Origin of the sequence: Stieleria sp. JC731 (assembly GCF_020966635.1) — a bacterium.
GTDB lineage: Bacteria > Planctomycetota > Planctomycetia > Pirellulales > Pirellulaceae > Stieleria.
On record NZ_JAJKFQ010000011.1, the window covers coordinates 865,074 to 980,416 of the forward strand.

General features: G+C 52.6%; 91 protein-coding genes, 2 tRNA genes and 2 pseudogenes (2 of these 95 cut by a window edge). 50 read left to right on the plus strand and 45 right to left on the minus strand.

What is annotated here, in order from left to right; translation table 11 throughout:
* From LOC67_RS20030 to LOC67_RS20060, 7 genes are all read left to right on the plus strand, one after another.
* Positions 1-1,716, plus strand: partial view of a preprotein translocase subunit SecA gene (locus LOC67_RS20030; protein WP_230264546.1) — the 3' portion only. It extends 540 nt beyond the left edge of the window; only the last 1,716 of its 2,256 coding nucleotides appear in the window; its start codon lies beyond the left edge, outside the window; it ends in the stop codon at positions 1,714-1,716.
* A 493-nt stretch (positions 1,717-2,209) separates the two neighbouring features.
* On the plus strand, positions 2,210-5,503 hold the full coding sequence (locus LOC67_RS20035; RefSeq protein ID WP_230264548.1) for a general secretion pathway protein GspD: 3,294 nt from the start codon (positions 2,210-2,212) through the stop codon (positions 5,501-5,503).
* 655 nt (positions 5,504-6,158) lie between these two features.
* On the plus strand, positions 6,159-6,353 hold the full coding sequence (gene csrA / locus LOC67_RS20040) for a carbon storage regulator CsrA (protein ID WP_095742250.1): 195 nt from the start codon (positions 6,159-6,161) through the stop codon (positions 6,351-6,353).
* A gap of 182 nt (positions 6,354-6,535) precedes the next feature.
* Positions 6,536-6,608: transfer RNA gene (locus tag LOC67_RS20045), tRNA-Glu, on the plus strand.
* A 208-nt stretch (positions 6,609-6,816) separates the two neighbouring features.
* Positions 6,817-7,464, plus strand: coding sequence for an RNA polymerase sigma factor (locus LOC67_RS20050; protein ID WP_230264549.1), 648 nt, complete (start codon positions 6,817-6,819; stop codon positions 7,462-7,464).
* Positions 7,461-9,179 (plus strand): serine/threonine-protein kinase, encoded by a 1,719-nt coding sequence (locus LOC67_RS20055; RefSeq protein ID WP_230264550.1) that lies wholly within the window; start codon positions 7,461-7,463, stop codon positions 9,177-9,179. Before LOC67_RS20050 ends, LOC67_RS20055 begins: the two co-directional genes overlap by 4 nt.
* 160 nt (positions 9,180-9,339) lie before the next feature.
* On the plus strand, positions 9,340-10,245 hold the full coding sequence (locus LOC67_RS20060) for a hypothetical protein (protein WP_230264551.1): 906 nt from the start codon (positions 9,340-9,342) through the stop codon (positions 10,243-10,245).
* A gap of 309 nt (positions 10,246-10,554) precedes the next feature.
* Here the strand turns inward: LOC67_RS20060 and LOC67_RS20065 are convergent, their stop codons facing one another.
* Together LOC67_RS20065 and LOC67_RS20070 are read right to left on the minus strand one after the other, a co-directional pair.
* A complete protein-coding gene (locus LOC67_RS20065; protein WP_230264552.1) occupies positions 10,555-12,336 on the minus strand; it encodes a DEAD/DEAH box helicase in 1,782 nt (593 codons plus the stop codon).
* Positions 12,336-12,908, minus strand: a complete 573-nt coding sequence (locus LOC67_RS20070; protein WP_230264553.1) for a hypothetical protein — start codon at positions 12,906-12,908, stop codon at positions 12,336-12,338. Before LOC67_RS20070 ends, LOC67_RS20065 begins: the two co-directional genes overlap by 1 nt.
* Before the next feature lie 319 nt (positions 12,909-13,227).
* On the opposite strand from LOC67_RS20070, the gene LOC67_RS20075 reads away from it, so the two are divergent.
* Together LOC67_RS20075 and LOC67_RS20080 are read left to right on the plus strand one after the other, a co-directional pair.
* A complete protein-coding gene (locus tag LOC67_RS20075; protein ID WP_230264555.1) occupies positions 13,228-13,686 on the plus strand; it encodes a hypothetical protein in 459 nt (152 codons plus the stop codon).
* Positions 13,687-14,407: 721 nt separating this feature from the next.
* A tRNA-Pro gene (locus tag LOC67_RS20080) sits at positions 14,408-14,481 on the plus strand.
* A gap of 281 nt (positions 14,482-14,762) precedes the next feature.
* Here LOC67_RS20080 and LOC67_RS20085 read toward each other — a convergent pair.
* Complete coding sequence (locus LOC67_RS20085; RefSeq protein WP_230264557.1) at positions 14,763-15,179, minus strand: hypothetical protein; 417 nt, start codon at positions 15,177-15,179, stop codon at positions 14,763-14,765.
* Entirely contained in the window at positions 15,166-15,630 is a 465-nt protein-coding gene (locus LOC67_RS20090; RefSeq protein WP_230264559.1) for a hypothetical protein, read from the minus strand. The genes LOC67_RS20085 and LOC67_RS20090 overlap by 14 nt, the downstream gene beginning before the upstream one ends.
* An 870-nt stretch (positions 15,631-16,500) precedes the next feature.
* Here LOC67_RS20090 and LOC67_RS20095 point away from each other — a divergent pair.
* The 3 genes from LOC67_RS20095 to LOC67_RS20105 all read left to right on the plus strand — a co-directional run bounded on the left by LOC67_RS20095 (position 16,501) and on the right by LOC67_RS20105 (position 19,093).
* Positions 16,501-18,054 carry a HEAT repeat domain-containing protein gene (locus tag LOC67_RS20095; RefSeq protein ID WP_230264561.1) on the plus strand — a complete coding sequence of 518 codons (1,554 nt, stop codon included), beginning with the start codon at positions 16,501-16,503 and terminating at the stop codon, positions 18,052-18,054.
* A gap of 71 nt (positions 18,055-18,125) precedes the next feature.
* Positions 18,126-18,725, plus strand: coding sequence for a DUF4291 domain-containing protein (locus tag LOC67_RS20100; protein WP_230264563.1), 600 nt, complete (start codon positions 18,126-18,128; stop codon positions 18,723-18,725).
* On the plus strand, positions 18,722-19,093 hold the full coding sequence (locus tag LOC67_RS20105) for a VOC family protein (protein ID WP_230264564.1): 372 nt from the start codon (positions 18,722-18,724) through the stop codon (positions 19,091-19,093). The genes LOC67_RS20100 and LOC67_RS20105 overlap by 4 nt, the downstream gene beginning before the upstream one ends.
* Before the next feature lie 115 nt (positions 19,094-19,208).
* Here LOC67_RS20105 and LOC67_RS20110 read toward each other — a convergent pair whose 3' ends face one another.
* Positions 19,209-20,939, minus strand: coding sequence for a protein kinase domain-containing protein (locus LOC67_RS20110; protein WP_230264566.1), 1,731 nt, complete (start codon positions 20,937-20,939; stop codon positions 19,209-19,211).
* Positions 20,932-21,561, minus strand: coding sequence for an RNA polymerase sigma factor (locus tag LOC67_RS20115; RefSeq protein WP_230264569.1), 630 nt, complete (start codon positions 21,559-21,561; stop codon positions 20,932-20,934). The genes LOC67_RS20110 and LOC67_RS20115 overlap by 8 nt, the downstream gene beginning before the upstream one ends.
* A 338-nt stretch (positions 21,562-21,899) precedes the next feature.
* Here LOC67_RS20115 and LOC67_RS20120 point away from each other — a divergent pair, with 338 nt between their 5' ends.
* Positions 21,900-23,261 carry a DUF4339 domain-containing protein gene (locus tag LOC67_RS20120; RefSeq protein ID WP_230264571.1) on the plus strand — a complete coding sequence of 454 codons (1,362 nt, stop codon included), beginning with the start codon at positions 21,900-21,902 and terminating at the stop codon, positions 23,259-23,261.
* A 302-nt stretch (positions 23,262-23,563) separates the two neighbouring features.
* Here the strand turns inward: LOC67_RS20120 and LOC67_RS20125 are convergent, their stop codons facing one another.
* From LOC67_RS20125 to LOC67_RS20155, 7 genes are all read right to left on the minus strand, one after another.
* On the minus strand, positions 23,564-23,926 hold the full coding sequence (locus LOC67_RS20125) for a hypothetical protein (protein WP_230264572.1): 363 nt from the start codon (positions 23,924-23,926) through the stop codon (positions 23,564-23,566).
* Between the two features lie 111 nt (positions 23,927-24,037).
* Positions 24,038-24,283 carry a hypothetical protein gene (locus LOC67_RS20130; RefSeq protein WP_230264573.1) on the minus strand — a complete coding sequence of 82 codons (246 nt, stop codon included), beginning with the start codon at positions 24,281-24,283 and terminating at the stop codon, positions 24,038-24,040.
* A 50-nt stretch (positions 24,284-24,333) separates the two neighbouring features.
* Positions 24,334-24,528, minus strand: a complete 195-nt coding sequence (locus LOC67_RS20135) for a hypothetical protein (RefSeq protein ID WP_230264574.1) — start codon at positions 24,526-24,528, stop codon at positions 24,334-24,336.
* Positions 24,529-24,531: 3 nt separating this feature from the next.
* Complete coding sequence (locus LOC67_RS20140) at positions 24,532-24,810, minus strand: hypothetical protein (protein WP_230264575.1); 279 nt, start codon at positions 24,808-24,810, stop codon at positions 24,532-24,534.
* A gap of 74 nt (positions 24,811-24,884) precedes the next feature.
* Positions 24,885-25,487, minus strand: coding sequence for a hypothetical protein (locus tag LOC67_RS20145; protein WP_230264576.1), 603 nt, complete (start codon positions 25,485-25,487; stop codon positions 24,885-24,887).
* 69 nt (positions 25,488-25,556) lie between these two features.
* Positions 25,557-25,982 (minus strand): hypothetical protein, encoded by a 426-nt coding sequence (locus LOC67_RS20150; RefSeq protein WP_230264577.1) that lies wholly within the window; start codon positions 25,980-25,982, stop codon positions 25,557-25,559.
* Between the two features lie 49 nt (positions 25,983-26,031).
* Positions 26,032-26,280 (minus strand): hypothetical protein, encoded by a 249-nt coding sequence (locus LOC67_RS20155; protein ID WP_230264579.1) that lies wholly within the window; start codon positions 26,278-26,280, stop codon positions 26,032-26,034.
* A 431-nt stretch (positions 26,281-26,711) separates the two neighbouring features.
* Between LOC67_RS20155 and LOC67_RS20160 the strand changes: the two genes are divergently transcribed.
* On the plus strand, positions 26,712-27,530 hold the full coding sequence (locus LOC67_RS20160) for a hypothetical protein (RefSeq protein ID WP_230264581.1): 819 nt from the start codon (positions 26,712-26,714) through the stop codon (positions 27,528-27,530).
* An 85-nt stretch (positions 27,531-27,615) separates the two neighbouring features.
* On the opposite strand, the gene LOC67_RS20165 is transcribed toward LOC67_RS20160, so the two are convergent.
* From LOC67_RS20165 to LOC67_RS20205, 9 genes and pseudogenes are all read right to left on the minus strand, one after another.
* Positions 27,616-28,551: a tyrosine-type recombinase/integrase gene (locus tag LOC67_RS20165; protein ID WP_230264583.1), complete on the minus strand. Its 936-nt coding sequence runs from the start codon at positions 28,549-28,551 to the stop codon at positions 27,616-27,618.
* A gap of 58 nt (positions 28,552-28,609) precedes the next feature.
* A complete protein-coding gene (locus tag LOC67_RS20170) occupies positions 28,610-29,068 on the minus strand; it encodes a hypothetical protein (protein ID WP_230264585.1) in 459 nt (152 codons plus the stop codon).
* A 64-nt stretch (positions 29,069-29,132) separates the two neighbouring features.
* Positions 29,133-30,098, minus strand: a complete 966-nt coding sequence (locus LOC67_RS20175; protein ID WP_230264587.1) for a Holliday junction DNA helicase RuvB C-terminal domain-containing protein — start codon at positions 30,096-30,098, stop codon at positions 29,133-29,135.
* A 173-nt stretch (positions 30,099-30,271) separates the two neighbouring features.
* Positions 30,272-31,180 (minus strand): annotated as a pseudogene (locus LOC67_RS20180) (ArdC family protein).
* Positions 31,181-31,289: 109 nt separating this feature from the next.
* Positions 31,290-32,624: a helix-turn-helix domain-containing protein gene (locus tag LOC67_RS20185; protein WP_230264589.1), complete on the minus strand. Its 1,335-nt coding sequence runs from the start codon at positions 32,622-32,624 to the stop codon at positions 31,290-31,292.
* Positions 32,614-33,090 carry a hypothetical protein gene (locus tag LOC67_RS20190; RefSeq protein ID WP_230264591.1) on the minus strand — a complete coding sequence of 159 codons (477 nt, stop codon included), beginning with the start codon at positions 33,088-33,090 and terminating at the stop codon, positions 32,614-32,616. The genes LOC67_RS20185 and LOC67_RS20190 overlap by 11 nt, the downstream gene beginning before the upstream one ends.
* A 2-nt stretch (positions 33,091-33,092) precedes the next feature.
* Entirely contained in the window at positions 33,093-34,562 is a 1,470-nt protein-coding gene (locus LOC67_RS20195) for an argonaute/piwi family protein (protein ID WP_230264592.1), read from the minus strand.
* Positions 34,507-35,835, minus strand: coding sequence for a hypothetical protein (locus LOC67_RS20200; RefSeq protein ID WP_230264593.1), 1,329 nt, complete (start codon positions 35,833-35,835; stop codon positions 34,507-34,509). The genes LOC67_RS20195 and LOC67_RS20200 overlap by 56 nt, the downstream gene beginning before the upstream one ends.
* Positions 35,836-35,891: 56 nt before the next feature.
* Positions 35,892-36,269 carry a helix-turn-helix domain-containing protein gene (locus tag LOC67_RS20205; protein ID WP_230264594.1) on the minus strand — a complete coding sequence of 126 codons (378 nt, stop codon included), beginning with the start codon at positions 36,267-36,269 and terminating at the stop codon, positions 35,892-35,894.
* A 266-nt stretch (positions 36,270-36,535) separates the two neighbouring features.
* Between LOC67_RS20205 and LOC67_RS27780 the strand changes: the two are divergent.
* The 8 genes and pseudogenes from LOC67_RS27780 to LOC67_RS20240 all read left to right on the plus strand — a co-directional run.
* Positions 36,536-36,967 (plus strand): annotated as a pseudogene (locus LOC67_RS27780) (NACHT domain-containing protein); the annotation flags it as partial.
* A 93-nt stretch (positions 36,968-37,060) separates the two neighbouring features.
* Positions 37,061-38,176, plus strand: a complete 1,116-nt coding sequence (locus LOC67_RS20210; RefSeq protein WP_230264595.1) for an NACHT domain-containing protein — start codon at positions 37,061-37,063, stop codon at positions 38,174-38,176.
* A gap of 25 nt (positions 38,177-38,201) precedes the next feature.
* Positions 38,202-38,732 carry a hypothetical protein gene (locus LOC67_RS20215; protein WP_230264596.1) on the plus strand — a complete coding sequence of 177 codons (531 nt, stop codon included), beginning with the start codon at positions 38,202-38,204 and terminating at the stop codon, positions 38,730-38,732.
* Between the two features lie 5 nt (positions 38,733-38,737).
* Positions 38,738-39,592, plus strand: coding sequence for a Kiwa anti-phage protein KwaB-like domain-containing protein (locus LOC67_RS20220; protein WP_230264597.1), 855 nt, complete (start codon positions 38,738-38,740; stop codon positions 39,590-39,592).
* A gap of 47 nt (positions 39,593-39,639) precedes the next feature.
* Entirely contained in the window at positions 39,640-41,943 is a 2,304-nt protein-coding gene (locus LOC67_RS20225; RefSeq protein WP_230264598.1) for an NACHT domain-containing protein, read from the plus strand.
* 272 nt (positions 41,944-42,215) lie between these two features.
* Complete coding sequence (locus tag LOC67_RS20230) at positions 42,216-43,079, plus strand: endonuclease/exonuclease/phosphatase family protein (protein WP_230264599.1); 864 nt, start codon at positions 42,216-42,218, stop codon at positions 43,077-43,079.
* Complete coding sequence (locus tag LOC67_RS20235; protein ID WP_230264600.1) at positions 43,076-44,791, plus strand: hypothetical protein; 1,716 nt, start codon at positions 43,076-43,078, stop codon at positions 44,789-44,791. Before LOC67_RS20230 ends, LOC67_RS20235 begins: the two co-directional genes overlap by 4 nt.
* The gene (locus tag LOC67_RS20240; protein ID WP_230264602.1) at positions 44,788-45,342 is read left to right on the plus strand and encodes a DUF6939 family protein; all 555 of its coding nucleotides are present in this window, start codon (positions 44,788-44,790) and stop codon (positions 45,340-45,342) included. The genes LOC67_RS20235 and LOC67_RS20240 overlap by 4 nt, the downstream gene beginning before the upstream one ends.
* 63 nt (positions 45,343-45,405) lie before the next feature.
* On the opposite strand, the gene LOC67_RS20245 is transcribed toward LOC67_RS20240, so the two are convergent.
* Positions 45,406-46,401, minus strand: a complete 996-nt coding sequence (locus LOC67_RS20245; protein WP_230264604.1) for an HNH endonuclease — start codon at positions 46,399-46,401, stop codon at positions 45,406-45,408.
* 5 nt (positions 46,402-46,406) lie between these two features.
* Positions 46,407-46,787 carry an HIT family protein gene (locus tag LOC67_RS20250; protein ID WP_230264606.1) on the minus strand — a complete coding sequence of 127 codons (381 nt, stop codon included), beginning with the start codon at positions 46,785-46,787 and terminating at the stop codon, positions 46,407-46,409.
* A gap of 66 nt (positions 46,788-46,853) precedes the next feature.
* Between LOC67_RS20250 and LOC67_RS20255 the strand changes: the two genes are divergently transcribed.
* Entirely contained in the window at positions 46,854-47,081 is a 228-nt protein-coding gene (locus LOC67_RS20255) for a DUF1580 domain-containing protein (protein WP_230264608.1), read from the plus strand.
* Between the two features lie 47 nt (positions 47,082-47,128).
* The gene (locus LOC67_RS27785) at positions 47,129-47,455 is read left to right on the plus strand and encodes a DUF1580 domain-containing protein (RefSeq protein WP_410001163.1); all 327 of its coding nucleotides are present in this window, start codon (positions 47,129-47,131) and stop codon (positions 47,453-47,455) included.
* Positions 47,456-47,672: 217 nt separating this feature from the next.
* Here LOC67_RS27785 and LOC67_RS20260 read toward each other — a convergent pair whose 3' ends face one another.
* Positions 47,673-48,365, minus strand: coding sequence for a HEPN domain-containing protein (locus tag LOC67_RS20260; RefSeq protein ID WP_230264609.1), 693 nt, complete (start codon positions 48,363-48,365; stop codon positions 47,673-47,675).
* Positions 48,366-48,674: 309 nt separating this feature from the next.
* On the opposite strand from LOC67_RS20260, the gene LOC67_RS20265 reads away from it, so the two are divergent.
* From LOC67_RS20265 to LOC67_RS20275, 3 genes are read left to right on the plus strand one after another with little or no spacing between them, the layout of a single operon-like run.
* Complete coding sequence (locus LOC67_RS20265; protein WP_230264610.1) at positions 48,675-50,429, plus strand: hypothetical protein; 1,755 nt, start codon at positions 48,675-48,677, stop codon at positions 50,427-50,429.
* Positions 50,426-52,609, plus strand: coding sequence for a hypothetical protein (locus tag LOC67_RS20270; RefSeq protein WP_230264611.1), 2,184 nt, complete (start codon positions 50,426-50,428; stop codon positions 52,607-52,609). The genes LOC67_RS20265 and LOC67_RS20270 overlap by 4 nt, the downstream gene beginning before the upstream one ends.
* 56 nt (positions 52,610-52,665) lie before the next feature.
* Positions 52,666-53,859: an HNH endonuclease gene (locus LOC67_RS20275; RefSeq protein WP_230264612.1), complete on the plus strand. Its 1,194-nt coding sequence runs from the start codon at positions 52,666-52,668 to the stop codon at positions 53,857-53,859.
* A 27-nt stretch (positions 53,860-53,886) separates the two neighbouring features.
* Here LOC67_RS20275 and LOC67_RS20280 read toward each other — a convergent pair whose 3' ends face one another.
* The gene (locus LOC67_RS20280) at positions 53,887-54,063 is read right to left on the minus strand and encodes a DUF2905 domain-containing protein (RefSeq protein WP_230264613.1); all 177 of its coding nucleotides are present in this window, start codon (positions 54,061-54,063) and stop codon (positions 53,887-53,889) included.
* Positions 54,064-54,272: 209 nt separating this feature from the next.
* On the opposite strand from LOC67_RS20280, the gene LOC67_RS20285 reads away from it, so the two are divergent.
* From LOC67_RS20285 to LOC67_RS20290, 3 genes are read left to right on the plus strand one after another with little or no spacing between them, the layout of a single operon-like run.
* On the plus strand, positions 54,273-55,130 hold the full coding sequence (locus LOC67_RS20285; protein ID WP_230264614.1) for an endonuclease/exonuclease/phosphatase family protein: 858 nt from the start codon (positions 54,273-54,275) through the stop codon (positions 55,128-55,130).
* A gap of 5 nt (positions 55,131-55,135) precedes the next feature.
* Positions 55,136-55,489, plus strand: a complete 354-nt coding sequence (locus LOC67_RS27790; protein WP_410001164.1) for a helix-turn-helix domain-containing protein — start codon at positions 55,136-55,138, stop codon at positions 55,487-55,489.
* 10 nt (positions 55,490-55,499) lie between these two features.
* Positions 55,500-55,967: a macro domain-containing protein gene (locus LOC67_RS20290; RefSeq protein ID WP_230264615.1), complete on the plus strand. Its 468-nt coding sequence runs from the start codon at positions 55,500-55,502 to the stop codon at positions 55,965-55,967.
* Between the two features lie 15 nt (positions 55,968-55,982).
* On the opposite strand, the gene LOC67_RS20295 is transcribed toward LOC67_RS20290, so the two are convergent.
* Together LOC67_RS20295 and LOC67_RS20300 are read right to left on the minus strand one after the other, a co-directional pair.
* Complete coding sequence (locus LOC67_RS20295; RefSeq protein ID WP_230264617.1) at positions 55,983-56,327, minus strand: hypothetical protein; 345 nt, start codon at positions 56,325-56,327, stop codon at positions 55,983-55,985.
* 32 nt (positions 56,328-56,359) lie between these two features.
* Positions 56,360-57,256 (minus strand): hypothetical protein, encoded by an 897-nt coding sequence (locus LOC67_RS20300; RefSeq protein WP_230264618.1) that lies wholly within the window; start codon positions 57,254-57,256, stop codon positions 56,360-56,362.
* 468 nt (positions 57,257-57,724) lie between these two features.
* On the opposite strand from LOC67_RS20300, the gene LOC67_RS20305 reads away from it, so the two are divergent.
* Complete coding sequence (locus LOC67_RS20305; protein ID WP_230264620.1) at positions 57,725-57,997, plus strand: helix-turn-helix domain-containing protein; 273 nt, start codon at positions 57,725-57,727, stop codon at positions 57,995-57,997.
* A gap of 99 nt (positions 57,998-58,096) precedes the next feature.
* Complete coding sequence (locus LOC67_RS20310) at positions 58,097-60,229, plus strand: hypothetical protein (RefSeq protein WP_230264622.1); 2,133 nt, start codon at positions 58,097-58,099, stop codon at positions 60,227-60,229.
* A 305-nt stretch (positions 60,230-60,534) separates the two neighbouring features.
* Here the strand turns inward: LOC67_RS20310 and LOC67_RS20315 are convergent, their stop codons facing one another.
* Positions 60,535-60,774 carry a hypothetical protein gene (locus LOC67_RS20315; protein WP_230264624.1) on the minus strand — a complete coding sequence of 80 codons (240 nt, stop codon included), beginning with the start codon at positions 60,772-60,774 and terminating at the stop codon, positions 60,535-60,537.
* A 123-nt stretch (positions 60,775-60,897) separates the two neighbouring features.
* The gene (locus LOC67_RS20320) at positions 60,898-61,341 is read right to left on the minus strand and encodes a hypothetical protein (protein ID WP_230264625.1); all 444 of its coding nucleotides are present in this window, start codon (positions 61,339-61,341) and stop codon (positions 60,898-60,900) included.
* 214 nt (positions 61,342-61,555) lie between these two features.
* Between LOC67_RS20320 and LOC67_RS20325 the strand changes: the two genes are divergently transcribed.
* Positions 61,556-62,440 (plus strand): helix-turn-helix domain-containing protein, encoded by an 885-nt coding sequence (locus LOC67_RS20325; protein ID WP_230264626.1) that lies wholly within the window; start codon positions 61,556-61,558, stop codon positions 62,438-62,440.
* Positions 62,441-62,466: 26 nt separating this feature from the next.
* Here LOC67_RS20325 and LOC67_RS20330 read toward each other — a convergent pair whose 3' ends face one another.
* On the minus strand, positions 62,467-63,867 hold the full coding sequence (locus LOC67_RS20330) for a tyrosine-type recombinase/integrase (RefSeq protein ID WP_230264627.1): 1,401 nt from the start codon (positions 63,865-63,867) through the stop codon (positions 62,467-62,469).
* A 240-nt stretch (positions 63,868-64,107) separates the two neighbouring features.
* On the opposite strand from LOC67_RS20330, the gene LOC67_RS20335 reads away from it, so the two are divergent.
* Together LOC67_RS20335 and LOC67_RS20340 are read left to right on the plus strand one after the other, a co-directional pair.
* Positions 64,108-64,434 (plus strand): hypothetical protein, encoded by a 327-nt coding sequence (locus LOC67_RS20335; protein WP_230264628.1) that lies wholly within the window; start codon positions 64,108-64,110, stop codon positions 64,432-64,434.
* 114 nt (positions 64,435-64,548) lie between these two features.
* Positions 64,549-64,902 (plus strand): hypothetical protein, encoded by a 354-nt coding sequence (locus LOC67_RS20340; RefSeq protein WP_230264629.1) that lies wholly within the window; start codon positions 64,549-64,551, stop codon positions 64,900-64,902.
* Between the two features lie 249 nt (positions 64,903-65,151).
* On the opposite strand, the gene LOC67_RS20345 is transcribed toward LOC67_RS20340, so the two are convergent.
* A complete protein-coding gene (locus tag LOC67_RS20345) occupies positions 65,152-65,418 on the minus strand; it encodes a hypothetical protein (protein WP_230264630.1) in 267 nt (88 codons plus the stop codon).
* A 97-nt stretch (positions 65,419-65,515) separates the two neighbouring features.
* Here LOC67_RS20345 and LOC67_RS20350 point away from each other — a divergent pair, with 97 nt between their 5' ends.
* Complete coding sequence (locus LOC67_RS20350; protein ID WP_230264632.1) at positions 65,516-66,424, plus strand: NAD-dependent epimerase/dehydratase family protein; 909 nt, start codon at positions 65,516-65,518, stop codon at positions 66,422-66,424.
* On the opposite strand, the gene LOC67_RS20355 is transcribed toward LOC67_RS20350, so the two are convergent.
* From LOC67_RS20355 to LOC67_RS20370, 4 genes are all read right to left on the minus strand, one after another.
* A complete protein-coding gene (locus LOC67_RS20355) occupies positions 66,421-66,612 on the minus strand; it encodes a DUF2997 domain-containing protein (protein WP_230264634.1) in 192 nt (63 codons plus the stop codon). The two genes, LOC67_RS20350 and LOC67_RS20355, sit on opposite strands and share 4 nt — an antisense overlap.
* 186 nt (positions 66,613-66,798) lie before the next feature.
* Positions 66,799-66,975: a hypothetical protein gene (locus LOC67_RS27650; RefSeq protein WP_315861074.1), complete on the minus strand. Its 177-nt coding sequence runs from the start codon at positions 66,973-66,975 to the stop codon at positions 66,799-66,801.
* A 358-nt stretch (positions 66,976-67,333) separates the two neighbouring features.
* Positions 67,334-70,417, minus strand: a complete 3,084-nt coding sequence (locus tag LOC67_RS20365) for an AAA family ATPase (RefSeq protein ID WP_230264636.1) — start codon at positions 70,415-70,417, stop codon at positions 67,334-67,336.
* Positions 70,417-72,108: a hypothetical protein gene (locus LOC67_RS20370; RefSeq protein ID WP_230264637.1), complete on the minus strand. Its 1,692-nt coding sequence runs from the start codon at positions 72,106-72,108 to the stop codon at positions 70,417-70,419. Before LOC67_RS20370 ends, LOC67_RS20365 begins: the two co-directional genes overlap by 1 nt.
* A gap of 569 nt (positions 72,109-72,677) precedes the next feature.
* Between LOC67_RS20370 and LOC67_RS20375 the strand changes: the two genes are divergently transcribed.
* From LOC67_RS20375 to LOC67_RS20390, 4 genes are all read left to right on the plus strand, one after another.
* Entirely contained in the window at positions 72,678-72,971 is a 294-nt protein-coding gene (locus LOC67_RS20375; RefSeq protein WP_230264638.1) for an excisionase family DNA-binding protein, read from the plus strand.
* Positions 72,972-73,523: 552 nt separating this feature from the next.
* Entirely contained in the window at positions 73,524-74,264 is a 741-nt protein-coding gene (locus LOC67_RS20380) for an RNA ligase family protein (RefSeq protein WP_230264639.1), read from the plus strand.
* The gene (locus tag LOC67_RS20385; RefSeq protein WP_230264640.1) at positions 74,261-75,382 is read left to right on the plus strand and encodes an AAA family ATPase; all 1,122 of its coding nucleotides are present in this window, start codon (positions 74,261-74,263) and stop codon (positions 75,380-75,382) included. Before LOC67_RS20380 ends, LOC67_RS20385 begins: the two co-directional genes overlap by 4 nt.
* Before the next feature lie 944 nt (positions 75,383-76,326).
* Entirely contained in the window at positions 76,327-77,241 is a 915-nt protein-coding gene (locus LOC67_RS20390) for a hypothetical protein (RefSeq protein ID WP_230264641.1), read from the plus strand.
* A gap of 499 nt (positions 77,242-77,740) precedes the next feature.
* Here LOC67_RS20390 and LOC67_RS20395 read toward each other — a convergent pair whose 3' ends face one another.
* From LOC67_RS20395 to LOC67_RS20405, 3 genes are all read right to left on the minus strand, one after another.
* Positions 77,741-80,836 (minus strand): PSD1 and planctomycete cytochrome C domain-containing protein, encoded by a 3,096-nt coding sequence (locus LOC67_RS20395; protein WP_230264642.1) that lies wholly within the window; start codon positions 80,834-80,836, stop codon positions 77,741-77,743.
* A complete protein-coding gene (locus LOC67_RS20400) occupies positions 80,833-82,287 on the minus strand; it encodes a DUF1501 domain-containing protein (protein ID WP_230264644.1) in 1,455 nt (484 codons plus the stop codon). The genes LOC67_RS20395 and LOC67_RS20400 overlap by 4 nt, the downstream gene beginning before the upstream one ends.
* 313 nt (positions 82,288-82,600) lie before the next feature.
* Positions 82,601-84,082 carry a GntP family permease gene (locus LOC67_RS20405; RefSeq protein ID WP_230264646.1) on the minus strand — a complete coding sequence of 494 codons (1,482 nt, stop codon included), beginning with the start codon at positions 84,080-84,082 and terminating at the stop codon, positions 82,601-82,603.
* A 339-nt stretch (positions 84,083-84,421) separates the two neighbouring features.
* On the opposite strand from LOC67_RS20405, the gene LOC67_RS20410 reads away from it, so the two are divergent.
* The 3 genes from LOC67_RS20410 (at position 84,422) to sdhB (ending at position 88,333) form a co-directional block, all read left to right on the plus strand.
* Positions 84,422-85,315, plus strand: a complete 894-nt coding sequence (locus LOC67_RS20410) for a succinate dehydrogenase cytochrome b558 subunit (protein WP_230264647.1) — start codon at positions 84,422-84,424, stop codon at positions 85,313-85,315.
* A gap of 93 nt (positions 85,316-85,408) precedes the next feature.
* A complete protein-coding gene (gene sdhA / locus LOC67_RS20415) occupies positions 85,409-87,394 on the plus strand; it encodes a succinate dehydrogenase flavoprotein subunit (protein ID WP_230264648.1) in 1,986 nt (661 codons plus the stop codon).
* A gap of 87 nt (positions 87,395-87,481) precedes the next feature.
* Positions 87,482-88,333, plus strand: a complete 852-nt coding sequence (gene sdhB / locus LOC67_RS20420; protein ID WP_230264649.1) for a succinate dehydrogenase iron-sulfur subunit — start codon at positions 87,482-87,484, stop codon at positions 88,331-88,333.
* 57 nt (positions 88,334-88,390) lie between these two features.
* Here sdhB and LOC67_RS20425 read toward each other — a convergent pair whose 3' ends face one another.
* The 3 genes from LOC67_RS20425 to LOC67_RS20435 all read right to left on the minus strand — a co-directional run bounded on the left by LOC67_RS20425 (position 88,391) and on the right by LOC67_RS20435 (position 92,053).
* Positions 88,391-89,758, minus strand: coding sequence for a DUF58 domain-containing protein (locus LOC67_RS20425; RefSeq protein WP_230264650.1), 1,368 nt, complete (start codon positions 89,756-89,758; stop codon positions 88,391-88,393).
* 316 nt (positions 89,759-90,074) lie between these two features.
* Positions 90,075-91,037: an ABC transporter permease subunit gene (locus LOC67_RS20430; protein ID WP_230264651.1), complete on the minus strand. Its 963-nt coding sequence runs from the start codon at positions 91,035-91,037 to the stop codon at positions 90,075-90,077.
* Positions 91,037-92,053, minus strand: coding sequence for an ABC transporter ATP-binding protein (locus LOC67_RS20435; protein WP_230264652.1), 1,017 nt, complete (start codon positions 92,051-92,053; stop codon positions 91,037-91,039). Before LOC67_RS20435 ends, LOC67_RS20430 begins: the two co-directional genes overlap by 1 nt.
* A 402-nt stretch (positions 92,054-92,455) precedes the next feature.
* On the opposite strand from LOC67_RS20435, the gene argJ reads away from it, so the two are divergent.
* Complete coding sequence (argJ, locus tag LOC67_RS20440; RefSeq protein WP_230264653.1) at positions 92,456-93,646, plus strand: bifunctional glutamate N-acetyltransferase/amino-acid acetyltransferase ArgJ; 1,191 nt, start codon at positions 92,456-92,458, stop codon at positions 93,644-93,646.
* 109 nt (positions 93,647-93,755) lie between these two features.
* Here the strand turns inward: argJ and LOC67_RS20445 are convergent, their stop codons facing one another.
* Positions 93,756-97,169 (minus strand): aminotransferase class I/II-fold pyridoxal phosphate-dependent enzyme, encoded by a 3,414-nt coding sequence (locus LOC67_RS20445; protein ID WP_230264654.1) that lies wholly within the window; start codon positions 97,167-97,169, stop codon positions 93,756-93,758.
* A gap of 451 nt (positions 97,170-97,620) precedes the next feature.
* Complete coding sequence (locus LOC67_RS20450; protein ID WP_230264655.1) at positions 97,621-99,393, minus strand: serine/threonine protein kinase; 1,773 nt, start codon at positions 99,391-99,393, stop codon at positions 97,621-97,623.
* A 163-nt stretch (positions 99,394-99,556) separates the two neighbouring features.
* On the opposite strand from LOC67_RS20450, the gene LOC67_RS20455 reads away from it, so the two are divergent.
* A complete protein-coding gene (locus LOC67_RS20455; protein WP_230264656.1) occupies positions 99,557-109,210 on the plus strand; it encodes a DUF1583 domain-containing protein in 9,654 nt (3,217 codons plus the stop codon).
* 197 nt (positions 109,211-109,407) lie between these two features.
* Here LOC67_RS20455 and LOC67_RS20460 read toward each other — a convergent pair whose 3' ends face one another.
* Positions 109,408-109,920, minus strand: coding sequence for a gamma carbonic anhydrase family protein (locus LOC67_RS20460; RefSeq protein ID WP_230264657.1), 513 nt, complete (start codon positions 109,918-109,920; stop codon positions 109,408-109,410).
* 275 nt (positions 109,921-110,195) lie between these two features.
* Here LOC67_RS20460 and LOC67_RS20465 point away from each other — a divergent pair, with 275 nt between their 5' ends.
* The 5 genes from LOC67_RS20465 to LOC67_RS20485 form a co-directional block, all read left to right on the plus strand.
* Positions 110,196-111,335, plus strand: a complete 1,140-nt coding sequence (locus LOC67_RS20465; RefSeq protein WP_230264658.1) for a M48 family metallopeptidase — start codon at positions 110,196-110,198, stop codon at positions 111,333-111,335.
* Positions 111,335-111,991 carry a TIGR00266 family protein gene (locus tag LOC67_RS20470; protein ID WP_230264659.1) on the plus strand — a complete coding sequence of 219 codons (657 nt, stop codon included), beginning with the start codon at positions 111,335-111,337 and terminating at the stop codon, positions 111,989-111,991. Before LOC67_RS20465 ends, LOC67_RS20470 begins: the two co-directional genes overlap by 1 nt.
* A 67-nt stretch (positions 111,992-112,058) precedes the next feature.
* Positions 112,059-112,742, plus strand: a complete 684-nt coding sequence (locus tag LOC67_RS20475; RefSeq protein WP_230264661.1) for a TIGR00266 family protein — start codon at positions 112,059-112,061, stop codon at positions 112,740-112,742.
* Positions 112,743-112,820: 78 nt separating this feature from the next.
* Positions 112,821-113,942, plus strand: a complete 1,122-nt coding sequence (locus LOC67_RS20480; RefSeq protein ID WP_230264663.1) for a TIGR00266 family protein — start codon at positions 112,821-112,823, stop codon at positions 113,940-113,942.
* A 260-nt stretch (positions 113,943-114,202) separates the two neighbouring features.
* Positions 114,203-115,343, plus strand: the 5' portion of a protein-coding gene (locus tag LOC67_RS20485; protein ID WP_230264664.1) for a sulfatase. Its footprint extends 446 nt past the window's final position; only the first 1,141 of its 1,587 coding nucleotides appear in the window; it begins with the start codon at positions 114,203-114,205; its stop codon lies off the right edge, out of view.

Sequence of the window (115,343 nt, forward strand, 5' to 3'; positions counted from 1 at the left end):
AACGGAATGCGGCACTATGACGTGCAAATGATCGGTGGGATTTCCCTGTTCGAAGGCAGCATTGCCGAGATGCAGACGGGTGAAGGTAAAACGCTGACCGCAACGTTGCCTCTGTATATTCACTCGCTCGTCGGCAAAGGCGCTCACCTGGCAACGGTGAACGATTACTTGGCCAAACGGGATGCCGAGTGGATGATGCCGATCTTTCACATGTTAGGAGTCAGCGTCGGAATCATTCAAACGTCTGATGACCAAGGGTCACGGCGAAAGTCGTACGGTTCCGCGATCACTTATGGGACCGCAAAGGAATTCGGGTTCGACTTTTTGCGTGATCGGTTGCTGTTGCGTGCACAAAACCGAATCCAGACAGAAATGCTTGGCGACGGAGGTGGCGGTTTTTCCGAATCCGGTGACAAGCCCGTCATGCGAGGCATGCACTTTTGCTTGGTTGACGAGGCCGACAGTATTTTGATCGACGAAGCGAGAACTCCGTTGATCATCGGCAGCCTCGAAGACACCGTTCGTGACCAGATCACCGAAACTTATCGTTGGGCTTCGGAGCACGCGCCAGAATACGTTCTGGATGAACACTACGAGATCGACGACGAAACCAAGCAGTACGAGCTGACTGCCAGGGGCCGCCAAAAGGTCCGGTCGTTACCCAAAAGTGACCTCGTCCGAACGATGGGCTTGGTGGATTTGTACGAGTACACCGAGCGGGCAATCAAAGTCCACCGCGAGTTCTTGTTAGACCGGCAATATGTTGTCCGGCCCGGCGAAAAAGGGACTGACGAAATCGTTATCGTCGACGAGTTTACCGGACGACTTGCCGAAGGCCGTAAATGGCGCGACGGTATCCACCAGTCGATCGAGGCAAAGGAAGGTCTCGATATCAGCGTTCCCACGGGCCAAGCGGCTCGAATCACGGTCCAGGATCTATTTCTGCGATACAACCACCTCGCGGGAATGACCGGGACGGCAGCAACCAGTGCGGGTGAATTGCGGCGCATCTATCGAACTCCGGTCCTTCGTGTTCCGACAAACCGGCCGCCGAAACGAAAGCAGCTTGCCGACCGAGTTTTTGGCGCTTTGGATTCGAAATTTAGGGCCATCGTTGATGAGGTCCAGGAGATCCATGCGACCGGTCGCCCTGTTTTGATCGGAACGCGATCGATCGACAAGAGCGAAATCCTGTCGAGGATGTTGACCGAGATTGGCATCGAGCATGAAGTTCTCAACGCGAACAACGTCGAGCGTGAAGCGGAAATCGTTTCCGATGCCGGCGGGTTGGGACGCGTCACTGTCGCGACGAACATGGCCGGTCGTGGTACGGATATCAAACTGTCCGACCAGATTGTCGACCTCGGCGGAATGCATGTCATTTGTACCGAATTGCACGACGCGGCTCGGATTGACCGTCAGCTGATCGGTCGTTGCGGTCGGCAAGGTGACCCGGGATCTTATCGTCAGTATTTGTCGCTTGATGACGACATCTTGAAAGGCGGTTTGGGACCCGACAAAGCAGAGAAACTGAAAACTCGCGGTGAGAACCTGCAAGGCTCAGTCGATTCGTATGCGAAGCTTTTTCGGAAAGCTCAACGCAAAGTCGAAAAGAAACATTTCCGTGATCGGATGGTGCTGCTACACCACGAAAAGGAACGGAAGAAAATGCAGCGTGAGATCGGTCAGGATCCTTACCTGGATACCCCAGATTGACGCAGGTTTTGTCGGTTTTCTCTAAATCCGACTGAAGTCTTTCGATTGCTCTACCGACACGCGTGCCAATTCAAAAAAAAGCTAGAAACCCGTCTCAGACGAGCTTGACAGCAGGATTGCGTAAATCGTATCCCCGCTTCCGTGTCTACTAGCTCCCGGCACTTCCGCCCACATCCGCGGCGAGCGTCGGAGCCGATTTGCAGGCTTAGATTGTTCCGCAGGCATTACGCCTAGGGGCGATCAAAGCATGCCAATAGCACGCGCCATGTCAGTCCGATGCGGTTGGACCGACGTGCCGTGGGGCTAGCCTTGACGTCGGTGTTGTTTGCGCACGTAGGCGACAACACGTTGTATTTACAAAGTCTCACCGCGAAGAAGGAGTGTCGCGTTGAAACGCCACGAAAGACTTTTTGGCCCCAAGAGTTGGGGTGCCGCCGTTATGGCGTGCCTTGTAGGGACGTCAACCGTCTCTGCACAGCTGTCGATGCCGGGAATGAACCTGCCATCCAAAGAAAATTCAGGCGCGGCAACGACTGCCGTTCCTTCTTACGCGCAAGGCGCAGCTGTGACGGCGCCCGGCCAACGAAGCGGCAAAGCCCTCGTCGGTCAGGCTCGTGCGGCACTTGATGCGAAACAATTTGAATCCGCCGTCGAGCTGTATCGTGCAGCTCAAGCGGCAGCGAACGTCGATCCCAACATCAAGTCCGATGTGGCTCGTCTTCGCGTTGACTTGCAAATCGCCGGTATCGACGCCGGTCTGCTGAATCTGCCACCACAGATGGCCGGAGCCGTTCAAGCTCAGCCAATGCCGACCGCGCAACAAAACGTTGCCGCAGCGAAGAACGAAGCCTTACGCTTGGTCGCCCAAGGCCGTTTGGCACTCGATCGTGGCGATACCGCTGGCGCGCTAAACTTTGCTCGCCAAGCACAACAGCTGAACGTGCCCGAGTCGGCGTTCGGTCCAGGTGAGCCACGCGTTTGGAATTTCGTCCTCGATGCCGAGTCCGCCGCAAAGCGAACTGGCGTGATGAATTCGCAAATCGCTCTGGCCGGTGGTACCGGCGGAGTGGACGGTGACGAAGCCGGCTTCATCAAGCAAATGCTGTTCAACGGTGAACCCGGAACTGCGGTTCAACAAGTCCAAGCTTTGGGTGCCCCAATTCCACAAGCCGACTTGGCTGATCCGCATGCGGCATACGAAGCTGGTCTGGAAGCTCTCAAAGCTGGCGACCAAGTCACCGCACGCATGCACTTCGTGGAAGCTTGGAAATACGAAAGCCAACTCGACTTGGCAACTCGTAACGCTCTGAAAGACAAGTTGACCTTGTTGCAGACCAAGCGTTTGCCAACCGCAGCCGAAAAGGCCGAGATGACCGCCATCGAGCGAGTCGATCTCGAAACCAAAGAAATGACGCAGCGTCTCTATCGCGAGATCACTGCCGAATTGGCCAAGACCGCTGACATGCGGGAATCGGCTCCTTTGGATGCGTTGGACGCATTGAACCGACTTCGCCGACGCGTCGACGGTTCGAATGTTCCCGAAGCGAACAAGTCCGCGCTCGTCCGTATGGTCGACCGTGAACTTGAAAAGCAAAAACAATACGTCGAAACCAATCGCGCCGAAATCGAACTGGAACTTCAAAACGAAGCCGTTCGTACCGAGATGGCTACCGAAGCCGCTCGCAACGCACGAATCGACGAAGAAATCTCTAGCCTTGTCGAAACGTTCAACGAACTCGTTCGTGACCAACGTTTTGCCGAAGCCGAAGTTGTTGCGAAACAGGTTAGCGAACTGCAACCCGGTTCGACCATCGCAACCAACATGATGCTGAAAAGCCGTTTCGCATCACGCGATCAAATGATGCGTGACATTCAGTCCGGCAAGGAAGAAGTCTTCCAATACGGATTGATGGATGTTGAGCGATCAGTATCAGAGATGGCCGGATACGATCCTGACCAGCCGATGACCTTCAATCGTGACCCACAATCGTGGCACGAATTGTCGATCCGACGCAGCCAAGATTCCAGTTCGCTGTTCGGTACCGTTCAGGAACAACAGTTGAAAGCCAAGCTTTCGACTCGCGTGAACGTTCAATACCGCAACCGTCCGCTTGGCGAAGTCATCGCTGACCTGTCCAGCGTGACCGGAATCCCAATGGTGCTTAACCGCCGTGCTTTGGCTGCGGTCAACGTTCAAGAAGACACCGTGGTGTCACTGGAACTGAGCAACCAAATTGAACTCAAGAGTGCGTTAAATCTGATTCTTCAAGATTTGGATTTGGCCTACGAAATCAATAACGAAGTTCTGCAGATCACCAGCGCCCAGGCAAAGCGTGCAAATGTTGTCACCCGTGTCTACAAAGTTGCGGACTTGGTCACACCGATTCCAAACTTTGTCTCCAGCCACGATGACGGCTTGGCCGGTGCATTGCGAGCGGCTTATCAGATGACCAATCCTCGATTGGACGTCCAGATGATGCCGGTCTCGGCGACCGACTTGGGAATGCGTCAAGCAAACGCGATGAGTCCATCGAAGATGAACTCAAACATGCTTGGCCAGTACAGCCCCATGGGATCGCAAGGCGGCTTCGGCCCACAGAATCCTCCCGGCGGTGCCGGTGGTGGAGCATTCGCGGACTTTGATTCGCTGATGCAGCTGATTCAAACGACGGTTGTGCCTGATACCTGGGAAGCCATGGGTGGTAACAGCACCATGGCACCTTACCAGCAGAACCTCAGCCTGATCATCAGCACCACCAGTGACGTTCACGATCAAATCGTTGACCTGATCGAATCGCTGCGATCGCTGCAGAACTTGCAGATCACGATCGAAGTTCGCTTCATCACCTTGTCCGATACGTTCTTCGAACAAATCGGTGTCGACTTTGACGTCCAGTTCGATGACAACGTCACCCAATTGCCAAACGATGACGAAGGTCCTAGCGTGACTGTCGGGTTGAGTGCACTCGGCCTGCCGACTTCCGACTTTGACATCCGATTGGACAACACGCTGTCTGTGACACCGGCATTCGGTGCCCCTGACGCGGGTTCACTTTCGACACTCGGATTTGCGATCCTTAGTGACATCGAAGCGTTCTTCTTCCTGCAAGCAGCTCAGGGTGACGAACGAACCAACGTCATGCAGGCTCCAAAGGTCACCCTGTTCGACGGCCAAATTGCCTCGATCAACGACCAGTCGCAGCGTCCTTTCGTAACCAGTATCACTCCGGTTGTCGGTGACTTCGCCGTCGCTCAGCAGCCTGTGATCGTGGTCCTGAACGAAGGCACCTCGTTGAACGTTCAAGGCATTGTCAGCGATGACAAACGCTTCGTACGACTAACGCTGGTACCGTTCTTCAGCCAAATCGGTGACGTCGATACCTTCACCTTCGAAGGTTCACGTACGACTCGCAGCAGCAGCACCGACCAGGAAGACACCAACGGTGACGGAGTGGTCAATGATCAAGACGCGGTCGACTCCAGCGAAACCGAAGACATCATCACCGGTACGACGGTTCAGCTTCCGACCTTTGCGTTCACCTCCGTCAGCACGACGGTCAGTGTTCCAGACGGTGGTACGATCCTGTTGGGTGGTATCAAACGTCTTAGCGAAGGGCGAACTGAGCGTGGCGTTCCTGTCTTGAGCAAGATTCCATACCTCAGCCGACTGTTCCGCAACGTTGCCGTCGGGCGTGACGCCACCAGCTTGATGCTGATGGTGACTCCTCGGATCATCATCCAAGAGGAAGAAGAGTTCGCCCAAACCGGTTACCAATCGAACCGCTAAGGCTCGATAGGAACTGCAACAGCAGCTAGAGACATCGCGAACGCGGTGAGGTCTTAACCAAGGCTTCACCGCGTTTTTTTGTTGCGCCGTTGCCTGAGCGATCCTCTTCCCATTGAATCTGGCCGTTAGAAATTATTGGCCGCTAGGTTGCGGTCGGGATACAATGGGGCGTGGCAATGAATAGGAGTCCCCCGAGTCCTCCTTCGGTGTCATGGTGAATGGCACCTTTGGGAAATCCGCCATCGGGATGGAGGCTAGCCCTGATCGATCCACCCCAGGCAGATGTGTTCACTAGTGCTGAGTCGCCCTTAAGAAGGTTCAGAGACGACGAATTTAGCCGAGATCTTGATAAGCCGCCGGACAGTGCACCTAACTGTACAGTTTGCCCCCCTAAAGGAAAACTTTAACGGTTGAACGCATTGGACGGTTGGCGAAAAGGTTAGAAAAGCAGTTTTGTCAAGTCGGAATTCCTTGACCGCCACAAATTTTGTTCTAGAGTTTGTTGGTAGGAGTGGAGGCTCTACCTCCCAAGCGAGCCCCACATTGAACCGGCCTACAGCGACCCGAGCCGTGTGACCCTCCCGTCGGACGTTCTGACTCGCACCGTAGGCATCAAAATAAAGAATATCAGGCCGGTTAACGAAAGGACTGAAACATGTTGGTTTTATCGCGTAAGAAGAACGAAAGTATCGTCATCAACAACGACATTAAGATCGTCGTTGTAGAGATCCGTGGTGATAAAGTGCGGTTGGGCGTCGAAGCACCACGAGAGGTACCCGTCCACCGTCGCGAAGTCTACGAAGCTATCCAGAAAAGCCTGGAGTCTGGCGACGCCGCTGTCGATGCATAGGTCTAGAAGGCCGAACGAGTCATCGTTTTACACCGGGCCGTGATGACGCACCTCTGCGGAGGGCACGTCTAAGCAAATTTCGTCAGGTTTTTCAGCGAACCCTTGACGGTCCTTGGTGGTCTTCGGTACAACTCCGCTCATCGAAGTCAGCGACAGGAAAATACTTGTTGCGACATCGTTACGGCCCCTTCGTCTAGCGGTCTAGGACATCGCCCTTTCACGGCGGTAACACGGGTTCGAGTCCCGTAGGGGTCACTCCAAATTAAGCCATCTGGCAGCATTCGTTGCTCCAGGTGGCTTTTTTTATGCGCCGACTTCTCACCCGGTTTCGGCTAGTTCACAAATGCCGAGCAAGCATCTGATTCAGTTCTTGCCTCGGCAGAACCTTCTTTCAAAAAACTGATCCCCTTCGTGATAGATTCTTGGCTCCCGCGTTAGTCAACGCTTGAGAGGAATCACAATCATGGAACCGGAAACCCGCGAGAGCTTGATCGCTCGTTTGCCCGATCACGCCGATACAGCCGCGTGGCAGGAGTTCGTTCAGCTTTACGAACCACTAATCTACGGAATCGGACGCCGTCACGGTCTGCAACCCAGTGACGCGACAGACTTGGTGCAAGAGGTGCTAATCGCTGTGGCTCAGTCGGTCGAAAAATTTGAACCTAACGAGCAACGCGGTCGCTTTCGAAGCTGGCTGTTCCGGGTCGCTCGAAATCAATCGCTCAATCGCCTGCGGCAGCTACGTGGGCACGTCCAGCCCGTCGGTGGAACCGAATCACTACAACGATTGGCTGATGTTCAGGCGACTTGTTCGGCCGAACAAGAATTCGCCATCGCGTTTCGTCGACGTGCATTTCGATGGGCCGCCAGAAAAGTTCGAACTACGGTCCGCCCAGAAACTTGGGAAGCGTTCTCTCGGACAGCCATCGAATGCCAATCACCACGCACAGTTGCGAATGACCTGAACATCGATGTCGGCGCGGTCTATCTCGCTCGCAGTCGTGTCATGTCACACCTCAAGCGACTCGTTCAAGACGTTAGCGGTGACTTGGTCGAACAGCTCAGCGAAACGAGCGTCAGGCAGACTTCGAATGTGGGAGAATCACAATGAAATGCCCAACAGAATCAGTCATCGCGGCGGCGGACGATCTACTCGACGAATCGCAACGCGATGCCTTGTCGCAACACCTTTCTAGCTGCGAACATTGCCAACAGCGTTTGGAGCAGGAAACCGCAGACGCATCATGGTGGAACGATGCGGCAAGATTCCTAGACGAAAGCGTGCTCGATGATCCGCAGAGCGATATCGCCGATTCATCGTCTTGCGATGCCCGACTGTTTGACGATGACGATCCGATCATGCAGTTGCGATCGATCGGAGCGATCCAGCCAGGCAGCCAGCCAGAGATCCTAGGTCAACTGGGACGCTACACCATCGAGCGTGAAATCGGTTCCGGTGGCATGGGAGTGGTGGTCAAAGCACACGACGCCGAACTCAATCGCATGGTCGCGATCAAGGTTCTAGCGCCACATTTGGCTCGCAGCGGTGCCGCAAAACAGCGCTTCATTCGCGAAGGCCGCGCCGCCGCTGCGGTGGTTCACGAGAATGTGGTGGCTATTCATGAAGTCGACACAACGGCAGCTTTGCCGTACCTCGTCATGCGTTTCATCGACGGAATTTCATTGCAACGGCACGTCGACCTTTATGGCCCGCTATCGGTTTTTGATGCGCTACGGATCGCATCGCAGGCCGCGACCGGACTGGCTGCCGCGCATCGCCAAGGCATCATTCACCGTGACGTGAAGCCGGCCAACATCTTGGTCAATCACAGTTGTAGCCGAACATGGATCAGTGACTTTGGGTTGGCTCGTGCTGTCGACGACGCCAGCTTGACGCGAACCGGGTTCATCGCCGGAACACCGCACTACATGTCTCCCGAACAGGCACGTGGCGGTGACGTGGGGCCGCGCAGCGATCTCTTCAGTCTCGGAGCGGTGATCTACTTCATGTTCACTGGGCGACCGCCTTGGCGTGCCGAACGATCGCTTGCGGTGCTTCATCGAATTGTCAGTCAGCCCCACCGGCCGCTCTGGAAAATGAACTCCCAGATTCCTCGCCGAGTCAGCGATCTGGTGGATCGTTTGTTGTCGAAGAATGTCAGCGATCGGCCGGAGACTGCGGCAGAGGTTCAAGCCGAACTCGAACGGGTGCTTAGTGAGATGCAGAACCCAGAATCTTATCCATCGTCTTCGCAAGTATCCGTAGTGGCGTCATCGAAAGTCGCTTGGTGGAGTCGACCTTGGTTTGTTGCACCGGTCGCAGCTTTTTTGACTTTGATCGTTTTTTCTGATCCGGCACGGGTTCGTTCGGTGTTTGCACCTGCTGCTCAATCTCCAGTGGTGATCGCCCCCAAAGAACCGTTCACGCTGAAGGACGATCTTTCCAACAACAGTGACTATGAAATGAGATTCGACGCTGCCCCCGTTGGTGATGAACGTTCACCGGTCGATTCTGCATCTGTGCCTCGACTAAACAGTTCGCGTGAATCCCTGCCAAACTTTGGGATTCCTCCCATGACCAGTGCGCCAAGTGGCCGAGCAACTCCACTTCGATCATCGAGTGAATCAACACATGCGGATCAACCAAGCTTTCAATCGTCTCAGCCTTCTTTGCCATCTGGTATCCAGATGCCAAATGACGTCCACATCCCTCGGGTCGGCAGTTCCAGTTCGGATCCCGCGATGCAAGAAATCTATGACGTCGAACAGTTGCTTCGTGAAGCCGAGCAGTTCATGCAGCGTTCGGTATCAAGAACGACGTATTGATCCACGGTTTTGTTGCCCGGACCTTCAGTCAGTGTCGCTTACAACGCCGCAAATGGAATGCACCAGTGCGGCATTCACTATCTCACGCAAAACTTTCCCCTTGCGAGGATTTCCAATGCCGATGTTCCGCCGTTGCTTCTGTATCACTGCGATGGTCAGCATGACTGCCGCTGCATACGCCCAAGACCTGCCAGCGATCAGCACTACTCCACCAGCACCCAGCGTTGCAGCACCCAGTGTTGCAGTACCAAACATTCCAGAAGCGGACGACGCAACTGAAGGCATTGCACAGCCAGTCTTACCTGCCGAACCTGCTGAGGCTGAGTCGAGCAATGAATTAAGGCCCAGCGACGAATCAACAGTTCCCAAGCCGTCTTTGCCCGAATCGAGTGACTCGGTGATGGAGCTAGCTGATTTTTTAGATCGTGAGACTTTGCCCAAAGGAACTGATGGTGAACAGCTTAAATGCTGGCCGATGGACACGATCAAAGACGTCCTACGCGGAAAGATAAAACTGGCACTTCCCACTCCAACCGTGTCGGCTGCATTCGGGCAGTTTCCCCAGAATCCTTATGCAGCCCTGCCAGCCTCCAACGCAACAAAGAATCGGTTAACGATTGGGAACTCCGCAGATCAGATACGAATGCAGTTGGCTCCACAGATCGAGTCGCGGATTCAGCAAATGCAAAAAGCACTTGTCGATGCAAGCGAAGACAAAGAAAAGTCGGTGTCGAGCGTTGGGGCGATCGCGGAATTAAAGTTCCTCTACCAGCTACGTTTTGATCTCGACACCGCGTTTCAGGATCTGAAAGTTACCGAGATTGAAGCCCGAGCGAAAAAGCTGCGAGAGGAAGTGGAGCGACGTGAAGCTTCCGTTGACAAATGGGTCGACGCAAAAATTACACTCGACCAAATGAAAGCCGACGGAATCGATGTCAATCAACGATTCAGTTATCCGTCAGCAATTTCAATACCTCAGCCAGCGCAGTACCCTCCGCCAATTCCCGCGGCAACATTTCAATCCTTTCAGCCAGCGTTACCAACCACACAGTTTCGGAAGCAGTAACAATCTGTTGATTCTCTATTGTCAACCTACACTCCGTGTAAGAAACGCACTTCCCCTCAGCCAGCGTTACCAACAACACAGTTTCGGAAACAGTAACAACCTGTTGGATTTCATTGTCAATCTACACCCCGTGTAGGTAACGCACCTCCCCGCTGGTTTTCCCGAGTCGAACCGACTTTACGAGAGATCAAACCTGAATATCAACAGGCTGCTAGGGGCAAACGCATCGTCATCGGCGATGCGAAAACGTCGAAGTCTTTCCAGGCGATCTGAAAACCAGTATCGCCTTCGGTCAGGTCGACGACTTGGTTAAGCGACTTTCTTTCCGCAGGGCGCACGCAAGTCGAACAGACCAAAGATCTCATCACGGCTCAAGCCAACATTTCGCGTTGGCTGTTCGTGGCTGGAGAACAGCGTGTCGAACATCTCTCGCTTTTGATCGAGCACGTCGTTGATCCGTTGCTCGATCGTCCCGACCGCCATCATCTTTGTGACCGTGACCGCGCCTGCCGCTCCAAGACGGTGTGCACGGTTGATTGCCTGGTCTTCGATCGCCGGATTCCACCAACGATCAAACAAGAATACGTACTCGCAGAATTGCAAGTTCAATCCGACACTGCCTGCGCCATAGCTCATCAAGATCACGTGGCTGTTCGGATCGTTCTTAAACTGATCGATCACGCCGTTACGCTTCTTGTGTGGAATTTTCCCGTGGTATTCCAGCGGACCGTAGGGTTGCAAAGCCGCTTTGATCTTATCAAGGCTTTTGACCCATTGGCTAAACACGATCGCTTTCTTGCCGCTCGCGGCGACTTCTTCGATATCCGCGACCAAGCGTTCCAGTTTGCAGCTGCTGCCGGTCACCGGGTCAAAGTTGCAGATCTGCTTTAGCCGCAAGACGAGTTCAAAAACGTGTTGGATCGTCAGTGACTGTTCCAGGTTTTCCAGATGAACGACGCCTTCGGTTTCGGCCGCTTCGTAGGTTGCCCACTGTTCCGGCGTCAGATCCAGTTCGGCATCGCGATAAAGCTTCGGTGGCATGTCGTCGAGCACCATGTCTTTGGTCCGACGCAGGATAAAGTCACCCGCATGCTTGGCAATTTGATGCATCGGCATCCCCGGTTTCAGATAACCGGGTGAAAGGAACTCAAAGATCCCGACCAAGTCATCGGGGCAGTTTTCGACAGGAGTTCCCGTCAGTGCCCAACTTCGTGTTCGCTTGATCGATCGGATCACTTCCGCAGTTGTGCTCGTGCGGTTTTTGATCCGCTGAGCTTCATCGAGTACGACGAGATCGAAGTGCAAATCGTGCTCCTCGAGAATCGTATGGTCACGCATCAACAGTTCATAGTTGGCGACCTTCACGGGGACTTGAGGACTGGTCCACTGGAACTCTCGTTTGGCCGAGTTGCCCTCGATCGCAACGATGGGAATTTCTGGTGCCCAGACACTGAATTCACGAAGCCAGTTTGTGACCAACGGTTTGGGACAAACCAATAACACGTTGGAAACTTCACCACTGCAGAGCAACAGTCGGATCGTGCTGATCGCCTGCATCGTTTTACCCAGTCCCATTTCGTCGGCCAGGATCCCCGCATATCGCGGGAATAAAAACGCCATTCCGTCAAGCTGATAGGGAAACGGCTCGAACGGAAAGTTCAGCTGACCGCTGCCGACAAGAGACTCCAGCGGCGGCTGCAGCATGTAGAACAGGCGGTCTTGCAGCTTGACGATATCCGAAGGCGGCTTGATGCGACCGTGAGACGATTTCTTTGTGTTGCGTTTCCGTTGTCTTTGTTCGTCTGTCGGTTCGGCAAGGTTACCGACCGCAGGCGGAACGAACGGTCGGTTGGCGTTCGGAAACACGAACCCTTTGACTTTCGTTTTCAGAGCAGGAAGCCGAATGGGAATCGCGATCGGTTCAATCGGCGCAAGGTCAAGTGAAACGAGTTCCGGCGCAAACACATCGTCACGGTGCCAAGAGGCGACCGAATCGATCGATGCAACCAAGTCGGACGATGAAGTCGACTTGGTTGACGGGCTCGAAGACGTAGGCGTACTTGTCGACGTCCGCTTTGGGAACCAGACCATTAGGCAGCACCGCTTTGCTGACGAGCAAGTTGCGAATGAGCTTCTTTGATCGCTTCGCGAATTCGTTCGAACGGTTCAACCGCATCGGGAAGATCACCAAAGCGACCGGCATACGATTCGACTTTCGCGGCGACATCGATCGCAGCAAGAAACGTCGCACCTGCAAACGCGATGGCTTCCATCTCATCGATCTTATTCGTCGACTTCACGGTGGATGTATCGGACGGTTGGTCCTGTTCGGTCGCTTCGCTGACCAGCACAACGGGACATTGGGTAAACGCTTCGACGTCTAGTGCCTCTTCCAGATCGGTACAAACGATTGAAAGCGGCGTGCGGCATTTCTGTAGCAATAGCTTTCCGATCACTTCACTGATCAGATGGCGAGGGAGTGTGGGTCCAAACAGGATCTCATGAGCTTTTGTGGGTCGGACTGGAAGTGTGCACTGAAACTCCATCGGACGACCTCCGCGATCAAGAACAAGCATCCCACCGGTCCAGCCGGTGAACTCATCGTTGACGACAGTCAGGTATCCAAGGGTCGGGTTTTTGTTTTCGGGCGAGCTATCTGCCATTGGGCAACGGTCAAGGGAATCGCGGGAGGAGAATCCTTTCGGCGAGCGGTCGCCAGTTGAAAGGATGCAACAATTGATTCGGCTTTCCGGTCGTGCGGACTTTAACGATCGCAGCGACGTGCCGGATGCTCGTCAGAAAAGTTTAAAATCGTGGGGTATGGCAAATTTTTCCTGGAGGCGCGGGGGAAAATTACCGACACCTGCCGCATTTCATCGACAACAGAAAAATGCTCGGGTTATACTCGGACCTGCTCCATCGAGGCTGGCGTCTACCTGCCAGCTTGATCGTGTTCATTGCGCTACCAAGGATTTATTGCTGATGTCTTCATACGAGCATGAACCACTTTCACCCGTCTTTCGCATCGACGTTTCTGCGGACGCAGAAACCGAGACACGAAAGACGAAAGACCAAATCATGATCGACCTGCTTCGTCACCTCATCGCTGGCCAACAACAGCAAAACCGTCTTCTCGAGCAAATGATTCAGCAGCAAAATGCTGTCAATGAACAACGTGCAACCGAGCTTCAACAGTGGAAAGACGCGAACCCAGAATTGGCTCGCTCTTGCCGCACTGCCGCAGAAACGCTCAGCCGCGTGCAGACTCGTTTCCTTGATAGCTTGACCGAAGAGATTGCGGACAGCGAAGACAGTTTGGAAGAGAGCGAGTTCATGTTGAATGAATTCGTTGACCGCTTCGGACCTCGCTTGGCTCACTTAAACGGTGTCCTTCAAGTCTTGGCCCAGCTCGGCCACGCCGAGCCATCACAAGCCAGCTAGTGCTATTAGCCGCACAGCGTTAGCGGCGATTCTCGCACGGGCAACCGAGCCCAACTGAAGAGTAGTACGACTGCCCTATGAGCCGCACCGCGTTAGCGGCGGTTCTCCTTCGGGCAGTCGGCTCTAAGCCATTCGCTAATCTGAAAATCAAGCAGCAGTCCCATCAGCCGCACCGCGTTAGCGGCGGTTCTCGCACGGGCAGCCAGGGCCAACTCCCAATCGCCCGATCCAAAAAACAAGCTCGACCAAAACCAACCTCGCGTTCGAGCAAATGCAAAAGGGCTCTGCCTTCCGAGTCCTTTTGCTGGCCACAGCCCCCGTGATCGCCGGAATTTACTGCACTCGCACCGAGTCGTAGTCAGCGGCATGAATTTTGGCGAGAAGTTCCACGAGTGGTTCAGCGGGGGGCTTCACTTGCTGCGATCGGGTTGCAGTTCACTGGATCGTGCGAATTTGCTGAAATCAGTCAAGAAGCGATGCTTCCGAGGCCGACCTGACAGCAATCGAGAAGTTTTCAATTCGGTGACTTGTCAGGCCTTTTCGCAGGTCATCGGATATGTATACTTCTCGCTTCGTTCACCGGCCGTTCAGATGCGGCACAATGATTGAAACGGTGGAGGAAGTTTGGTGACACAGTTCATCAAGGCGAAAAGAAAAAAGCGAGGTCAGTGAACCTTTCGCTCGGAATCAATCTCCGTTAATCTATCGCCACAACGCCAATCGGGGCGTAGCTCAGCCTGGCAGAGCGTCTGGTTTGGGACCAGAAGGTCGCACGTTCAAATCGTGTCGCCCCGACTTGAATTGAAAAAACTGAACGCCGCAACTTGTTTCCAGCAAACAACTTGCGGCGTTTATTTATGGCCTAATTCCATGGGCAAAATGGTGGGCAAGTTCGTGGTCAAATTTCCTGAGTCAATTCGACCAGTCCTCGGCCCAGTCCTGTCCCCATTGGTGGAGCGTACAACAACACGAAACGGGGTGACTTGCGTTGACTGACGCAAGTGACGGAGCCCGTTATCAGACTCCATGCCTGCTCCTGATCTCTTGCCACTCTTCATCCTTCATGTCCGCAGGCTTCACCGCCCGTACCGCTCGAAGTAAGCCGCCGAGTCCCCATCTGCCCCGTACCCACAACGGCCACAGACATCGATTCGATTCTGCACTGGCGAGGAGCAAACGGGGCACTCGAACTGACCGTCGTTACGACTCCCATTCACGGCTGACGGCAAAGAATCGAAGAACGGATCGCCGCCGTTCTGCCGGTACTGCTGATACTCAGGATTTCGGCCCCAAAGTACGGCCATCCCAACTTTGGTCAGCATCCAAGCAATGCCGCCGAAAAACGCAACCGTCGATACGGCACTGACGACCATCTCGAATGCCGTCCAAAAATTGGTCCCCGTCATCCAGTTCCAAGTCCAAGCCAACGCTTTGTAGATCACAAAGACGATCATGCTGGCCCGAAGGAATGTTCCGCTCTTACTCGTCTTCATCTGGCTCCTCCAGCCCCCATTCAACGGCGGGATCATCTGGCTTCTTGTAATTGGGATCAGTGATTGAGGCTTCGACCTCACTCAACATTCCCCAGTGGATTGTTGGAAGCACCAGAGAGTCAAACGTAGGGCCATTGCCGTGTTCGTGTGTCTTCACGTTTAAGACTGATGCACGATGCAAGTAGTGTGCAACCTGTTTCGGACTAACAGCACCCCAGACCTCGATCTCGACAGGACAGACATAGCGGACTTTCCGTGAGCTAATACCTTTGTAGAAGTCTTTCAAGATGTCCTGCATCACCATGCAGGCATCGGATGCTGTGGCGAACAACATGGCCTCAGACTTATCCTCGACGAACTTTTCGCCGTCCCAAACGGAACGGTCATGCTGATTTCGGATGATGTATCGACGGCTGGGCGGCTCGCCGATGGGTATTGCTCGAAGGATCAAGTTCCTGCTCCGTGAATGAGAATCGTGGGCCAGAGGACAGAGTTTCTGGCCCTCAACAAGCGGGTGTTAATTCAGGGCAATCAGTGAGCGAACCTATTGTCCTTCCGTGGTGTCATCGGCTCTGTCCGCAAATTCAGGAGGCGTAACATGCGATCTACAAACCACGAGCATTTCCGAGCCTGCTTCTGATGGCGTAAATCGGGATCGAATGTCATGATCTTGCAGCAAAAGATGGAGTTCTGCCTTGAACAAAGGTCTCAAAAGATATCGATATATCGGCCCTGACCATTTGAGACCGCTTGTGTCATCTCCAGCACAGCCAATCAAGACGCCAGATCAACTTCGGTCCGTGCTAACGTCGTTGGGAATCACACAGGGCTCAAATGAGCAAACCGCAACATTCGTAGTCGATTTAAACGGCCACCTTCGTCTTGCTCCTCGTCGGTCGGAGCATGTTAGCTGTGCGGGAGGTAATGATGTACTGAGTGCAGGTGAGATCACCTTTGATTTCTCCGCCAATGAGATCATTGCCGAGTGGGTGACGAATCAATCGACTGGATATTGCCCGGAGCCGTCGTCATGGAATGCCGTCGAACAGGCATTGAAACAAGTTGGGGTCGTCGTGACTGATGGATTTTCGATGCCAGTGATATTTCGGCGGTGTGACAACTGCCGACAGATCAGCATTGTCAAAGACAATCACTTCGAGTGCGATGTTTGTGGGGTGCAACTGCACCAAACATGGAATTTGGGATAGCGATGTCTGTGACGAGTTTCAGGAATACGATCTAGGGTGTTCACAATTCTGCCCTCGACCTACTTATTTTTGGCGAGCGTGCCAGTGGCCACGAAAAATTGAAGAAACATGCGATGGCAGAAAAGAACGACCAACGTATTGAACGGATACTGAGCAAGCTGAATCAGGTGCGGCAACGGGGGTTGTCTTGTTTTGGGTCAGATCGCCACCGTTTTCGGCTCAACTCACCTGTTGATGAGGCGTTTTTGATTCGATTTGAGTCTGAGCACAATGTGACTTTGCCTTCTGACTATCGGAGCTTCCTACGGATTGCAGGCAACGGCGGAGCGGGTCCGTACTACGGCATATACAAATTGGATCAATCAAACGACTTTAGCGACTGGACGGCAGAATATCCTGCGGACAAGATCATTGATCTACCCAGCCCGTTACATCCCGAGATGTCCCGAGAGAATGACTGGGAGAGTCAGTTCAACAATTGTGCCTCGCCCTATCAAGGAATGATCTCCATCGGTACTCAGGGTTGCACCTACGAGATGGGACTGATCGTTACCGGTGAGTTTGCAGGTCGAGTCGTCTATCTTGACGCCGATGGACAGGCTCCCTACGTCGTTAGGGAACCAGACTTCTTGTCGTGGTACGAGCGTTGGCTTGATGAGTTGCTCGGGGGCTATGACATGTTCTGGTTCGGTTACGGCCTTACGGGTAATGAATCCGCTCTGATTGCCTTGCTGAACAGTGCTTCCACATCAGATTTGGATCGTGCAGAGGCGGTTCATGCCATTCGGCGGCTACCGAAACTCTCAGCATCGGGCCAACAGAGAATATGTCAGTTGATCGAAGACGGCGTTCCTGACGTTCGGGCAGCGGCATGTGCGGTCATTGAAAAATTCGAAATTGCTGAGGCAAAAACTTCGTTGTTGAAATTACTCGACGATGAATGCCCAAAAGTTCAGATGGCAGCAATCAGTGCAAACCTGTGTCTCTTTGGAAATGCAGCCTGTGAGAAAGTGGCCCAACTGCTGCAATCGGAAAACGAAGAGGTGGCCAAAACAGCGTTCTTCAAACTCAACGGTGACGGGAATCTCTCCAGTGAGGTTCTTCTGCAACTTACCGAATCGCCGCATGGAGTCATTCGCTACTGTGCCGCTCATGCCGCTAAGTGGAAACGGCGAGACGAAGCGTTGCTGCTCCGATTACTTAACGATGAGCATCCGCAAGTCAGATTCTATGCCGTTTTAGGGCTGCGTCAAATTCGCAGCCGAACCGCTATAGATTCAGTGATTGACTTACTCGCAAACGAATCAGACCACCATACAATTGACTCCATTTTGAGGGCGCTCGGGGAATTGCCGGGCAGGAAGAGTGCCGACGTTCTGATCGAGTGGGCCAACAACGGCGGCGACGATCACCACAGGCTGACTGCAATCGATAGCCTTTGCAAGCTCGGCGATACCCGTGTCAAACCTATCGCAAAATCTCTTTTGAACGAATCACGATCACCTTTGCGAATGGATGCGAACGGCCTACCTGTGATGTCAAACGTCAGGTCAATTGGCGAACTTGTTCTGGAGAGTCTTCGTGCCTCTCCCAACTGGCGACTAAAGCTGCTGGGCACTCAATTTGAGTGGCTGAAATGCCTGTCAGGAAGCCGAAGCGAAACATGAAAGTAAGTTCTTTGCACATCGAAAGCTACGTTGAACAGTCCAAAAGTTGGCCGCAAAACGGACGACACATAATGGCTCAATACGATGATGAAACGATCATCGTCTATCAAGCATATCGACCGGAGATCGGGAACTTCGCCGTCAAGAATGGCTACTTCGGCGGCGAGTTCAGTTACAACCGCATGAGTTGGATCAAGCCAAATTTCCTATGGATGATGTACCGGAGTAATTGGGGGCGATCTCAGGGACAGGAAGTCGTTCTGGCAATTCGACTGGGGCGACATTTTTTCGATTCTCTTTTGGAACAGGCGGTCCCATCGTCATTCGTTCCTGAGTTGTTTGAGAGCGATGAAGCATGGAAAGCAGCCGTCGCCCGATCCGACGTGAGGCTTCAGTGGGACCCAGACCATACTCCGAGCGGTGGCAAGTGCGAACGCAGAGCAGTTCAACTCGGCCTACGAGGGAAGACTCTGGAATCCTTCGGCAAGAACGAAATCGTCGAGATCATCGACATGAGTGAGTTCGTGGCTCATCAGCGTGAACTTGTAGGTAATGATATGTTGGGAACACTGCTGACTCCCTCAGAGAAAGTTTATGTCCCAAGAAATTCAGTTTCCGCAGCCAATGTCGGACTGAATGAATGGTCGATCACGTTGGGAGGACAGAAATGACATCACCCCAACTCAACCTCCTTGTCATTCGTTCAACCGAACCGGTCCGCACGGTGAGCTTTTACGAAATGCTCGGTCTTCGCTTTCAGGAAGAGCAGCATGGCAGCGGACCGATTCACTGGGCTGCGGAACTCGATGCTCTGGTCATGGAGGTTTATCCGGCACAGGCTCCCGATGAAGTGGATCGCACCACTCGCATTGGATTCAGTGTTGACGACATTGAATCGATCTTGGCCACGATGCGTGATCAGAATGTCGAAATCTTGAATGACCTGAAACAGACTAGGTGGGGACTACGAACCGTGGTGAAAGATCCAGATGGCCGTTCAGTGGAAATGACAAAAGCGACAGAACTTCATCTTGAATGATGATACACTTGGATCTGGCCGGGCTATTGCCGAGGTTCCTTCTAATCCTGAAATCTACCTCGCCAGCTTCCCCGGCCTTTTTCGTTCAATCTTGGAGTCAACAAAAGACCTCAAATTATCGAGCGAACGATTCCCATCGCCCATCGTTTCCGTTGCCTGACAGATCTTTGGCAATGCCGCCCTCGAATTGAGTGCCGTCGTAGATCAAGAGAGCAGATTTGTTTGCTTCCTTAATTGGTGCGAACGACTCATCAGGTTGGAAGTCATCCGAGTAGCGTTCGCCATCTGAAATCCGAACACTTCGGATCTTGCCAGCGAAGTAGTCGATGGGCGTGTCTTCGCTAACATTGCCAACCACGAAATGTGCATTTGGAGCAACAGCTTTGGTCGCTGGCCCGGTATGAACAAGCTTTCCATTCAAATACAGGCGGGTATCTGTTTTCCCAAAGACTGCACAAACATGTGACCACTGGCCCGGTCTGACGACCTCATTCGACTTGACCATTTGGGGAACGGTTTCAGCAGCAAGAACCGCTCCGCAGATTCCGACGCTAACTCCGAACTCACCACGAACATCACCACCGATAATAAAGTGGCAGTTTATGTCAGTGATCTCGGGATCAATCCAAGCTTCCAGAGTGACGGGGGCTCGACGCATCAATGGCGTGACAATCCGCTCCGTGCCGGTGAATACAAATGCACCTTCGCTCCGCACTGGTGAGTTTTGCGAAGCAGTTTCCCTCGATAATGCCGAAGGCCAGAACATCCAAATGCCCATAGCAGCAACAAGCGACAGTATCAAACCTGCAAGCCACTGCTTGCTTAGCGTCGATTCTTTGGCACTGATTGCGATACCAACATCATTTGCGGTTTCGAATCGATCAGCGGGATGTTTCGCCAAGCATTTCAAACAAACGGCCTCTAGTTGCTTCGAAATCGCTTTGTTGTATGCCGAAGGAGGCTTCGGTTGCCGAAGCAAGATCTGCTCACGAACGGCGGTCGGAGTTCGTCCTTGATAGGGAAGTTGGCCGGTAAGCAACTCGTACAAAACGACGCCCAAAGCATGGATGTCTGTCCGAGCATCGATCAACTGGACTTCACCGGCTATTTGTTCAGGAGCCATGTATGGAAGTGTTCCCGGTGTCCCACCACGATGATCTTCGATCTTATCGATGGTCGTGGCGATGCCAAAATCAGTGACCAGCACTCGACCGTGTTCATCGATCAAGAAATTTGCAGGCTTGATGTCTCGATGAAGAAATCCTTGCTGGTGTGCAAAATGAAGTGAGGCCCCAACATCGCAAACAATTCGCTTGGATTCGATGATGTTCGGTCGATCATTCTCGATGATGTCTGCGAGGTTCTTGCCTTCGACCAATTCAGTCACAAAGAACAGTTGACCGTCATGTCTTCCCACATCATGAACTGCAACGATGCCGGGGTGTTTCAACTTCGCTGCACGACGTGCTTCTTCCAGCAGTTGCTCTGACTGTTCAGGGCTTGCGACCGTCTTTGAAACTTTGACGGCAACATGCCGCTCCAGTTCAGGATCGAATGCTTTGTAAACCCGCCCATGCCCACCGCTGCCAACCAGTTCGTCGATACGATAGCGGCCTGCGAGAGTCCTCCCAATCAGTTCGTCGTTATCATCGTCATTGGAATCGTCAGCAGCATCGTGCTTCATCCAGTTCATGGATTTCAAAAGGTTGATTTGGTCGGCCAACTTGTCCTGAAGATCGGGACGATTGGAGCATAACTCGGCGGGAGATAGATCTTCCCCAAGATCCCAAGCTTCTTCCCACTTCAATAATAGCGTTGCAATGATGTCTTCGTTGTCGTCAACCAAGCTCTATATCCTCGACCAGCTTTCCCAATGTGATTCGTGCTCGTTGCCATCGGCGTTTTAGCGTGGCCAACGAGATTTCCAACAGTTGAGCGGCATCTGGCTGAGAGAGTCCCTCGTACCAGATCAGATTAACTGCCTCTCGTTCATCATCTGGTAAGCCTTCAACTGCCTCATGGAAAAGGCTCCAGCCCTCCAGCGATTCAGGCTCACGTTCATCCGATTTTCGTTCCGTTGTTTCGCCACCATCGGTGTGATGGTTGGCACCATTGCCGTGTGCTCCGTAGTGGTGTCTTGCAAGGTCGATCAACTCACGGCGAATCTGAGTCGTTGCCAACCCATAGAACTGCCTTGGGGTTTCTGGTTGGATCTCGGCAAGTGATCGATGCAACCGGATCATGGCGTTTTGCAGCACATCGTCGGTTTCTGACCACCGCTTCACTTTGGGGTAGTTCTTCAACATCCTTCGGGTCAGCAATCGCAGCCGCTCACAGGCATGGGCAATGATCTCATTTCGTGCATCGACCTGTCCCTGCCTTGCAAGGTCCAACCAGTTCTTAAGTCGTTGTGTGTGGCCGAGTTCCATCAATCGATTCCAGTGCTGAAAGTCGAAGATTTCCAGCATATACGAACCCAATTCTGATGACGACTATGGCTCTACATGGTTGAGCGAAAGTGCGTCTCAAATCGGCTCAAAGTCGCTGGCGAAATATTTTTGAGCCGGTTTTGGGCTGGGTTCCGCTCATCCCAGTAAACACCAATTCAACATCCGATTGCTCAGGAGAACTCAATGTCGCAAGGCGTCACTCAGTGTCCCAAGTGCGGTGCCGTTGGCACCTATCCAATCCGAATGCAGCAGGGCGGACAGGTCATTACCTGCAATTCATGCCGGAAGAACTTCACCGCTCAGGTGGATCATGGGCAGTTCACCGGTCGCAACCGCTAGGAAAGGGAGATTTTGTGGTGGCGAATCAGTGGTACTACATGAATGGCGACGAGAAGCACGGCCCATATAGTGACGCTCAGTTGAAGGAACTGGCTCGTGGTGGAAAACTACAAAAGGACGACCGTATTTGGAAGGAAGGAATGTCCCAATGGAGAACTGCGGGATCGGTAAAGGGCCTATTTCCACAAGCAAATCCAACCACACCACCGCCGCTCCCTGTAAAGCCTACTGTTGATGAGAGCACCGAAGAGCGTGAAGGGAATCAAGACGCATCAGCATCATTCGGTGGGTCAGCAAAACTGGCTGGGCAATTGGCAACAAAGCAGGCAGTGCACACGAAGATTCAGCAGGTGCATCTTCCTGCGTTGTACCTTTCCATCGGTCAACAGGTGTTCGATACCGACTTCCACGCAGAGACTCACGAATCTCTTTTCGATGAAATTAAACGACTCAATCAAAAAATCTCCGAGCTTGAAGTAGCTGGCGTCAGTTCACCAAAAGCGAAGACGATTGCAGACAAGGCGAAAGCCCTCGGGAACCAAACAGTTATCGCTGGGAAAGTCAAAACATCACAGTTCCAACGACGCCAAAAGCTGATTGCCCTCGGGAAAGCATCTTACGAAAGAGGAGAAGTTCCGAAAACATGCTCCAAAGAACAGCATGAAATTCAACGGCACTTGGATCGGTTAATCGAACTGCAATCCGAGATTGTTGTACTCAAGACTGAAGCCTCTGCCGCTGGAAAATCGCTGATGGCTTCTACCGCAGTCGTTGCATCATTTGCATTCCTGTGCGCACCGATTGGTTTGCTGTTGATCTGGCGACATCCTACTTGGAGCAAGCAAGCAAAGATGAAATGGGCGGGTGCATCTGTCGGATGTTTTCTATTGCTCGGCATAATCGGCAAGTTAAACAGTAAGCCAGAAACAGAATGGCTCGAATACAACGGCAACATGATTTCGACGGAGGGACTCACCGAGGAGGATATCGCTGACTTGAAGGCAAATGGTGCCCAATCGACAAAGCCTGCTGGCTCATCTGCAACGGTAAGCTCGATACCAGATACCGACACTAGCATCAATGAAATCGCTAGAGGTGTCGCTTTCAAGATCAAGAGTGAGAACCTTTGGGCGAACATGACTCCGAACAGATTTCAAATGGGACTTGAACAAGCTGCGAGAGACGCAGGCAGAGCAGACCTGCTTCCGATACGGGCAAAAACAACCCAGCATCATGACGATCTAACCAACGTCACAACGATCTACATGGAATACAACGAAAGTTTTGGAGTTGGCTTCGCCATCAACCACAGCAATCCATCTCGCAGCACGATGTCTTGCTCAAAGATTTGGTTGAATGGCGCAGAGATTCGTCCATGAATCCTGAAAATCTTTGTTGCTGAAGGGAAATTTCTGCCGCCGTATTTTGTGGGCAACGCATTCAAAAGCAAATTCAAGCGTGAGCAATCAGGCTCAAGAATCCAAAGACTTCAACTTTTGCAACAAACCTCTTGGCGGCGAAAAAATCTGGTCACGCATATAAAAGCTACAATGCACAAGGCGTGACGGGGGCTCTGTCTGGAAGAGAACTTAAAGTAATTGGTCGAGAATTGTTTGATTTATTTTTTTGCAACGTCGATGCTCCATACTGAAGGACATCGACGTTGCAATTCAACTGATCCTCAATCGACCTCGACAGCGAACGGTAGCAGGTGGCAACCGAACGGGCAAACCCAAGCGTCCCAGCCACCGCTGGTGCAAGTTGCGAGTTCACTGCTCCAGTTCCAGATGTCGGCAGCCAGCTTGTCGTAACCAAGTTGTTCTCCCTGTCGCTTGGCTCGTATCAGTCCGGTCTCGTGCTTCTTGAGATCGAGATCGGTTGTGACTCGATCTTCCCGCCAATCGCTTGCGATCCATTCAGCCCAGATGACTTGAAGCCAGTCCGCAGCTTCTTGATTGCCGTTGTTGGCAGCTTCGGCTTTGAGTTGGAGTTGTTCTTCCACGGCTGCATACGCTTCATGTGAGTGCGACCAAGACCATGCCATTGTTGTTCTCCGGTTGAGGGTTGTTGTTTGTTACAACCAACAAGCGGGTGTTAGTCGGCCATGAACAAAAGGACCATCGATCCATCGATGGTCCCTTCAACTTGATGTTGGTTACTCGGGCTTAAAGGAATGATAGAAGCGAGGGTTATGCTGGAAGAGGACGCTGCCCCTGACGCCATCGCTCTTCCGAGCCACGATGCAAAAGGGGGCACAGAAGCTAAGAACGGTGAAACTTTCTTGAAGTTGTGTTGTGTCGTAAACATCACCGTATTTGGCCTCAAGATCTTCCCGGCTGCCGGGTTCGACATTCAATGTCTTGCATAATTCACGACGGATCGCTTCGGTCTGGTCGGCCATCGCTGGCTCCTGTGAAAGTGGGAGTGTTTGCTACGGTCATCAAGCGGGTGTTATCCCGCTCGCTTCACGATGCTGGGACCGGCGCTGATGACCCGCAGATGTGGTTTGCCTTTGAGCAAGTCAAGCGATTGGCGAAAGGCAGTTAGGTTTTCGCAGATCCAGACGTTGAGCCCTTCTTCAACTGAACGGCCCAGCGTCGTGTTCGTGTAGAGCGAATCGATCACGCTTGTTTCGATTGATGGCATGGATCAATACTCCTCTGGAAGCAGGAGGCATGTCGAACTGCGATCAGCTTCAGTGATGATCCAGATTTTGTCCGTCTCGTTGATTTTGTAAGACGAGAGAATCCGTTCGCCATTCCAAATGGCTTCGTTATTTGCCTCTCTGTCCTCATCGCAAATTTCTCCAAAACTTCCGGTGACATGCTTCTGGATAAAATGCAGTGCGTTCAGATTGTGCTTTTCCAAAAGCTCCAAAGCTCCGGGTGTGCTGACAATCTGACCTAAGCTGAACAATCGCTTGCTCATTAACTTCTCCGTTGTGCGATAAAGAAAGAGCCATGGTCAACACCATGGCTCATTTGTTTCTGTTCAAGCGGGTGTTACTCTGCCTCTTGCATTGCCTCCAGATTGGAAGCAGCAGCCCAAACGAGATAGAGATTTGCGTCTTCTTCGTTGAATTTGGAGCCGCCACCGCCGTAAATTTCACGGCAGACTTGGTCCTTTTCCTCTGCTGAGGCAAGGGCATTTTGATAAACATCGTCAACTCGCCGAACGATTCGGAATTCAGGCTTGTAGGTGTCGAGGATGTACTGGCAAGCAGGTTCGGCATCACCTGAATGATTACAGTCGTGCATATCCGACAGCGTTTCGCCTTCCAGTTTTTTTCCGTCTAGAGTGCAGCATGTGACCGATCCGCAAAGGCTGATCTCGATGATGAACGATCCATCGGATTCGGCTTCGTTGTTTCTCTTGGTGATGAATTCAAAAAAGGTATCGAGCTTTTCGAGTTCATCCTCAAAGCCTGCTGGTCGTTCGGTGACGACCAATCGGCATTGTTTCATCCATTCAATAACGGCTTGCCGATGTTCTTCCGATTGAGGCCGACAGTCTGAATTGAATCCGTACATGCAAGCACCGGGATCGCCGTTTTTCATGAACGCCCCCCAACTTGATGCGTATTCGTATGCCTCCAACGGTTCCATGCTAGATCTACCTCGCTTGTGGATGTTTGTTTGAACGATCCACAAGCGGGTGTTACTTGTCGTCCGCAATCAAACGATGATTGCTCGTGATTGGCGTTTCGCCTTTCGCTTCTCGTGATGTCTCATCACTTCAGCACGCCATTCAGCATTGCCGCCAAATTCATCGATGGGAGCCATGTTCAGATACTTCATCGGGCAACTGAAATAGTACGGGTGCATCGATTCGTCCATGCTTTTGTTTCCCCATCCTGAATCACGGCGATATTCGATTAGGTCGCAAGTGATCCACCGCTGCTTTGGTTCAACGTCTTCACCATCCTTTGTGAATCGTCGCTCCCAAACAGCCCACAGAACGCCTGAGAATGAACCGCCACGGAAGCACTTAGCCAAACATTCGGTTTGAACCAATTTGTCGCCTGATTGTCGCTCCCAAGACTTGGTGATGTCGGCGATCAGTTCTTTCCGTGTGAAATCTGGTCGGTAAAGCCAGCCCATTTTTGTTTTCCCTTTAGAGTTGAGTTGTGTGACATCTGGGAAGAGGGTGTTAATCCGCTTCGACATGTTCGAACTCAGTTGGGAGAACTCCTTCGGTTGGTAGTCCGTTTCCGTGATAACGACAGGAAAATGGGATCTCTGCTCCTTCTTGACCGTAGATCATCAAGTGATCGAGATCGAGAACTTGGCCGCTAGGACCGTAGTGGCGATCATCTTCGGGATAGTCGCCGAGATTTTCGTCCTCGACAACGATCAAATGACCGTATCGCTCGTTGATAGCAAAATTCGTCAATGGCATCGCACATGCTCTTAGCCTCGACGATCAAGAACAACGGCGTGTAGCTACCACCTATTTCAATTAGAAACGCTTTCCCAAACCAGTCTCCCGGATTCAGGACTGGCATGTCGGATAGTTCGTGGCCGTGAAGAATTCCGCTTGCTTTAATCTCGCTCATTGCTTGCTCCATTGCAAAAGTTGTATTGCTGTTGATGCAAAACAAGCGGGTGTTAAAGCGGAATCACGTCGTACTCAGCGGATTCACCTTCAGCGATTTGGTCGATGGCTGAGAATGCCGCCATCACACGTTTGGAGGTCATTTGCTTGGTAGACCAGCGAGTGTTTTCCCAAGGACAAGTAGTTGATTTGCCCAAGTAGATTCGTAGTGCGTTGGTCTAGCGGAGATGCTAGTTTACGCACTCCATGCAGTTTTCTGTTTTTTTGAGAATAAGATGGATCAGAGAGAGCGAATTAGAAAGAAGAACAAAGAGCGGGATTGGCGGCCAGTTCAAGGAGAGGTCGCAATACATTTTCTTGAAGAACTTCGACAAGCGAGACTTGCCGCCCAGAAAGATGCTGAGGCGTTTGACGAAGTGCTTTTTGTGTTTGAACGCATCGGTAGTTACCGACTAGGAGAGGTATCAACGCTAGGAAATTACGGCCCATCGCTTCTTCAGCTTGCTGCCGAATCTTCACTCGGGAAAGCATTGTTTCCGCATCAGCAGACATGGCATACCAAAGCTGACGTTTTGTACCCGTTGGTTGCGAATGCCCGAAACGACGCATTGCATCAGGGTGCAAAGGCGAGGTACTTAACAGGCCATTGCATTGAACTAGCATTGATTTTGGAAGACGCACTAATGAACGGAAGGGAGCCCATGACGACTGTTGGTGACATTATGGTGCGTTCGCCGATGACTGCGGACTATTGGCACCCAGTGAGCTTGGCACGAAAGACCATGCTTGCCAACTCTTTCTCCTATTTGCCAATCAAAGTCTGTGATGAGTGGATGATTCTTAGTGACGTTAAGTTGGTTTCTTTCCTGAAGAATGGTGGCTCGAAATCGGAGGATAGGAAAATGCGTTTGGCCATGAGCCTAACAGAAGCTCGATCCCACGGCCTCCTGTTTGATGTGCCTGCCAATTCAAAGCCCTGTCTCAACACTACGCCGTTAGATGAAATCGAATTCGACGCCTTAGAGAGGCCGTTGCTTGTCACAGACAGAGCGGGAAACCTAGTTGGAATTGTAACAGCATTTGATGTTCTTTAGCGATCAATAATTTGCTGACACACCCCAATCCATGTGTTATCTCACAGTGAGCTTCCCCCATCTATGTCGCCAACGGCAACATTGGCTAGTAGCTCAAGTTGTCTGACGCTTCGCCAAGTTGCTTCTGGGATCCTAATGTGTATTTTGAAGTGGTGTTCAAGCTCTCGTGTCCCAATATCTGCGCCAGACTAACCAGATCATTGTTATTATCTGCCAAGAACTGGTGGGCCATCGTGTGCCTCAATAAGTGCGGATGAATCTTGAACCCGCAAAATGCTGAGTACTTGTCGCACAAATTGCGAACGCCACGAGAAGTCAACGGTCCACGTTCACCGACAAATACACGATCAGAATCAACAGGTGGCCGAGTGTCGAGATAGGCGTGGATCGCTTGCCGTGCTGGCAGTGGCAATGGAACGGATCTCTGCTTGTTCCCTTTCCCTTGCCGAAACACTGCCGTGCCGCTTCGAACGCCGATCATCAAATCAGTCAGTTCAAGTCCGGCTAGATCACTGACACGGCAGCCTGTAAACAAGAGCATATTAAAAATGGCTTGGGCTCGGATGTCCTGCCGCAGTTCAACTTCCCGCAGTAACTTTCTCACCCGACTTCTTTCCAATCCCTTTGGTGCCAACTCCTGCTTTCGAAGCTGCTTCACCTTCTTGGCTGGATTATTTGAGAGATGGCCATTTTCAGCCAGCCATCCGAAGAACCGGCGAAGCGTGACCAGACACCGATTAACCGTGGCCGTCGCCTGTCCGAGATCCCGTCGCAGGTGTTCCCGACAATCGGCGATGTCTCTGGCTGTCACTCGTTCGAAGTTCAGCGGTTCACGATTGGAGTCAGTGAACCACTTAGCAAATTTTCGCAGGTCATTGCCGAACGCCCGAAGCGAATCAGAAGCGTAATCCGTGGACTGGTGAAACTGATTAGCAAGAGGGATCACTTCGCTGCCGACCGGGATACCTTTGAAAACATTATCGCCCCAATTGTTGCGGGCTTGTGGACTGGAATGTGACATGAATGTGACTCCGAGGGGGGGAAATTGGGAGGAGATTCTGCCTTATCGAACCGGGTTATCAGCCCAGTTCTTGACGCTTGAGTTGCAGGAACACGGCACGGATGACTTCCCCCGAATTCAAGTTTTGGATTCCATCAGGAAAGACTTGTTTGACGGCAGCCTCAACTTGGGCAGCAGTGGCCGACAATCCGAGAGCATCAAGACCTGCCATCAAGTCGGAATACTGACTCGACTGTTTGGGCTTGGCTTTCGGTTTCCTGACTGGCTTTGATTGTTGACCAAGCGGGTGTCTTGGCGAATAGAACAACACCGGCTGCCCATCGATGCCACAGTTTCGACGACGTACATCAAGGCAAACCTGTTGGAGTTCCTCATCGTAAAACGGACGATTTGTTTCTGGATCACGCCGGGGCTCTGGAAATGTAATTCCCTTCAACTGATGAAAACGCTGGCGGCTGAGGCCGACCATCCGTGCCATCTCAGAAATGCTGACGGCAACTTTTTGTGGCTGATTCATATCTGTTGGTCCTCATTTGAGATGAATGATAAGCGGGTGTTATCTGACGGGAATCTGACGCCAATTAGTCCTGAATTGATCGACAACTCGTCAAGTATTCCCTGCCTTTGGCCGTCAACTGACGCTTACTCTGATCATCTTTCGAAAGCAAAGAAGTCCGCAGCAAAAACGGTTCAACAACTTGCGAAACAGTTCGTGCTGGTAGCCCCAACATCGATGAGATCACGTTCAAGCGGGCATTCCCGTCGCCCAGTATTTGGATGTACTTCTGCTCGGTCGGTCCAAGCCCCAAGTCACCGTGCAGTTGTTCCAGTTGGCAGGATCGTTTCAAGTGATGAGCGGTGATTGTGGTTTCGCCCTGACTGCGAGCGACACGACGGCAACTCTGGAGAAGTCTGAGTGCCAGACGTGGCGTTCCCCGTGATCGACTGGCGATCTTTGGCAATAATTCCTCGTGGATCTCCCAGCCAAGGAATCGAGTTCGTTGAAGTAGAACGGTCGTCAATTCTTCGTTGGAATAGAACTCGAACCGCAGAACCAAACGACAGCGATCACGAAGTGGTTGAAGCAATCCGTATTCATCAGTTGTGCTCAACAACAACGTGAAGTCAGCGAGTGGGATTGTCTGTGGTGCTTTGCCGTTTTTCGAATTGAGAACAATGCAACGCTTGTCCAAAGCCAGATACAAAGCTGTTTGGATAGAAATTGGAGTAAGATGCCCCTCATCGATATGGATAACGTCTTTGTCCTGAGCGCTGAGAAACAAAGCGTTCAAATCTGATGCGTGGCTGATCGTTTGCCCCAAGACTTCATGGAAACCGGTTGCCATCTCCTTTGCAATTACGGAAGCCAACTGGGATTTCCCAAGGCCCGGACTGCCTACGAGCATTGCATGATCGAAACGGCGATTGTCAATCTGGCAAGCGTCGAGAGCGACAGAAACTTGATCGATAACACTTCGCTGCCCGATCAAGTGCGACAGGGACGACGGTGCAACATCGTTGACTTCGTTGGCAGGTTGTCCATTCATGTTCATGCCTCTTAGGTTTCGTCTTCGCATTGAGATTGGATGTTCGTGTTGAAGCAAAGGGCCTCAATGTTCAACCACACAACAACCAACAAGCGGGTGTTAAATACAAAGAAGTGGGCAATTGGATCGTCGTGACCCAACTGCCCATTGCAATTTTTGTAACGGCCTCGTGCCTACGCCGTTGCCTCTACCGGCTCAGGGGTACGAACAAACGACAATAAGTAGTCGTTGACTTTACTGGCCTGCGAACATGCCCTGAAAATCGCACGATTATCGTCTTTTAGGTTTTTGAGCCAACTCTTCAAGTACGCCCCTGACTGATCGATTCGCTCGCTGTTGGGGATGCCTAACTCGGCAGCAAGATAGCAGGCCGAGATCTCAGCGATGAGTTCGCCCATGGCGTACCCTTCGCCCTTTCGATTCTAGTTCAGTCGATGTTCTGGCTCAGACCAATTGGCCATCTCGTGGAAGGCCGTTTCGTAATAATCAGGACTGGAGTGAAACGACTCTTTCGAAGGCAAGACGATGAAATCGCCAGCGGGATTGTAATACGCCTGATTCCCACAACGAATGTCGGCACCGGTTGCGGCGATCAGTTCATCACCGGCCTCGAAGTTTTCAAACAACTTCGTCGGTTCTGGTTCTGACGGTCGGAGATGATCGAAGGGACCATCCACTTGGTCGAGATTGAAGACGCAAAAAGATTTGAGTATCCAAAACTTGTCTTCCTCTTCGCTCCCATCAGCGGCACGTTTCTTTTTTGTGACGGTGGCGGCGTAGCAAATCGTCGTGCCCCACTTGCCCGGCTTTACATTGTCAGGCCGACGTTTGACATGCCCATCGGTTTCCTTCCATTGCCGAAATGTGGCCCAAACTGAAGAAGTGAATCCGTGGCGTTGTGATGCCAGTTCCAAGATCAGGGGATTCACGCCGCTATACGGCTTGCCTGAAACCAAGTTGCGATGTGGACCAGCGTTGGTTGTCCGCCACGGTTTTCGCCAAGGTGGCAATGCCCCTGACTCAAGAGCTTGAATGATCTGATTTGTGGTCTCAGTTCGAAGTTGTTCGCTTTTGCTCGCCATCGTCGTTCTCCTGTGAGTGAGTTAACGACTGACAAGCGGGTGTTATAACGCTGGTGAACGTATCACGGATTCGTTCTTCTTCTGCTTCGACTTAAGTAACTACTCCATCTCAGTATTGCCGGTGCTTGAACCGGTCTACCCAGTCCTCCATTGTATCCAGCGTTGTCATCGTATCAGGGAAGATGTCGCTGAATCTTTTCATTGCTTGGGCTGCCAATTCTTCCCACGTTGCTCGAAATTCTTCGACGCTCAACAGCTTCGTAAAAGTGAACTGGTTTGCTCGGCATTCTGGGGTCATGTCACGGTTGATATTGCCGTCCGTTGTTACCAAATGTCGCCCGTTAATTGATGTTGCCCGTACTTGGACTGAAACTCGCTCGCCAACACCGTACTCACCGACGAATCGCTCTGCGAATGCGAAGAACTCGGCAATGGTGAGCAGCGAGGGTTTTACATCGAGCCACTTTCCGGGGGGCAAGATTGGTTCACTTCGCTGCCCAGACAGGTCTCGCCAAGGACATTCAAATTCTCGTTCGTTCTCGTAGTACGGTCGAAGTAGTATGAATTGACCAGAGGTTGTTAACCCCCACGTTTCCCGGTAGGTGTCGTTACATAGGCCCCAGTCTCTCATGTGTGTGCCGGTTCGGCTCGGCGGGAAGTCTGACCGCAAGCGGACTTGGTTCCTTCGAATTCTCTCTTCGAGTTCTTGTGCGTCGTCGTCAAACAACTGCTGATTGAAATTGCTTGGCCGAATGCTCAGCACCCAAACGCCTTTCTCCGTGGCTTTAATGTACGCTTCACCGAGATCCGCTGTGACGGTTGAAAGCTCTTCTTCGAACTGCTCATCAGATGACTTGCTCGCTATCAACGGGTTGCCAGAGAGCATCGAATTGAACATAGCCAGCATCTCCTGGCCACGTTTTGCTGTTGCCAATCCAATTACAGTTCGAAGCTCTTCAATTGTTCCCAATGGAGCCGATTCTGCGTTGGCGGTGCGAACATAGATGGTCTTCTCCCGCAGCAGCAGCTTCTTGGCATTAGCTGGGTCTTGGAAAGTCTTTGTGCAAAGGTGTGGAACATCTGAAAACTCATCAATTGTGATGATGACAAACTTCTTATTCGTATGACGATGCGTGTGGCAGACGAGCCCGATGGGCGGCGAGAATCGGTTGTTGACCCATGTTGCGACTTTGGTTGTCTCGAAGGATGCTGACTGTTGATCCGACACCCCATCGAGAGCGAACGAACCATCGTCACTCTCAGACTTCCCGATGACAATTACGCCCCCATCTTTAGAATTCGCAAATGCAGCGATGTCTTTAGCGAGTCCTGCTGATTCAACCCCGCCGTCCCAGCCCATTGGTCCCTTGGCATCAATCTTGTCACTTTCTCCCGTTTCCAAGATGTAGCGGTCGAGTTCGGGATTCATTGCTTCATCTGCCATTGTTCGCTCCGATTTTGGAACATGCTTCCAACATTGACTGAAGTGGCTTTGGATCGGCGAGGCGGTGATCGTTTCCGACTTCAATGATCGTCTCCGGTGGGAGTCCGCTGTTGGCGACAAGTTCTTCCGAATCAGCGAACGGGATCACATCATCTTGGCGTGAATGGAGAATGATCGTGTTCTTTTTCACTGTCGTTGCTTTGCCCCAATTCTTCCACGCAGGGCACAGCAAGACCAATGGTGTCTCGACGCTGTTCATATTGACTGCGACTGCACCGCCACGGGAAGAGCCGACAATCACATCGGGCTGATGCTCATCGTATTCTGTTTGGGCCGTGCGAACGGCGAGATCAAAATCGTCGTCATCGAGCGCTGGGTTGATAACTTCGTGTCCAGCGTTCTTCAGGTAGGTTGGCTTGACCCCGCCGACAACGCTGTGCCAACCGTGGAGAAAGAGGAGCTTCATTGCTACATGTAGAACTTGTACTTCGCCTTCGGTGTTTCGTTCTCTGGAATCTCACGCAGGATATCTCCAACCAAGCGGGAAAAACGCAAAGTGATTGGCATCAGCCCAAACATGTTGGCTGAGTTCCAGTTCATCTTCGTCAAGGCCAAGACTTCCCGAAGCAGTTCTGTTCTCGCCGTATCTCCAACATGGTCTGCAATTTGAATTGGGGATGGGACGTGGCCATGAGGATAACCCTTTCCCTTCATGTACCCGCTTGTGTAGCAATACGACAGGTCGCCGACGTGAAACACGGTGCCACGCATGGGAGGATATTGGCCTGTCCGCAGCAGCCTCGATTCACTTGTAGGGCACAATGAAACAAGATCAAACCGACTGACTTGCTTGAGTGCGTCTTGGAATCCTCGTTGTTCTTCCGGCTCGAATCGAGATGTTTTGTGAATGACAACTCGTTGCGGAAGACGCTGTTCATTCTCAAGCTTGTATTGATCCAAAACCATTTCGATCAAGTCCTTAGCTTGATCTTCTGGTAGGTGAGGAGACTTGCCGTATTTCTTCTCGTCCCACTTGAACTTGTGACCTCGCAATACAAGTCCTTGGCCGTTCTCATCGAATGCCTGCACGACGCTTGTTCGCAAAGACGAGGAATCACCTAATGGTCGAAAGAAGCTGATTCCAATGTAACAAGTGCCCGGTGTCAGTTCGCTCGGCCCCCATGGCAAGCCTTCCACCTTGAAATACATCCCGGTAAACAAATTCCACGCTATCTGCGCCGGATGGACGGTTGTTTCGTCCGTGCCAAAAGTGTCGATTGTCTTTTCGAGGATGATTTGTGTCGGTACGCCAAACGACATTGCAACTGCTTTGATCGAACGCCGAAGATTTCGGTAGATCTTTCCCACACCCTTCTCAGAAAACTCCACGCTTCTGCATTTCCTAAAAAGCTCATCTGGAAGTGCAATCACAACATAGTCGGTTGGACGATCTCTCTCCGATGCAAGGTAGAGTTTTTGCTTGAGGACACTGAGCAACGTGTCAAACTTCTCTCGTTTCAGGCGTGGTGACAATATTTGATCGTATTCGTGCTGACGGATGACCTCAGACGCATCGAGGTCAAGGTTGCATCGGAATCCCATTTCCGAGGTGCAACCCGGAAATGGATGATAGTCTTCGTTACCATCGATTCCTTTGCAGCATGTCTCGTAGAACCTCTGAGCCTTTGCAACCGTTTCACTTGTACCGATGAAACCGACGTGAATCTCCGACTTATGCCGTGATGTTCCGAGAGATCGAGGGCCAAACAGCGGTATTCCCACTTTGGGATCGTACTCTATCTGGCCGTCGCCAAAACGAAGTCCCGGTTCTGCAATCCACTCAGTTTCGGTTTTAGGGTGCGAAAGTGTTAGTGGGAGAAGCTTAGTTGGTCGCTGAGTCGTCGATGTCATCGAACCCTCCTCCGTCGAATTCGTCATCGTCCCAGTCGAAATCATCTTCGCCAGAGTCGAATTTGCTCAGGTGCGTAAGTGTGAATAGATCCTCCTCGTAGCTCACGTTCTTGAATTCCTTCGTGTCACCGGGAATACCCGGCCAAGTAACATCAAACGAAATGAACTCTGTCGAGATCACGGCTGCCTGACTTCCAAAGTCCAACGCAAAACGAGGCGATCCGTTTGATAGAAAGTCTCGCCAAAAATTTACTTCGCTCAGGTATTTGTCATTAAACATATTCGCCTTAAGGCGAGTCACCTTCCGGCCAATCTTCTCCGCTGGGAGCGGAATGGTTCCATCAATCGTCAGGTGGCGTTCTGGCCGAATGCTAAGACACCATTGGTCATTTGCCATTCGATGAAAACGTAGTCCTGCTGCGAGATGCCACCAAAAACCTTTTCCTTCGCCCGTCTTTCGGTACTTCTCCTCCCAAGCAACTCCTCGATTTTCAGTTGACTTGTTCAATGGTCGATAGTCGACAGAGCGTTCCACGCCTGCTTTCAAAACCGGGAAAAAGAAGCGTTTGTGAGTCGGGTCATATTGTAGGCCGAGCCTTGCCGTGTACTTATACAGAGCACGGTTCAATAGCGTGATGAATCGTCTGTTCCCTTCAGCGGTAGACCAGAACCTCTTCGATTGAAACTTCTTTGTTTGTTCCGGTTCCACCACGCAGGAAAAAGGGCCTTTGGGATCTCGGAGATCTGTGAACGAAAACAGCGTGCGTTCTCGGATTAGGAACCGAATTATCTCCTCGGACTCCTTCGGATAGTCGATCAGGGACTTTACCTTCTTGTCCTGACGATCTCCAAAATCGCATGGAGCGGCAAACACAGCCATTGGTAAGTGTGTGACCGGAAGCAACGAGCTATAGATAGTTTCGTCAACCATCACGGGTGCTTCCGTGTGTGGCGAAATGGGAGTTAGTCCAGCGACTTTTGCTTCGTGTTCCTGCTTAATGCGTTGCAGGACTGGGACACTGTATGTCCTCGGCTGTTTGTCAACTTTGTCGTGACAGTTCTGGCACAGCAGGAGGATATTGCCATGCTTGTCTCGGTCCTCCTCGGACATCTCGACATCGCCTCTCGGTCCTTGACGGCTCTGGCCGACGATGTGTGCCCGCTCGCCGATGAAGGCGGCTTCGTCTGCTTCATTGCCCGGTTCCACTAGCTGTTTGTCGCATCCCGGCATTGCACAAACGCCACCAGAGCGAGCAAGCACAATTTTCCATTCTTTATCGGGAATCGCCTTCCGTGCCATTGAACTACTCCGTCAGAATGAGGCTAGATTGAGTTTTTGATTACACTGAATGGCGTTCATCGGGCACCCGCCTTTGTCAAGAGCTTGCTCATGGCTCGGTCATCCAAGGAGGCAAATTGTCGAAAAGCTTCTGGGTTTTCCCTGATCCTTTTTCTGAGACCTTCTGGAACTTTATCTGCCAGCAGAAGCAATTCGTCCTCGTCAGCCTCCAGTTCATCCGCAAGCTTTCGAATGAATTTTGCACTTGGGTAATCGCCAAAGTGCAGTCGTTCGTTCTCGACCTTCGAGATGTAGGACACACTCACATCGAGTCGATCTGCTAGTTCCTTTTGCGTCCACTCTCGCTTCTCACGAAGCTGCTTTACACGAAAACCAAACTGCATCTTCCGCTCCTGCCGGACTTGGCTTGCACACGCCCCCGATTGATGGGTCACACCCTAGATCGTATGCTGGTGATACTTTTTGGTCAATTAGCGGATTGAGCCGCAACGACCTGTCGCTGTCGAAATGAGGAACATCCAGCGTGAGTGATGGTGTCGAACAATATGTACGTACTTTGGACTCACGACTTGCCGATGCTCTGAGAGTAGCCTCAGTACCGAGTGACGAGCCATCTCCGCTGTCATCCCGCACTCTCGACGCCGCAGGATCACACGAAACCGCTGAATCGTTTCTGAGCGAACATGAAGACCGCTGTATCGTGGGGGATGCCGGTATTGGAAAGTCTGTGTTGCTTCAGTCTTACGCTGGCAGACTGATTAGGGAACTTCCGACTCTCAGACGGGTTCCTTTCTACATCCAAGGGCGTCGGCTTACTGAATTACTCAGCAGAGAACCACGCAGCCTACGGCGATTTCTGTGGGAGACCGCTGGCCGTCAGCTTGACCAAGTAGAAATTGACAAGCTTCTTCACGAATCAAATGCAACACTGTTTTTGGATGGGTTGGACGAGGCTGCCCCCGGACGTTCCGAGGAGTTGAGGAATCTGCTTCAAACTTGGCGACTTGAGTGGCCCGAGATTAGATGGATATATGCGACTCGTCCATCGGCGGCAAATCTGTTACCTAGCGAGGTCGCAGTCGCCAACCTAATGCACTTCGATGATGAAGCAATCCGTTCATACCTTGTACAGCGGTTCCCTCAAGAGATTGCGGGAAGAGCTTGGATAGCAATTTCTAGCCACGCCGATTTAAGAGCTTTTGCGAGCAATCCGATCCTTCTCAACATGATCGGGCACATCTTCGATCAGCAAGGTCACCTGCCAACGACATGGGCTGACATCTGTGCCACCAGCGTCGATATTTTGTTGCGACAATGGGACAAGCAGCGGGGCGTTGAGTTCGCCTCGTCGCAGCGGGAAGTTCGTGTGTTGCTGTCTGACCTTGCCCTGTGGATGACGACGAATGAGCAAAACAGTTGTCGTCTTCAGGATTGGAGCAAGAGCGTTATTGCATCAGGAAGCTATGAAGACCTTCGACCATTCCTAGAACTTGCGGAACGCTCTGGTGTAGTCACGCATAGCAGCACTGATTCGGTACAGTTCGTTCATGCGAGCATCCAAGAGTATCTCGCCGCTATAGCGCTGACGGACCGCCCGATTCATCAAGCGGCTGGCATTGCATCGGAGTTTCATTTGGTTGAGACGCTGGCTGCTGTTACACCTAACGCCGACGAATTGGTGACTGAGTTTGTCAACGACGGGAAGTTTACTGAGGCAATCTCCGTCGCTACCAAATCTCAAAATGGCGAAACAAAGCATCGACTCTTGCAGGAGATCGCAGAGAGAATGGGGCTGGCGGGAACGATACCGCCAATGATCACAGGATCCAGTTTCGGTGACGGGGTGCCTTGGAATCGGCTCAAGGAACTGTGGAAAAAATGTGACACTGCCGAATCGAAACACGAAAAGGGACTTGCGCTTGAGGACTTCTCTGAGACCTTTTTCGGATTGGTGTTCCAAGTCGTCGAGAAACGGCTCGCAACTGACGCTGGTGAAGTCGATTTATTGTGCGAGCACAAGCAGTTAGACGCATTTTGGATTCGTTGGCAGTCCGATGTCTTTGTGGAATGCAAGAATCAGATTGACCGAAGCCCTGTGTCGGACGTCAATACCTTTCTTGGGAAGTGCGCCACCTGTCGTTCAAAACTCTCTTTCTTCGTTAGCCGAAGTGGCTTTACGTCAGTGGCGACAACGGCCCTTGGCAGGTCTTGGGGCAACCGTGACTTACCTGATACGGTCTGGATCGGTGGCAACGACATCGAGCGGTTGCTCGACGAGCAGTCTGACCCAGAGGACTTCCTAAAAATCATGTGCCGACGATCAAACTACGGACGAGGGTGAACATGTCACAATTAAGAATCCAAACATGCTAAGCAAGATTGCAAAACTACTGCTCGTCGCAAGCTCGCTCGCTCCCGTACTGGCAGCTTTCGCTGTTCGAGAGATCGCAAGCGGAAAACCGGTCGATTCAACATGGCCGCTGCTGCTGGTCACCGTGGCGTTGCCCGTAATCTGCTTTCTCGTGATCCATTACGCAAAAAACAATCTTGAGCGACAGTCGCTTCATGTCAAGAAGATCAAAAGCACGGACAAAGAAGTGCTTGCCTACTTAATTGCTTACCTGCTGCCCTTGTTGGCAACGGATGTTGTTGACTTCCGTGATAACACGCTAACGACGGTATTCATCTTTGGGATGATCTTTCTCGCCATCTATCACAGCAACGCATTCCACTTCAATCCGCTTCTTGGATTCGTAGGTTTCCACTTCTACGAGGTTGTTTGCGACGACGACATGACGTACCTGCTGGTGACGAATCGAATTATCCGAAAGCAGTCCGGTGAAAGTACCGTCGTTCAACTTTCCGATTACATTTTCTTCGAGCTTGGGCACGAATAATGGCAATGCACTTCTTTGTCGTCGTCGGTCATACCGTGAAACGTATGCGTGTAGACAACACTACGCAGAATACTCTCATAGAGATGTTCTCGGAGCAGTACGACCAGCTTCTCGAAAACAGAACACGGGTTGCCTTTGACGGAAGCTACAACATTGACGAGACAGAAGTTTATGAGCTTTCCAAATTCGACATCGACGCATCGATGATCGATGCGGTTAAACAGCCTCAGAGTCCCGACGACTTCAACCTCAAGACGGACGAGCATATCAAAGCGATCTTCGCTGGCGACTATGACCGCAAGGCCAATATGCCGACGATCTACTTTCAAAGCTTCAATAAAGGCCGTTTACTGAAGAAGGGGTTCACGTTGCTTGGCGACGGCAACACGCTCAAAGAAAACAAGAAGGCGGGGATCACGCTCGACACTAAGCTGGCGGGCGCAGTCGTGGACGGAAAGCTCCTGTTCCGCAATTACCGAACCATGAACAGCATTGTTGACATCAGCAAGTTTTACAACGAAGCAACAAACGAGCAAATTGACCAAGTGTTGGAGCATGACCGCTTACTTGTCGAAGACGCCGACGCTGTTCGGGGCCACGTCAATTCATGGATGAGACGAAGATTCACTGCAATTTTGCAATCAGGCGTTCTCGACACAGTGACACCAAGAAAAATCTCAGGAAGAGCGAAAAAGTATGGGCTGGAAGTGAACACCAAGAAAGTGGACGACAAAGACGCAATAGTTTTTCCGACCGATAAAAAGCAAATCAAGAGTTTGCTTACATTCCTGAATGAAGGCTACTTTGAAGGCGAGTTGACCGGCACTCTGTTCCAAACGAACTCACAACGTAAGGTCTAGTTTGCGAATGTCGCTTGTGACGTATTTATCATTGGAGCAAACAAAGCATGGCCGACCACTCTGAGACATCCAAAGCGTTCGAGAGATGGGTTCACGGACTACTCGATCTAGCAGGGATCTCCGTGCAATCCGAAGTTCAGGTCGGGCACAAGAAAGTTGATTTACTGTGCAAAGAACAACGCATTGGTGACACACTCACGTTTGCTGTTGAATGCAAAGACTATTCGGCCAACCTTTCCAAGGCCGACGTGATTCAGATCGTCGCCGACTACCAGCCATTGCTCGACACGGACCAAATTCGGGAAGTGTTGATCGTAACACGTATTGGGCTTTCGCCCAACGCCGAGGCCATGGTTGGGTCATCACGAACACTACGCCATGTCACCGCCTCTGCCCTTCAAAACCAAATCGTGGATTTTCGAGCATATTTGCAAGGAGCTAAAGCAGCGTTTTCTGAGCGAGGGCTATCCTCATACTTCACCCATATGTTTCACAAAGTTGACCGACCTGAATATCGTTGGACATATCAGAACTTTCTGTACTACGCTAACGAGATCGGCCCGCCCGGAACGCTTGAGGCGGAAATACTTGACTGGATTGGCGGTAACTCTCTGAAGTTTGAGGACCAATCACCCATTGCAATTATCGCATCGTATGGGATGGGTAAGACAACCTTTGCAAAGAGGATTGCTTTCATCTTAAGTGAGCGTGCAGTAGCGGACAGCAACTTTCGAACGCCGATCTTGTTGCGGCTTGGAGACATATCGAATGAACAATCGCTAGAGGGGTTGCTTGGGAAGGCGTTTACTGCACACGCCGCTGTGCCCAATTACTCGTTTCACCGATTCATGGAACTGAACCGCATGGGGCGATTTGTGGTAATCCTTGATGGCTTCGACGAGATGAAACACACGCTTTCATGGGACTCGTTTTGCTACAACTTTAAGCAGCTAAACCGACTCGTGGACGGCGATAGCAAGGTCTTGCTCCTTGGCAGGCCGACTGCTTTTCTTGATGAAGCGGAGTTCAGTCATGCGTTGAAAGGTATCAGGACAGTAAAAGGTCAGAATGTACGAGACCCCGAATGGCCGTCATACAAAATTGTTGAGTTGCTCCCGTTTTCCCCAGATCAGATACGAGCCTTTCTACATCGTTTTTTCGAATACAAGAAGTCAACATTCGATTCGAAGAGCGACCAATGGAAATTCACTAGGGCCAGCGACAAAGTGGGAACACTAACGGATAAGCGACTACTTGACATAGCGAAGCGACCTGTCCAATTACAAATGCTCGCAGAGGTTCTGCCAGAGTGGAAAGGTGCCACTGATTCACTTACCGTGTGCCTCCTTTATTCCATTTTCATTGACATGATTCTCGAACGTGAGCAAGACAAAGAAGCTAGGAGATACTACTCGCTTGCGGAACGCCGCAAGTTCATGGCGGAACTTGCATTCTGGCTTTGGACTCAGAAGCGTGAGATGGGATTTCAGTCTGGTGAAGTGCCCCAAGAGATCCTAGATACCTATTTGAAATCTGGCGACGATGTGGAGTCTGTCCGCCGAGACCTCCTGACCGCATGTATTCTTGAAAGAAAACGGGAAGGCACTTTCTTCTTTCCGCACCGCTCCTTGCAAGAGTATCTCGTTGCAGAGTCGATAGTCGAAAGTCTTAGCAGTTCAGGCACTCACAAAGCAGATGAGTTAAGCAAATTCAACGAGGTGATGACGTCAGAGGTTGGCGACTTCATTCAAGGGATGATCGGCATTGCAGATTTGGCGAAATGGCATAGACATATCGCATCATACCGAGGTCAACTTAGTACATCATTTGCGAAGGTCTGGTCAGGAGGCGATGACAATAGTTCGTTTGTGTCCAAACAGTGCGAAGATTCGGATGTTCCGTGGTATCCGCTCTTCGCCACGTTGGGGTGCATAGCTTCTGATTGGTCACTGCATAAAGATCTGGGAGAAATTGGTGTTCAAAAAATCCAAGACACGGAAGATAACAGCTATGCGTTACTTTGGCTTTTTTGCCTCTATTTGCTGTCGAACGCAAAAGAAAAGCACGGCATGTTTTCTGATGGGTTGAAGCACTACGCTAGGCGAGATTTGCCTCATGAGGATAGGACTAAGCTGAGTTCAAAGCTTGCCTTTGAAAAGAAACGCAATGGTTTGAACGTCACTGGTTTGCCACCATTCTTCTGCCGGAACCTGCGTGATTATTGCATGATCAAAGAGTGGGTTGCGGGCGAGACTCTTCAGCCACACCATGTGAATCTAGCTCCACGAGTTATTCTAAGTGCCAATGACTGGACTGAAACTTACTCGCTGCTTGCGATTGACGAAGATTAGAGAATGGAAATCCAGCGGCCCGAACTGAATTCGTGTGCTTCCCAAAAGCGTCACCAGTTTTAAGCAGGTAGCTTCTCATGTGTTCGTTTTGACCAAACTTGGCGACGTTCCCCTCGGTGATGAGGCGGCGAGCTTTGGCCTTCCACACGGAAGCACAAGAACTCAAAGATCTCGCCGTCTGAGCATCGTTGTCATAGTGTTTGAAGATCAAGCATGTCCCTGCCTTCGAGGTTGGAGGTTCCGTCAGGACATGATTTTAACGCAATAGGTTCATGTGGAAATTAGTTGGATGGAGTCTTGCTCTCCTCGTACTTGTCGGTTGCGAGGCAACGGCTACGTCGGTCCCTGATGTCGAGCAACCAACCTCGGTCGATCCGATTACCGACAGCAAAACAATTTCCATTCTCGCTTGGAATGTCGAATCAGACGGCAACGACCCCAGCGTGATCGCTGAGCAACTGAACGCATTCAACGGCTACGACATATTCTGCCTTCAAGAAGTGCGTGCAGAGAACTTTGATCGCTACACTGCCGCCCTTGGCCGTCAATTCCAATCGATCAATGGCCGAACTGGACGAAGCGACCGGCTTCAGATCAGTTTTGATTCAGAGCGGTTTGAACTGCTCGAAACAAAGGAGCTGATGGAACACCGAGACTTTATCCTCAACAACGGCACTCATCGATCTCCGTTGTACGTTCGACTGCAAGACAGAGTTACTGGCATCCAGTTCATCGTCATGACGAACCACCTTGCCCGTGGCAATGCAGAGCTCAGGAAGCAGCAAGCGATTGGTCTGAGAGAGTGGGGTCGGGATCAAAACGTCGGCGTGATCAATATCGGCGATTTCAACATGGATTATGATTTTGCAACCGAGCGTGGAAACAGTGCATTCCTAGAGATCTTCAGAGACAACATCTTCTCTTGGGCGAAGCCGGTTGAGTTCATCGATACAAACTGGGCTGACAGAGATGGAGATGGCAAGGACAACTATCCTGACTCCATGTTGGACTTCGCATTCGTGCCTGGTCCTGCGAAGGACCGGAATCCTGTCTGTCGTGTGATTGTTCGTGATGGTGATTTTTCCGATGATGATTCGACCAGTGATCATCGACCGATTGAATTGAAGCTCCAATGAATCCTTTTAAGTCAAACTTCCCAACCCTTTGCGAACTCCTTCAGGGATCGAGTTTTGACGGCGACATCGAAGCAGCGAAAGAGTTAGAGCAGAACGACTTACGGCAAGCCATAGACGATGGTTTGTATAGCCTGAACGAATTGATGAGCTTTCTTTATGGCGCAGTCTTCACAGATTGGTGGATCGGAGAAGCGAGGGAGTTTGAAAAGAACCTGAGTACAGTGGTATCGGAGCTTGGTATGGACATGGCACGCAGTGCCTTCAAGAAACAGCTACTCGTCGAGTCAGCAATGAAGTCAGGCGACGCTGACAAGAATCGTAAAAGTGCCAGAGATCAACTTGAGGACGTTCGTTATGAAGTTGCTGTAACAGCAAGGGTCTGCGAAGTGTTGGACAAAGGTTCGATTGAACTTGAGTGCCCAATTCGTGACATGACGAAAGCTGAAGCTGACTGGAAGAATTCGGACATCTTCGGAGAGTTCAAGGGCCAGCCGGTGCGCATTGAAGTGACCGTGCTACACGAAGAAATGCCGCCATCTATCAGTCTCGAAGTCGATAAGATTATCAAAGATGCAAACGTCGATATAGACTTTGTCGTGACGCTGGGGTTGGCAGCGTCCACGCAGGAACAGGCAGAGAGAGCGAAAGCAATTATTGAACTATTGTACGAACATCACAAAGAAACCGATGGGGACAATGCGCAAATCGATGGCGTGGACTTCGAGTGGGATAGGAACTCTTATCGAAGCGTGTCAAAGACTTCACCAATAGAGAGCATATATTTCGGTGAACATTCAGGTTTCCCCGACTTGGGGCCAATCCATGAAATTACTCATTCGTGCATCGTTCGGAATCTCACGCCTGACTATGTATTAGAGGATTATCCGAGTCCTCCGGGTGTCGTCACGTCGGCGGATCTTCCCGACGCACCAGATGATATTCCTGTCAGCAGCAAGATTCGCACGGCGGTTGAGCGCAAGTTGAGCCAGTGTGAAAGCGGTGTAATCAACATCGTTGCTTTTGGCGTTCCATCACCAATCCATGATGTAGACCTTAAAAATGCTCTTCTAGGAACTGCAATGGCCGCAGTTCCTTACTGGACCGACAGTCGCAGAGTTCGTCATAGCGGAGATCCGGTGCCAATGCGTGCTCCTAAGTCGCCATTCGTACCTGCGGAACGTCTTGCTTCGGACGATGATCGGGAGCAGTTTGTGGAGGCATTCAGCATATTGTCTGCCGTTTGGCAGATTCGATTGGGCAGCGCTTGCGTGAGCAGAATTATTCATAACCCGAATGCGGTGAAGCCAGTCCCAGACGGCCTGTCTCAATCGGTTTCTGACGAACCTCTGTCATCAACCTCACAAGAAGCAGCAATTGACTTGTCCCGTAAGCTGAACGAGCCAAGTAGCATCAACGAAGAGCCTGAGTGGAGACATCTTGCACAGAACTTTGTTGGCGTGTGCGGATCAATTGGGAAAGCCAGATCTGTTCTTGATCAATTGGCCTTATCGGGCATGGAGATGTCGCAACTGAATACGAGGGTTGATGCCCTTTTCACGGAAGGCCCAAAAGGTGAAAAGCCCGGTACATTTACCATGACCGATGAAGAAGCGGCCATGTACTTCGTGCTTGATTGTGGCGGTTATGAACAAGCCACCGAATGTCTTGATGCACATACGGCGGAACCCCCGAACGGCGAATCAGGTAAATGACCATCTTGATCGCCCACAAGAGATCGAAACCTAACAACCTTCGCAAGAAGCATAGTGAAGATATCGAGATCATGGATGTCACCTCGATGGCTGATGAGCCTTGGGTCCACTTCTCTCCATTCTGGCCTCATGGAAACATCCCGGTTCCGTTTTCAGATGGTGTCGTCGCCACTTGTGTTGAAGGAATCTGGCAAGCACTCAAAGTCTTCGAAACTGAGGATGTCGATGATTCGAAACTTCATGTGACGAACATGAAGGGACTCAAGCGGACGATTCGTCGCTTTGGAAGCGTCCGTGGTCACAGGAAGGGAATCCACGGCAAGGAACTGCTGCCGTATCGTGAAGCCCGTGAATTGATCTACTTGCCCGTTTACAAATGGATGTTGGCGCACTGTGTCCAAGATGAACTTCAGCAACTTCGGGGTATCGCTTCACAGAACACTGTTGTCCTTCTGGACTACACGACCAACGGCGACTTGGACAATCTAAGAACGCCATTGTCACATGCGGCCCTCGTGAAGCAATATTTGGACGATGATTGGCCGGTGTGACGAACGGTCATGCCACCAATAGTTCTCTCCAAGCCGGTCCCAAATGCAGAAACACAGAGTCGTTCACCCAGACCTGACCATTGGACTCCTCAACTTGCTCGTAGGCCCATTCGGTGATTCGCAGCGATGCCGATGAGTCCGATGGCAATCCAGCGTCAGAAAGCCGTTCTGCCATTTCCTCTGAATGAGTTCGATTCCGATCAGCCCACGACTGCAAATGTTGTTCTGCGGCGAGGTAGTCGGATTTCGCATTGTTGCAGCGAGGATGAGCCAACACGAAGTTGTGCCCAGATCGGCCGGATAGCGTGACCAAGGGATGACGTGGTCCACGTCCATGCTTCGCTGCAAATCCTTGTGGCAGTAAAAGCACTGCCGTTCCTGAACATCAATCAGGATGTTCTTGTAGGCTTCGAGCGAAGATCGCTCCTGATCGAACAGGAACGTCCCGAGATCGGTCAGGTTGCCAAGGTCGTTGGCGTTGAGCTTCTGGACGAACCGAACCCACGCACCCTGAATCAAATCTCTCATCAGGCCGTAGAAGGCACGGAAGCAAAAGGCCACACCGGGCTTCAGCGTGATCGTCTTCGTCGTCGCATCCAAGTTGTCGTACAGGAAATCAAGTCGCTCGCTGCCGACCGTCTGCAATTTCCATAGTGGCATCTCATTCACGACCCGTTTGACGGTTCCGGAAAGTGATCGCCAAAGATCAGGTGCCGTCAGCTTCAGCCTCGCAAGTGAGCCACCGAAGTCATCTTGAGCTTTGATAATTTTAGAGATAACTGCCGCCTGTCGTCCTGTGTTCTGTTGAAGAATGAGTCCCGTCGATTGATTGCCAAGTTGAAACGGTCGGCATTGCTGCCAGTACAGTTCAATGAACTTCTCGGCAATATCACGAACATCCAGATCCAGTGCGCCCCCGGAATCATCACCCTTCAGTACACACAAGTCGGCAATCGCATGAAGCAAGGCAAACTTGTAGGAGGCCGTGAATTGGCCCTCAACAAGTAGTCGCTGGATGTTGCGAAGGAAACGTACCTGCTCTTCGGGTGTTGGTGTCACCACCGTCATTCGTCACCCCAATAGCGAGCTTTTTCTGGGATGATCCAGCGAACACCGCCTCGTGGGTCTGACACGTCATCTTTCCATCTTGGAATGACATGAATGTGAGCGTGCATCACCGTTTGCCCCGCCGCCTCTCCATCGTTTAGGCCGATGTTGAAACCATCGGGATGAAACGTCTCTTCAAGTTGCTTCCTAGTTTCTGCAACCAACTGCCATAACTCGGCCAGAGTATTGCTTGGCAGATCATAGACGCTTGCGACGTGCTGTCTTGGGACAACGAGTGAGTGCCCTTCCGACACTGGATAGCCGTCCCACAACACCATCGCATTGTCGGTTTCTAGCCAGACATCAATCGGTTTGCAGAAGGGACAGTCCTGTTTCATGCTCACGCTGCTCACGGTGCGGATCGAGATCGCATCATTCTTTCATCTCAATAGAGGAGATCAATTATGGCAGATTTGAACCTACTTACCGAGGACGTAATCTCGTTAACGGAAGCACGCAATTTCTTGCCCGAAGTCAGAGGCCAAAAACGTCCGCATGTCAGTACCGTGTGGCGTTGGTCGCTCCGTGGTGTCGGTGGCGTGAAATTGGAGACTGTGAAAATCGGATCTCGAATCGTAACCAGCAAACAGGCAGTTACACGCTTCATTGCAGCGACTACCGAGTCTCGATAGTAGCAGCATTGTGATGATTCTTTCTGACACCAAAAATGGAGACCGACATGGCTATCGATGTATTCAATGAGGAAGTTGTGTCCTTTGCCGAAGCTGCGAAGCGATTGCCGAAAATACGGAACGGCAAGAAACTTCACTTGTCCACCCTGTTCCGATGGGCACAAGCAGGCAAGATCGCCAACGATGGCATGAGAGTTCGACTTGAGACAATTCAAGTTGGTGGGACCAGATGTACGAGCCTTGAAGCGTTGCAGCGTTTCTTTGATCGGCTGACTGGAGAAGTCGAGGTCATAACGCCACCGTCTACGATAAAACGGGAGTGGCTACGGCGACAGAGAGAAGCTGAGGAATACCTCGACAGGGAACTGGGTTGAAGGTTCTGTACCGCACAGCATTTGCAACAATAAACTGATTGTGGTTCAAGTCCTCGTGCTGGCGGGGTGTTCTGCTCCTTCGTTGCCCCCGTTGGACAGTCGCCTCGTTGGCTTTCCCTTTTACGCCGCCTGAATGGATATACGGTAATGGCATTTGCCCGTGATGTGCAGAAGGGCATTTGGGGTCGATTTTTGAATTGCCTGCGCCACTTCAGGTTCAACGCACCGAACTCATCAAGCTCATCGGCGGATAGCACATGATTCCCCAATCTTCGTCGGCACCTTGGTTAATCCAAACGAGAAGGAAAGATCGGATTAGATGATCCATCATCTGGGAGCTACGTCGGATTGACCTGCGATTGAGTCGGCTGTTGTAAGTTGCGGCCCCATGGACGAGTTGGCATCGCAGCAGATATACCCGCACAATCAAGCGATCAAGAATCAGCGTCCAGCACCCTTCCAAGTACCACGTCCGAGCGTCAAACTTGGTTTTCCGTGATCGTTTTGCCCGCTTGTCATTCGGTTCCCGCCAGAAGTATCTGCTCAGATACTCGTCGTCAAAGATCGTCATGACGAGAGGTTTATTGTCCATCAAAACATCGGTGACGATTTTGTCTTTGTCGAGCGACAGTATTCTGTCAACAAAATGCCGCCAGCAAACATGATCGGAAACCGGCTCCTTTGCCCCCTCATCCCATTGGCCGTAGAGGGCATTGAATGCAATCCATTGGCTCATCAACACCAAATCGAGATCGTCACTTCCATCCGCCTGCTCCGCCCGTTGCAACCAACTACAGGCTCGATGAAACCGGACGGTCGTTGGGTGCCCCGACCGTCCTGCGTTCAATCGCTCCTTGTGCGGTTTCCATCGTCGCCGTAGGTCTCGAACCGATTTTCCTGCAATACTCATCGAAAAACTTCGTCATTGCTCTCCACTGCCTGCCTTACGAATAGCATAGTCGAAGATTATTTAGAGATGAAAGGTTGCCTTTGTTGCTTTCTGCTTTTACGAACTGAACTCGCACATCGGAATTGTCCTGGTAGAACAAGCACACGCTTGTTAGGGACATTCTGTGTTCCGCTATTCCGTACAATGCGTTCAATGTCAAATGTTGGCAGCCGCCGGTAGGGCAAATTCAATATTTCAGGGCCCGGCAGTTTGAAACTTTTCCAGTCTCTCGGTAAAGATTCAATTGCTGGTTGATCAAAATTAGCATCAATGGCGAAGAAGAAGCAGAAAGCAACAAGACAACTCTTGCGGTGGAGCAAGAGCGTTCCAGCGTCGGAAGTTCAAGACCCGCTGGGCCTCGGCCTTCGTGGTTCGACTCGACTCGCCAGCCGCCTAATGTTCTGCATTACATCGATCACGCCGAGGGCTCGCTACTTCTCGTACATCCCGTGGTGCATATACAACTTCCAGAAATACGAGCGAGGACAGGCTTACGCTCTCGGATTGCGTGACGCCATCAAACTCCGAGAAGCGGCACTCACACTTGCCTGCGTGCTTCATCACGAAGGCCACCCGTGCGACGGTGGCGGTCTGGTTGGATCAAACAAGGCCAGCAATTGGAAAGATGAGCAGGGTGAAGCAAACTTTAAGAAGTTGAATTTCGCAAAAGTTCCGGCAATGGATGCCTACTACAACTCGCTTGTAAATCTCGGCTGCTTCATTAGCGATGAGCAGCGTGAAGCTGTAGACGAAGAAGCGGAGGATCTTGAACTTACCTTTGATGACATTGAGTTGTCACCGCTTGGACTTGAGTTGGCGAAAGGCTACGACTCACTCATTGGAAAACTTGAATCCGTTCGGAGCGTATCGACAAGGCACCGAAAATGTTCGGTGAACAGTCTTCGAGAGTGGGGTAAGCGTGGTGGTCTGTGCGAACTGACGGATTCAGCGGCACCCGATCAGCCGTTGCTGCAAGACATGTTCTTCGGCAAGTCGAGTACAAAGGAAAACTCGCACAGCGTTCGCAACCGTTCGCTTGTCCTGATCCTTGAGTTGTGCCGACAGTTGAGCACAGATGAATGGTCGCTGACTGAAGAACACTTCGGGATGGCCACCTACTACGGAGAGGTAGTCAGCGATGAAGGTGATCGCTTAGGCGTCGAATGGCCCAACAGCATTCAAGACATTGCTCTCCGTTGGCGAATGTTTTACTTCCACCATTTCATGGCAGTTGCGTTGGAGGGGATGTTCTCTTGGCTGGTCACGAACTTATCTGACAAGGGAATCGGTGGAGCCACAACGGATGAGCTTTCATCCATGTTGAACGAAGCCACCGTCAATCGAGAACTGAACACATTTCTTGACTGCAATCTGTCAGGTCCATTCGGCAAAACAATGCCCGCAGAATTCTTCAATCAGTTTGGTATCAACATTACTTCGTTGGATGAAGAAGCGAGCCAACAACTTGACGAAGCGATTCGGCCAGCCAGCAGGGTAGCCGAGCACTGGCTGGAAGAGGCGATAAGAAATCGCCGCTTCCTGTATGAGGCAACAGGTCTGGCAGTGCCAATGATTCTCTTTGCGCTAACTCTGGGTCGGTTTCGACGATGGAGTGGGACCGACCATGGTAATTGGCTCGCCACAGCGGCAAATGATCCTTACCTCGACTTGGTTCCACCTGTTGTGTCACTCGGTCTGGAACGGCATTTTGGCCAGTGGTTCACTTGTTCATGGTGCGACTTGGCAAGTTTCGTTTTGTCAAGGTACGTCGTCCAACAGCATCAGGCGATGGCTTATGAAAAGACGGCGAAAGGTGATCGGTGCCTCATTCAAGTCGATGGCCAGAAGGTTATAACGGACCATCCTCATGAAAAAATCGGGATTGGTAATCCTCGAATGGTCAGCGGCGTCCAAATACTGACCGATTTAGCACTGATGACAGAGGATGACGGCGGAATCACGCATCTTACCGAGCAAGGGCAAGACCTTCTTCAAGCCGAACTGAATGAACGAGGTGCTCAATGAAGTATCTCGATCACGCCTCTCTGCTAGAAGGCGACCCCGCCTATATCGCCCTCTTCTCAACATTTCAATTTGATCCTGACTTCTTCGAGCGACGGTTGCTGAAGTGTTCGACATTAAGAAAGGCACGGCGCATCGCAGTCTTTATGGATGGCAGGCAGTGGCAAGAACTGCTGCAACGAGATGTCCGAGCGAGACGACTTAATCGACGTTATCTCGTCGTGCCCGTCCATCGAAGTCAGGGCGTCTTCCACCCGAAGCTGAACCTCCTCCTGACTGATAGTGGTGGTCAAATTCAATGTGGGAGCAACAATCTGACTCGCTCAGGATGCTCTAGCAATCTGGAGCTTCTCAACTCGATACCATTCGACTTTGATGAAGAAGACTCTGAAGCAATGCAACTCGCTTCGGCTTCGTTGAAGTTCTTCCAGCGTGCAGCCCATGACACGGATGCTGAAGTTGGGCGTATCGCATCAGACTGGCTTTCTGAAACTCAACAGGACCACAGATGGTTGAAAGAGTACGAGGAGGCATCAGACGACCAGCAACTTCGACTTGTCCATACCTACGATGGACCGATCTGGAGTTCAGTCGAACAATCAATCGGAAAAACGCCGCCGAAGAAGTTCTTCATTGTCTCTCCATTCCATGATAAAGATGGAGGCATCTGCAAAAGATTGTCGCAGCAATGGCCCGGTTCACAGGTCGAGATGCTTGTCCAGCAGGGCTACACGAACTTGCCAGTGGCTCCCTTGCGAGACCTCCCGGCATTCAAGCTCTCCGAAATACATAACTCGACAGGTAAGGATGCGTCTCGTCGTGTTCATGCAAAACTGTTTGCTTGGCAGTCCAGGACAGGCGGTGGGTGCGTGGTCGGGAGTGCGAACTTTACGTCGGCTGCATTTGAAGGAAGAAATATTGAGGCGTGTTTGCTGATGCACGAGTCGAATGACCATATCGAACAACTGTTTGACCAAGACCTCTCGAAACGCCCTTTGCCCCTCGATGAGTTCGACCCCGGCTCTGATGAATCGCCCGAACCGACTGAAACCGAGACAAAAAGTCTGAGGCTCCAGTCGGCGATTTTGAGAGATCCAGAACATCTGCGAGTTACCTTTACACATTCACTTGGAAACGAAGTCGTAAAGCTTCGTCTTGCTATCCGCACGCCCGGTGAAAAACTACCCCGGAAAACGCTTGCACTGGCGCTAAAGGAAAACGCAACGGAAGACCTCCTTCTGCCTGAAAACACTCTCGCTGACTGCAAGGCAACGATTTTGGCTTCGTTGGTCGCAGATCTTACCAACGGTGAGCGGGTCGAAAGCCTTGCTGTGTGGATCGTTCAGGAGGACCAACTCACGCACGAACCGGGAGGAGGCTCGTCTACGTCGAAGAGCCGAATCGAGGAAACGGGGGATGGGCTTCCGGAATACCTCGAAGAGCTTGGACAGCGTGACGGACCTGGTGCCATTGCGGAGTACCTTCGTCATCTCAATATCCGTTTCAATGACGGAGCCGGGCGACGAGCGGGCAAGCGAAAATTCCGCATTCGCATCTCCGATCCCTTCCAGAGCGACATAGCTCCAGACTGGTTGCTCAATGCGAAGCGAGAAGCCGACCAAGTTGAACAGGCAATTTATGACTTCGTGGAACGTCACATCAAGAAGAAACTCAAGAAGCACTCCGAGCGTGGCAACATCAACGGGATGGAAAACTTCCTCGACATCTTCACAACCTTGGTGAAAGTGCTGTACCGGTGGTACAAGTTGGATGTTGTTAAGCGTGGCCATCTGATCGGCAAACTCGTCACCATGCTCGAAGTTGCCACCAGCGGAAAAGACACCGAGAAGGAGTGGTTTGACGGCTACCTGTATTCCGTCTACGACAGCATCAGTGGCGACGTTGATCTGTTGCAGGAGGTCTGCACTGAGAACAACTACTGCGGTGAAATCTATGCGGCGCTGCTGATCGTTCAGATGGTCCGGTATCAGCCGGGAGAAGTCCTCTACGGCAAGGAAATCAAACGTCCCAAGCAGGCGCTTGAGATTCAGTCAAAAATGATTAGGGAAGCGGTCGCCGAATGTTATCTCAGGAAGCCATCGAGTGATGACGTGCGAAAGGCTTTAGAAAGCTATCGAATGCTCTCCGAGGAAGAGATCACAACTCTTCTCGCAGAACTTTGAGCAATTGAATACCGCTTTGAAAACGTCCGAACCATCTATGCGAAACTAAACCTGCCATGCCTAAAACAATCCCTGACGGACTGACCAAGGATCATGTGCTCCTCGCTCTGAAAGATCTGGATGAGGGAATCCAACATGAATTTGGTGATGCGACTGGATACCAACTCGTCCATGAAGGCAAAGCATACGCACCAAAGGCTGTTGTGGGAATTGCATTTCGCCATTTGACCGGCACCATACTCGACCACGGTGAGTTCAGCGGCGGCGAAAAGAAGGGTCAAGCGAACTACGTTCTTCGAGGTCTAGGCTTCTCCGTCGAACCAATCCAGCCAGCCACGTCCGACGCCTTCATCACGAGTCGTGGCTATTCGATCCCCGAAGACTGGGAGGAGTTTGAACAGGCGTTCTGGTTCAACATGTGGCAGAAACGCATGTGGCCATACTACGAGGTCGAAGCCGGGCATATGCTGTTTTGGTACGACTCGCAGTCTCAACGTATTGTCTGGAAATCAGTGGTCAGCGATCTTGACAAGTTCGAGTATGAGAGGAAGCAAGACTTGCGTGACCGTCTAATTGAACGATTTGGAGAAGATCCGGCGACAGATCCCTATTACGCTGACAAGGCAGAAAAGGGCTACTGCATTGCGTTCAAGGTGACGCCGCTACAAAAGGTAGAACTGCCGAAGCCGGATGGTTTCAAATTCCCGCAGGGTGGTTGGCTTCGGGGAAATGACGAAGCCGCCAAGGAGTGGCTGTCGCTTGTTGCGAACCTCGATGGATTATTTTCCGACGAGATTCAGACCGTCTCGTCCAATCTGGCTGCAGAAGGATACTTTGATCCCACCGACGCTACAGACGAACGGCAGCGCAGGCTCCGTGAGATTGTCCAACGGCGAGGCCAGCCTCAGTTCCGAAAAGAGTTGCTGAAAGCGTATGGAGAGCGATGTGCAGTTACGGGTTGTGATGTGGTTCAGGCTTTGGAGGCCGCACATATTCGTCCGTTCTTAGGCGACCAATCGAATCACGTCACGAACGGTGTCTTGCTCCGTGCGGACATTCACACGTTGTTTGACCTGCAAATGATTGGCGTCGAACCCGGCACCCTAAAGGTTAAAATATCGGACTCGCTGGTCGGATCTTCCTTTGAAGAATTGAACGGACGTGCCCTGTCAGTACCAAGCAACGAAGCCTTGAGACCCTCGGAAGCCGCAATCGAAGCCCGGTGGAAGATCTTCGAGGAGACACAGTAATCGTCACGGATAGAAGTACCAAACTAACTACATAATCCCTGTCAGCAACAGACTGACCACGATACAGGTTACAACCGGGAAATAGAGCTTGAAGTTTTCGCCCTCAATTCGAATGTCACCGGGCAATTTGCCCAGCCATGGAATCGACGGTGAAAGCAACCAAACCCCTCCGATGCCAACGATGATCAAGCAAGGAGGATCCACGCCGGATTCTGCATCACTTCTTCTTTTCGGTCTTCTTCTTGGCTTGCGTTTTCTGCTTCTGCAACTTCTCTTGCAGATGGGCAAACTTGCTGGCTGGGTTACGGGCGGTTTATTGTCTGCTTTTGACCATGATTGTTATCCTCCCTGCAATTCTACCGGGAGCAAATCGGGCGGTGTAGAATGCGATCCGATTAAACATGGAGAGCCAAATGATGATTTCACGACGACAATTCTGTGCAGCAGTCGGAACGACGATTGCCGCAGCCAATCCATGTCTCTTTGCCGCTGATAAGAAACCGAAACCACTGAGCGTCATCGCCTACAACATCTACGGCCTAACCGGCTGGCCCAAACAGAGGACGCTCGCAAAGAAAGCCGTCGCCGAAGGCCAGATGGCCAAACGCCTTACGATGGAATTGGCACTCTACGAGCCGGATATTGTCAACTTCTCCGAATCCCCCAGCGAGGAATTGACCAAAGAAGTCGCCGAATTGCTGGGAATGAAGCACGTCCGATTTCCCAGCGGTGGCAACTGGCCGGGCACGCTCCTGAGCAAGTTCGAGATCACTGAATCTCAGAATGCGCCTATGAGGGGCCAACGGCCCAAAGAGGTTTTTACTCGACACTGGGGCCGAGCCACAGTGAGATTGCCCAGCGGCGAATCATTCATCGTTCACTCGGCTCACTTATACCCGACTGCCGATCCAGAAATCCGATTGAAAGAAATTCGGGCGATGATCGAATCGATGAAGCCGGATCTCGATGCTGGAAAGTCAATGCTATTGATCGGTGATCTCAACCACGGTCCCGAGACCGAAGAATACAAACTTTGGATCGAAGCCGGTTGGGTGGATACGTTCGCCAAGGTCGGCAAAGGCGAAGGGCCGACGATCAAAGCCGATATTCCAAAATGGCGCATCGATTATGTCATGGCCGCTGGTCCGATTGCGGATCGGGTGACTGAATCGAGGCCGTTATTTGAAGGGGCGTTCCGTTTGAACATCGACGACAAGGAATCCTTTGCGTTGAGTGATCACTTGCCGCAGTTTGCAATATTCGGGCGGTAATAGCTGTGCCGGATTCAATAGAACCATTCCTGACCCCATCTGAGATTGCGAAGCTGCTCAAGGTCTCCCCTGAAACCGTGATCGGTTGGATTCGCAACGGGGAACTTCGAGCGGTAAATGTCGGCAGCGGAACTAGGCGATCAAGGTTCCGGGTCAGCAGGGAAAATCTCGATGAATTCTTGTGCTTGAGAGAAGTACAACCTCCCGCTCCAAGGCAAAGAAGGCGGCGAAGAACAGAATCAACTCAAGGAGGACCAATTGACCCCGTTGAAGGAAAGAAACTGGCAAAGCAGGGGTTGGCAAGAGAGATTAGCGGCAAGTATTACCGAGTCGTGAATGGCGTAACCCAGTGGGTTTGAGGACGATTCTTTGAACGTCAATGTCACCAAAGGCGACCTGCTCGACCAAGATGTGGACTTGATCGTCAATTCTTGGAATCGGAACATCATTCCGTGGTGGTTCTTGCTTCCTCAAGGCGTCTCGGGTGCGATCAAGAAGCGTGGTGGCACCACACCATTCAAGGAACTGGCGAAGCACGGGCCGATGCCACTGGGCTCAGCAATATTGACCTCAGCGGGGAAGCTCCCGTTCAAAGGCATCATCCACGTCGCCGGAATCAACATTTTGTGGCGGGCCTCAGAACAGTCGATCCGTGATTCTGTTTGCAATGCAATCAGGATTGCTGAAGAGAATGGCTTTCTATCCATCGCCTTCCCCCTGATCGGAGCCGGTTCTGGTGGCTTCGATCAGGGGAGGGCAATAGGAATCATGCTGGACGAGACGCAAAACTTGGAATCGTCTCTGGAAGTGACGGTTGTTGAGTTCGCAAAACGATGAGCGACAAAGACACGATCAAAACCCCTCGTCCCTCCAGTTGCTCTTCGACGAGTCCGTGTTCGAGTCCGCTTGTTGTTCTTGCCCCTCAAAACGATCCAGCAACTCCCGGCAGTCGTATTCGTCATCGAGGCTCAGATTGAGAATCTCGGCAGCCATCCGATTTGGCCAAAAGTCGGACCATTCGATGAGCGGTGAAAGCAAATTCTCTAGCATTTCTTCATGAGCGTCGGAAAGTAGTTCTTCAAATCCATCTGTCGCAGTTCTAACGAGATCATCATTCCAATTGGCGATGAGGTGTCGCAGCAGCCGTCGTCGAATTTCCATTTCGGCTTCAAAGTTGAATTCAGTTGTCTCGGTCATATTTCGCTCCTTTGGGTTTCGTCCATCACAACTCAGGTAGAAGCGAACGGAAGATCTGGTCGAACAACGGTTGGCCTAAACCACTTGATCTTCACATCTTTGCGACCGGGACCACATCGAACAGCGTGCAGATGACCAGTGCGAATGTGCGCATGGCTGTGCTGGCCTCGCTCGTCATTCAGTGATGATTCGGTCCGCTTGGGCAAGTCGGGAACGAACATTTCGTTGGTCCCCACATTCCAGCCGTGCTTTCCACGGCGTCTGGCCCGGCTGATCAAAGATTGTCGAACCTCTTCGTCTGCGGCCTCAAATCGCTGCCGATCCTTTGCCAAGACATCGAACTGAAGGAGGTTGTCTTGGGGGCTATTTGCAATGAGCCCAACGGTAGCGATCATTCGCACGCAGTTCCTCAGCACCTCCCGCCTCCGTGTTCCCGGAGCTATCTGCTGTGGTGCTGCTGTTTCGAATGCCGAGAACTCTTCATCCAAGTTCCTGTCAGGCTGACATGGCAAATGAACAAGCCAATCTTTGATGTACGCCATGCCATCGCATGTTCCACGTTCACCTAGATCTATGCGCAAGTTGATTTCGTTCGATTTCGCAGCAACATTCGATATTGGCGTCCCGTTGGTAAAGAGGGCGTCCAGTTCGGAATCGTCCACATCCGCAATTGAATGCGAAATGAGTATCGACCGGACGTATTCTTCACCATCAACCACAATCTCGGGGCACGGCCCCGATAACCGGATTAGTGCGGTATCGAATCCACCGGGAACTTCCAAGTAACTCGCTGGAATTTTCGATAGGTTGCATCTGCACAGATGGCTAACCAAGTTTGGGTGGATGTTGTAATACGGCTTGCCATCAAGCAACCACGAATACTCTTCACCCAAGCGAATTGACTCCCGCCAAGCTGACCTGAGATCCATCTCTCCATTGTTGTGCATAGACTTGATGAATTGGGAGTCGGAGACAACCCTCTCCCGGAGCGACAGTCGCTTCATTTCGGGAACCAACTCGGCACCCTCCTCTAGTCTTGTCTTCCATGAATTAAACGCTGGCATTCTCTACCTCACCTGCTCTTGTTGGCTGACCAACAGCGCAGCAACACGCCGTGATCGCCAACGGGAATGAATGGCTCTTTGGAGCCGGGATGAAACCAGACAATCAGCGGTCGATTGCATTGCAATCGTTCATGATGTCTGGTCCGACACGTTGCACGAGAGAAGCAGGTAGGGGACACCAATGGCGTCCAAGTGAGCTTATTGAAAGACTCGTCGTGCGACAGATTCGTGTCGTGAGTAGGAAGCTAACCGAGTTAAAAAATAAAGTCAAGCAGTTCGTGATTTGCCTCTGAAAATCATGATCTTCCTACTACATATACGAAGGAGGCGATTATGAACGACGACGATTCAGATCAGGTATTAGAGCGACTTCAACAAACGGTTGGAGCAGAAACGCTTTTGAGTGTGCTACCGCAATCGCTCGTTAAGCGTTCGTTGCAGTTACGATCCGTCACTGACCTAGCGGATGAGCTTGCTGTTCCATACGAGACGTTGCGTTCTCGTATAGAAACCGGACTCGTGCCGGAACCAGAGATGCGATTGGGTCGTCGTGCGTTCTTCACCGCTGAACAGGTCCGAACGATCAAACGCAATTCGAGTCGTTGAAGAAACTGCTTCCATTTATTTTGAAAAAACGAATAATGATCCAACCAAAAAGTAAACCGCTCTCGGCAAAGAGCGGCTGGTGGATCGAAAGGAATCGATATGTCTATAGATATAGTAGCGTTATCAGACGCAAAAGCGCAAGCAGATTTTGTTGGATGGGAAGAAGTTCCAAAGCACCTGAAAACTCGATCCCAATGGGAATCGAAATTTCGCAAAGTACGCAAAGGCGAAAAGGCAGCGGCAACTATTGTTGTCATGCGAAAGATGCGGATCGAAAGTGCTGACCACGAATATGAGGTGCCAAGCCAACCATACAACCTCTTCCATTTCGACCAAACAGTCGAAATCAAACGGACTCCGTTGAACACGGCACGCCAGCAATTCTGGCAGATCTTTGGCCAGTCTAATGATCGATCAAAACTAATCCGCTGGACCAGCGGCGACTGGACCAAGGACGAGTTTGGAAAAAACGTCTGGGATTCAACACTTGATGTTTGGGGCTGGAGGACGTTCACCAAAGAATGGTTCAGCCGTGACAAATGCAAAGATCATGAATGCGGACGGGAGATCTATGGAGTCTTCGGTGCAGAAAACTCGTACTACCTGCTGATTGATCTTGATCTCCACAAAGGATCATTGACGTTGTTCTTGAGGCGTTTTGCTGTTCTGCTTGATCGGTTCTGGGGGAAGGACGGCTGCCACTTTCAAATTAGCAACAACGAAGCTGGCGGCATCCACATCTTGTTGTACTTCGGCAAAGCCAGTCCCTTGAAAACTCGTGTGCGATGGCTGGATCGGCAACTCAGTGAACTCGATCAGTTGTATCCTGAATGCCAGTTCTTTCAGACACAAAAAAGCGGAAAACGAATCCGCCAAATTGAGATCTACCCTGATCCTCAGAAGGCTCATCGGTTGCCTCTTGCCCGAGGGCGAACAATGCTGTTGGACCGGCCCCTTGACCTAAAAAATCGGCGTGGCCAAAACACCCAAGATGTTGTGGGATACATGCAGTGGCTCAATGATCGGTCTCGTCAGTACATGGCCAAGGACGATGTTTTCCGATACGTCGTTGATCGATTGGCAATTCGAGATTTGTGCTCAAGAGACAAAGAGGGCGAAGACACTTCTAAGAAGCCACTAGTTCAAGCGACAACTTCTAAGAACCTAACTTCTGAGGATTCAAGTCCCGACTTTCGACCTGAAACTTCTAACTTGTCCGCACCGACCGACTATTCGCTTAAGGGCAAAGCCCGTGGGGCATTGATTGCCTTTTGGAAGCGAGGTGAGCCCGGTCATTTCAGAGATCTAAACGTAGCGATCTATGTCACGCTGTTGGCGTTGCGGGCAGAGGGCTGCAAGAGTGATCTTGCTCATGAGACAGTCCTTCGCTTTTGCAAAGAGATCCCCAACAAGCGACTGAGTTCGAGATTGATTGATGGATTCGACGAAATTGAGCGATTGATTGAACGTGATGTTGCGAAAATTTGGAATTCTGGAATCAATGGAAAGTGGAAGACTACGGCTGATCGGTGGTCATCAATTGGTTTTCGGGTCAGTGACAAAAAAACATGGGCCGTCAGTGGTAATACTGTTGATGTCGCCGTCGATTGTGAACAGATCGAATTCAACGAAGAAGAATGCGATTTGATTGTTAACGAACTGGTTCCGCTAATAGTTGGTCGTAAGCAAGCGTTGAAACTGAAGAAACAGCAAGAGGTGATTCGTGCTGTGGCCTACTTCCTTCGTTTTGTTCGTTGTTGTGATCGTGAGATCCCAGTTCATGCACTGCCAAAAATACTGTCTGCTTTCGAATTAAAACTCGGGAAACACGAGAAGCAGCGGCAGTTCTTCAATAAGCTGCTCGACTGGAATTGGATCTACATTCGGGCCGATTATTACCATCCAGCCAAACATGGAGGAAAGGCGTCGAAAGGTCGTGCCCGTGCCTACGGCATTGGCAAAGCCGTGATCGGCAAATTCACTCTTCCTAGAACAAAAACAAACAGACAAGAATGGAGCTATATTCTGTCGTCCACTTTTTGTGAGACGACCGAGAATGATTTTGATTTTCCAAGCTATGAAGACCAATTGGCATTTAAGCTGGAAGATATGGAGCTAGGGAATTCGGATTTGGACAATCACGGATTGCGAAACCGAAGCCTAACTTCCCGAATCCAAAACAGTCAAACCAGTTCTGCTCCTCTCAGAGCCCGAACTGATGCCTTCCCCTGATGAAGTCACTCGATTGATCAAGCCATTTGAAGCTTTTACCGGGTTGGCAGCCGTTAATAGCTGACGGTTTCGGGGAACAAGTGGTGTGCTTGCAGCCAAATGCACTGAAACAAGTAGCGATCTGGTCGGACAACAAGCCGACTTACACCACCGCTCTATCACGAAGTCCAGAATCAGCCGAAACACCCTGAAAATCTCATCTTTTTGCCACTGAAATGTCTCAGTCCAAAATTTGCACTGGAACTCGTTAATAGCCACGATCCATCCTTGGATCGTGGTTATCGATCATCATGTGCAGATCGCTATTAACCGGCCTGCTTTGGCTGACGCATAGGTTCAGACATTGGAACGAATCCTTGGTCCACCTCCAACTTCGGCAAAGTTGTCAAAGTGGTCTCGGTCTCTTCCTGATAAACGGACAATTGATTATCCGCCGTATCCGTTTCAACAACTCGCTCCTTCTCAGCCAACACTCTTGCTTTAGCGGACTGACAGTAGGTTTCGTCGATATCGATTCCAATTCCATTTACTCCCAAGCGAGCCATGGCGACCGTCGAACTACCAGCACCGTTGCCGAAGCGGCACTGTTGGTCTGGCAAAAAAACGGGAGCTTTCGAAATCAATCGAAGGCTCCCGTGGTGGTAGTTTCGTGTTGTGGATAGTTGCTTCTATGCAGCGGCAAGTCCTGCGGCGTCGAGATACTCGCTCAATTCTTCCTTCACCGGATTCGCATCGGGGCAAGTGAGGTCAAACCAAACGTCCCAAACAACTAGGTCAAGCAGTTCGGCGTCCTCAAAGTCAACTCGCAACGCCCATGTGTAACCATCTGGCTCAACTCCAAAGCCAAGGAGCGGTATTTCGAGTTCATCCAATTTCATTGCGAGTCGTGCAACCTGCTTGCGACTCCGAACATCGCTTTCAAAGCCATCATTTCCGAATACGATGCACTGATATTCGATGTCCGGACCATCATCGATTTCTGCCGCTCCCCGATGAGCGCTGAAGTTCTCTTCGCTCATCAGCACGGCCATGGACTTGCTGATAGGGTCGAAGGTTAGTGAGTCCAAACGAGCCTTCTCGGCGTTGGTTAATCGAAATCGTTTCTTCGTCATTTAGCTCTCCGTCGAACGGTGTTGTGTGATCGGCTCGAACTGAACCGGGTGATCGCCACACTGGCGACTCTTGTGCCCGGCAAGCGGTTGTTATGCGAAGCAATCGGACGAGCCGTTTTTCCGACACAATTTCCGTCACAAAATGAAATCCAAGGGATCTGTGCTGCATAATGTGTCTATAAATGCCGAGATATTTGCACAGAACCTCCGTTGCTTGCTCCAAAACAAGGGGCTTTCGCAGAAGGAAGTCGCCGCTGAAACGGGACTGCCGTATGACTGGCTGCGGAAGGTGTCGTCGAAGGGACTCACACGAATTGAGAAGCGGAACGAAGCTCAGCTAAAAGCACTCTGCCAGTTCCTCGGAGTCGATCCAATCGAAAAGCTGTGGATCAACGATCTTGTTGGGGCGACCGATGAAGCTGCCCTCTACGCCGCAAAGGTAACAGAGATTTTTGCGAAGTTGGGCTCAGGTGATGATTCAGCAAATGAGTCAGTCGCTGATCTGATCAAAATGATCGACGGGATGCACAATCGGACGGTGCAGCACAAGGAGACTCCAGCAAAGAAGACAGTCAGCAGAGAAGAAGCAATCGACTACCCAGCCAAACTGCGTGTGGTATCGAGATCAGCTTCCAAGGAATACCGAGCCTTGCTGGACGAGATGTATCCGATCATCGACACCATGTTTGATCGAGAACAAAGCAGACAAATTCGACTTGCGTTTCGTGAAGACCACGCCGACGAATACGAGAAATGGCTGGACCACTTCCAGTCGAAAGAGATGTTCGAACTTGCCATCGGTGTCGCTCTTTCTACGCACCCTCAAGCTGAAGTTATCGATTGGCTCCTAGAGCATGATGCCCCGGCTTCAACTCGGCAATTCCATTTCAGTCTTGTATCTCTGCTCAAGACAGAACTCGACGCCAGTTCCAGTCTGAAAGAAATCTTTCGGAAGGGCTTGCGTTCGACGAGCAAGCCGACCAAGCCAAAACCAACACACGAAGAGAAAGATTTCGACTGGTCACAATGTGATCATGCTTATTCGGACTATGACTGGTCACAGGTTAGAGAAAAGCATGATCGAAGGTGTGATTCGTAGAATCTGATGTCTGTCAGCAATGCCTATCACTGATAGCACGTCGTCGTCTGATTGAACTGTTGTCCCAACCAGATCACGGCGTCATCAAACTGCTCCTGACTGGGCTTCCGGTAGAAACGATCAGTTGTTCCTTCGGGTGAGTGGCCAGCAAAGTACTGAGCGTATCGAGCGTATTCGCCGTGATTATCGAGCTTGCTGATCGCCGTCTTTCGCAAATCGTCGAGAGCACCCCAGTTAGTTTTCTTCAGCCGTTTTCTTAGATCCCGAAAGTTCTTGCCGACCATGCCTTTTCGGGATCGTCGTCCGTCTTTGTTCAGAAAGTCCCGCCACAGCGGCGTATTTATCGTCGTCGAAAGAAGCAGAGACGGATGCGACGATTCATTTTCCTTGATCAGCCGAACAGTCTCATCCCAAAGCTGATAGGTGACGGTCGGAACATTTGGTTCGTCCTTTTCTTTATGACGCTTGAACGTCAGTGTTCGCTCAACAGGATCAAAAGCGTCTTTAGTCCAAGTTCCGATGTCGCTTTCGTAGGCACCGGTGTTAAGGATGAGAAGGCAGAAAAGCCGAATGCGGTCAGGTGTGTTTCCAAGTAGATCCTGCACATCACTGTCACTCCAGATCGTTATCATCCGCTTTGTGGGGACTTTGATTCCGGTGCCACGTTTTCGCAGATTCCGAATCGGTTCGATCACCCTTGCGGTATCGCCGCACCATTCCAAAAAACTTTTTGTCGTGATTAAGGTGTCTCGCTGAGTACTTTTTGCAAGTTCGCTCGCTTGTAGAGACGCCCGGAATTCCATCAGCTTCATTTCATTTGCGTGAAGTATGTTTGGACAAAACTTCGCAAACCGTTCCAAGGAGATCCGCTGGTTGTTCATCGCACCGGCCGTGAGTTCACCTGCTTTCACATCTGAAATCCGAAAGACAAGCCATTGTTCAATAAGTTTGCTCGTCTGATACTCTGGGTCTTCAATCCGCTTATCCTCGACAGCGACTCGCATCATTTCACGAGCGACAAGAAGATGATCGGGTTCCTCACTTGGGTCTGGCAGCTTCAGTAATTCCCGTAACTCTTCCAGTCCGGCACTGTCAGTCTTTCGAGCAATTGCCAGAACGTCTTTTGCCCACTTGGACTGTTTCTCATTTCCACGCAGATCGGCGAATTCAATATCGTCCTTCAGAAGAGTGGTGAGGTATTCTCGAAGCGGGTCTTTTTGATCCTGCTCGTTAAGCTCATCCTCAGCTTTCTTTCGAGTCGTCTCCCGCCACACAACGAAGTCAGTCCACGCCAGCGAGCGATTTCGTCGGCTATCCTGATCGAACGCCTTCGACTTCCATGGGTGTCCACGGAACATCTTTTTCCAGCGTACCTTTCCTGACGGCAGCTTCTCGGGTCTTCCAAGTTTAATTTGTTCTCTGCTCATGGTGCTTTCGGGCAAGTCTCGTGGGCAACTTTTCATGGTCAAAACTACCAGGAATTTGCCCACCAAACCAGAAAACACCTCTCAAACCATTGTTTTTTAAGGGTGGTCGCACGTTCAAATCGTGTCGCCCCGACTAAATTCTGAGTGCTTCTGGCACTAAAATGGCACGATCCTGCAATTCGCAGTGACCAACCGTGTCCGTTAGTCTTTTTGGTTTCCACCTCTAGACTGACGACTTCTATGAAAGAGCCTTGGTTCCGAAAGGGCCGCAATTGCTGGTTTGTGACCAATGACAACGGGCAGCAAATCCGTCTTGATCCTGACAGGAAAGTCGCGTGGGAACTTTGGCACCAGCTGAACGCGAAAGAAAAACGGATCGACGAAAAAAATCCAACCTTCCGTGAATTGGCGTCGGAATACATCGTCGATGCAAAACGCCAGATTCGAAATGAATCGCTGACGGTGAAAACGCTGACCGATTACGTCTGGTACATCGATCAATTCTTGGAACGTCACGGAGATATGCAGATTTTGGACATTGAGCAATGCATGTCACCGATTGGTTGAATTCAAAACCAACTTTGGGGAATTCGGCACACACGCGGCGCGATTACTGCGATTCAGCGAGTTTTTAACTGGGGGCAGCAGCAGCGCCGAATTGCGGCCAACAATCTCTAATACATGACAAAGCTGCCGCAAAGCCGACGTGAAAAACTCGTCGCATCAGGTGAGCACGAGAAAATGATTTTCGCCATCAGGAACGGAGGCGGGGCGAGCATTGCTGACAAGCAATTTCAGCTTGCCTTAATCGCAATCCGCTATACCGGTGGGCGTCCGCAAGATGTTGCGTCTGTTCGGGTGGAACACGTCAATAAAGAAGTCACTACCTGGACGCTTCCCGATCACAAACGGCGAAAGCACACAAAGAAACCGAAAGTGGTTCACTTGTCCCCACGTTTGCAAACGATCACGAAAATGCTGACAGATGATCGGGATAGTGGTCCCTTGTTTCGGGGGACGAACTGGGGATCTTAGCGTCAACGCGATCACATGCTGAGTGAAGCGGCTGACAGAAAAGCTGGATATCGATCCATCGCTTGTGCCCTATTCATACCGGCACACCTACATCACCGACTGTCTAGAAAGGGGAGTTGATATCGCGACGGTTGCGGAGTTGGTTGGAACCAGCGTCCAAATGATTGAACGACACTGTGGGCATCTGTCAAAGAGGCACGATCACTTACGAGCCTCTGCTGCAAGGGCGTTGCAGCCAATCAACCAAAGCTAGCCAAGGTTTCCTGATTTGCATTCTTCGAGTAACTGCTTGCGGAATCCAGAATCAGGATTGTTGGTGATTGTCGCCTTTCGCTTCTTGGGTTTGGGGGTTTTAACTTTTGTCGTTCTTGCTTGGGTTGACGTTTCCACGATGCAGCTTTCCAAGTACTCATCCAACCACACTCGTTTGAAGCGATAGTTCCACCCTCGCGGACCGATTCGTTGGTTCAGGTGGCGTGATCCAAATGCCGATGAAGCACGCTGCGACGTATTCACCAAGCTGTTCCGCTAAGGACATACTGATACACTCCTTGGTAGGTAGAAGAAAAGCGATTGACGCCACCGTCAGCGATGACGATCAAATGGACATGACATGAAAGTTGCACTCACCGGAGCCACCGGTTTCATCGGCCGCTACATTGCGAAAGACCTCGCCAGTCAGGGACACTCGCTACGTTGCTGGCATCGCCCAACGAGTGGCACCAGCGGATTCGACGGAATCAAGAATCTCGACTGGATTGAAGGTGGGCTTGGTGAAGCTGAAAGCGCAAAGACGCTTGTCGAAGGCTGCGATGCCGTGGTCCATGCGGCGCTCTACCGGCCAGGTTCCGGCTTCGCTGGCGGCGAAGGCGACGTGATCGAGTTCGTCGAGAAGAATGTCGTGGGGACGTTGAAGCTGATCGAAGCCGCCCGTTCTGCTGGGACCGGTCGATTCGTCACATTTTCAACGTGTGCCGTTCACGACAAGATTTTGGACGATCGCCTACTCGATGAAGCTCATCCGCTTTGGGCCAAGAGTCACTACGGCGCCCACAAGGCAGCCATTGAAAAGTTCGTCCACAGCTACGGACTGGGGCAGGGCTATCCGATTTGCGCAATAAGGCCGACCGGAGTTTATGGCGTTTCCTACCCCGTGGAGCGAAGCAAATGGTACGACTTGGTCTGCGCGATTGTCCGTGGTGAAACTGTCGACTGTTCACGCGGTGGAAAAGAGGTCCACGCCGCCGATGTGGCTAAGGCCGTGGGGATCTTGCTGACCGCAGATGGAATCACCGGTGAAGCATTCAATTGCTATGACCGCTATGTGTCCGAGTTCGACGTTGCAATGATCGCCAAAGAGCTTGCCGAAAGCAGCAGCCAAATCAACGGCGAGTCCCGGCTGCCAAAGAACCAAATCGTCACCGACAAAATCCGTGGCATTGGCATGGAGTTCGGTAGAGACGAATTACTGCGACAGACCGTTGCCGAAATGGTCGAGCATGCCAAGCAGACGATTGGCTAAGCCTGCTCCCTGTTCGTTTGATGCGTTTGCTGACGATGGTACTCGGCGGTCAGCGTTTCGCATTGCCGGGTTCCAATCGCCTTTTCGATGAACGCGCTGGCGTCCCGGCACTCAGCACCGGCAAAGCCTTTTGTTCCAACTTTTGCGTCCCCAGTCGGTGACACAATCACTTCGATGATCTTGGTCATGCCACCCCTCCGACATCGATGGTGAGCTTGACCGATCCATCGGTAAGTTGCTGCTCCGTCACCGAACGCCCATTCTTTCGGGCTTCGATCTTTGCTCGTTCAACCGCGTAAGCTGTAAAAACTGATCGAGCTTTTCTCGATCTCCCCATCGACCCTCGAAATTGTCGAATTCGACTTTGCCGGTGTTCAAATCACAAACGACTGCGTACCGCCACTTTCCAGCCGGACGATCCAACCGGTCTTCATTTCCGAAAACAGTTTTGCAGCACCGTAGGTTGGTTCTTGCAACTTCAACCGCAAGCAAGCCGGCTGGTTCGCCACCGGATCACGAACCTGCGTCTGAATTTCCACAACGTGCGACATCGAAAGACTCCTTGATGGGTACAAAAAATCGGCACCTCGACCGCAACGAAGCGGCCGTGAACAGCTATACCAATCCCATCAAGGAATATGCCGCAGTTTACCCGCTGGTTTAGGCCTGCTTTGCTCCGATGTCGGCAGTCACGGGTTCGCCAATTTAGGAGCCACTTTCGGTGCACAGGACAGTTTGTCATTCTTAACAAACGCATAAGTTCAAATGGACGGCGGGCCTCACTCAGCGATACGGACTTACCTCAACGCGTCGGGGCGTGAACGCCATTGGCGGAGTGTTGGGGTTGACGACAGCATAGATTGGTCGGGGCAGGGCTTCGGTAGTCGATCGAAAACGGTCGCTCACTAGCTAGTGACTGAAGTGAATCGTCTGGAAGTATTCGCCACCCAGGAGTGCAAACTTTTTTTGAAAGAGCTCACTGAGGTTCTCGTCGGCTGTTGCGAAAAAGACTTGCGTTCCATTGAGTGCGACATTTCGAAGATAGTCAAGAAACGCCAGACTGTTTAGGTCATCAATGTTGGCGACAGGATCGTCAATCATCAATATCCCAACGCGATCGCGAACCGAGCGGTTTAGGGCCAAGAAGACTGATATCGCCAAAGCCGCTCGCTGGCCGGTGCTGATCTGATCCAACCTTGCGACCGCACCATCGGCCTCTCTAGTGAGGAGGATCTCGTTCCCGTCGCCAGCATCGAGTGAGATATCTGAGAATTCACTAGGGAGGTGAATCTGGCTAAAAATCCTAAGGATTGCGGCCTTGTAGCGAGTAAGGAATTCAGTAAGTCGGTCTTTGAGACCTGACCCAGCCTCCAGTGTGTCGAGGGCGACGAGAGCCTCGTGAACTCTCTTGAATTTCGCCTTTTGGGCAGGCAACCTGAGTTTGAGAGACTCGATCTGGGTACGGTACTTTTCGAGTGTGGCTGAATTCTCTTCAAGTTGCGTGCGGAAGTTGATTGCGCTACGCAACTCTTCTAGGTGGGCTGTGACACGGTTCTCAAGTGTGGTGGCGTCATCGGTATCATCAACGCGGATAATCTGTCGGGCCGCCACGAGCTCTTCGGTCGCCGCGTCAATGGAACGAATTTGAGCGATCGCCTTGTCTTCGACGTTCTTGGGCTCTCGAAGCCCCGGGAAAACATCCAACGCTGCCTCCTGTAGAGCGTTTTCGGCGGCTTCCGCTGATCTACTGGCCTTCTGGCGATCTTCCGAGATACTGGCAATGCTCTGTAATAGCCGGGCGCTACGCTTGTCGAGTTTTTCGGTTTCAATGTCCGCCTCTTCCATTTCCATGAGGCGCGAGAGACGATCAAATACTTCGGCAACATTATCAAGTGCGAAACCGTTTTGCTCTAGGGCGGTTGCTTTCTGTAGAACAGCGTCAAGCTCCTTAACTTCGGCGTCACACCGCGAGACTTCCCCGTTGAGGCGGGCAGCAATCTCGTTGAGAGGCAGATTTTCAACTCCGTCCGCTTTGACCGTGGCGTTGAGGTACGCGAGGGCCTGTCGGGCCGCGTCTCGAGCATCGCGCAGTGTCCCGAGTTCCGTCTCCAAGGAGCGAATCTTCTTGGACGTTGCAGCCAGGAGTCGCTCTGCTGGGGCCTTAACCTCCTGCTCCGTGATCTTTTGTTCTAAGACTTTGCGCCCGTGAAATTGACCGCAAAGTGGGCAATCCTCCTCCTCAGGGAGAAGGTCAAGGATCTTAGCACCAGTGTTCGCAAGCGCACGGCGGAGCTTGGCTAGCTGCGAGATGGTCCGTTCGATGTCTCTAGCCTGTTCCTTCAGTCCTTCGAGCTCCCGTTCGGCTTCGTCGATATTTGTTACAATCTCCGTTAATCTCTTCCTCCCAAGGTCTGTATGTTCTGCGGAGGCAATCAGGCGGACTCTAGTGCGCGACAGGCCGCCCCGGCGTTCCTTTAACTCCGGCAGCCGCGTTTCCATAGCCGACAAATGCTCAACAGGCGTGCCTGCCAAGATTGCAAGGATTTCTGCCGCAGCTTTAACTGTTTCTGCCTCCTCACGCAAAGTCTGGAGTGAGGAGTTAAGCTCATCAGCTAGAGTTTTCGCGCTAGCAGCCGCTTTGCGGCGGCCATCAATTGCAGAGATTGCTGTCTCTAGACGCTCCTTGTCTTTAGTGAGGATTTTGAGAGACAAGGAGCGGAGCCAGTCGGCGCTACGTCTCGCGTGCGCAAGATGCCGCTTTGCGGTTGAAAGCGCGTTAAGCGCATCGGAGGAACTTAGGCTTTCGGAAAGCCCAACATCCGCCGACAACGCACGCTGAACTTTAGCCAAGTTGTCGGCTTCCGACACTTTTGCTTCGAGTCCGCGCACCTCGGCCTCAAGCTCTGACAGCTCCGTTCGGCCCTGTTCGAGCGAACGTGCCAGCTCTTGGTGCTCCTTGCCTAGCGCCTTCGTCAGACCTTGAATGCGTTCGAAAATCCTCGTCGCTTCGCCCCCGAGTAGCAAGTCCGCGAACGCCTGGTTGAGGACTTCGCCATTTTCCTCGTACGCGAGTTTGTAGGCGGCGTCGCTCGAAAAGAAGACATACCTCCCGAAAGACTTTGGGAGTTCGTTTCCACTTCGATAAGAACGACCAAACCAAAGCGCGTCACGCTTTCTATACTTTGCGACGTTATCAGGCTCGTAGCGTTCGCTCTTGCTGTCGATCGTGTCGACGTAAAGCGTTGCCTCTTCTTCGCCGCTCGCTTCAGTCCGTCCACAAAGTACGAGTTCGATGGCTTCGAGGAAAGACGTTTTCCCGCTGCCATTTGGACCTGCAAGGAGATTGACTCGCCTGAGCGAGTAGGTCTTCTCAGGTGGTCGTCGACGATAGTTACTTATTGTCAAGGACTGGAGGCCGCGTAGCGTATCCCTCTCGACCGGCGAGGCATCTCTATTGCTTCGCACGCTGGGGGCAGGCACTCCGTCTTTGATGCGCGAGATCAGCTTCGTGCGAGGGGTTCTGCCGATATCGCTAAGTCCCGCTGGTTCGAGCTTCTTAATCCACTCATCCACAACATCACCAATGGAGGTGGTGATTTCTCCATCCACATCGAGTGCGCGATCGACAAAATCTCGCAGCTCGTCTTGAGGAACGACGTATTTGCGTGCGAAGTGGTCATCTTGGACAACGGTGCGCCTAACCGCGCGGACCGCAGGAGTTTCGTACAATTCCCTTTCGAGGATGAAGATTAAGTAGAAGCTCCACTGCAGTGGCCCCGTGTTGGCATAGAAGTCTTCAGCCAAGAGATTTTCTTGGTATCGACCCGGATCGAAGTCCTCACCGGCCATCGTGCCGGATGCGTCGAAGTAGAAGACCGATAAGGGATGGTCTGCGAACGTACGCTCGCACCGAAAAATTGATTTATTGTCGCCCAGCCGCGAAATGTTGCTGAATCTGGCACCAAGGGTGCGTTCGATTTCAGATAGTTCCATTATGCCCTCGTGATTCTACTAACCCGCGAAGGAGTCTTTGTAATTCTCGCTGAAGACGAAACGACTCTAGACGACAATTTGGCACCGACGTAGAACCACGAGAAGAACCGCCGGTACCCTTCGCTGACAGCGCCAACGACTCGATCGAGCTGAGCGATCGCACGTTCTTCGTTACCCACCATTCCCAAGAAGAGAGCGGTGCCCTTCGGCTGTTGACCGTGGTAAACATTGTCGTGCGGCCTATCGGGTTTGTAGTCCAACGAGGCCCCACCTAGCGGCTTGAGATCCCCGGTCCCAAACCCGTTTGCAACATCAAAGATATCGTATAGGGCTCGCAAACGAGACATCCGGTCGTCTAATGAGGCTCTACCCTCAGGATCTCGGGCGTACGCAGTCCGTACCAACACTTCCCCCGCGTTCAGCGCCAGGGGCTCTAGCTCCTTTGGAGCTATCCATTGGATGCTGGATACGTTTCCAGTTGCAAGCGCAACGAATCGCTCTAATGTCAATTGACAGCTGTTGCAACTATATGGGACGCGAGTCTGGAGATTCACTGACTTGAGGAGCGCATTGACACCATCGTCGGGAGTGCCGCCTGGGACCCATGTCTTCCCATTCCAAGTTAGGAAGTCCTTCACTGCAGGACCCGTTCGTAGGCAGGTTTCCGCAGGGGCGAATCCTTGGAAAGGCTTAGTGAGTTGAAGCTCTAAGCAGTGTTCGTCGTAGCTCGCCACGTACACCATCGCACGATAGTCATCCCACCGGAAGAGATAGAGGCCTCGTTCGTGGTTGTGTTGTAGCCGAGCATCGCTGACATCAAGTTCCGTCGACTTTGTGTAGAGGGCACTGTGCGGGGCGTCGGTGATGGGGACTTCCTTTCCGTAGTAATTCGCCCGCGTAGAAACGGCCCAGTTCAACGAGATGATCTCCTTATCCGATGCCTGTGCGCGAAGCGTCTCAGCGCGATAGCGAGAGATATTGTGCTGACGCGGTTTTGGGTTCAGCTGGAGATGGCATACTAAGATGGGCTTGGTTGCGAAGCCGGGGAATGACTGCGGGACAAAGTCCAACGCGTCCGAACAGATCACGGGTATGAGGATGATTGAGTCGTCATCATTATTCGTGATTGCATATGCGCGGCTTCCGCAAACGAGGTTGTCCCTTTCATTGGGAATCGGCTTTACGCCCATCGGCTGAGTCTTGAACTGAAGCACGACCACGAGCTCGTCGCTCGAATCGACGAAGCTGATCGCTAGCGGATCGACAAAGTTCTTGTTCGAGTCCTGGACGGCGTTATTCTCGTAGAGAATCTTGCATCCAATCCGGCTCTCGAGTTGACTGACCTCATCTCTTGAAATGGACTGACAACCTAGGAGCCAAAGACCGCCCCTTTTCGGTCGGGCTCCATCTTTGATCGCGCCCTCAAGTGCCGGCCAGGGGCAGCTGTATTCGGGAGAGAGCGTGAGGTCTGCCTTACGCGAGGCGCTTTCATTGAGGAAGCGTCTGAACTTGGCGACTGATGCGTCGTCTTCGGCTTTGAACCCCGTGGCGTCGATAGCCACGGGTAGGTCGGGTTGAATGTGAAAGCAGGTGTAGGTGGCTTCGTCTGGGACAAGGAAGGAAAAACATGGGGGCTCGACGCCGTGCTCCGAGCAGAAATTCCTTAATGACTCAAAAGTCAGTTTCTTCATGCCGTACGCCCCACGGCGATTGGACTGTCTTTGCGAAACGACCGTACCGTATGGAAAGCACGACGTCTTATGCGTCTCTTCGTGGGGATGGGCATGTTATCGTTGAGTCGATTGGGGAACGGTACACGGCTCGAATGAAGGCACTACATCCGTCGAGCCAGCTTGTCTGTAAAGCGAGGTGCGTTGCAAGGTCGGATTGTAGCGAAGGTCTTGGGACGATGCCTCCCGAAAGGCCGCCCGAGGCTGACAATTACGCCGCGGGATGGATTGAATGAACTGGGCACGACGCAAACGAAATTGCCCGAGTGAGGGCTGTAGCGGGCCAAATTTGTGATGGGCTAATTTCGCATTGACCTTTCATCGCCTGCTGCAAACCCACCGTCCGACTGAACGGGAATGTTTCTCGCCGACGACCTGACGGATTAGATACCAAAACGGTCAACCTCCTTCATCACAAGTAGTTTTGCGTGGAAATCGCTGTGTCAGTCGTCCCAATGTGGTTCATTCTATTCCTCATCTTGCAGGCTGCGGTTAGCAGCCTGCGTTCTGACTCTAAATGGATCATTACGATGAACAATTCTCTTGCTGGGCTGACTCCTCTCGAACTCGAAACTCTTGCGAATGCCATTGCGGACCATGTTGCTGATCGTTTGGCGAAACGCAGGCGACTGCTGACTCGGCATGAGCTTTCGCATGTAATCAACGTCTCTGTGCCAAAGATTGTCACCATGCTTCGCGACAACGAGCTACCAGTCATTCGGGTCGGACGAAAATTCTTGTTCGATCCGTACGTCGTGATCCACCATTTGTCGCTGGCAACGAAAGAAGCAGATCGCGCGACACGCATCAAAGAACCGGACTAGGTTTTGGCAACCAGTTGGGTCAGAAGCGGCCATAGCTGCCTCTGACCTGACAAATTTCTGTGAAAAAGGGTGCAAGAACTGAGGGGTGCAGAGGCTTGCCGCGAAAAACACGGTAAATCACGGCGTTTTCGACGGTTTCTTTCGTGCCAGAAATGGGTTGGCGACACCTTCAAATCGCGTCGCCCCGACTGCTTTTGAAAAATCCAAATGCCGCAAGTTGTTCAGACATCTTGCGGCGTTTTCTTTCACTATGGCCATGGGCAGCTGGGAAACAGAATCTTGGCGCGAAAATTCAGAGTCCACTCAACGGGTTAGGAGCTTCTTCCAAAACTTGGTCCCTTTCATTTGCTTTGCCGGTGGCGATTGCTCTTAGGACCAAGCTCTTGCTTCGTGAACCAGGCGCATCAGGCAGAGTGCAAGCCATCTGGATTTGGATAGCTAGTTGTCCAGCTAACGGGCGTGTGGGCGAACCTATTCGGCATGCCGGTGTCATCAGCGTAATTTCTAAACGGCAATCAGAGTTCTCTATCCCCAAACAATGGGAGTCTAACAATGGGTGCGTCTCATGGTGATTTCACCAAGTACCCCCGCACGCCACATTTGTTCGGGTCCAAGGGGACCGATGACGACAAGCATCTTGGCGAAGCAGAGTCGAAGCGGTTCATCGCTGATGAGTCGCTTATTGTGGAGGAGAAGATTGACGGGACAAACGTCGGCATCCACTTCTCGGATTCAGGTGACATCGTACTGCAATGCAGAGGGCATCTGATCACCGAAGGGATGCATCCTCAGTACGACTTGTTCAAGCAATGGGCGATCGTCAAACGGAATGTATTGGAAGATAGGCTGACGAACCGATTTATCATGTTCGGGGAATGGGTGTATGCGAGGCATTCGATCCACTATCGTAAGCTGTCGCACTACTTCTACGAGTTCGATATCTACGACAAGCAGCAAGAGGCATTCCTCGATCTGACGCGTCGAATGTCGTTGCTCGAAGGTGCGGGCATTCAGACGGTTCCTGTCGTCCACATGGGCGCGGTGAGCCGAAGTGGTCTCGAGGATTTGATCGGACCATCGCAGTTCAAAAGCCACTTTGATAACCCGATTACAAGTCGGCCTGACGATCTCATGGAAGGTCTGTATCTGCGGACCGAGGCAAGTGGCGTCGTCAACGGTCGGGCGAAGTTTGTTCGTCCTGAATTTGTCGAAAAGATCAAGCAAAGCACGCACTGGCAACATCAGCCAATGGTGCCAAATGCGATTGCGGACAATGTGGATATTTGGTCATGAACTGGGAACAACTACATCAGTCATCGCTTGAAGAGATCACGGCGTGGGCCGAATCCCAGTCGTGGTGTCAGGCGATGTCGAACTGCGCCCAGGATGCTCAGTGGCATTCCGAAGGAGACGTCTGGACTCATACCAAGATGGTGCTGCGGCAACTGTTCGGACTTGATGAGTGGTCATCACTGTCGGCACATGATCAAACCGTGCTGATCTTCACGGCATTGTTCCACGATGTTGCCAAACCATTGACGAGTGAAACCGATCCGGAGACGGGACGTGTTCGTTCTCCGAAACACGCCGTCAAAGGCGAGCACGTCGCCCGGTCGATTTTGCGTGAACTGGGTTGCGACCTGACGACTCGCGAAGAGATTGCTCGACTGGTGCGTTTCCACGGACGACCCGCGTTTCTGCTGGAACGCGATGAACCGACTCATGAAGTCGTGCGGCTTTCATGGTTGGTCAACAATCGATTGCTGTATCTGTTTGCGTTGGCAGACACTCGCGGACGAGACACCGACTCGATGACTCGTCCCGAAGAGAACCTTCACTATTGGAAACTCACCGCTGAAGAAGCAGGGTGCTATGACGAGCCCTATCGATTCGAGACGGACCATGCTCGCTTCACCTTTTTCCGTCAGTCCGAGCCAAATCTTCACTATGTTCCACACGAAGACTTCTCATGCACCGTGACGTTGATGGCCGGTTTACCGGGTAGTGGCAAGGACACTTGGCTCTCCAGAAATTACGCAAACTTGCCGATCGTTTCACTGGACAAGATCCGAACGGAGCTTGGGATTGATCCAAGGGACAATCAAGGCAAAGTGGCTCAGCGAGCGAAGGAACTCTGTCGCGAATTCTTGCGTTCCAAAACTTCATTCGCATTCAACGCAACCAATACGATGCGACTGACGCGTGGCCGTTGGACTGACTTGTTCGCCGACTACAACGCTCGTATCGAGACGGTTTACCTTGAGCCACCATTCAGTGAAATACTTCGGCAAAACCGATCGAGGCATGATGCGGTGCCAGAATCAGTCATACGCAAGCTGGCTGAAAAATGCGAGCCACCGACGTGGACCGAAAGTCATGACCTTGTGCTCAGCGATGGAAAGCGGTCTTGAACAACGGTCCACGGAGGGATCAATATGTCGGTCCCGAGCATCTGCGAAACATAGCTTCGTCCCCAGTCCAGCCGATCACCACAGTCGAGCAGCTTCGGGGGTGTGTTGTCGTCGCTAGGAATCACACAAGGCTCTCAAGACCAAGCAGCGACCTTCGTGATTGATCTAAACGGCAATCTCTGCCTTGCCGAACGTCGCTCGGTGCATGTTTGCTGTGCGGGAGGTCATGACGTGCCCAGTGCCAGCGAAGTCACCTTTGGTATCTCCGACAAAAACCTTGCCGTCGAGTGGATCACGAATCAATCGACAGGATATTGTCTGGAGCCATTGATTGTCGGAAGAAATGATATCCCAAGTTCAGCTCTATTGTGTGTGACGGAAGTCAAGGTGTTTCGGCGCTTCGACATAGCCTTCGCGACCAGGAGGCTTTGGAAAAAGATGACGCAGAGACGGGGAGTCGCAGGGACGCAGAGTGTATAAGGATGCAGCGGTAATGAACCGAATCTAAAATGGAAAACGTCATACTCAAACAGACTCCGTTCCAATTTGACTTTTTCAGCGACTTTCCGCCTCCCGCGCCCCTGCGTCAAAACAATGAACACACCGATGCATGCGAATGACATCAGCAAAGCTGTATCACGCGCTACGATTGAAGTACATCGGACGCTTGGAGGACAGCGGTCGAGGCTGACTCGCATGTCTGGCAAATCATGATTCTGTTTGAATTTGCAAACTCATCACGCTAATAAAGAAGTGCATCTCACTTCGCATCGGGAGATACTGCGGATACCGACGACTGACGAATCTCTGTCTTTTTAGCGCACACAGGGCTGCAAGAATTGGATCGTTGTCAATAGAGCGTTCTGGATTCCGTAGGAATCACTCGGACAGGTCGACTTCCAAATTACGGAAATAATCGCACTCAACATCGTCTTCACAATCCAATGCTACGACCACGAACATGCTTACGAGTCGCGATGCAGCTTGCATTGTTAATTGCGGCTTTCACCGTCGATTCTTGCTTCGCGGATGAACCTGAAAACGAATCTTCTTGGCGGCGATTGTTTGACTCGATCTCCAGACATTACAAGCTTTCACGCGAGACGAATTCTGAAAACTCATCGCAATTGGAACTGGCCGATGGACCGGTCTACGCTTGGGGGCATCCACAGCAGCAAGGATCGTCCTTTGGAACTGTTTATGTGTGGACGCACGAAGGATCAGCCGAGGCAGTCGCTTGCTTTTGGCGATATGTCAATCCCAGCGGACAACGCGCCATCGTGCATGAGCTGCACTCCCTGTCTCCAGAAACGATCAAGTCGGAGGGAGAGTTCGACACGTGGAGTACTCGCACCGGGATCAAACCGACGTTGGTTTCCGGTTCGGATGGTCTGGTCGCTTCGACACCTGTCGCGAGATTGCAACAGATGCGTGCTATCGGTCGCAACTTTGACTTAGTCTCTGTGTCAGCTTCCGGCGACCGCGTTCAACAGCGATTGCTCCCACAACCGTTCTATCGATCTCAAATCGCTGCTTCGTCGACTTTGGATAAGGCGACTTCTGAAGGGGCAACTCTCGACGGAGCTTTATTCGCATATGTTTGCTCGGTCGGCACGGATCCGGAAGCGTTTTTGCAACTGACCGCGATCCAAACTGACGAGGGTCCACGTTGGCATTGGTCGTTGGCCCGCTTTTCGCATCACAATCTCTATGCCCGCTACAAAGGCCAAGAAGTCTGGACTTCAGAGCGAGACGCCAACAATCCGATTTCGCACAACGCAGACCGGACGTATCAAATGCTGAGCCAACCGTTTCGGCCTTCGATGATAGAAGAGCTGGGGGAATCGGATGGAGAGTGATTGTTGCTGGGGTTTTTCGTAGTTTCAGTCGCCTGATTGTTGAGGCGGGATTCGAGTAGGAGTACCGCTTCGCTGAGTACGAGTAGGAGTACGATTGGGCGATTTGCTGCCGGGAATCGTACTCGTACTTCAGGGCTTCGCCCGGTACTCGTTCCTCGTTCTCGAGTCGGGCGTTCCGCGTCGGGATTAGGCCCATTCTTGCGGTGACGTTGGATCTTGGGATTCTTGCTGGAGTTGTGAGACGGCGGGTTTCGAGTACGAGTACCGCTTCGCTGAGGACGAGTACGATGGGGGAAATTGTGGTCACGAAGCGTACTCGTACTTCAGGGCTTTGCCCGGTACTCGTTCTCGTTCTCGAATCGGGCTTTTATCGCGATGGGAAACCCAGCTTGCGGTGACGTTGGATCTCGCTGTTTCGCTGGGGTGATGCAGTGGCGGGTTTCGAGTACGAGTACCGCTTTGCTGAGTAGGAGTACGAGTAGGAAGTACGAAGTAGGATTTATCGCAAATAGAGATAGCGTTTCATTGCCCACAAGGATTGGGCAAGGTCGGCTAGGGCTGCGACTTGATTTCCTTGTCTCGCTTTGGTTTGCGTTTCGACAAAGCTGACTAGGGTTTCGATTGCTTCGTCGGGTAAGGGTTGGCCGTGGGCTCGCAATGCCATCTCGTGGATACACTCTTCGATCGGTCGCTGGTCGCCGCTGACTTGTTTGGCCCAGCGAGTGGCTTGGTCGATGACAAACGGATCGTTCATCATCGCTAGCGATTGAGCCGGGACGTTGGATTGACTGCGTCGCCCTTTGGGGCCAAAGGGATTCGGCATATCGAACGTCAGTAGAAACGGATTCAAGAAATTACGGTACACCGCTTGGTAAATCGTTCGCCGACCTTCGCCATCCAGCGGGCCGCTCCCACGAGCACCACGCCCAGTCATGAACGCGGTCCGATGGGTTGGGATCGGTTGCCCATACATTTGGTCCGAAAGTGTTCCCGCACTGTGCAAGATCCCATCTCGTATCATCTCCGCTCCCAAGCGGCGAATGTTCATTCGATGCAGTAGCGAATTGGTCGGATCCGCTTCGCCAATGTACTGCGGATCATTTGCCGGATGGGCGTTGCTTGACTGGCCATAAGTTCGCGAAAGGACGATGCGCCGAATCAAGCGTTTGATTGACCATCCGTCTTCTGCAAATGTTGTTGCTAGGTGATCGAGCAACTGCGGATGAGTTGGCATGATGCCTTGTGGTCCGAAATCATCAACCGAGGCGACGATGCCGGTTCCGAATAGATGGTGCCAGACTCGATTAACACGGACTCGCGCGGTCAATGGATTCTGTAGCGAGGCGATTTCGTTAGCTAAATCCAGACGACTGCCAGGATTGCCACCGAGTGCCGTTAGGTTCCTCGGTTCGACGAGTTCACCATGGTTGGAATGGCCACCACGGATATAGATGGGAGCCGATTGACGAGTCCCTGCTGCCATCGCAATCGCCATCGGTGCCTTTTTCCAAGACTTCGATAGATCGGCAAGTCGTTTGCTGTAGTAGTCGATTGCCAAGATTTCTTTGGGAGTATCGTTGACGGTTTCCGTCGTTGCCCATCGCTGCAAAAGCTTTGTTGTCTTGCCGTCGGTGAATTGATTTTGAAGCGACTGCTTGGCCGTGTCGAAATCCATCGAAATGATACCGTCCGGTGGTGAAGTCTCCGGCCAAGTCTCGGACATCCAGATCTGATCGATCGCCATCGATCCCTCGCCGGTGTCCTCGAATTCCAAGTAAGCTTGGTGTCCGATGTACTTCTTTAAATCGCCATCAAGCGAAATCCATTTGTATTCGCCGGACGTATCGGTCTGTTGTTTGTCGCGGATGGTGCCACCAAACAGCAGGGATTGAAACTTCGCCATCTCGTAATGGTCGATCACGATACGAACGGTCATATTGCGATCGCAGCGCATCCAGATGTCGATTCGAGGCGATGTGATTTCGAAGGTTGGTGATCGGAGTGTTCCCGCCGCCGATGATCCGTAAACGCCACTGTCAACGGTTCCGGAGCGATGGCCTTCCGGCACCGCACTGATAAGGTACTTCGGTGACTTTGTGACCGGCTGGAACGCGCGTCCGGTCGTGGACCAACCTTCAGGAATTCGGTCCGTATCGAAATCGGCAAGCTGTTTCGCACGGGCTGAGTATGCGTCCCATTGGTTTTGTGAGAACGCCTGTTTCGCTTCGCTTAGTTTTGCGAACGCAGCACGCAAACCTTCGTCGTCATCAAATTTGACAGCTGAGTCACGGACGTGATTTGCGAATTCTTCTCGGACGTCATCGATTTGATTGGCCAAGTCACTGCGACTGCCATAGCTGTCTAGTGGCACTTCTTGGCGGCAGCTACTTTCCAGCAACGCTTGAAATGCGTAGTAGTCTGCGGTGCTGATCGCATCGAATTTATGATCGTGACAGCGAGCACAAGCGATTGTCAGACCGAGAAAGGTTTTGCCGAAAACATCGATTTGATTCGAAACGACGTCAGCTTCGTTCTGCAGCACATCGGTCGGAGCGTGGGTGGCTTCGTGCAGGTACCAAAAACCTGTCCCGACGATTGATTCGTCATACTTCTTTTCCGGATGCAGACGCGGTGACTGCAATAAGTCGCCTGCCAAGTGTTCTTTGATGAAGCGATCGTATGGCACATCGCTGTTGAAAGCCCGGATGACGTAGTCACGATAGCGATGGGCGTTCTCGATCGGGTAATCAAATTCGTGCCCATAAGTGTCTGCGTACCTGACAAGGTCGAGCCAGTGTCGTGCCCATTTTTCACCAAAGCGGGGCGAATCTAAAAGCTGATCGACGATCTGTTCTTTGGTTTCCCAAGAGGCATCTTGCTGGATGCGGCGGATCATTTCCAGCGAAGGCGGCAGGCCCGTCAAGTCAAAGCTAACGCGACGCAACCAAGTCAGTGGGTCGGCGTCTTTGGCGGGGTGAATGTTCGCGGCACGAAGTTTTGCCAAGACGAATCGGTCGATGTCATCGCGAGACCAATCGTCATTTTCAATTGCCGGTGGCGTAGGAGATTCGATCGGTTGCCAAGACCAATGTTGATCGACACGCTCCTGCAGATCGAATTTGGGGCGTCTTGATGTTGTCTGCGTTGATTGACGCGGATCATAGGCACCACCGGCAATCCAACGCTGCAAATCCTTGATTTCATCGTCACTTAAACGTGAATCCGGGGGCATCCCCATGACACGTTCTTCGGTGTAGCGGACTGCGTCCATGATCAAACTTTTGTCAGGGTCGCCGACCATGATCGCGGCGCCCGAATCACCACCGGTTTGCCAGCCTTGTTGACTGTCGAGTGAGAGACCAGCTTCGGCTTCGTCACCGGCATGACATTCGTAGCACTTGTCGACAAGCAACGGCCGGATCTTGTTTTCAAAGAAAGCTGCGTCGTCGCTGTGGCTTTGATTGTCGCTGTTCGTTTGAAGGATTTCTTCGCCGAGTGTGATTGTGCAACAAAACAAGCTTGCCAGGACGGATAGCAAGATCCGATGGTGAGGTACATTCGATGTTTGGCAAAGTTTCGTACTTGCGTTAATCATGCCAAAATCCCCTCGATCAGTTTTCCATGCACGTCCGTCAATCGCATATCGCGTCCGCTGAACCGGAATGTGGTACGCGTATGATCCAGTCCCATTAAGTGCAGCATCGTCGCGTGAAGGTCGTGCATTTCGTATCGATCACGAATCGCGTGATAGCCCCATTCATCGGTTTCGCCAACGGTCACACCACCTTTGATTCCGCCGCCGGCAAGCCAAACGGTAAAGCCGAACGGATTGTGGTCACGACCGTTCGCTCCTTGTGCAAACGGAGTCCTGCCGAACTCGCCAGCCCAGACGATCAGCGTTGAATCCAACAAGCCACGTTGCCGGAGGTCTTCGATCAAAGCGGCGATCGGTTGATCCACTGTTCTGCAGTTTTTGGTGTGGCCGTCGACGAGGTTGGAATGTTGATCCCAGCGATCGCCATTGCCGGCCGGACAAGTCAGTTCAATAAATCGCACTCCACGTTCGACCAAGCGACGTGCGACCAGACATTCGGTTCCAAAGGTTCGTGTGTTTTGGAAGTCCGACTCCAATCCATACATCCGTTTGGTCGCCGCCGATTCTTGGCGAAGATCCATTAAGTCTGGGACGGTGGTTTGCATTCGGAATGCGATTTCAAAATTCTGAATCGCCGTTTCGATCTCGTCGTCATAGCCTTCTGACTGCATCGTTTTGCGATCGATCTCGGCGATCAGGTCCAACTTGTTGCGCTGCAGTTGGACGTTTGGTTCGGCAGGCTTGATATTCGCGATCGGATTGTCTTGAGGCAAAAAGATGCTGCCTTGATAGGCCGACGGCAGAAAGCCACTTCCGAAACAGTCCAGGCCTCCGGGCGGGATCAGGCCTCCGTTGAGAACGACAAATCCGGGTAGCTCCGCGTTTTCGCTTCCCAAGCCGTAGCCGAACCAAGCACCCATGCTGGGGCGTCCTTGTAAGCCGCTACCGGTATGTAGAAAGTAATTTGCCGACGTATGTTCAGAGAACTCACTGGTCATCGAACGAACAACGGCAAGCTCGTCCACCACTTTGGAAAGGTGAGGAAACAAGCTGCTGACTTCGATGCCGCTGTCACCATGCTTTGCGAAGTCCCAAGGGCTCGCCAAGACTTTGCCCACGTTATCGAACTGTGTTGGGGCCAGTTTGCCAATCGTTTGCGTCGGATCGGCACCGTTGTATTTCTTGAGCAGCGGCTTCGGGTCGAAGGTGTCAACTTGGCTGGGGCCACCGTCCATGTAGAGGAAGATCACGCTTCGAGCTTTCGGTTCGAAGTGTGTCGGTTTGGGGGACAGCGGGCCAGACGCTTGCGATCCGTCAGTGCGTTGTGAAGCACTGGCGTCAGACATCAAGGAACTCAACGCGATCGCACCAAGACCACTGCCGACTTCACCAAGGAGTCGGCGACGCGAGAGTGGGCGATCACGGAAGCGGCGACAATGGTGACTGGACATGTCGGGTTCGCTTTGGAATGCAGGTGGGATTCAAGGCAGGATGATCAATTCTACCTGATGAAGAGTTGTGATTGGAGACTAACTTGTCGAGCGTTGAGGACGTGTTGGTTTTTCGTTTGGTCGTTTTCTGGTTTGCGATGTCTGTGGGGAGGAGTGCTACCGACACGGAGTGAAGGGTGATAATGGTGGGGAAGCGCGTTCCCGACACGGAGTGTCGGGGGACGATGTCGAGAATGAGTGCTCCCTACACAGAGTGTCGGGGGACACTGGCGGGAACGAGCGTTTCTTACCGGAAGCGTGGTCCGGGGGGAGTTCAAACTGCCGGGACGAGCCAAGCGGCGAGGACTGTGACCAACAGTGCCGATAATCCCATCGCGGTGCTCATCGGCGAGATCACTTTCAGGCCTTCCGATTCCGTCATGCCACTCATCCGGGTGATCACCCAGAACGCACTGTCGGTCATCCAAGACACAGGCTTGCTGCCCGCTCCGATTGCCATCGCCAAATAAACCGGATGGAACGGCAAGTTGCCTCCGGTGGCAAAGCCTTGCAGCACTCCGGCAGCGGTAATCATTGCGACCGTTGCGGAACCTTGCAGCGTGCGGATCGCGGTCGTCACTAAGAAAGCGACCGGCAACAAAACCAGTCCCGCGTTGGTATCCACTAAATCGCTGACCGCGGACGCAATTCCAGCATAGAAAAGCATCTTTCCGAAGGCCCCGCCCGCGGCCGTGATCAAGATGATGTTTCCAGCGGATGCCAAGGCTCGGCTGACCAGGCTTTGTCGACGTTCCGCATCGACAAATCGAACGAGCCGAAACGCGAGAGCCAATCCGATCGCGATCGCAATGTTTTTGTCACCAACAAACTGAATCCCTTTGGTTATCGAACTGTTGGCCATGTGCCCCGCATCGATCGCGTAGTTCACAACGCTACCGAGTGTGATCAAGACGACGGGGACGATGATTGGTAGCAGGGAAACGGTCAGCCCCGGCGCCGGACTTGCCTGTGGTGTTGATAAGCCATCTGCGGATATGGAACTCGGGGACGTTGCAGGTTCCTCGTTTGACATCGATGACGTTTCTGGTTCGTCAGAATCTTCGCCGCGTAGCGGGACATCGACGAAGTGATTGATCAAGCGAGCCGCCGCAAGTGAGAGCACACTGCTGAGCGATCCGATTGAAAGTCCAGCGATCAGGACCACTCCGACATCGATGTGCAGGATTTCAGCCACTTGCAAAGGCCCCGGCGTTGGCGGGATCAGCGAGTGCGCGATCGAGCCCCCGGCCAAGATCGCCAGTAGAAACAGGACATAGTTTTTGCCGACGGCTCGGCGCATCGAACGGGCGAGCGGCACCATCAGGTAGAAAACCGTGTCGAAGAACACTGGGATTCCGATCACAAAAGAGCTGAGCGCGAGAGCTTCGGGGGCTCGTTTGGGACCGGTGATCGCCAAGATTCGTTCGACGATGATTCTTGCGGCGCCAGATTCACTGAGCAATCCACCGATGACGCTGGCCAGCGCGATCAGAATTCCGATGCGGCCAACAGTGTTTCCGAATTCCGTTGACAGCCGTTTGACGGGGCTGCTGTGCGGGAATGACTCAGCCTCCTTTGGCGTGAAACGTTCAGCGGCGACCTCTTGTTGTGCATGAACCTGCAGGGTCTCCGTTTTAGTCAGGGCTGCGACAAGAAGTCCTGCTAACAGCAGGGTCACAAACGCGTGCAGGCGAAAACGCAAAATACAGACAAGAACGACGGTAATCGCGAGCGCGACGATCCACCAAATATTCATCAAGGTTTGTCAGCCGGGGAGCAAAATTGACTGCGGCAATCAGTCGATCTGGTCGACAGATCGAAAGGGGCGTAGATTATGCAAACCAGAAACTTAGCAGAATTGGGAGGAGGGCGTGGTCGCCGTCCCCCATGCGATTCATTTGTTGGCTACAAAGGGATTGTCGAGCGGTTTTGGTGCGATGTGGGAACGATGGCCTGATGCAGGTGCATTGACGACCTAGACTCGACCAGACAATGCTCACAACCGATGTTCAGCCATCAATGAAAGGGTAAATTCCGTGGCCAAGTTAGGCTGCGGACGATTTTTCGATCCTCACACAACCGGTCAATCAGTCACGTGTCCGACAGTCGTTCCGATACCGAGGTTTCGTTCTTCGAAAAGCACGAATTTGCCATTCGTCGGCTTCATTCATTGACCGGCATCGTGCCATTGGGTTTGTACATGGTCGTTCACCTGACGACCAACGCCAGCTTGCTGAACGGGCCGGAAACGTTTCAGCGTGCCGTGTTCATGATCCATAGCCCCGGGGCGCTTTTGCCGCTGATCGAATGGGGCTTTATCTTTCTGCCACTATTGTTCCATGCAATTTTGGGCATTTGGATCGCAAAGACCGGGCGTCCCAACAGCGGGCAATATCGATTCGCCAGCAACAAACGCTACACCTGGCAACGCTACACCGGCATCATCGGCTTGGTGTACCTGTTCCTGCACATCATGCACTTGCACGGCGGTTTTCACGCCGAGTGGTGGATCACGTCGATCAACAAGATCGGCTTCGGCATGTTCCACCCCTATAACGCCGGCAGCTCGCTGGTGACGGCGATGGACTTTGGCTGGGGCATTGTTTGGCCGGCCATCTATCTCGTCGGCGTGCTTTCGCTGGTTTACCACTTGGCAAACGGCTTATGGACCGCCGGGATTACTTGGGGGCTGTGGATTAGTCCTCAAGCTCAGCAGCGGGCCAGCAAAGTTTTTGTGGCGTTCGGAGTCGTTTTGACGGTTATCTCACTGTCAGCATGGGCTGCGGCCGTGCTCCCAAGCGAAGAAGACGCGCAGGCGATGGAGCAGGTCGAAGACCGCATGTACGAAATGGGCGTTGCGTCAGGCATGGTCCCAGAAAACGAAGAAAAGCGGACTCCAGAAAGCACCGTGGAATCTGAAAGTGATTCAGAGTCCGAGGAATCCGAACCGGTTCAAGCCGCGATGAAAGAATTCACGCCGGCTTCCTAGGCAACGCGCCGCCAATTTTGGCCACGCTTGTCATGCGTCGGCCACGAACCATTCAACGCAGTCACCACCTTAGAAATAAAGAACCGAATCGCCATGGCAAATCACCGAGTCGTCGTTGTAGGCGGAGGACTAGCCGGACTGGCCAGCACGATGAAGCTGGCCGAACTTGGCATCAACGTGGATCTGATCAGCTTGACCCCCGTGAAACGCTCGCACAGCGTTTGCGCCCAGGGCGGGATCAATAGCTGCAATGACCAAACACGTCAGTTGGGCGATAACGAGTGGAAACACTTTGACGATACCGTTTACGGCGGTGACTTTTTGAACCACCAGCCGCCGGTCAAAGAAATGGCGGACTGGGCACCCAAGGTCATCGACCTGATGGACCGTTTGGGCGTTCCTTTCAACCGCACCGGCGAAGGCTTCATCGACCGTCGACGTTTTGGCGGAACGCTTTACAAGCGAACCGCCTTCGCAGGGGCAACTACCGGGCAACAGCTGCTGTATGCCCTGGACGAACAGGTCCGCCGCCGCGAGACCGAAGGCATGGTGCGGAAGTTCGAATTCTGGGATTTCCAAGGCTTGATCCAAGACAGCAGTGGTCGTTGCCGCGGTGTCGTTGCGCAAGACATGGTGTCGATGGAACTGCAGGCATTCCCGGCTGATGCGGTTGTCGTCGCGACCGGCGGATGTGGCCTGATCTACGGTCGCAGCACGATGAGTGTGTTCTGCTCCGGTAGTGCCGCCAGTCGCTGTTTTCAAGCAGGCGCCAAATACGCCAATGGTGAATTCATTCAAGTTCACCCGACTGCGATTCCGGGTAGCGATAAGCTGCGTCTGATGAGCGAATCGGCTCGCGGTGAAGGTGGCCGAGTTTGGGTGCCGCGGAAGCCACACGATGTTCGCTCACCACGCGACATTCCTGCAGGCGAGCGATATTACTTCTTGGAAGAACGGTATCCCGAATATGGAAATTTGGTTCCACGTGATATCGCGACTCGTGAAATCTTTGATATCTGCGTCAACGAAGGTTTGAGCGTCGATGACGAGCGGATGTGCGTTTACTTGGATTTGACCCACATTTCCAAGAGCGAGCTGGACCGCAAGCTGGGCGGCATCTTGGAAATCTACGAAAAGTTCCAGGGCGTCGATCCACGTATCGAACCGATGCGGATCTTCCCTGCGGTTCACTACAGCATGGGCGGTCTGTGGGCCGACTATGTTCGTACCGCCGCTGGTGGACTGGAGCCTGGGGCTCCCAAGAACCACATGACCAACATCGAAGGTCTGTATGCGATCGGCGAATGCGACTACCACTATCACGGTGCAAACCGGCTTGGAGCCAACTCGCTGCTTTCGTGCATTTTCACTGGGCTATTCACCGGGCCGTCGATTTCTAACTACATCGACAACCAAGCCGAAGGCCACGCCGATTTGGCGTCCAGCGATGTCGAAGCGGCTGTGAAGAAGCAACAAGAACGCCACGACAATCTGTTGAAGGGCAATTCGGGTAGCGATGAGAATCCTTACCTGATTCACCAAGAACTCGGCGACGTGATGACTCGCGCCGCAACCGTCGTTCGTCGAAACGATCAACTCAAAGAAGCGATCGATACCGTCAATGATCTTCACGAACGCGCGATGAAGGTCAACTTGTCGGACACCGGCAGTTGGTCCAACCAGAACGTGCTGTTTTCGAAGTCGCTGCAGGACATGTTCCCGATCGCGAAGTGCATTCTGCAAGGCGCTTTGCAACGCGACGAGTGCCGTGGTGCTCACTACAAACCGGAATTCCAAAAGCCTTCGCTGACAGCGGAAGACCCAGCCGAGCGACGCAAACAAGCCGAACAATGGTTGGACGAGTTCGACAAGAACAACGAAAAGTTCCTCAAAAGCACGATCGCCGATTACGATCATGCCACGATGAAACCCAAGCTGTCTTACGAAGACGTCGACACGTCGTTGATTCAACCGCGACCACGTTTGTACGGATTGGTCGGCGCTGACATCATCGAGCAAGTCTTTAAAGAGCGTGCCGAAGCGAAGAAAAACGGCACCGCTGCGGCTGCAACTGCCTGAGTCGATTGCGAATCAGAATCGGCGATCGATTTAACCACCCCGACACCAACTCAACACCATCCTTCAGGTTCTAAATAGGCTGACTCCATGATTGCTTTCGACGAGCATGCGAAACGCCCTGAGTTCATCAACGTTCGTGTCAAGCGACAAGACGGTCCTGGTAAAGAACCGTACTGGCAACTTTTCAAGATCAAGTACGAGCCTGAGCTGAACGTCATTTCGGTTCTGCAAAGGATCGCGGCTCTTGGAAAAGACGCCGATGGCAACAAGTCACTGCCTGTCTGTTGGGACTGCGGGTGCTTGGAAGAAGTCTGTGGCGCCTGCACGATGGTGATCAACGGCCGAGTTCGTCAAAGTTGTAGTGCATTGGTTGACCGACTGATGCAAGACAATCCTGACGAGCTGGTTCTCGAACCGATGTCAAAATTCCCCGTGATCCGGGATTTGATGGTCGACCGTTCGCGTCTATTCCGTGGACTAAAACGGGTCAAAGGCTGGGTGCCTGTCGACAGCTACTACGACATGGGTGCCGGCGAACGACAGTTGCGTGAGATGCAAGAACGCAACTATCCGCTCAGCCAGTGCATGAGTTGCGGTTGTTGCGTCGAAGCTTGTCCGCAATACACGAAGATCGAACTACAACAGCAAAGCGGCGAAAGCGACGAAGCGTTCGAAGCTCGTAAAAACGAAGCGTTCGACAAAGCTTTCGTCGGCCCTCACGCGATCTCGCAAGCGATGCTGTTCAACAACCACCCGACCGGCAAAGCGTTGGCCGGTGAACGCCTGGACGCGTTGACTGAGCCCGGTGGTATTCAGGCTTGTGGTAACGCACAAAACTGTGTTGCCGTTTGCCCGAAGGAAATCCCTTTGACCACGTCAATCGCACGAGCTGGCCGGGCGACCACGCTGCATATCATTCGCAAGTGGTTTGAGAAGTAGGTCAGGGCTTTCGTCAAAGCGGCCAAAACAAGGCGGCCGTTAGCGTGCACTTATCTATCAGACAGCCCGAAGTGAACTGGCCGACGCGCGGCAAACGTCGCGAATCGAACGCTCGTCGGCCAAATGCATGGTCGGGATGTTGGCCGCGATCAATGGTCCGGCCGCTTGACCGTATTCATTGGTATCAAGCGTGTTGATGACTGCGGCAACAGCTTTGCCGCGTCTGGCAAAGCCAACCAACATGGCGATCGTTTCTGGGGTCGCCTTTTGAAAGATCGCGATCAGCGTTGTCTCGCTGCTGATTCGGGATTCGGCTTCGATTAACAGTTGGGCAAGTGACATGCCGTCGCTGCGTTCTAGCCGAGCCAGCTGAGTTCGCAGTTTCTTGAAATGGGCGGGTCCTTTTCCGGCGTCGATCACGACCGGGCGAAGTCGATCATTCTTGTTTGTCATCTGCGCCGACAGTTTGGCTTGTTCTCGGACGCGGTGATCTCCTCGCCAACCATCCATTCGAATTCGGTCCGCTGCGTCACGACCGTTGGTCACCATCGCGAAGGGTTGTGACTGTTCCATCAAGGTGCTCGCGATCGATCCTGCGGCAGTGATTGCCAAGTCTGTGCGAACTGGTTCGTTGCAAGTCGGATTGGTATCGACATGAAGGTCGATCACAACGGTAGCACCCGCGATCGAGGTCGGTTCATAGACCTTGCTATGCAAGATTCCTGTCCTTGCCGTCGCAGACCAGTGAACACGACGCATCGGATCACCCGGTTGCCATTGCCGAATTCCACGCAGGCGTGTGGGGTCTTCGAATACGTTGTCTCGCATACGAATTTCGCCCATCGGACGAGGCGAGGCGATATCGTAGCCTTCCAGCGGGATGATCTTGGGAAGCACGGTGACGTATTGCGGCTCCGTCCCGACGCGGTAGCGGCGGTAAAGTCCCATCACGTCGCCCGTTTCCAGAACGGTCGGGCCGATCTGAAAGTAGCCCCGTCGATTGCAGCGGACCTGATAATCGAGTGTTTTGGTTTGGCCTGGCCACAGCAACATGACACGAAGTCGATCGCCTTCGATGGCCAGGGTGGGAGGGTCGTGAATCGTTGCCCAATGCGGGACCAAGTCTTCGACCAATAGCCACAGCACGGGAACTCGCGAGGTGTTCTGGACGACCAGATTTACATCGAATCGTTCGCCGACATGAAGTTCTTGGTTGCCGCTGGTTCGCTTGGCGATCGTTGCGGTGGCCCAGGTTTTGGCGAGGTATTGGTTCAGCAAAATCACCGATGCGGCAACGATTGCCGTCAGAATCCAGAGCGAAGCACCGAAGACGATTCCGACCAGCAGCACCGCCGCCGTGGCGGCAAGCAATTTAAACAGGCCGGATGGTTCCGCCGATGTCGTCGATTGGGGAGTGGTGCTCATTCAGTTAGTCTAGCAGCGGCGAAAGTCCAAGTCGCGTTTGTCGTTTAAATTGCGCCGATATGTTTTTCGAGTGGTTATGAGCCGCAACGGCGCTAGCCGCGGTTGATGGTGGTAATATCCTACGCTTCACTTAACCGTCGCTAGCGCGATCACGGTTCAGGTGGATGGTGTTGATGAGCCGCAAAGGCGCTAGCCGCGGTTGAGTGAGCCGCGAACCAATGGGCAGGCAAAGCCTGCGGGACAACGCATGCGAGGCGGGAGCCTCGCACGAGAACAAGAAACCGTCGCTAGCGGGATCACGCTCAGGTGGGCTCTGTCAAACCGGCGCTGGCAAATCTCGCTTTGCAAACGTTCTTGCGGCAAGCCCGTAAAACAATAACCCCAACCCGATCAGCAATAGCGGGTACGCTAGCGGCGGCAGGCTGGCATCGGGCATCTTGGTTATCAAACTCCACGGCGCCGCGAAGCCTCCATCATTGATCATGCTGACCAACTTTTGTGGCTTATAGCAGCTAAAGAATGTCAGATTCAGCAACCACTGCAACGACTCGGTTGCTTTGCCCAACCCGAACATGACCGCTTGCAAAACGTAGATGCCCATGACCAAGCCGATCGTTCGCCAACGATAACGATCGCGGCAGCTAAGCAGGGACGAAAGTCCCAACAAAAAGAATCCAAATGCGAACAGGTTGAAAGTTGCCGAAGCGTAGACGAACGTATCGATCCGTTCGTGAAGTGGAAACGATTCTTTAATCGGTTCACCGAGTTGCATGGGAACTTCCCAGCCGAAAATCGGAACCTGGACGACCGGTTTTGGCTGCGTTTCCTTGACCGTGGTCAGCTGTACCCCAACGGCGATCCCTCCCCAAACGACAAGACACAACAATGCGAGGCCACTGACCGCCACCATGGCATGCGACCATAACAATGTGGTGCGGCGAATCGGCTGCGCTAAAAGCATTTCCATGGTCCCACGACCGAGTTCGCCACTGACAACGTCGCTGCCGCGCGAGATGCACCAGATCACAACGCAGATGATGATCACGGGTTCGTCAAAGGTCATCCCGACACGGCCTTGATAAGTAAACAACGAATCAAAGCTGATTGGCGCGAACTTTTCAAAGTCACGGAACTGTTCAAGGATCGTCTGAAACTGTCCCATGTCCAAAAGACTGACCACCCACACGCGCACCCAGGCGAACGCGAACATCGCAAATGCAAGTGATAGAAATAGCAGGGCTGCCTGCTTGATGTAGCTACGAACGAGTGTCGAGTCCATCACTCCGCCCCTTCCGTTGATGCGACGGTGACACGAGGGTCATCGGTCGATTGGTGATGAACCGAATCGTAGATCGACCGGAGCCCTAAAGGTTCGATACGCAGGCGGGACAGATTCAATGAGTTAATCCAATCAAGTAGTGGTGCCAGGTCGCCCGAAGTGTCGATCCGAATGGCCGTCGATGTAGATGCTTCGCAGGTAGAAATCACCTCGACTGAAACGTCATTGCGGAAGTGGTCCGGAACGAGGTGCTGTGCTTGATCTTTATTTAGTGGCGAAGGAAAGTCGCCCCAAATACGGTGACGCTGAAAAAGTTCGGACATCACCAGTTCACGTGCCAAACGTCCGCGACGTAGAAAGGCCACACGGTTGCAGGTTTCTTCAATTTCACTCAGCACGTGCGATGAGAACATCACGGTGCGTCCCGCTTGATGGGCGTCCATGACGTATCGCAAAACGGTAGCCCGCACTGACGGATCAAGGTTCGCTGTCGGTTCGTCCAGGATGAGCAGAGGTGTCGGCGGAGCCAAGACGACCGCGAGCGCTAACTTTTGTCGCATGCCGGTCGACATCATGCCGACATGGCGTCGCGTGTCGAGTTCCAGGTCGTCCGCAATATCGCGGCTCCTTTGGTAATCACCGAGCGGATGGATGTCGGCGAAAAATCGCAATACACCTTCGCCTCGCAAGTGTCGCGGCAACCGTGCATCACCTGGCAGATAGGAAACCCGTCGCCGGACTTCGACCGAATCGGTTTGCGGATCGACGCCGCAAACGCGGACGGACCCGGACGTTCGTTGAAGGTAGCCTAGCAATGATCGGATCAGAGTGGTCTTCCCTGCTCCGTTTGGGCCCAGTAGCCCGAAGACATCGCCTTCGTGGACTGTTAGGCTGCAATCCTCCAGGGCCTGAAAGCTGCCATATTGCTTTGACAGTCCGTCGCAGGCAACGACCGGAGATCCAACTGCGGGCGAATTCGGATCGCGTGAAGTGGTTGCCAAGTTCAAGGCGTTCATCAGTGGCCAGGGATATAAAGCGACGGTTCAATTGCGGATTTTTTATCGGAAATCCGGTCACCAAGATAGCGATTCGGTCCACATCTATTGTGAACCAAAGTCAAACCGTAAAATCCCCAGACTTGGCAATCGAGCAAACAGAGATTGGGGCCAATTACCCGAGATTCGATTTTGCGAGTGATGGCCAAGTCTAATACGGCAATCTGGATCGACGGTGCCGTAGTCCGCCCAGGCGGTCGCACGATATCGAAGTATTTACCGTTGACCGTGTTGGTTGCTATGAATCCCCGCGGAAATTGACGTCCGCAAAAAATAAGTCCTGCTGTCACAAAACTGCGTGCCAGCGCGTTGTCGAATCATTCGATCTACTTGCTTCACCCTATCTTCAAGGTCTCTGTTTTAATGTCCGACAATTTACTTCCACGCGGTTTCCGATTCGGCGGAGTGGCATGCGGGATTAAAGCAAGTGGTCGTCCGGACCTTTCATTGATCGTGACGGATTCGCCCGTCCAGGGGGCCGGCGTCTATACCAAGAATCAGATCGTTGCCGCACCGGTGCTTCTTTGTAAAAAGCGAACGCCATCATCAACGATCCGAGCTGTGATCACCAACAGCGGCAACGCGAACGCATGCACCGGCGAACAAGGTCAGACGGACGCCGCCGAAATGTGTCGCTTGGTCGCATCCCACTTTGATTTCGACGCCGAAAACGTACTCGTGATGAGCACCGGAATCATTGGCAAGCTATTGCCGATGGAGCGAATTAAAGCGGGAGTTGAATCGGTCACCAAGAAGCTGGGAAGCGGAATCGATGACTTCGGTTCGGCCGCAGCCGCGATTTTAACAACCGACAAAGGTCCGAAGACCAAGCACCGCTGTCTATCCATTGACGGCCAAGAGGTACGGATCGCTGCGATGGCAAAAGGCGCGGGGATGATCGCACCCAATATGGCGACAATGTTGGGAGTCGTGATGACGGATGCCGATGTCGCTCCAGAAACACTGCGTCAATTATTGGTCGATGCGACCGAGCTGAGTTTCAACCAAGTCAGCGTGGATGGCCACACGAGCACCAACGATACGGTGTTAGCGCTTGCCAGCGGTAAAAGCGGCGTGACAATCACCGATCAAAACCTATCGGCATTTGCCGAGGCGCTAAACGAAGTCTGCATTGACCTCGCCCGTGAATTGGTCGCTGATGGCGAAGGGGCTAAGCACGTGATGAAGATCACTGTAAGCGGCGCGTTGTCGGATGCCGATGCCAACGGCATCGCTAAAGCCATCGGCGAAAGCCCCTTGGTCAAAACTGCGATCACCGGTGGTGATCCCAACTGGGGGCGGATTGTCTCGGCTGCAGGCTACACACCGTTTAAGATTCAACCGGAAAGCACCACGTTAAAGATCTGCGGAACGACCATCTTTGAAAACGGTACTCCGCTCACTTACGACGCATCGACGCTTAGTAAGACGATGAAAGCCAACCCCGAAGTTGAAGTCGAGCTTGTTGTTGGAACCGGCGAAGGCACATCCACGCGATGGGCGAGCGACTTGACGTGTGAATACGTTCGCTTCAACAGCGAATACACAACTTAAGCGAACGATTGCGTCAGGCAAAACATGGACGGCCGCTAAGAAGTCGTCCTGCTAGGTCAGGCGTGACGCGGTAAACGTCCGCCTAAAACTTTGTTTCGCGAGCGAAGGCTTAGACGGTTGCCTTTGCGGCGTAGCCCAGATCGGCAAGGTGACTTGCCGTGCGGGCGACCGTGGTCCGAATCTGATCTTCGTTGTGCTCGCTGGTAATAAAGAACCGTAGTCGGGCGGCGGATTCTTCGACCGCTGGGTAAAGGATCGGTTGAACGTTGATCCCATCCCCTTTCAAGCGGTTGCTTAGTCGTAGTGCGACAAGTGAGTTGCCCGTGATAACGGGAACGACAGGCGTTTTCTCGCTGACCCCGGTATCCAGTCCCGCTTCTTTGCAAAGGCTTAAAAACAGTTCGCTGTTTTTACGCAGTCGCTCAACACGCTCGGGTTCTTTTTCGACGATCTGCAACGCCGCGAGTGCCGCGGCGACTTGCGCAGGAGGCATGCCGACGCTGAAAACGAATCCCGGCGCGGTGTAACGCAAGTATTCGACAAGAGCTTTGCTGCCGGCGATGTAGCCGCCACAGGACGCCGCCGATTTGGATAGCGTTCCCATCCAAATATCAACATCACGTGCGTCGCAGTCCCAGTACTCGGCCATGCCGTGTCCGGTTTGGCCCATCGTTCCAAAGCTATGCGCTTCGTCGACCATCAGCATGCAGCGATGCTTTTTCTTGACCTTGATGAACTCGGGCAGATTGCTGAAGTCGCCGTCCATACTGTAGACGCCTTCGATCACGACCAGCACACGCCGATACTGTGAACGTAGTTCCTGCAGCGTTCGATCCAGTGCGGCGAAATCGTTGTGTGGGAACGGGCGACGTCGCGCACCCGACAGCAAGGCACCTTGGACGATACTGTTGTGAGACAGCGAATCGTGCAGGATCAAATCGCCTTCGCCGACGAGGTGACCAATCGTGGTTTCATTGGTGGCGTGACCACCGACCATCAAGATCGAATCGTCAACGCCGACGAACTTGGCAATCGTGTCTTCCAGCTGACGGTGGATCGGTTTTTCGCCGGACACCAAACGGCTAGCCGAAACACTGGTGCCGTACTTCTTAACCGCGTCAGCGGCTGCCGCCGACACGTCGGGGTGCCCGCTCATGCCAAGGTAGTTGTACGTCGCGAAGCTGATCAGTTCTTTGCCACCGACCACCGTGGTGTCGGCCGCGATGCCGTCGTGTACGGTGAAGTATGGGTTGGGAACACCCGTCATTCGCATCTGTTCCATCGTCGCTTTCAATCGGCGATACTCGGCGAACTGTTCGACGCTGTCTTCGGGTTCAACCGAAGCTGGAACTTGCGGCGCGATCGATGCACTTGCCGCTGCACGTGTTGGCTGGACAGCACCGTTGGAATTGCCCGAAAGCATGGCTTCGGCGCGAGCATCGGCACCGGCTGGCAAGTATCGACTGATCGCCATCGCGGTCTCGCCGATCGTTTCGATTTCGTCGAGCACCTGTTCTGGAAAGCGACCACCGAAGGTGCGTTCCAGGTTCCGGGCGATTTCTAGCCGTTCCAAGCTATCGAGCCCCAAGTCCAACACGATGTTGGTTTCCAAGGACAACTGTTTGGCTCGTTCACCTGCGACCGAGCGAACGTGGTATTGGATCGCCTGAACGATCAACGGATTGACGTCGGCTTCGGTGATCGAAGACGACGCTGCCGAGGCGGCTTGCATCATCGGCCGAGCATCCGAGGAAACGACCGTTCCCGTACCGGATTCTTCCCAGCGGACCCACTTGGCGATCAGCTTTAACTCGTTGTCACGGACAGCGTGCAAGCAAGCGTGTCGCTGAATTTTGCCGCTGCTCGTTTTGGGCACACTGCTACTGCGAACCAGGTAGACTGCGTCAGGCGGCAGTTCATGTTCGTCTGTGACAGCACGGCGGATCGCTTGGATTTGCGAATCCCAATCGACATCTCGAGCACGCGAGACTTCGGCAACGATCGCCAGTTGTTCGCGACCTTCTTGGTCCATCGCAAAGGCAGCAACCGCGCCGGCTTGAACCACATCGCTGGCGCGTTCAACGGTCTCCTCGATATCCTGCGGGTATCGATTGACACCGCGGACCACGATCATGTCTTTCAGGCGTCCAGAGATATACAGTTGCCCGTCGAACAAGAAGCCCAAGTCACCGGTCCGTAGGTAGGGGCCGTCGCCGTCCGCCGTTTTGGCTTTGAAGGTCCGCTCGGTCGCTTCTTTACGTCCGTAGTATCCGGCGCCGACCGAAGGGCTGCTGACCCAGATTTCACCGATCGAATCAGGCGGCAGTTTCTGCAGCGAATCCGGATCAACGATTAGGACCGTTTCGGATGGCAACACGGCACCGCAGCCGACCAGCTTGCGCGCCGCCGGATCGTTTTCTTTCACAGGAACGACACGTTTGGTGTCCAGTTCGCTGCGGTCAAAGGATTTGACAATCGGTCGTGGATCGCTAGGTCCACCGGTGACGATCAATGTCGTTTCCGCCATGCCGTAGCACGGCAGGCTTGCCGATGGGTTGAATCCGTAGGGCTCGAATTTCTTGCGGAACGCATCGAGAGTGGCGGCGCGAATCGGTTCGGCACCGTTGAATGCGATTTGCAGCGTGCTGAGATCCAGCCCTTCCATTTCGCTTTCGGAAATCTTGTCAACGCAAAGTTGGTAGGCGAAGTTAGGCCCACCGGTGATCGTTCCGCCGTACTTCGAGATCGCGCGCAGCCATCGTGTCGGACGTTGCAAGAACGTCATCGGGCTCATCAGAATGTTGTCACAGCCGATGAAGATCGGCACCAGGATGCCACCGACAAGGCCCATGTCGTGGTAGGTTGGCAACCACGAAACGCCAACGGACTTTGGTGCCGGTTCAAACGCATGCCAGATCAGTTTGGCATTGGATACCAGGTTGCGCTGGGTCAGCATCACGCCTTTGGGCGAACCGGTCGAGCCTGAGGTGTACTGCATCACCGCAAGAGTGTCGCCATCGATCGCGGGTCGGCGATAGGAACCGACATCTCGACATTCCGCGTCGTCTGTACCCAGGATCTGGACGCCCATCAAATCTCGGTGATGGTCGTTGCCGCGGATTTGCTCGGCTTGCTGATTTGTGGTCAGAGCCCACTTTGCGCCCGCGTCGACGACGATCGAGCGGATTCGCGATGCCTTGCGGTTTTTTCGCGGCGGGAACGCGGGGACCGCGACCGCACCGGCGGCGTGGCAGGCAAAGAACCCGACGATGAAGTCCAGCCCGGGGGGGTAAAGCAAAAGGACACGGTCACCTGGACGAATCCGACAGCGACTTTGCAGGTACCCGGCGAGCGCCCGGACCTCCTCCCAAAGTCGCGCATACGTCAATTTGACCTCTAATTCCTCGACGTCCGTAAATAGGAACGCCACCGAATCAGGTCGTAAACCGGCCCAATGCTCAAGAATCGAGACATAGTGGTCGGTGGGAGGAGTTTCGTTACCGAAATGTTGCTGGAAATCCACGAAGCTAACCAACGCGATGGGATAAAACGCCGATCGGGCACATCACATCCTGCGTTATCTGTGATCCCTGTCCGTCCGGGGGATCGACGTTTAGAACGGTCGACCTTCGAACGGAATCGGACTCTCCGGTGCCCGAGAACACTGCTGACGGTTGCCACAGCGTAGATCGGAGCGATCGATGTTCCGGAAATAAGGACTAGGTCGACCCTGACGAAGTCCTACAGGATAGCGGCAATAGGGGCTGCTTTACGACGCCCCCTAACGATAAAACGCGAATCACCGATGGGGTGGCGTAGGCCCCCGTTGATTTGGGCGGCAGCCTGGGATGCTCTGCAAACAACTATCCGCAGTAGTCAACGGCGATCGTGATGGCATTCATGGTGGTGTTGCCCGCCGACATAGGCATCCTATTGGAGACTCAGTCCGCCTAAGTCGCGTGTTGCCGTGCGGACTACGATGCGGCCTCGTCGCTGGTGATTTCTCGTTTGCGTTTACCGCTGCGGCGGTAATGCTGGCTGATCGCAAAGATTGAAACGAGGTAGGCGGTGCCAAACAGCACCGGAGCGTAGGGCTCCAATAGACGAGTTGCCATCAGTGGTGCCAGTGCGAAGAACGCTAATCCGGCAAGCGCCGATCCGCCCCAGATGTGTCCGCTCATCGCAACGAAAGCGAAACCACTGAGCGCCGACGCGAGCGGAAAGAGATGCTCTTGTTTGATTCCGCCCATCAGCAGCAAGACATTGATCACCGCTAGCGAGCTCAAGTAGCCCAGCCAAATTGACCAGACAGGGCGTTCGGCGATGCTCCGTGGTGACAGAGATCCGTCCCGGGCTCGGTAGATCGTACCCAGGATCAATGCGAACATCGTGATCCGTGGGATCCAATAGGCAGCGCGCGGATCAAAGCCCGATTGGAGCAGCACGAAGATCAAGATATGAGCGGTGAAGACGATCACACCTAGAAATACCAAGGCCGCGTGCCAACGTTGGAAATGGTCTTGGTGCTGATCGCGTCCGATCTCTCTGGCAACACGCTCAATCAGTCCGCTTCCCGCCGCAGAGATCGCTTCACCATTGAGATAACATTGCAAGTCATCGGCAAGTTCACCAGCGCTGCGATATCGTCCCGCCGGATCGGGATGCAAAGCTTTTAAGCAAATGTTTTCGATGTCGCGTTCGATATCGCTGCGATAGCGTCGCGGCGGCACCGGTTCGTCTTGCAGCACGCTGCGCAGGACTTCGGCAGGGTTGTTGCCTTCGTGAGGCGGAACGCCAGTGAGCAACGCATACAGAATCGCACCCAACGAATAGATGTCGCTTGTACCATCGGCATCTGACTTGCCGGCGGCCTGCTCAGGACTCATGTAATTTGGCGTGCCAAGCACCTGTCCGGTTCGCGTCAGCAACGTTCCTTCGCGATGCCATTTTGCCAACCCGAAGTCGGCGACCAGCGGGCGTTGATCTGCACCGACTAAAATGTTGTCCGGTTTCAAATCGCGATGGACGATGCCGGCGCGGTGAGCGTAGTCAACCGCTTGTGCGATATCTCGCACGACACGGGCAACCGTGCGGTCATCCCAAGCTTGGTCATCAACAAAGCGTTGCAATGTCGGACCATCGACCAGCGGCATCGAAAAGTATTCGTGGCCGCTCCAACTGCCAATTTCAAAAATCGAGATGATCCCTGGGTGGTCCAGTCCGGCTGCCGCTTCGGCTTCGATCCGGAATCGGCGGCGTTCTTCTTCACTCGCCAAGACACCATTGCTGATGACTTTGATCGCGACCATGCGATCGAGCCCTTTTTGATGAGCCCGATAGACGACTCCCATGCCTCCACGGGCAATTTCGGAATCAATTTTGTAGGAGCCGATCTCCTGCCCACAAAGTGACACCGGAGGCGGCGCGGGGGCTTCACCAAGCCAATGGTGATTGCGGAAGAAGCTTTGAAGCTCTTCGCAGTGCTCTGGATAGCGCAGCAGATACGACGCCGGATCCGGAGTTTCCCCGGAGTCCACACGTTCGAGGTAGTCCGCAATGATATTTTCGAATTGCGATTCTGAGGGTGAACCGGTCGTTGACATGATGACACTATATCTTCGAATTCGCCGTATGGCCATCATCGTCAAGCGATCGACGACGATCACGAACAAGGCATACGCGTCCGCGTTTTCGAAGTGACGTATTGAGTTTATCGCGTCTTTTTTAGCGACAATGACTTGTTTCACGATCGCTTTTGTCGCCAGGTTTCATGATGGGATCAACGTATTTCACTCGCTGACGACTTTCAAAGCGTCTGGACGAGGCGCTTCTGCATCCCGTTGAATTTAGATTTTTTGTCTAGAGTGTTGCCTGCTGGGGGGCTGGCTGTGATAGTTTAGTGGGCGTCGCATGACGAATTCGGGGACCGAATTGGGTGCGGCAAACGCCAGTCGCCTGACCAGCGACTTGGCTTTCGTTCTTCTCTCAGTTGATCGTGATCGCGAATTGGAGTTTGTGCATATGTCGTCGACATGGTTCGATTGGCGTGTTGATTTGTCTTGTCGTGTTGCCAAATCGCATGACAACAAATTGTCTAGCAGCAAAAGTCAATCCGGCAAATCGCAAGTCAGCTCAAAGCGATTGCTGCTCACAGGACTTTTGGCATGCTGCACCGCGAGCGGAATGATCGGAGGTCTCGCGCCCGTTTCCGGACAAGGAACTGAAGCGGTAACAGGTAACAGCGACTCATCAAACGCAACCAAAGAATCGCCAGAACAAGAATCACCAGAACAGCAGCGCGAGCGCATCACTGCGGAACGGTTTTTGACAGTGCTGCTGCGAAGACCGACACGCGGCACATCGCTTGATCGCGTCTTCAGCTATCACATCGGGCGTGGTGACATCGGCGACTTGATCGAACGGCTGAGCAAAGAATCGACACAGCAAGCCGATGACGAAGCGACCGGACGCTACATGATGGTTGTCGGACTGTTGCAGCTTCAGCGTGGCGAGGACGCCGAAGCGGTCAAAGCGTTGACCGTCGCAAAGAACAAGCTTCCACAAGATCCGTTGGCATCGAACTACCTTGGCGAAGCCCTGCTGTTGGTCGGGCAGGAAAATGAGGCCACCGAAGCGTTTGCCGATGCTTTGGAAAAAGATCCGCCGAAGCAAGAGTACTTAAAGATCGCCGGTGCACTCGGACGGCTTCATCAGCGAGCCGGACGACAGGAAGAGGCGTTGCAGGTTTGGAAACAACTTGAAGAAGCCTTCCCTGGTGATCAACGGGTGCGAGAACGGATCGCACATATCCTGGTCGAAGAAGGCGATATCGAAGGGGCTTTGCAGCGTTACGAAGCTTTATCCAAAGCGGCTCGAACCGACAATGAGAAAGTTGTCTATGCGATGCGTGCCGCGGAGCTTCAAATCCGTTCCGGGCAGAAAGAGGATGCGATCAAACGTCTGGAATCATTGATCGCCCGTTTGCGTCCGGGAAGCTATCTCCACAACGAAGCCCGTCGCAGAATCGAATCGGCATTTCTGGGCGGTGCGGACTATGCCGGATTGGCCAGCTACTACGAAAACTGGATCGGCGAACATCCTGATGATGTCGACGCGATCGTGCGACTCGCCAGAACCCTTTCGGTCCAAGGCCGGACTCCCGAAGCGATCGAGTGGTTCGAAAAGGCCATCAAGCGTGCGCCCTCTGAAACAGAACCACGCCTGGCACTGATCGATGCGTATGTCGCCGCAGAACGGTTCGGTGACGCGGCCGAACAATACCAAGAATTATCAGAAATCGATCAGGACAACCCCGACCATCTGGTTCGCTGGGGACAAGTCATCCTGCAGGATAAAAAACAAGACAAAGAGCAGCGTGAACAGGACGCCGCTGACGTCTGGATGCGGCTTGCCGAACTACGCAGCGAAGACGCCGTTGTGCAGTCACAGGTGGCGGATCTGTTGCGCGACGCGGGCCTCGAAGAACTCGCGCTCAAGCAGTATCGCAAAGCGCTCGACTCTGCACCGCAAGAACCGCAGTACAAAGAGTATTTGGGTGAATATTTGCACAAACTTGATCGCAAGGATGAAGCGATCACCGTTTGGAAGTCGCTTGCCGAAGGCGATCTGCGGACGCGAAAAAACCTCGTGCGACTGGCTGAAATCTTCAAGCAATTTGACCGTTTCGATGATGCTTTGAAGGTGATGTCCGAAGCCTGTCAGCTGGACCCAACCATTGACGAACGACTTCAGTTTGCACAGTGGCTGCGTGAAGACGAGCAGTTCGACGAATCGATTGAGCAAATTCAGTCGGCGTCAAAATTGGCCGAATCGCTTGACGATGCCGAGCGAGTTTTTGCAGAAGAAGTCAAAACCTATCAAGCGGCTGGAAAGTTAGAAGAACGAATTGCCGAGCTGGTTGCCGTTGTTGACGCCGATAACGATGACTCGACAGCATGGCGACGCCTCGCGGTTCTCTACAACGCATCGCAACAACCGCGTGAAGCGACCGAGGCGATCGAAAAGGCCATCGAACTGACGCCAGACTCGGTCGAGTCGTTAGTCATTGCGGCTCAGATGTACGAAGATTCGGCGCGGCTTCGAGAAGCGATTCAAAAGCGACGGTTGTTGGCTGATACCGATAGCCGCTTTCGAAGCGGCCACTTGCAGAAACTGTCGTCGCTCTATTTGCAGATTGGCGAACAAGACAAAGCGATGAGTATCGGTGACGAACTGCTGGCATCGTCTGGCGGATCGGTCGAATCGTTCCGGTTTTACGCTGACCTTTGTGCTCGGTTAGGCAAAATCGACTTGCGTCTGGATTCGCTTCGTCGATGTGTTCGCATGAATCCTCGCAGCATCGAAGCCCAGCGGATGTTGGCAACGCAATTGGCAGAGGATTTTAAAACCGATCAAGCGATCGAATTGTATTGGCAGATGTTGGACGAGAGTGACGATCTCGATGTCCAACGTGGGATCGTTGAACAGTTGGCCGACCTCTACCTACGGTCGAACCGCTTGGATCAGTTGATTACTCGTCTTGAAATCCGTGGTCGCGAGTCAGGTGATCGACGCAGCACGACAGATTTAACCGCTAGTGCATATGCTCAAGTCGGAGACGTCGGCCTTGCGATTCAAACACTCGAAGGTCTGCTGCAAGAAAGCGGTCGTGACACGATGTTGCTGGAACGTCTTGTGACTTTGTCGCAGCAGGCAGGCGAATACGACGAAGCGTTAAGTTTGCAGCGGCAACTGACGAGGTTGTCACCGGATCGCAAAAACGAAGCCATGCTCGCGTCACTATTGCTCGATACGGGAGCACTAACTGAAGCCGAAGCCATTTGGACAAAGCTCAGCGAATCGGCATCGGATTCCAAACAGCTAACTCGCAATTTAAATCGATTGCTCAACACCAGTGAGCTCGAATTGGCAATCAAGCTGGCAAACAACGCTTTGCAGAGCGACAGCAAAAATTGGGAGATGCTTGTCAATTTAATGGCGCTGCAGGCGAAAGCCGGAGACTGGGAAAAGTCGGCAAGCACCGCTGACCAAATCATCTCATTGGATTTACCCGACTCGACGCTTCCTGAGGGCGGGAAGCCATACGAAAAGTTTCGTACCGTTCAAGGGCGAAACTATCCGAATCCCCCTATCCGTTACGTGCGATATAGCAATCTGTATTCGCTTCAGCGGCTCGTCGACGAGCGATATGGGTACTCCAGTAATTCTCAGTTGCCTACGCCGATGGATTTGGGGCAGGCCAAAATCATGGCCCTTTACTGCAAGACAACCTATCGGCTTCGTGAGGGAGAGGATGTCGCTGCGGAAGCGAATGAGCTTGAGAAAAAGGCGATGGCTGATGACGCGACTGCAGATCAGGTCTGGGATGCGTACATTGCCCATGCGATCGTGTCGGCGGCGTCGCAGACAAATACGATCTCTTACCAGGATCCGTCCAATTGGGACCTCCTTTGGTTACTTCAAGAGAAAGATCCGGAATCTGGGGAGTACATCATCGGGTCAATGTTGATGACAAGGGCACGGAATTACCAACGGACCGGATTTACGGTCCAGCCGATGCCCGAAGATCGATTGGACTGGTTGCGAGAAAGGGTTGAAAATCCAGAAGCCGAATCTAGCACGGACTCTTTCGGCCAGATGTCTAGGAATTGGTTGGAATTCTACATCGCTGAATTGCGAATTGCCGGTCAACGAGAGAAGTCAAGCCAGTACGCCGAAACGTTCGTGACGTCTCTGGTGGAGGACCTAGCTTCGGAGACGATGCAACCACCGGAATTGTCATTGGCTTTGTCGCAGGTAGCACTCTATGGCAATGACGATCAGCTATGGAAGGTGATCAATGTCGTTCGAGAAAAGCCAGATGTGACTTATGCCAACTCCGGTGCCAACGTCAATGCGGTGGCGTTGACCAGCTTTAGTAACACGCAACGCGTCACAGATGGATTAAGTCTCGGTATTGAAGATGAGACTTTCCGTGAGCGTCTGTTCCAATTGATTGACCGTGTCGTTCAGGTCACGGCGGAACAGCCCTTACAGCAACGTCACATTTCGATAGGAAACGTTGGCGGGGCACGCAGCACTTACAAATATGTCAATGGAAACTATCGGCAAGTCACCATCGATTTCCCTCCTCGCGGTTTAGGGCCCGACGACTCGTTGCTTCAGCAATTCCATAATGTTTGGGAACAACTCGACGAAAAAGATTTAACGGCAACCTGGCTCACCTGGATCTCAGACAGGCTGTCCGAAGTCGAACAACCGGTCGACCAGGTTTGGCAGCGAATGATGCTGGCGTGTGTCTTGCAATGGGACGATCAATCGGGCAAGGCCGCTGATGTTCTTAGCGAGGCCAGCGGAATTGCCAGCGATTCGATACCGATGCTGGATTCGGATTTGAAGTTGATGCTTGCAGATCTGAATTTGCGTGCCGGACGAAAAGAGGACGCACTATCGGCGATCGAATCGATTTCGATTTATGATCGGCAAACGATGGCCATTCGCGAATTTGCCGCCGCAAAGCTAAGTGCCGCTGTCGGCAACGCCGAACGAGCCAAGTTGGCCGCGCGTCGGCTATTTGGAGTTCGCCTCAATACCGAAGCACAAATTGAACTGGCCAAGCTGATGGGCGGGCTGGGGATGAAAGATTTGGCGACCGACTTGGTCCGCCGGATGCGCAGTCGAAGCGGTAGCAGTATCGATCAATTGCAATCGATCATGTCGTTCTTCTATGCCCAGCAACAGAACGAACAAGCCGCCGAGGTGGCGATGGAGTTGCTCCGTCGCAGCACGCCTACGCAAACCAGTCGCAACTATCGGACGACCGAACAAGTTCGTCGAACCAGTGCGCTGCAAATGCTGGCCAATACTGGTCGCTTGATGGATCTGATCAAGAAAACGGAAGAGCGTTTTGAAAACGCACCCAACAGTTCCAGAATTCGAATGGAGCTGACGGAAATGTATGACGCTGCGGGCCAGAAACAGAAAGCGTTGGCCCTGATGGGTAGCGCCGATCTCGACAGCGTCAACGGTGCGCAGGCTCTTGAGGCCACGGCGAAGCAGTTCACCCAAGCCGGCAAAATGGATGAAGCCTGCGATGCTTATTTGAAATTGCTTCGTCGCGATCAGTCGCGGTTCAGCAACCAGTTTTATGACATTCTGCAACCGTTTGAACGCCAACGGCGATTGCCGGAACTTGCCGATCTGATGATCGAAGTCGGAGTCAAGAAATTTACCCCGTATCGTGTCGCGGAAGTCTGCGATCGCATGTTGCGTGTCGACGGTCAGTTGCCCAAGGCGAAGGAACTGTTTGCCGTCATGCTGGATTCGGACGACAGCAGTTCGAATTGGAACAACGCGTTAAGCAACGTTGCGGGCGACGCCAGCAAATTGCTCGATAGCGAGGAATTGGTGCGTAAATTGGCCGACTCAATGGTGCGTAATTCAAAATCCGACCAGGGTTACGAAAGACTTTTCGCGGGTTATTCAACACACTCCGATGGTCGCCACAACAACGTGACAACGTACTTCATTCGGCACCTCGAAAAGCAGCCAGAAATGCGCTCGATTGTGGAGAAGATCGTTAAAGAGCAATTGGCCGAGAACGATCAATGGCATTCGGGCAAAGTCTGGCTGGGACTGCTGTATGTCGCAGACGAGCAGTTTGCAAAAGCCAAAGAAGTGTTGGAGCCGGTTGTTGCCGAAGATGCAAAGCCGGCGCCAACCTATGACATGATTTGGCTGGTTGGAAGCTACATCGATACGTTTAAACCGATGGCAGAAACGGCGGATCAGTTTTATCAACGTGCTATGACGTTGACATCGAATCGGAATAGCAGCGAATTCCGCTATTCGTTGCCCGCCCGCTACTGCAACTTTCTCAAAGACAACGGCAATAAAGAGAAGGCTAGGACGGTCGCGCTGGAAGGAATTGAAAAGTTTGATGATCTCTCAGCCAATTACGGCAACGCACAGTATGAAGCTTACCGGAAAATCCAAAGCACCCAATCCATTTTGGAGTTCTTCTCGGGTTTGGGGTATCCGGCGGATGGATTGCGTTTCGCCAGAGATTTCGATCGATCGCTGTTTCAAAAAGCCGGCCAATACGGGAACGCTCGTCAACAGGAGCAATTTGAAAAGCTAGAGCAGTCTCTGCTGGATGATGTGTTAAACCAAGGCGGTGTGGCGGCATCACGTTCGTTTGTCAATGCGGCAAACGAGATGAAAGGCGCGGTGGATTTCGCAATCTCGACGGGCGATCAACCTTTTACCGGCAACGGTTTCTCGTCGATTTGGTTGGACGTGACAGAGCGGGCCGTGCAAAACCCGGAGGCGAAAGGTGATCTCGATGCGTTCGAAAAAGAGCTTCAGGAAATTGCAGACAATCGTCCCGACGATCAGTCCGTTTCCGCGGCGATCGCTCTGCTGAAAAGCCTGAATGGGGATTCAGGGAAACTTCGCTCGCTAATCGGTGAATGGTTGCAAAATCCCATCGAGGCCGCTGAAGACGGAAGCGGCAAATCAGAGGTTCGCAAGCGACGCGACTACATCATCCTGTTGGCGATACAGCTGCTAAAAGAAGCGGATCAGAACGACCAACAGCTTCTCATGCAAGCCTTCGATTCCGTGCTTGGCCAGTCTGCAAACGAAGACTGCACGGTCCTGGCAGAACTCGGAAAAGCATTCTTGAAGCGTGGTGACAAACCAGCAGCCGAAGCAAGCTGGAAACGAGCGGTGACTCCGAACGTCGATCAGTGGAAGCTGCTGGACTTGTCCGAAGCGGCTGCTAAAAACGCCATGCTTGATCTTTCGGCAGCGGCCTTTGATGCCGCAATCGCAGCCCCCGAACGATCGTCTGCCCTCGACGCGCTAAAAAGCAGCGTGTCGTCACTAAGCGATCTATTTGGCTCTGCACAAAGTGGTGCGAGCAGCAACGCGACAAATCCGAACGCCCAAGTCGATGCCGATGAAATTCGACTGGCAAGACGGATGCTAGAACTAGACAAGGTTTGGCGTGAAGCCGAATTGTGGACGCGGTACGTTTACCAGCCATACGTCAGGTTGGTCTTGCCGGAGGGTAAAGATCCACGACCGCTTTTCATCGAGACATCGATTAAAAACGGACACGACATCGTTATCGATAGTGTTTTTGATCAGTTGGCCAAGCGGGTTCACTGGAGCGATAAAACCGACAACCTGCTTAGTAAGATCAAAGGCACCGATATTACGTCTGAGCTGCTGGCGACGTTGGTCTTGCTGCGTGCCGAGCGCGCAGGCGAGGCACTGAAGCATTTACAGAAAGTCAGTGTTGACGAGATCAACTCGATTCGTAAAGAGCTTCCGCTGCAGGTGATTTCACTCGCGCTTAAACAAACCGAAACTCGTGAGTATGCGGCGAAACTAGGTTTGTCGCTCATCAACGCTAATCGTCCCACGGAGCGTTATGACAATGTCAATCCTTTCGATCACTTGGCGCTGACGATTGGCAAGGTTTGTTTGAATAACAACCTGGATGAAAAACTTGCTTCGCAGGCGCTCCGGGACTACCTGGAACTGACCGAGCACTACAACGCTCGCTATACCGATGTTTCGTCGCAGCTTCGACGCCGGGCAAACCAGCTCGAAGAAGTCGCTCGATTGCTACTGCCGCGCGGGATGATGAAGCAGGCAATGCTATTCCTAGCGATGCGATCGGACGCGTTCAACGCGGGGTTGGATACGTCGTTGGATTGGGTGGGCTGTTGGGCGCTGGAAAGTTACCAGGGTTCCGGTGACCATGCGGTGGCGTATCACGACCTCGCCGATTGGACATTTTCCGGTGACGGAGCCTTGAATGTGATTCAAACCCTTGCACGTCGGCAGCCGCTTCCCGATTGGATACCGGCGGATGTCGGTGGACACTATCCACCGTTCCCACCGGTCGCTGATACCGAGTTGCCGATCGTCACGAATTACTACTTCCTGACCCGGTTGGCTCAGGAAACCGGGATGAGGCAGGATCTGCTGGATCGGTTGGCGAAAGCACAAGCCAAAGAAAGGGCTGGGGCGGATGTCGCGTTGGCGATCGCGTTGGCCGCTTTCGAGATGGAGATCGACCCCGAATTGATCAACCGCATCGGCGAGCGAACTAAATTGGCAACGCCTGAATTTAACGGTCAACGTCAGCGTGTAACGCTGGCCGCGATGCAGTTGGCATCGATGCTGGCTCAAAAGAAGCAGTTCGAACCGTTTGTAAAACAGGTGACCGATGCAATGCTGCAGCAAACCCATTCACAAGGACGCGGGTTCCTGCACCCTTGGATATCGAAGTTCAACTGGAAACATGGCTGGGCAGACTCATCGGATTGGCAAAACTCTGATGCGTTGGTTCACTGGGCGACCGCGACGCAGGCCAGTTCACACGAACGCTATGAAGGCAAGTTGCCTGCCCATTGGGTTGCTGACGGTGAAGGCAATGTTTCGCACGTGGCTGGGTTCGGCTACGACTATTTTTGGTTGAAGTATCCGCTCGAAGGAAACTTCAGCATCGAAATGTCTAGCGAGGATGGTGGTTGGACTGAATCGTCTGTCATTGTCGACGGAATTGACTACATGCCCAATGGCAGTTCCGAAGCGATCTATGTCAATTCCGATGGTTCGAGTGACTGGGTCAGGCACTTCACGAAGGATCTAAACAAGAACCAATTGAATGATTGTCGAGTCGTACGTGACGATCAGCACAATAGCTTTTTTGGCAACGGAAAGCTGTTCTACAAAGAGACACGCTTCAATAGCATGCCGTTTATCGGATTTGCTTGTGGTGGTGACAAAGCTTTGACCATTCACAACATCAAGATCGTTGGCGAACCAACGATTCCACGGGAAGTCAATTTGATTAACAACCAAAACATGCGTGGTTGGACCGGCGTCTACTATGGATCAAGATTGCCATCTTCAGACATAAATATGGACAAGCAAGATCCGTCAGCAGGCGAACCACGCGCGGTCCGTTCACGTCCATCGGTCGACCAAGCAAGTCAGCTGAGCTGGACCGTCAAAGACGGTGAAATCATCAGTGGGCAATTGAATCAACACGGTCACCAAGACCAGCGGTGCCTGCAGTATCATCGGCCGCTCTGCGACGGGGAAACGCTGCGGTACGAGTTCTTTTATGAACAAGGAAAGATCGAAGCTCATCCAACCATTGACCGTGTGGCCTATATGCTGCGACCAGACGGATGCAAACTGCACTGGATGAGTACCGGCAGTTCGTCATGGAGCATCCCCAAGGGATATGAAGTTTCTGTTCCGGGGGCACCAGAACGAAGCATCGAACTGAAAGAATCCGATTGGAACGAAGTCGAAATCTCACGTGACGGAGATCAATTGACGATCAAAGTGAACGGCGACTTGGCTTACCAAGATCAACCGACAACTCGCGATGGAAGCATGGTATTCGGATTCTTTCACGATTCACGTGCGACCAAAGCTCGAATCCGAAACGTTGTTTTGACTGGGGACTGGCCCGAGAAACTGCCGGAGAACTTGTTCGAGTTCGCTGGTAATTAAATGTTGCCCTTCCGTCCGTGAAGGTAGCGATCTTCTCGACTGGTTTTGCGAAATCGAAGGCAACCGTGTGACTGATGAAACCTGTAAAGCCATCAGGTTGTTCGGTAATGCTGATTGCCGTCTCGCCGCAGTCGAACGACTGTCGATCCGTTCGAGTACAACACGCAAGCAAGATCAAGTCGCTGCAGGAGAACGGCTTAGGCGGACCCTTCGCGGTACGCCTTACCGGCAGCGACGTAGTGATCAGCACCATGCTTAATCATTTCTGAGTGGCGATCGCTTACTTGTCCCCGAACTTTTGCTGGGACGCCCGCGACGATCGATTTCGGCGGAACCTCCATACCTTCGGTGACTACCGACCCGGCGGCGATTAGCGAACCTTCGCCGATCTTGGCACCGTTAAGGATGACAGCTCGCATACCGATCAGGACGTTGTCCTCGATCGTCGCCCCATGGACGATCGCGCCGTGCCCGACCGTTACTTGGTTTCCTATTATGCACGGGAAACCGGGATCGGCATGCACGACGCAGTGATCCTGAAGATTGGTTCTGCTACCGATAACAATTTTTTCGGTATCACCACGAATCACCGTGTGAAACAACACCGTGCTGTCGTTTCCGATGGTCACGTCGCCCAAAATGATTGTTCCCTGGGCACGAAACACCGATTCGTCGATTTGATCGGGGCGAAAATCCGTTTGAAATTTCATGATTGGGTAGGCAATTGACGATCAGGACTAAACCGAAACGAACTTCCTGGGCTGCTTTCGATAATCGTTGCACCAGAAGTGTCATCGCGATTGGGGAAGCACGAGTCGACCGTGCGGTACCGCGAGATGCTTCTTGGTGGTTGGATGAACCCGTTTTCATTCGCTTTGACTATTCAGACAGAGCCTAGCAAATCGAGGGCCTGCCGGAACACGCTGGTTTTGCACATTGGTATACTCGAACAATCGATCGTAATCGTTGCACAGTTGGCAGTAAGATGATTGACCAGCAATTTTCAGGGGGCGTGTTCAATGACGAGCTGCCGACCGGGCGTGCCGGCGCCGAGATTACGTTGACTCCCCTGGCGATCGAAGCCCTGAGCATCAACGGGGATCGCTATGTGATTCCCTATCGCGATTGCAAAATCGAGATGGGGGGATTCAACAATCAAATGGTGTTCTGTCGCAATCCGGAACGTTCCGTCACCATTTTCTGCGATCACAAGAAATTCGCAAAAAGCCTTTCGGAGCAGTCCTCTGGAATTTTGGAGGATCAGCTCGGCGCTTCCAAGCGAGTGATCAAAGCACAGTCGCGACGCGCGATGCTTTTCGGATTCGCTTGTTTTGTCGGATTGGTCGTCTTAACGGTGGCCGGATACTTTGCGGTGCGGCATGGAACGCCGGCTGCGATCCATGCGATGCCGGTAAGCGTTGATAAGAAGATCGGTGACCAGGCATATGCGGCGATGGACCACGGCGGTCCAGAGGTTCATGACGAGGTTGTCGTCGGCGCGATCGAGAAAATGGTTGATCGTTTAGCACCGCATGCCGCGGTTGAGGGCATTGAGTTTGAAATCCACGTGATCGATTCGCCGGTGACGAACGCATTCTGTTTGCCTGGTGGCGTAATCGTGGTTTACACCGGACTGATAAAGCAGGCAAAAACTGCAGAACAAGTCGCCGCAGTCGTCGCCCATGAGATGTCTCATGCGACCTTGCGTCATGGGATGGAGCGAGTCGCCCAGTCGCTTGGGTTGTGGGCCGGTGCGAGTTTGCTATTTGGTGATGTCACCGGCGTCGTCGCTGCCGGGATCGAATTCTTCCAGTTCGCCGCCGTCAACAGTTACTCGCGTGGCCAGGAAGACGCGGCCGATGCCGAAGGGGTCCGTATGTTACATGCCGCAGGCATTGATCCCAAAGGCATGGCGGAGTTCTTTGAAATCATGGAAGAAGAGCATGGTGACGTGCCAGACGTTTTAGCGTGGATCAGCACTCACCCGCAGCACGAAGACCGCATCGCGAGCGTCAACGCTCTGGTCGACGCGTTACCCAAAACACAGTACACGCCAATCGAAGCCGATTGGGAACAAGTTCAAGAAAGAGCAACGAAGGGACCAAATCCCAAGGGAGAAGGTTGATGCACACCGAGATTCGCGACAAACCATCGTTTGCCAATTTGCATGTTCGGCTTGAACCCGGAGAGCAGATTATCGCCGAAGCCGACGCGATGGCCAGCATGGATGGTTCGATCGAAATGTCGACCAAGTGGAGCGGCGGCGTTGCCCAAGGCGTACTAAAACGCGTCTTCGGTAGCGAGTCGATGTTTATCAACACGTTTACAACGTCGACCGGCGGTGATTTGGTGCTGACGCAGCCGTTTCCTGGTGACATGCACTGCATCGAGCTGAACGGAAACACGATGTTCCTTCAGCCCGGAGCATTTATCGCTTGCGAGCCCACGGTCAAGCTTGGACTTGGTTGGGCGGGACTTCGAATGTTTATCGCTCGCGAAGGCTTGTTCCGATTAAAGGTCAGCGGTGTTGGCAAAGTTTGGTTCGGGGCCTATGGCGGCATTTTTGAACGCGAGGTCGAAGGCGAGTACATCGTCGATACCGGACACCTGGTCGCCTATGAACCGACCATTGGCGTTCAAGTTGGGATGGCCGGCGGAATCTTTTCAAGCTTCTTTAGCGGCGAAGGTTTAATCACCCGCGTTAACGGGCCCGGTCGAATTTACATGCAATCTCGATCCTTCGACGGATTAGCGGCCTGGACCAATTCGCACCTGTGGTAGTGAGCCTGTATTGGGCGTAGTCGCAATCAACCAACAACCGGGTTAGCAACCTTTTCGAGTTAGCAATATGCAGTACGAACTGTTATCACGACCGGCGATGACCGTTGCCAAGTTGACCTTGGCCGCGGGAGAAACGGTGACGTGTGAAGTCGGCGCGATGATCGCGATGAACGGCGGCTTTAACGTCGAAACGACCAGCCGAAAGAAAGGCGGCGGTGGCGGAATCGCCAAAGGGCTCAAGCGGATGTTCGCGGGGGAAAACTTTTTCCTCAACCACTTCACCGCGACACAGCATGATCAATCGCTGATCATCGGGCCGCAGCTGCTGGGCGACATCATGTACTACCAAATGACCGGCGGTACGCTAATCGTACAAGGTTCTAGTTGGTTGGCGTCATCGACAAGCATCGACATCGATGCAACCTGGCAGGGCCTGGGAAAAGCTCTCTTCAGTGGTGAGAGCATGTTCTGGGTCAAGTGCAGTGGCGTCGGCGACTTGTTGCTAAACAGTTTTGGCGCGATCCACTGCGTTGAGGTTAACGGCGAGTACGTTGTCGACACCGGGCACATCGTCGCTTTCGAAGACACATTGCAGTTCCGTATCGGAAAGGCCAGCAAGAGTCTCGTGGGCAGCGTTTTGGGCGGCGAGGGGCTCGTTTGTAAGTTTAGCGGACAAGGCAAACTGTATTTCCAGTCGCACAACCCGCCAAGCTTTGGAAAGTTGTTGGGCCCTAAGTTGAAACCGCGTTAATTCGTATTCGTCATATCGGTCTTCGTCGGCAACTCATCGACAGCAGTTCAAACTCGTCCCCATCCCATTCGTGACATCATGATTCAGTTCGCTTGCCCCTCCTGCCAAAAGCACTACAAAGTCGCTGACGAAATGGCCGGTAAGAAAGGGAAATGTAAAGAGTGCGGTCAGTTGATGATGATCCCGGTTCCCAAGCCGCCGGAACCCGAAATTGTGGCTGAAGATCCATACGCTTCGGAAGATCCCTACGCTGCCGAACAGCAACCCCAAGGTTCAGCGCTGGCGTCGGATTCGTTGCCACCATTTGACGCTCCTGGTACCGGCAATACCGCGAATCCCTTTGACATGCCACTGCCCTCAGCCGGATCGCCCGCAGCCGGGACAGCTGACGGGACGGATGCGATGTGGGGGGGGGCGCCACTGCCAGCCGGTTCGGCATTTCCGGCTGGTTCGGTACCGATGTCTGCCACGACGAACACCGGCGGCAACGACCTGTCGGGGACGACACCAGACCTGTCGTTCCAAATCACCCAGCGTCCAGATTTTTCGATGGTCCAAATCGATCTGGATCACGGTGGCAAGATCTTTGCCGAACCTTCCGCGATGGTTTCGATGTCACCAAACATCAAATTGGAAGCCGGCTTTAAGGGCGGTTTGGGAAAGACCTTTGGCCGAATGCTTGGTGGCGAAAGTCTGATCATCAACACGTTTACGGCGCAAGACGGTCCCGGTGAAATTCTGTTTGCAGGTGGAGCCGCAGGCGACCTTGCTTATCTGAGGCTGGAAGATAGCTGCGTCATGTTGCAACGCGGAGCGTTCATGTTGAATGGTCCCGGCGTCGAAGTGACTGGCAAGTGGCAGGGTGCGAAGGGCTTTTTCAGCGGTGAAGGATTGGTACTATTGAAAGCCAGCGGCACAGGAGACTTGTTCTTCAATTCGTATGGCGCCATCTTGGAAGTCGACGTGACGGATGAGTATATCGTCGATACCGGATACATCGTTGCGTTCGAAGAAAGTCTTGACTACCGCGTCACCGTTCTGCCGGGCCTTCGCTCCGGCGGGAAAATCAAATCATTCTTCTTCGGTGGTGAAGGCTTGGTAGCTCAGTTCCGGGGCAATGGACGAGTCTGGATTCAAACGCGACAAATCTCTTCGTTCCTGTCTTGGGTCAATGCATTCCGACCCACCAAGAACAATTAACTTGTCACTGGAAAGATCGGCCAGGAAATCTCACCATGGCTCGAACACGCCAAATGCGAGATGCTTTGATGGTCGAGATTAAACCGGTGTCATTGAACGATTGATTGTCAAATTGAAAATGCCAGCGTAGTGCTTCTCGCTGCGTAGTGCTTTTCGCCGCAATCTGTAGTGATCGATGTCGGTTAGCGACAAACGCGTTGTGACGTTCAGCTAAGATGCAAGCTCCGATTTGCATCCTGAACTCGATCAACGATTCCGAAATGAAAGCGCGGTTCTACCCACCTCAAAAGCTTCTTGGTGTTGCCTTCACTCTTGTCGCCTGCCTTGGCCTAGCAAGCGGGCAACTGAACGCGGCGAAGCCCAACGTCGTTTTAATTTTGATGGACGACATGGGGGCGCACGATCTATCCGGCGAAGGCAGTACGTTTTATCAGTCACCCAACATCGACAGTATTGCTGCAGAAGGTCTGCGCTTCAAAAACGGCTACGCAACTTGTTGCGTGTGCAGTCCGTCACGAGCGAGCATTCAATTGGGGACGTTTCCGGCGCGAAATGGGATCACCGATTGGATCGGCGCAAAGAGCGGATTGGAGTGGACGCGTCCAAACCGTGTTTTGCCAGCCGAATATGAACATCGGCTTCCGGACGAAGATGTCACGATCGCAGAGGCGTTTCGTGAAGCAGGATACGGAACGTTCTTCGCCGGGAAGTGGCACCTAGGGGACAAGGGTTCGTGGCCGGATGATCACGGTTACGATGAAAACAAAGGCGGCCATGATCGCGGCAGTCCTCCTGGCGGCTTCTTTTCGCCGTATAAAAATCCAGTACTGGAAGACGGTCCCCCCGGTGAATCGTTGCCCATCCGTTTGGCCGAGGAAACCGCTGACTACATCCGGCGCCACCAGGATCAACCATTCTTCGCGATGCTTTCGTTTTACAGTGTGCACGCACCTGTGCAGACGACGAAACCGTTGTGGCAAAAGTATCGTGAGCTTGCACCGGAGTTGCCCGAAGGCCAAGAACGCTTCAAAGTCGATCGGACATTGCCGGTTCGACAAGTTCAAGACCATCCTGTCTACGCAGGCATGGTCGAGACGGTGGACGATGCCGTAGGCGTCGTACTTGAAACACTGGAAGAACTCGAATTGGCTGAAAACACGATCGTGGTGTTCACCAGCGACAACGGTGGTGTGTCGTCAGGCGATGCGTATGCGACCAGTAATTTGCCACTACGTGGAGGCAAAGGGCGTCAGTGGGAAGGTGGCATCCGAGAGCCACTTTACATTCGGTTTCCGGCGGCAATCAAAGCTGGCAGCGAAGACGCAACGCCGGTCACTGGTGCTGACCTTTATCCGACGTTGCTAGACCTGTGCGGGTTGCCGCTAAAGCCGCAGCAACACG

What these genes read in the sequence shown, in the direction of transcription:
- LOC67_RS20400 (WP_230264644.1), bottom strand. Translation starts at nt 82,287, where the DNA reads ATGTCCAGTCACCATTGTCGCCGCTTCCGTGATCGCCCACTCTCGCGT.
- LOC67_RS20195 (WP_230264592.1), bottom strand. Translation starts at nt 34,562, where the DNA reads ATGACGAATTCGACGGAGGAGGGTTCGATGACATCGACGACTCAGCGA.
- LOC67_RS20405 (WP_230264646.1), bottom strand. Translation starts at nt 84,082, where the DNA reads ATGAATATTTGGTGGATCGTCGCGCTCGCGATTACCGTCGTTCTTGTC.
- LOC67_RS20235 (WP_230264600.1), top strand. Translation starts at nt 43,076, where the DNA reads ATGAATCCTTTTAAGTCAAACTTCCCAACCCTTTGCGAACTCCTTCAG.
- LOC67_RS20285 (WP_230264614.1), top strand. Translation starts at nt 54,273, where the DNA reads ATGATGATTTCACGACGACAATTCTGTGCAGCAGTCGGAACGACGATT.
- LOC67_RS20130 (WP_230264573.1), bottom strand. Translation starts at nt 24,283, where the DNA reads ATGGCCGACCAGACCGAAGCGATCCGTCGTGAATTATGCAAGACATTG.
- LOC67_RS20225 (WP_230264598.1), top strand. Translation starts at nt 39,640, where the DNA reads ATGGCCGACCACTCTGAGACATCCAAAGCGTTCGAGAGATGGGTTCAC.
- LOC67_RS20125 (WP_230264572.1), bottom strand. Translation starts at nt 23,926, where the DNA reads ATGGCATGGTCTTGGTCGCACTCACATGAAGCGTATGCAGCCGTGGAA.
- LOC67_RS20465 (WP_230264658.1), top strand. Translation starts at nt 110,196, where the DNA reads ATGATTGACCAGCAATTTTCAGGGGGCGTGTTCAATGACGAGCTGCCG.
- LOC67_RS20160 (WP_230264581.1), top strand. Translation starts at nt 26,712, where the DNA reads ATGGATCAGAGAGAGCGAATTAGAAAGAAGAACAAAGAGCGGGATTGG.
- LOC67_RS20375 (WP_230264638.1), top strand. Translation starts at nt 72,678, where the DNA reads ATGAACAATTCTCTTGCTGGGCTGACTCCTCTCGAACTCGAAACTCTT.
- LOC67_RS20455 (WP_230264656.1), top strand. Translation starts at nt 99,557, where the DNA reads ATGACGAATTCGGGGACCGAATTGGGTGCGGCAAACGCCAGTCGCCTG.
- LOC67_RS20190 (WP_230264591.1), bottom strand. Translation starts at nt 33,090, where the DNA reads ATGAAGCTCCTCTTTCTCCACGGTTGGCACAGCGTTGTCGGCGGGGTC.
- LOC67_RS20305 (WP_230264620.1), top strand. Translation starts at nt 57,725, where the DNA reads ATGAACGACGACGATTCAGATCAGGTATTAGAGCGACTTCAACAAACG.
- LOC67_RS20075 (WP_230264555.1), top strand. Translation starts at nt 13,228, where the DNA reads ATGTCTTCATACGAGCATGAACCACTTTCACCCGTCTTTCGCATCGAC.
- LOC67_RS20480 (WP_230264663.1), top strand. Translation starts at nt 112,821, where the DNA reads ATGATTCAGTTCGCTTGCCCCTCCTGCCAAAAGCACTACAAAGTCGCT.
- LOC67_RS20355 (WP_230264634.1), bottom strand. Translation starts at nt 66,612, where the DNA reads ATGACCAAGATCATCGAAGTGATTGTGTCACCGACTGGGGACGCAAAA.
- csrA (WP_095742250.1), top strand. Translation starts at nt 6,159, where the DNA reads ATGTTGGTTTTATCGCGTAAGAAGAACGAAAGTATCGTCATCAACAAC.
- LOC67_RS20055 (WP_230264550.1), top strand. Translation starts at nt 7,461, where the DNA reads ATGAAATGCCCAACAGAATCAGTCATCGCGGCGGCGGACGATCTACTC.
- LOC67_RS20175 (WP_230264587.1), bottom strand. Translation starts at nt 30,098, where the DNA reads ATGAATGGACAACCTGCCAACGAAGTCAACGATGTTGCACCGTCGTCC.
- LOC67_RS20070 (WP_230264553.1), bottom strand. Translation starts at nt 12,908, where the DNA reads ATGGCAGATAGCTCGCCCGAAAACAAAAACCCGACCCTTGGATACCTG.
- sdhB (WP_230264649.1), top strand. Translation starts at nt 87,482, where the DNA reads ATGATTGCTTTCGACGAGCATGCGAAACGCCCTGAGTTCATCAACGTT.
- LOC67_RS20385 (WP_230264640.1), top strand. Translation starts at nt 74,261, where the DNA reads ATGAACTGGGAACAACTACATCAGTCATCGCTTGAAGAGATCACGGCG.
- LOC67_RS20145 (WP_230264576.1), bottom strand. Translation starts at nt 25,487, where the DNA reads ATGGAACCGTTGGAGGCATACGAATACGCATCAAGTTGGGGGGCGTTC.
- LOC67_RS20095 (WP_230264561.1), top strand. Translation starts at nt 16,501, where the DNA reads ATGGCAGAAAAGAACGACCAACGTATTGAACGGATACTGAGCAAGCTG.
- LOC67_RS20150 (WP_230264577.1), bottom strand. Translation starts at nt 25,982, where the DNA reads ATGGGCTGGCTTTACCGACCAGATTTCACACGGAAAGAACTGATCGCC.
- sdhA (WP_230264648.1), top strand. Translation starts at nt 85,409, where the DNA reads ATGGCAAATCACCGAGTCGTCGTTGTAGGCGGAGGACTAGCCGGACTG.
- LOC67_RS20390 (WP_230264641.1), top strand. Translation starts at nt 76,327, where the DNA reads ATGCTACGACCACGAACATGCTTACGAGTCGCGATGCAGCTTGCATTG.
- LOC67_RS20060 (WP_230264551.1), top strand. Translation starts at nt 9,340, where the DNA reads ATGACTGCCGCTGCATACGCCCAAGACCTGCCAGCGATCAGCACTACT.
- LOC67_RS20135 (WP_230264574.1), bottom strand. Translation starts at nt 24,528, where the DNA reads ATGCCATCAATCGAAACAAGCGTGATCGATTCGCTCTACACGAACACG.
- LOC67_RS20260 (WP_230264609.1), bottom strand. Translation starts at nt 48,365, where the DNA reads ATGAGTATTGCAGGAAAATCGGTTCGAGACCTACGGCGACGATGGAAA.
- LOC67_RS20085 (WP_230264557.1), bottom strand. Translation starts at nt 15,179, where the DNA reads ATGAAGACGAGTAAGAGCGGAACATTCCTTCGGGCCAGCATGATCGTC.
- LOC67_RS20170 (WP_230264585.1), bottom strand. Translation starts at nt 29,068, where the DNA reads ATGAATCAGCCACAAAAAGTTGCCGTCAGCATTTCTGAGATGGCACGG.
- LOC67_RS20330 (WP_230264627.1), bottom strand. Translation starts at nt 63,867, where the DNA reads ATGAGCAGAGAACAAATTAAACTTGGAAGACCCGAGAAGCTGCCGTCA.
- LOC67_RS20350 (WP_230264632.1), top strand. Translation starts at nt 65,516, where the DNA reads ATGAAAGTTGCACTCACCGGAGCCACCGGTTTCATCGGCCGCTACATT.
- LOC67_RS20395 (WP_230264642.1), bottom strand. Translation starts at nt 80,836, where the DNA reads ATGATTAACGCAAGTACGAAACTTTGCCAAACATCGAATGTACCTCAC.
- LOC67_RS27785 (WP_410001163.1), top strand. Translation starts at nt 47,129, where the DNA reads ATGGCTATCGATGTATTCAATGAGGAAGTTGTGTCCTTTGCCGAAGCT.
- LOC67_RS20230 (WP_230264599.1), top strand. Translation starts at nt 42,216, where the DNA reads ATGTGGAAATTAGTTGGATGGAGTCTTGCTCTCCTCGTACTTGTCGGT.
- LOC67_RS20100 (WP_230264563.1), top strand. Translation starts at nt 18,126, where the DNA reads ATGGCTCAATACGATGATGAAACGATCATCGTCTATCAAGCATATCGA.
- LOC67_RS20310 (WP_230264622.1), top strand. Translation starts at nt 58,097, where the DNA reads ATGTCTATAGATATAGTAGCGTTATCAGACGCAAAAGCGCAAGCAGAT.
- LOC67_RS20035 (WP_230264548.1), top strand. Translation starts at nt 2,210, where the DNA reads ATGAACCTGCCATCCAAAGAAAATTCAGGCGCGGCAACGACTGCCGTT.
- LOC67_RS20470 (WP_230264659.1), top strand. Translation starts at nt 111,335, where the DNA reads ATGCACACCGAGATTCGCGACAAACCATCGTTTGCCAATTTGCATGTT.
- LOC67_RS20185 (WP_230264589.1), bottom strand. Translation starts at nt 32,624, where the DNA reads ATGGCAGATGAAGCAATGAATCCCGAACTCGACCGCTACATCTTGGAA.
- LOC67_RS20315 (WP_230264624.1), bottom strand. Translation starts at nt 60,774, where the DNA reads ATGGCTCGCTTGGGAGTAAATGGAATTGGAATCGATATCGACGAAACC.
- LOC67_RS20220 (WP_230264597.1), top strand. Translation starts at nt 38,738, where the DNA reads ATGCACTTCTTTGTCGTCGTCGGTCATACCGTGAAACGTATGCGTGTA.
- LOC67_RS20460 (WP_230264657.1), bottom strand. Translation starts at nt 109,920, where the DNA reads ATGAAATTTCAAACGGATTTTCGCCCCGATCAAATCGACGAATCGGTG.
- LOC67_RS20300 (WP_230264618.1), bottom strand. Translation starts at nt 57,256, where the DNA reads ATGGATCTCAGGTCAGCTTGGCGGGAGTCAATTCGCTTGGGTGAAGAG.
- LOC67_RS20155 (WP_230264579.1), bottom strand. Translation starts at nt 26,280, where the DNA reads ATGCCATTGACGAATTTTGCTATCAACGAGCGATACGGTCATTTGATC.
- LOC67_RS20275 (WP_230264612.1), top strand. Translation starts at nt 52,666, where the DNA reads ATGCCTAAAACAATCCCTGACGGACTGACCAAGGATCATGTGCTCCTC.
- LOC67_RS20335 (WP_230264628.1), top strand. Translation starts at nt 64,108, where the DNA reads ATGAAAGAGCCTTGGTTCCGAAAGGGCCGCAATTGCTGGTTTGTGACC.
- LOC67_RS20265 (WP_230264610.1), top strand. Translation starts at nt 48,675, where the DNA reads ATGGCGAAGAAGAAGCAGAAAGCAACAAGACAACTCTTGCGGTGGAGC.
- argJ (WP_230264653.1), top strand. Translation starts at nt 92,456, where the DNA reads ATGTCCGACAATTTACTTCCACGCGGTTTCCGATTCGGCGGAGTGGCA.
- LOC67_RS20255 (WP_230264608.1), top strand. Translation starts at nt 46,854, where the DNA reads ATGGCAGATTTGAACCTACTTACCGAGGACGTAATCTCGTTAACGGAA.
- LOC67_RS20365 (WP_230264636.1), bottom strand. Translation starts at nt 70,417, where the DNA reads ATGGAACTATCTGAAATCGAACGCACCCTTGGTGCCAGATTCAGCAAC.
- LOC67_RS20435 (WP_230264652.1), bottom strand. Translation starts at nt 92,053, where the DNA reads ATGAACGCCTTGAACTTGGCAACCACTTCACGCGATCCGAATTCGCCC.
- LOC67_RS20210 (WP_230264595.1), top strand. Translation starts at nt 37,061, where the DNA reads ATGATCGGGCACATCTTCGATCAGCAAGGTCACCTGCCAACGACATGG.
- LOC67_RS20430 (WP_230264651.1), bottom strand. Translation starts at nt 91,037, where the DNA reads ATGGACTCGACACTCGTTCGTAGCTACATCAAGCAGGCAGCCCTGCTA.
- LOC67_RS20240 (WP_230264602.1), top strand. Translation starts at nt 44,788, where the DNA reads ATGACCATCTTGATCGCCCACAAGAGATCGAAACCTAACAACCTTCGC.
- LOC67_RS20425 (WP_230264650.1), bottom strand. Translation starts at nt 89,758, where the DNA reads ATGAGCACCACTCCCCAATCGACGACATCGGCGGAACCATCCGGCCTG.
- LOC67_RS20165 (WP_230264583.1), bottom strand. Translation starts at nt 28,551, where the DNA reads ATGTCACATTCCAGTCCACAAGCCCGCAACAATTGGGGCGATAATGTT.
- LOC67_RS20475 (WP_230264661.1), top strand. Translation starts at nt 112,059, where the DNA reads ATGCAGTACGAACTGTTATCACGACCGGCGATGACCGTTGCCAAGTTG.
- LOC67_RS20340 (WP_230264629.1), top strand. Translation starts at nt 64,549, where the DNA reads ATGACAAAGCTGCCGCAAAGCCGACGTGAAAAACTCGTCGCATCAGGT.
- LOC67_RS20270 (WP_230264611.1), top strand. Translation starts at nt 50,426, where the DNA reads ATGAAGTATCTCGATCACGCCTCTCTGCTAGAAGGCGACCCCGCCTAT.
- LOC67_RS20105 (WP_230264564.1), top strand. Translation starts at nt 18,722, where the DNA reads ATGACATCACCCCAACTCAACCTCCTTGTCATTCGTTCAACCGAACCG.
- LOC67_RS27650 (WP_315861074.1), bottom strand. Translation starts at nt 66,975, where the DNA reads ATGTCGCACGTTGTGGAAATTCAGACGCAGGTTCGTGATCCGGTGGCG.
- LOC67_RS20380 (WP_230264639.1), top strand. Translation starts at nt 73,524, where the DNA reads ATGGGTGCGTCTCATGGTGATTTCACCAAGTACCCCCGCACGCCACAT.
- LOC67_RS20050 (WP_230264549.1), top strand. Translation starts at nt 6,817, where the DNA reads ATGGAACCGGAAACCCGCGAGAGCTTGATCGCTCGTTTGCCCGATCAC.
- LOC67_RS20295 (WP_230264617.1), bottom strand. Translation starts at nt 56,327, where the DNA reads ATGACCGAGACAACTGAATTCAACTTTGAAGCCGAAATGGAAATTCGA.
- LOC67_RS20065 (WP_230264552.1), bottom strand. Translation starts at nt 12,336, where the DNA reads ATGGTCTGGTTCCCAAAGCGGACGTCGACAAGTACGCCTACGTCTTCG.
- LOC67_RS20200 (WP_230264593.1), bottom strand. Translation starts at nt 35,835, where the DNA reads ATGGCACGGAAGGCGATTCCCGATAAAGAATGGAAAATTGTGCTTGCT.
- LOC67_RS20140 (WP_230264575.1), bottom strand. Translation starts at nt 24,810, where the DNA reads ATGAGCAAGCGATTGTTCAGCTTAGGTCAGATTGTCAGCACACCCGGA.
- LOC67_RS20115 (WP_230264569.1), bottom strand. Translation starts at nt 21,561, where the DNA reads ATGCTGGAAATCTTCGACTTTCAGCACTGGAATCGATTGATGGAACTC.
- LOC67_RS20250 (WP_230264606.1), bottom strand. Translation starts at nt 46,787, where the DNA reads ATGAAACAGGACTGTCCCTTCTGCAAACCGATTGATGTCTGGCTAGAA.
- LOC67_RS20370 (WP_230264637.1), bottom strand. Translation starts at nt 72,108, where the DNA reads ATGAAGAAACTGACTTTTGAGTCATTAAGGAATTTCTGCTCGGAGCAC.
- LOC67_RS20320 (WP_230264625.1), bottom strand. Translation starts at nt 61,341, where the DNA reads ATGACGAAGAAACGATTTCGATTAACCAACGCCGAGAAGGCTCGTTTG.
- LOC67_RS20215 (WP_230264596.1), top strand. Translation starts at nt 38,202, where the DNA reads ATGCTAAGCAAGATTGCAAAACTACTGCTCGTCGCAAGCTCGCTCGCT.